Source organism: Limnobacter sp. (assembly GCF_036846585.1).
GTDB lineage: Bacteria > Pseudomonadota > Gammaproteobacteria > Burkholderiales > Burkholderiaceae_B > Limnobacter.
On record NZ_DAIUBR010000001.1, the window covers coordinates 109,930 to 204,620 of the forward strand.

Below are 94,691 nucleotides of genomic sequence, written 5' to 3' on the forward strand. Positions count from 1 at the left end.
CCGCATGGACGATCAAACCTCTGAGGCCTCCATGGAGCGCCGCAAGAAAGAAGGCTATTTCTAAATCGAGATGAATACCATGAACGCTATTAACGAAGCCCTGAAACTGAGCACTCAAGACCACGGCGTGCTGCGCTTCATCACCGCTGGTTCTGTCGACGACGGAAAGTCCACCCTGATTGGCCGCTTGTTATTTGACAGCAAGGGTATTTTTGCTGACCAGCTGGCCGCCATTTCCAAGGCGAAAAACAAGCGAACTGCAGGCGATGCAATCGACTTTTCACTGTTGACTGACGGCCTTGAAGCCGAACGGGAGCAAGGCATTACCATCGACGTGGCCTACCGCTACTTCGCCACGCCTGCGCGCAAATTCATTGTGGCCGACACACCAGGCCATGAACAGTACACCCGCAACATGGTGACTGGCGCGTCCACCGCCGACGTAGCCATTGTGCTGGTCGACATTACCCGCGTTGCATTTGATGAAGGCGCAGACGGCCTGAAGGCCACACTGCTGGCCCAAACCAAACGCCACAGTGCGATTGCCGGCAAGTTGGGCATTCCCGCAATTTTGTTCGCCGTGAACAAAATGGACCTGGTTGATTTCGACCAGGCCAAGTTCATTGCCACTGAAAAAGCCGTGCGTGAACTGGCAGTAACCGTGGGCGTGCAAGAAGCCTTGGTGCTGCCCATTTCAGCCCTGACCGGCGACAATGTGGTAACAAGCAGCCCCAAAACGCCCTGGTACACCGGCCAGCCTTTGCTGCCTATTCTGGAAAACATTCCCAGCCGTGCCGACCGTGCAGAAGCAGCCCACAAAGTGGGCTTCCGTTTCCCGGTGCAATTGGTGGCCCGCCACGATGGCCACAAGGCTGATGATTTCCGCGGTTACATGGGCCGCGTTGAAGGTGGCAGCGTGAAGGTGGGCGACACTGTGGTGGTGCACCCTTCTGGTCAAAGCGCACAAGTATCACGCATCGTGTTTTTGAACGATGATTTGCCCGAAGCCCACCTGGGCCAGTGCGTAACACTGGTGTTGGACCGTGATGTAGACGTGTCCCGCGGCGATCAAATTGTCAGCAGTGTCGACACTGTTAACCATGCCCCGGTGAAAGCATTGACGGCCGACATTTGCTGGCTGGACAATGAACCATTGAACCCTGCGCGCAAGTACTGGGTCAAGCAAACCACGCACCAAACGCAGGCCAAAATTAAATCGGTGAACTTGGTGCTCGATATTCACACCCTGCTGCACGGCGAAAGCACCAAAACGGTGCGAATGAACGACATCGCGCAGATTGAATTGGTGCTGGCCCAGCCTATCGTGGCGGATTTGTACACAGAATGCCGTGCAACAGGCAGTTTTATCCTGATTGACAGTGCCACCAACCAAACCGTGGCGGCTGGCATGATCGTTGCGAAGAACTAAGTAACGACCCTTCACCCGGTTGTTGGTTGCTTGTTCTTAAATAGGGACTTTTGAGATGGGACGCGTTGTATTGATTGGAGCAGGACCTGGAGCGGAGGATTTAATCACCGTTCGCGGCCTGAAACTGCTGATGCAGGCAGACTGCGTGTTTTACGACGCGCTGGTCAGTCCCTCTCTTCTTTCTGAGGCCCACCCCAATGCCAAACTTGTTGCCGTTGGCAAACGCTGCGGCAAGAAATCCACGGCTCAGCATTTCATCAATAAACAACTTGTTGAAGCTGCTGACAAATACCCCTTGGTTGTACGCCTGAAGGGCGGTGACCCCATGGTGTTTGGCCGCGCCGATGAAGAAATTACGGCATTGAAAGCTGCAGGACATGCAGTTGAAGTGGTGCCCGGCGTAACCGCCGCACTGGCTGCTGCCAGCAGCCTGCAAGCCTCGCTCACCTTGCGTGGCGTTGCCCGCAGCCTTACGCTTACCACCCCTTCCGTGGGTGCCAGTGAGGCACCAAGCACCGAATTGTTCACTGGCACTGAAAACGACACAGTGGCTGTGTACATGGGTTTGCGTCAGGCGGGCCCTTGGGCTACCGCCTTGCTTGAAAAAGGCCGCAACCCCAACACACCTGTTATTCTGTGCGAAAGTGTTTCACTGCCCGCTGAAAAATTCACGCCTTTAAACTTGGGAAAACTGCCCCTGTTTTCTGCAGATCAGCTCACCGATGGTCCCTGCCTTATCTTGATCGGTCAAGCCCTCAGTAAGGCCTGTATTAAACTTCAAAGCATCAATTCACATTCAAAATCAACCAAACAAGTTGCTTGATTACGCCGCAGATTACGGGGAAGAGTAGCAAAATGCGTCACACCGCAGCCTAAGCTCCATTTCCACACCCGACGAATTCAAGCGGCCTGAAAGAATATCTCAAGGGCGACAGTGTAAACGAAGGGGTGAGAAGCTCAAGCCATGATCACAATAGTAATCTATTTGCCGATCGGTGAATTCAACGATTTCGGACTGATTTAATAGTCTCAGTCTTGCTCTATGATAGACAGCGTCAAGTGTTTGTATATCTTTTGAATAGTGAGCAATGAATTCTTTTTCCGGCAAATCTACAAGATTTTCGCTGTAACGTATCCTTTGATTTTTTATTTTAATTAATGAATCACCCAACAGTGGATATTTAAGAATTAAAAGTTTCAACCAGTTATCCGAAGTAATTAAATGTTCTTTGAGTTGACCCTTGGTTTGATTTTCATCAAAATCAGAAATTGATTTAACAACATTATTTCTTATATTAATTTGATCATCCTTGCCAACATCACTAAGAGAAGATATGTAAGGCGCCCTGGGAAATAACTTGGTTTTTTCTGCAATTTCATTGTAAGAAATGATGACGTTTTGGAGTGGATCGTACAATCCATCCTTTACATTTTTAAATTCATTGATCAATGCAGAATATGTTTTTAGTTTCAGTATTTTTTGATGTTCCACGGAGATAAATTGGCTGCAAGCAATATCAAACTCATTTAAATATTCATTCTGCTTAAAAAGTTCACATATTTTAGACATTTGTATATCACTCAGCACCTCGAGTTCCATGTCCACGAAAGCCAAGCTTGGCCTATCGTGGCACCTCCCTAATCCGTCTTCTGCAATACAAAAAATTCGAGTAACAAGCCATGGTCTGTTTTGCAATGAAACTAAAACAGGCAGAAGGCGATTTACAGCAAAAGCTTGCTTTTTCGGGAAAAAAAATCCTCGAGACCATGCAAACGAAGGTTTTGTAAATTCCAATGTAAAACCAGTCAGAAGCTTGGTCAGAAAGACACTGAAAACGTTCGCAGAAGAAAATTTCTTTTCAAAGTCATCCCATATACTGAGTTGAATCTTTGATTTAAATTCCAAGGGGAGGTGCTTTTGCCATTTCCTTATTGCAACTGTTAGTTTCTTGGCATTCTTCTCTTCAAATATAATATTATCCAACTCCAAGTCTTTTGATTTTGATGTGGACTTCTTGCAATCACTTAACTTAACACAAAATATTTCCAGGTTTTCTGCATATTTTTCAATTTCCACTTTTCCAAAAGTAGCAGATCGACTGGATTTTGATTCATCTAGAATAGATGGAGAATTTAACGTTGATTGTCTGGGCGTAGAATTTGATTCAGACGAATCATCAATTGATGGGATGTTTTCAACATTATCCAGCAAAAATGAATTCCTGTTATTAGCCAGTTTTTCATGCGAAGGTGATTGATTATCTGATATTTCATTTGCTGAAAAATGGCTCTCTCTCGAAATAATTGGCATGCTTAACAGTTTTTATTTACTTTAATTAACATTTTTGAAAATCATAATTGATCATTATGCAAATTTAATATTCCGACGACTTAGTAACACTTTTTCCCATAATTTTCCGGACTGCTTTATTGTTTCTTGAATTAGATCAAGCATTTCATGTGCATGGGGCGCAATGAAGCGTTGCTCAGATGTGGACAATTGATGTTCGATAACCATTATCACATGATTATCTGTCGGATGAAGCCCCCACCAAATACCGCTTTCATCGCCTGAAAAATGGTTGTGAATCAAAAGGCTTCTTAGAACAGAACTTTCATCAAGTTCTTTTGGGACATTCCCCAAGTCGACTCGCAGTTCAAAGGTGGAAGGTGAGCTTTCTTGATATGTAAGCTGCAAATTTAATTCGTTTTGATGTAAGAATCCGGTCCTGATAAACTCATCATTATTTTCAATGTTAAATAATTTTGAAACAGCTCGAAGTAGTTGCTGCCAGCGATAGGTATCAAAAGGCACACTATTATTATCAAGCAGATCACGCTTGGGAAGCGTCATTTTTAAAAGTTTTTCTTCCTTTAGATTCTCATACAAACGCACCCACTGATATTGAATTTTATTCGTTAGCTTTTCTATGTGTATCCTTTTTTCTTCTTCATTTAATTTATCAACTGATGTGTAAACATCCATCGTCAAACTGTTTGGAATATTTACTTCTTCAGTGCTTGAAGATTCCACAAACAGTGGACGCGGGAGTAATCCGAACATACATTTTTCACGAATGCCTGCAATGCAATTCTGTATCAAGGTCATTTTTACCACAGCATTTATTTTTTCATCAGAAATATCTGCAATTTTTAACTTGAATCTCATCACCTTTCTCACCTCTTGAACTTTTACTATTTTTATAAAAAATTCTCGATCTATTAAATATCAATGACGATTAGAGGCCTGATCTCATGCGCTCTTCAATTTTCTTGAACCCTTTAATTTGATTAAGTGTAAATATTTTTCGCGATTTTTCAAGTTCGCTTCTGTCAGAATATCTTAACGATTCGATGCTTTGCAGCGAATCTATAAAATTTGTTGCCGAACGAATTTGTGTCAACTTGTCTTTAACATTAATAATTACATTAAATATATTTCCATCAAGTTTTTCATTCAAAAACAGTAACAATTCATCAGTTTTATTTTCAGAGTTTGTTTTCCAATTTTTAATGTCATTTTTTAATTCCTCAAGAACTTCATGCACCGCACCTAATTCTTGGAACGTAACATTTGCTGGTTCATGGTCTTCCAGTTGGTATGCATTGTATTTTTTTTCGAGTACTTTCGAAAAAACATCTGATTCACTGGAAATTTCATTTGCGATGTTTTCTATATTTTTCAAGTCACCAACAAATGGAGCAGTATTTACCAATAGTTCATTGGCTTTTATTTTCGCAGGCTCACATGCTTTAAGTTTTTTATCTATAAAATCGACAAAAGGTAATTCATGGCCTTTACCAGTTACTTTCTGCCCATCAAACTTTTTACGAAGATCATCAATTGCTACAGCAGCATAGGTGTATTCCTTTGGTTTTCCATTGTCCAACACTGCATCGCGGCCGTCCAGATCATCAAGCAGATCCACTCCCGTGGACTCTCCATCATTCAATAACTCCTCAATATCATCGAGTCCAGTTAATGCATTTGAACAATACTCAAGTGCATTCTTTTTAATGTCTTTGGTATCTGGATACTCTAACTCTAGTATCTTCTGCCAATCGTTGGATGTCATAAAATGTTCCAATGCCGCAGTGTTCTCGGGATCGTTTTCAATTTTTTCCATTTCTGCAAGAATAATATCCCGAGCAGTTTTAATTTCATTGTGAGTAAATCCAGCCCCAAACTTTATATATGGAATTCTTGAAAACCATTTTCCACCTGCTTTTTGAACTTCACTGCATAGCTTAAGGCTGGCTTCGACGTGGTCCAGTTGTGCATAAGGAACATAAAAAGATGATGCTGATTGCCAACCGCCCTTACTCGGATCACGTTTGTTATCTTGAAGAATTTTATCTGAAAATCTTCTTACCTCATTTAGTCGGAATTTCTGCATTTCAACATTAACAAGACTGAGTAATTTATACCTTTTTTCTTTGTTGTTTACCTTTGCAGAATTTTGAATCTGAATCAACTGTTCGGACAATGCAGCGGTTTGTGTGCCTTGTTCTGTAATCATCCATCCAAATACAGCTCGATCAGCACAAGTTCCCAATCCAATTTCGGCCAACTTAAATCCTTGATCCGCTACCTTTTGGTTACATTGCATGTCAATCAACATAGGTAGCAAACGCTTATTGACGAAATATTTAAATTTCTCTTTATTTTGATGCTTTGCTGGATTGACCTCAATATTTCCTGGTTCTGGAAAGTCAAGAGAGAATCCTTCTTTCATTTGTGTTAAAAGCAACGATAGAAAACTTGCACTATTTCTTGGCGGAATAAATGTCTTTTCATATTCTTTCCATACAGCTTCATTAAAACCTGTTTTAGGTGTCTCGCTTTCTCCAAGCACACTGAACCACTCGTTAATTGTTTCAACAAGTGGTTTTGCGTTCGCTGCCCTATTCAAATTGGCTTCTGTTTCAAGAAGCACCTCACTCAAACCAAGTGCTCTTCGTGTTTTTTTATAAGTCTTTTCGGCCAGATCGATAGAAGCGGCTAAACCATCATCGATTGAAAAGACTCCAGCAGTCGCGACATCGACGATCAACAATCCGGCATTCACGCTATAAAATCGGATCGGATGGTGAGCGCGCAATCTGTGCACATCCTTTTGAATCGAAAGACTAAATGGTCCAAGCAAAGCGTTGACCGCCTTGCTTTTCAACAATTGAACACTGTTTTCAGGCGAGATAATGTTTAATGCCGTAATGAACATGCGTACAGGGGACGTAAGCAGGTAGCGGACACTCAGTGGTATGATGGCGGCCGCAAATGCGGCGCAGGCCGCCACTGAAGCAATAACTTTTGTTAACTTCCGGTGCCTACTTGCGAATACCCCAGTCACTACACTGTTAGCTGGTTGCAAGGGTTCAATTACCTCTGCAGGAACTTGATTGTTGACTTGGCGAGCTTCACCAGCAGCACTTGTTTCTGCTTCATCTATGGACTGAAAACCCGGCGCCGCGTCCAGTGTTCTATTGCCTCCGGTGGCGTCAGGATGTGTGCTGCTGCTTCGGCCAGGACTAATCACAATTTCAGCTTCTGCCGGTATGGGGTTATACGTCGATGTACCTATATTGGGATTAATCATGGTGTTTCTTAAAAATTAGTTTATTTTGAAGTGCGCGATTAACAGCAATCCAATGCTGGTGTTGCCCATGCACACGCGATGTTTTAGTGGGTGCCGTTTTACCCACAAAAGTTCCTTGGGGGTCAGCGGATCAGTTAGCCGGCCTTGAGCAATGTGATCGGGACAAGAGGGTTATTCAGAGCCAACAATTCCCGTTGCTTTTCCGCAACCGGGCCTGCGCTTTGATGGAAACCAATTTTGGGGGCTTGCAAAAATACTTGTTTAACATTCCTTTTGATCAAAAAGAAATTTCTAATCAAGAACAAACACTTACACCCCCTAAAGCATCTTTTAGATCAGTGAAAAAAAAATGTTATTGCTTTTTTTAATTTGAAATTGAATAGCCCCAACATAAAGTAACCAAAAATGGGTTAACCAGTACATCCCCCCACTCCGGTCACTCACTAGGGCTACACCCATTAACGCCAGCCAATGCACTCAAGTGCTTTTTTTTCAATCACTTGACGCTGATTCACCAAACACATATTCAAACTAATTTTTTTACATCTCCCAGATCGAACCTTTGTTCCGCAATTAACTGTGGAAGTCACGAATTCATTGCGCTCATCGCATCAACCTACATTGAATGGCTGATTCACAAAGAACCAGACTCGTTCATTCAGGTTGATCATTTACGCGCAAATTCACGTTCATTACAGGAAAAAATCATGCTCGAAATCAAGCAGTTGGTGTCCGTCAATTTCCAGGGTTTGGTGGTGGTGTTTGGGCGAAGTACCACAGGTACGGCCAGCGATGTTTATTACAACGTGCTGGGCATGAATGTCGAAGTAAATGATGAAAACCTGAACTGGTGTGGCTTTAGCAAGGTAGAAATTCCAGAAGAGGTGCGACAGGTGGGCATGGGAATCATCAGTGTCGAAACCGATGCTTCCACGCTGGTACCGTCCGCAGAGCCGTTTCGTGTAGTTACCGATCAAAGATATATTTCGATCATTCAGCAATCCACCAAAGGCACCTTGTACGTTAACCGTTTCCGTTTACTGGAAACCAAATCGGGTACAGATCAAAAAACAAAAACATATTCGTTGTCACCAGCATGGGAAGTACGTTACACCCGAAGCGGCAAAGAAGACGTTCCAGCAGACAAGTCCGATACCCAAGAATACCTTGATCCCGATGGAAAACCTTTTCTAGAACCCTCACTTGAACTGTCGATGATAGACAATGTGAAAGAAGGCGCATTTGATGTCGTGCTGCTGCCCATATCGTCAAGCAGTGCTTTTACCTGGCAATTTTTTGCGCTCGACAAAGACACCTCTTCGGTGCGGATGTACAACTTTCCGTCCACTAGCAATGGCCTGTTCGATGTGACAGGCAAACCGATTGGTGCAAGTTATGAAATCCTTCCTGACAGTTCGTTCTCGGTGGCCAATACAGCATCCTCCACGCCATTGACCATTCAAAGCGCACCGCGGGCTGCGGTGTACATTAAACATGAGAAAGTGGTTCAACCCGATGGATCCAGCATTGGTGTACGTCGAGCTGCAAGGCTAATGATTGCCATTCCCGTCATGGTGGGGCAAGCAGTAAACACCGTCACGATCGACTCAGCGATCAGCACCAAGGGAACAATTGCCACCCTGAACGGCACCGTTGTGGCATCGGATATTGTGCCCGCGCCGTCTGACCTGGTGTTTGACGGGGTCAGCTACATCACCCTGAACGGGCCAAATGGGGTCGCGAATCCCCTTGCAATTCAAGGTTCCTTCAGCATTTCTTTCATGATTTTGCCCGCTGCCCTGACCAACGCAGTGACCATTATTGGCGACAATGGCTCGTCAACCCCCGCCACTGCGGCGCCTTACATCAAGATTGTGGATAGCGACAAACTGGAAGTTGGGTTTGGAAACGGTACCGCCCTTGTTTCCTGCCGTACGCTGCACCAAGTCATGGTGAAAGGCACCTGGGCGCAAGTACTGGTGAGTTACAGCGGTGTGGGCGACAACCCGTTCACTGTTGCAGTGAACGGCTCTACGGTGCCCTTGAGTGCTTGTAGCACGCAGGCGCAGCCCGCTGGAACAGCTATTTCTCAAATCGCGGCAATCAGCAATGGTTTTCAGGGCGCTTTGAATTCGATCGTGATTCAATCGGGCGCTACTCCAGTGTTGAATATGCCCTGCAGCACGGTGGATTATTCAAAGTCCACACCAGAAACACCCAATATTGCCGAGTCAGGAGTTACAGCTTTGGTGTATGGGGCCAAACTTGAACCCTCATCCAGCCCTGTCAATGAAGACATGAGTGGTGCTTTTTACATCGACGCCAATGGCTTGACCTACTACGCAGGTTTGGCTGATTTCATACAGCCTTATTCTTCCACGTGTTTAATCGACGGTTCCGATGGTTTGCTGCACCTGTATTTCCAGTCACAGCAGAACCAATTTTCGGTGGCGCAGTTTTCTACAGAATCCGCACGCGCAAGTTTTTATGTTGGATGGACAACCGACTGGAGTTTGGGCAATGCAAGAGCCAGTTCGGAAGCGGTTGGCTTTCAGGCGGCTCGCCATCATGGATGGCCTACAGATGATTGGACCCAAGTAGGGCCTCGCTTGCTGGCCGCGCCCAACAATACACAAAGTGGTGTGCTCAATTTCGTAGCCAACCGTGTTGGCACTTTCATGAATACCACACAGATTACTCTGACATCGTCGGCTGTATCACCACTGCTGTGCGACATCGTTGTGAATGCGCAAGGCGATGTGGGTAAAGAGACGTGGAAGGGTCTGCCCCGCGACATCGATCAGCTGTCCCTGATTTGGAATGGTGCGGGTTGCAACAATCCAGACGACCAAGATGTACTCAATCAATCCAAGCCCTATTTCGATTACGAAGGTGACACACCCAGCGTGCTGGTTCCCAGCACGAACCAAATGAATGGTAGTTATTTTCTATTCACTTCAGTCCCATTTTTGCCAATTGGTCTTGCTTCAGTGTCAGTAAGTGCCGCGCTCACCGATTGCGTGCAACTTGATCTGGAAACGGGTGGCCCATCGAATTGGGCAGCAGGGGATGTACTTGCGCAGCAATGGCCCAATGTACCAGCGTCACCAAAAGGCTTGCGTGATGTGTTGATGGGCAAGGCGGTAGATTACGATTATTCTGCCGTGGAAACACCTGGAACCACTGCATATGGAGTTGCGGCGGCGACGTCGAGATCAGATGACCAAGTGAGCTACGTTTCACTGTTTGTAAAAAGTACGCTGAGCAATTTCTCGCTTACGATAACTTCTGGCAGCACCAGCCAGAAATGTAATGTAGTTTTGTGCGGCGTCAGCCTTGGTGATGTTCCACGTGCGCAAAATGAATTTGCAGCAGTATTGAATGGCACATCATCCACTTATGCTTACCCGGCAAATTACCAAACCACAATTGCAAACCAAATATTCGCACTAACAGATGGTTTGAGTGCGGAAGTAATGAACTGTACAGAAACGCCAGCACAAGCGGGTGCAATGGCTTACTCAGCACTTTTCCGTTCCTTGTACATTGGGCCCAGCAATGATCAGGGAAACATTGCCAATATCTCCAAAACCAGCGCCGCCGTCATACAGCAAGCCACATTCACGATAAAGGGCACAGATCAAAGGCTGCTGCGCTCAAGCCTTTTTGGCGCTGTAGTTGTCTCTCCGCCCACAGATGGCGGCACTGGCCGTGTCGAAAACACATCGGAATACAGTACAGGCATTGCGCCTGCGCTAGAGCTAGGTGTGAATGGCGGATGGATGCCGCCCCCTCCCCGTTTTTGCTTGAACATGAATGCGGCAGGAAAAACCAATTACATTGGATTTGACGTCAGCAAGACATTCACGCCCTCTAACCAATTGGCATTGTTGAACGACCTGACTCTGGATGCTTGGGTCAATCAGGATTTGTCTCGCAATAACCCCAATTCGCGGGTGCTGAATTACAACGTCATTGGCAACTTTGAGAACCCGAGCGAGCCAATCCAGTACATGGCAGGTTCAATGCGCAGCCCTGGCATGTACACCGGCAACAGCACGTTTGTGCAAGGCTCTTTTAATTTTTCTCCACCCAACCTCACGGTACAGATTTATATCAAGGTTCCTGACAATGTCAGCGGCAAGGTATTTTCTGTAGCCGCTGTTCGTGGGGGAACAGAATTCATTTCACTGAACTTCAATCAGTACAGAAAACTGGATGTTAATTTTTTAGGAAAAAACGCTGTCCTTTCCGGCACGAACATGATGCCGAGTAACACATGGGTTTGTGTCACTTTGACGGTAACCGATGCAGGTTCAGGCAACGTTAGCATTGCTTTGTATGTCAACGATGGTGCTGCTCAAACTGTCATACAGCCCAACACTTTTACAGACAAACTGGGCACACTGACCATCGGCAGTCAAACTGCCACAGGCTTGAAAATGACAGTCAACGGCGCAGCGTTCTGGCAACGTGCATTAAGCGTCAACGAGGTTCAGAACAGCTACAGCTTTGGCTTCCCCGACAATGATGTCTTGCTGGGCATCCGCTGGAATTTTGCGGAAGGTTCAGGCACCACGATCATGAATTCTGCTGCTACCGGCCCAGATTACAACAGCGTGGCGATCAACCCGCCCAACCCGGCCTGGGACAGCAATGGCGCATTTTATGTGCCGTACATGGCTCGAAATGATTACGTATTGGCCTCTAACAGAATCCTCAAGGGGTGGACCAACATGGCTTTGGCTTCCCAGCAGGGCAGAGCCATCAAGCTTGATGGTAATAACTTCGGCAAAGTAAGCGATGCGGATTCATTTAACCCGGGCGGATCTTTTGCACTGGAAGCCTGGGTGAACCCCAGCTCGGTCAACAGCAAACAGATTATCGTGGAAAAGCCGGGTAGCTATTCGCTTTACATCAACACAATCGGACAAGTTTGCCTGGATGTGTTTGTCAAGCAAGATGGAAATTTGCAGGACGATCCACCCATCATTACCAAATACTCGGTTGCTGCAACCATTGCACCGAACACCACCTCGTATGTGGCGGTGAACTACACATCAGGAGCCAACGCCAGCGACACGGGCAGTCAAGGCTATGTTCAGCAAACCTATTTCATGACCGTGGGGGTGTATGTCAATGGTGTATTACTGAATACACTCAATGTCGATAATTTCACAAAATCCGTGTGTGTAAACAATGAAAAATCCGATTTTTATCTAGGCCAATCCGGCGATGACACATTCCGTTACCAGGGTTTGATTTCGCATGTGCGGGCTTGGAGCAGAACGCTGGATGCCATCGAAATAGCCCATGTATACAACCTGCACCTGAATCCCGAGAACACGAATGGCTTGATTGCGGGCTGGAATTTTACGGAACAGAGTGGCACGGTGGCCAACGATATTACCCAGAGCTCGGCCATGCAACTTTCGAGCAACCAACTTTGGACTTTGTGGCAAGACGTTGCCCAAGGTGCAATTTATGTCAATGGCATGCCCAGCATTGCAAGGCGACTGCGCGCTGCAGATGTAGGTGGATATGGAAGTACAGGGCAACTCACCATGGGCGGGATCTTAAACGGAACCACCCTTTCCGTGCCTTACTCAGGATTGCTGGAAGACATTCGTCTGTTCTCCACGTACCTTACATCGCAACAGGTGCATGAATCCATGAATAAGCCACTCTTTGGTAACGAGGAACAACTTGCGGCTTATTGGAAAATAGATGCGGGTTCCGGCAATGTGATCTATGACATGCGAGGCATGGGAAACAATGGCACATTGATGCCCACTACATCGCCCCCTGTCTGGGCTGCATCTTCAGCACCTATCAAGAATGAGGGGCAATCAGTACATAACGTACTGGATACCGACCAGGATTATTTTATTGCTGAAATTCAGGGTGAGCCCTCTGTCATTGAATATGCGGCGGCAGAGAAAGATGCCTACGGCAACATATACAGTGTTCGCAAACGTGGGTACTTCTACTTCTCTACTGCGGACTCAACTGTACTTGAAGTGGGCTACAAAGTAGGTGATCTGGACACCATTTATCTGGGGCAGGTGCAAAGTGAACCCTCGGTGGTCGGTTACATCGAAGGTGGCCCACCCATTCCAAGCGAAAACCAGACTTTGGCTTACTGGAACGGCGACATGGGTGGACCAGCCAAGTTCTATGAAACTGTCAGCACGGTGAACTACCTGGAAAGTACATCAAAAGTGTGGTCGTTCAAGGCCAATCAAATGGGCGCTTTCACCGGGGCGTTCAACATCAAAGGCGGTTTCTACCAGAAAAGTAAAACCGAGGTATCAGTGGGCATTGGGGCTGAGTCTGGCACCCAAGTGCTTGAAAACAAAATCAAGATTGGCGCAAAAAATACAGAATCAGGAGACATCGGTTCAACCGATGCCGTAGTACAAAGCCACACCAGCAATATAAGCCTTTCCAATTCACTGGCACCCGCGGGCACTTGGGAACCGGCCAACGCAATCCTTAACCCCACAGTGGGCCGACGCTACATTCAGAATAACGTGGGCAGTGCTGTCGTGAAATCTGCTACCGCAGACCTGTTCATGCTGGCGTTGAAAGGAACCCAAACCCCTGTGGGTTACACCATGTCCCCGAGCAAAAACATTCCCGTTGACACAAACATCATCAACTTTCCGATTAATCCGAAATACATCAAAAATGGCACGCTGGATGGCAAAGTAGGTTTGGCCAACGACCCGGATTATCCCAACGCGAATGCTGAACGTGGCAGCTATTTCAAGCCCGTTGAAGCCTATGCCCTGAAACGAAAAATCGAGAAAGAAGAACAGCAGCTTGCTGCGTATTACGATCAGTTTGAAGTCAACAAATACCGCGTGCTGAATTCACTGGACAACGTGAAGGACAAGTTAAAAGACAACACAGCTTACAACTTCTCTACTGGCGTGAACCAGCGTAGTTTATTCAACAATTATGTTTGGACTGCTGTGGGCGGCTTGCACAAGGAAGAACATTCCATAGCCAACAGTTATACCGAAGAATATACCGGCGCCAGCTCTTTCAAGTTTGCCTTGGGCGCAGAAATCAATGCCGACATTGGCACGCCATTTGGTGGTTATTACGTTGAAGCCGATGCCATGTTGGGAGGGTCGTGGAGCATGTCGGCCACGAAGTCCAGCGCTGCCAGCAATGGTTTCAGTTTGCAATGTGTGGTCACACCCACCGGCTTTTTGTCAGCGCCAAAAATGTCGACCACTGCTGGGGGCGAGTTGCAGTTCAATGGCTACACAACCACACCGGCACCCGGCAAGGTGGACGGCTACCGCTACATGGCGTTTTTGCTTGCACCTTCCAAGGAAAATTTCACAGCCTTAAACAATGTTATCGACCAGAACTGGTTGCAAAACAGTACTTCAGCTGCGGCAGCAGCCATGCGTACGGCTGTAGCTGCGGACAACGGAACATGGCGTATTTTGTACCGCACAACCTATGTCAGTCGTGTCCCTGCCAGCTTCCAACCAGTGAAAGACGACACCAGTGCACCCAATGTCGTCCCTCCGGCCAACTTGCCGTCCAATGATTGGCTAGTCCGAATCATTTCAAGTCAGATTGAGAACCCAGACCCGACACCTCTTGAGATTGGCACTGCAATCGACACAGTGTTGGGCAGCAAGGCACAAGTAGGTTTGCTTAAAGACCTGCTGCCCTGGTGGAACGATTTTTATACCGCAGCACAAATTTATGGCAGCACAGAGTTCATCGAATTGGCAGAGCTTCGGGTTGATCTGCTGAATTACATGGAAGACATGTACGAGTCCGAGAAGTACCTCACAACCTAATCCAAAATACAAAAGGAAAATCAGAATGGCAGATACAACTACCTCCAGCATGACGTTAATCAATGTCTCTTCGGGGCTGAGCATGTCAATGGCTGGCAGCTATGCCACGTTGACCTCCAGTGCCGGGTTTATGGCGCTATCTGGCTACGACTTGTCCAGCGCACTCAGCCCTTCCGGATTGAACTATGACGTAGTAACCGTCACAGGAAAGGAGGTTCAAGAAGACCCGGCCAATGTTGTTGTTGTGGTTGATTACGTGCAAACCGTGGGTTACGACGAAGTCGACCTCGATTTGCAGTACACAGCCATACCTGCGGGCACATCTTTGCAAGTTGACAGCCCAGGGCAACCGAAATACAGCGTCTCGAAACGCAGCATTTCCGGCACCAGCAACCTTGGTTTGATGGGCAATAACCTGGGGCCTATTTCAACCCAACTGACAATTAGCTTGTGGATCCCCTCAGCAGATTTACTAACCAGCCAGTCGTCATTGTCACTCAGCATGAACCAAATTGAGAGTAACTCCGGCGGACCCGAGAAAAAAACCCTGCTTGGAAAAGTCGTTGTCAATCTTTCAAAATAACCAACAATCAAGGGAGTTATAAAAATGGCAGATCCAACCCCATGGACAGGTATCGTTGTCCGTTGTAACACAAGTGAAAACGGCAACGTGCCGCGCAGTGCATCTTCCAATTCACCCGACATCATCATGGGCGGTACAACACCGATTGAAGACCCCAGCGTGCTGACCGATCCCAACAACTACAGCAACTCATACAGCAACCAGTTGTACATTGGCCAACCCAATTACCTGTATGTGCGCGGCAAAAATTTTACGGCCGGGGCCTTGAGTGGTTCATGGAACCTGTTTTACGCCACACCCAACATTTTGTTGTATCCGTATTTGTGGGAAGCCAATCAGTTGGCAACATCGTCTGGCAATCAAAACCCTCCGTTCACTGTTGCAGCGGGTGCAATCGGTGCATCAGAAGATCCATTCTTCTGGGTCCCAGCCGACACCAGCGACCACTATTGCATGGTAGCCATTGCCAATACGCCAGAACACGGCAACCCGCTGGCCGGGGTAAGCAACATTACGTCTTTGGCAGATATCCTCACCACCAATGCCAATATTGCGCAACGCAACGTGCAAATGATTCGCGGTAACTTGCCCACGGTTGTTACCTCAGCGGCTTATAATCAAGGCTCAGAGGCAGCCACAATTGATTTGACTGTTGTGTTCACTAACCTGCCAAAGGGGAGCTCATACACAGTCAGTTCAGGTACGCCATTAAACGGAAAAGCCCTAAGCCACAGCGACACCAACACGCAGGACAACGACTTCAAATATGCGTGGACAAACCTTGATATACCAGTAAACTGGAATACCATGTTCGCTTTCAGCGTGACGTTTGGTTCAGATTGGACAGGGATACCGGCTGGCCAATATCCCACATTCGAAATTCGAGGGGAGCTGGTCATGGATTCCTCGCACTCGCTTTATCATTTGGGCGTGGAGGCCGACCAGCACCTTCCCAAAGACAAGCGCAGAAAATCTGTAACCGGTGGGCCGGTCAAAGTGCTTGTAGCAGGTTCAGTAAAAACAGATTGCCCTGACGTCAAGAAGTAATTTGACTGGGTTCCTGGATTGCCTTGCACCTTGGTCAAACCCGTCGGGGTGCAGGGTAATCATTCCAGTAATGATATTTATATTGAACCACTTCCCCTTGGCATTTACTTAATCATTAAGGGGTTTTCCATTGTTAAATGGGGGTGGGTATGTCTATTGATTACTTGGACAATACAGGTGCCGTAGATGGCTTCGGTCAGCACCAAGGTGAACAGTATTCCAACGAAGATCTTGAGGCGGAAATAGTTATCCTGCAATACCTGGATGACCACCACAATTTAAATGCCTCACAAGCCCGCGCGGTGATTGCTTCATTGCAACGCGCAAGTGTAAACCTGCATGATCTTGCACACGGATTGATAAATGATGACGAGTCAGCCGTCGCTCAGCTTAAAGTCTTTTTGTGCTGAAAAACACAATTGTTCGATTGACCCTGGGCAAAAAAGCGGACAAGCAAGTCAGTTATCGCCCTCTTCTTTAATTCTTACCCAGCGGCGTATTACAGCCCGAACAGCCTGTGTGGGCACACGCAGAACCTCATCCAGAAACGGTGCAATCATCGAGTGTTCTTTATGTTTTCCGTCCAGTTTGTTTATTGAACCTGCTGAATAATTTCAGTGGCAATCGCTTGCCACACTGCATCCCACTGCCCAACCGCGGCAGTCGCTTCGATATTTAAAGCCGGGTGCTTCTGCTTCATCTCGGCCATGATCACCGGGAAGTCATTTTTCAAATGCCCGCCTTTGCCAAAGAAAATGGGCACCACCTGAATGTGTTGTACGCCGCCATGCGCCATACAATCCACGGTATCGGGCAGGCTGGGGGCCATCAGTTCAAGAAACGCCAACTCCACCTGCACATGGGGCAACTGCCCAATCAAAATGCTTTGCAGACGCTTCATGGGTTCGGCCCATTGCGGGTCGCGTGCACCGTGACCAAACAACACAATCGCTTTCTTCTCGGTACTGCTCATCGATTCCTCAATATGTTCAATGTGCGCCAAGGCGCTGGCTGGGAAACCCACCACAGTGCCGCCATGCCCACCACAAAGCCCAGCAAACTGGGCAATGCAGCGCTTACAAACGGTGGAAAGCTGGCCACCATGCTGAGATGTGAAAACAGATTATTCACCAAGTGGAAACCCACGCCAATCATGATTCCAGCGAATACCTTCACACTGACACTGCCCGACCTGAAGTGCAAGTACGCAAATGGCAGCGAAATCATCATCATGATGAGAATGGCAAACGGATACATGATCTTCTTGGCAAAAGCCAGATCAATGTTATCGGTGGCCTGCAGGTTACTGCTCAAAAACCGGGAGTAGTTGTACAACTGCCAGGCACTCATGCGGTCGGGGCGCACGAACAAACCCGTCAACAACTCCGGCGACAAATTGGATGTCCAGCGCATTTCCTCCAACTCCTCGAATGCACTGGCTTCAATGGTCAATCCGGCCTTGGCTGCACTGGAGTTGCCCACGGCTTGGTCAAAATATCGCTGCTGACGGACCTTTTTCAAAATCCAGTCACCCGTTTCAGAATCAAACCGTGCACTTTCAGCACGAACCCAGGCACGAATGCGCGATTCCGGATCCAGTTCGTAATACTCCAGTTTCAACAACTCCCCGTCTTTGTTGAATGAATCGAAATTCACGAAACGCACGCGCGGCTCCACTTCTGGGGCGCTGTAGGTGTCGCGCATCCAGTAGCCACTGCGAAAATCGCGGTCCACCTCATAGCCCAGGGCTTTGGCGCGCATAGGCACCGCAGCACGCTCGGCCAAAGGGGCCACGCCCTCGCCGAACAACACGGTGATGACTACCACCCCGGTTGCAATTCGTACCAGCATTTTCAGCATGCTGGTGGTGCTCAAACCCGCAGCACGCATGGCGGTCAGTTCACTGCTGGCAGCCAGTTGCACCAAAGCGTAAATAGAACCAATGAGGGCCGCAATGGGCGCAATTTCATACACCCGTGCGGGCAAACCCAACAACACAGCGATGAAATAGTAAAACCAGCTGGTGCCAGGCAAGCTCAGCCGGTCCACCTCGGCAATCAAATCGAAAAACGCGAACAAACCCACAAATGCCACCATGACAAAACTGATGGCCTTGTACAGTTCGCTTCGAAAATAAACCAGAAGGGAATGGGGCACCGTGAAGGGCTTGGTGACCGAGGAAGACATTTTCATTTACTGATCTCCTGTGCGGCAACCACATCTTGCAGATCAAGTGCACGAACCGGCTTTCGCCACGCGAACAAAGGAGCGCCTGCTGGCCTGTTGCGCTTAAGGATCAACAAATAAAACAACAGCAATACGCAGGCATGCGGCAACACCAGTGCCACCCAGAAGTTCAGGGTTTCCTTGGTCACCATACTTTGTGTCACCGACACAATGTTGCTGTAAGTAAGGTAAATCAGCAGGGCAAACAACTGGTTCAATGAATTGCCCCCGCGCGGGTTCACAAAGGCCAGTGGAATGGCCAGCAAGCCCAGTGCCAATGCCGACAAGGGCAAGCTGACCCGCCACAACAACTCACCCTGCGCAGCCGGTGAAAAATCGGCAATCAGCAAATCAACACGGCGGTGTTGCAGTTGAAAGCTGGGCGCTGCGCCCAGCGTGTTGTCAATGGCCAGCCCGTAAGCTTCAAATTCGGTGGTGCTAAAGCGCTCGCCAGTGCCGTCCAGTGTGGCGCGTCGCCCGTTACTTAGTACCAAGTAAGGCTGGCCATTGGCATTGACCTCCACGCTGCCACGCCCGGCCGACACCACTGTGCGGGTGTCGCCTTTGGAATCAACCACAAACACGTTTTCGACCTGTTTGGTCACTTCCGATTGGCGCTCAACAAAAAACACGCGGTTGCCCTCGCCCGATTCACGAAATTGCCCCGCACTCACTTTGCTGACATCGCTGCGCTTGGCAAAGCGGTCTTTGGCAGCATCCAGTTCTGCCTTCGCCCATGGCGTTAACCAAACTGAACAGACCATTGCCAGCACGGTGAGGGGTACAGCGAAACGCAAAACTGGCCGCATCAGCGAAAACAGCGAAACCCCCGAGGCGAACCAGGCGGTCATTTCCTGTTCCTTGAAAGCACGCGACACAACGCCCAGCACCGCAATAAACACGGTGATGACCAAGGCAGCAGGCAGATATTGAAGCCCGCCCAACAAAATAAGTGTGAATACTTCGGCGTTGTCGACCTTGCCGCCCGCCGCCTGCCCCAAGGTGCGGACCAGTACGGTGGTGACAATGATGGTGAACAGGGCCACAAAGGTGGCCCCGGCCGTTTGCGCGAAGTCTTTTCGAAAAGTGGATCGAAACAGCATGCAATGCAGGCGGGCTGCGCTTTGACTCGCGAACCCAGCTTGTTAATAATGGTAGATTGTCGCATGCATTCGTTTTGAATGGTCGAGCATTAATCGCAAGAAGGAACACCATGACAGCCACACCAGCCACGCCCAAATCCAAAAAGCCAAGCACACCCCGCGCAGCCAAAAAAGCCGCGCCCACACCACCGCCCATGTTTTCGTTTAAAGCAGGCACGGGCGATGTTGCAAAAGTAACGGCTGGCGGACCAGTTCCAGCCAAGGGTTGTGATGTGGCCGTGGTAGCGGTGTACAAGGGCGGCGAATTGAGTGCAGCCGCCAAACGCGCTGACATTGACACGGACGGACTGGTGGCAAACGCCTGCAAAACCGACAAAAACCTGGGCAATTCGGGCAGCTGCCGTGTGGTGTTCAATACCGCCAAGGCCGGGGCTCCGGTGTATGTACTGGTGGGTCTGGATGAAGCCGACAAACTGAACACAAAAACCTTGCGCAAAGCCACAAGCAGCGCCTGTGATGCGCTGAAGGGCCTGAAGCCTGCCAAGGTATTCTTTGCACTGAATCAGGAAGTGCCCAAAAAAAGCGGCGATAAAGACATTGCCGCCCTGTGCGCCCGCACCATCAATGAAAGTTTCTACAGTTTTTCTGCCTGCAAAAAGCAGGATGAAGATGCGGCCACGCCCCCCGCTTTTGAACTTGCGTGCACCAAATCAACCCAGGATTCCGTAGAAAAAGGCGCAGCGATCGGCCAAGCGATCGGCAATGGCATGCAATTGACCAAAGACCTTGGTAACCTGCCCGGCAATATTTGCACCCCCAACTACCTGGCTGAAACCGCGAAAGCTTTGGCCAAGCAATACAAGCTGGGCGTTGATGTACTGGACCATAAAAAAATGGAAGCACTGGGCATGTTCAGCCTGTTGTCGGTGGGCAAGGCTTCAAGCGAACCCCCCAAGCTGATCGTACTGAAATACAACGGCGCGAAAGACCCCAAAGAAGCCCCGGTGGTATTGGTTGGCAAAGGCATTACCTTCGACACAGGCGGTATTTCACTGAAACCCGGCGCAGGCATGGACGAAATGAAGTACGACATGTGTGGCGCTGCGAGCGTGCTGGGCACAATGAAAGCTGCCGCTGAAATGAAATTGGCCTTGAACCTGATCGTGGTGGTGCCCACCGCCGAGAACATGCCGGCAGGCAATGCCAGCAAGCCTGGCGATGTGGTGGTTTCCATGAGCGGTCAGACCATTGAAATTTTGAACACGGACGCCGAAGGTCGTTTGATTCTGTGCGATGCACTTACCTATGTCGAGCGCTTCAACCCCGCCGCAGTGGTTGATGTCGCCACACTGACCGGTGCATGCATTGTGGCCCTGGGCCATGTGAATACCGGTTTGTTCAGCCCCGACGACAACCTTGCCAATGAACTGTTCAAAGCGGGTCAAAACGCACTTGACACGGCATGGCGCATGCCACTGGACGAGGAGTACCACGAGCAACTGAAAAGCAATTTCGCTGACATGGCCAATATTGGCGGCCCGCCCGCAGGCAGCGTAACCGCCGCCTGTTTCTTGCAAAAGTACACAAAAGCCTATAGCTGGGCGCACCTGGACATTGCGGGCACCGCCTGGCATTCAGGCAAGGCAAAGGGTGCCAGTGGCCGCCCCGTGCCCATGCTGGCTGAATTCGTGATGAAACGCGCGAAAGCTTGAGGGTGTTGAATTGACCAGAATCGACTTTCATTTGAATGTTTCAGACCACCTGCTGTACACCTGCCGCTTGATCCGCAAAGCGTACGGCAGTGGCCTGAAAATTGTGTGTTACAGCACACGGCCTGAGGTGCTTGAGAAGCTGGACCAACTGCTGTGGACATTCTCGGAAGAAGACTTTTTGCCACATGTGGTCACAGGGCACCCCGGTGTGGCCGACACGCCTATTGTGCTGACCGACAAAGCCGACGACATTGCGCATTACGACTTGTTGATCAATCTGGACGAGCAATGGCCACCGTTTTTTGCACGGTTTGAACGCCTGGTTGAAATTGTGGGCACCGATGAAAGCAACAAAGCATTGGCCCGCCAGCGTTACAAGTTTTACAAGGAACGCGGTTACCCCTTGAATACTTTTGACCGGGCCAATGGTTGAGGAAGAAAAGAAATGAGCGAACACTTTGACGGCGGTCCACCCTTGCTGACGGAAGTCATTGAATCGGGTTTGCAGGAAATTGAAAAATCAACCGGCGGGCGCCTGAATGATCCGCAAATTGAAATTCTTCGGGCACAGTTGCCTGAATTGTTCGAGCGCGCCCTGCTCCGGATCAAACCCCAGCTGATGCAAGAGTTCGAGAAAGTGGTGCTGGACGCGCTGAAAAAATAATCAGGTCTTGAACACCTGAACAGACTGGGTCAGGCTTCCTGCCAAATCTGAAATCTGCTGGGCCACATGCTTGTTCTGTGCAATGGCCGCGGTGTTTTCTTCGGTCATTTGCGCAACACGCTCCACGTTGCGGCTGATTTCCACACTCACATTGCTTTGTTCTTTCATCGACACGGTAATAGCCTGGATGGCCTCATTCACCCGGTCTGCGTTCGCCTTGATTTCATCAATGGTTTCGGAAACTGAATCCGCCTGCTCGATGCCCTGCTGCACCATGCCCACGGAATCATCCATTGACTTGGATGCCTGCTGGGTGATGCTTTGAATCTGAAACACCATCGAAGAAATTCGCTCGGAAGACCCCTTGGTTTGCTCGGCCAATTTGCGCACTTCATCGGCCACCACCGCAAAACCACGACCACTTTCGCCTGCACGTGCTGCCTCAATGGCTGCATTCAGGGCCAGCAAATTGGTACGATCGGCAATGTCGGTGATGGTTGAAATAATTTCGGAAATCTCGTTGGACTGCTTTTCGAGCGAACGCACAGTGGCCGCACTGCCTTGCACTGAGTTTGCAATGCCGCGAATGCCCTCCACCACCAGGCCCAAAGTAACACTGCCTTGGTCAGCAGAATGTTTGGCTTGCAAGGCGGTGTGCGAGGCTTCATTTGAGTTTTCGGTGATCTGGCTGATCGATACAGTCAGTTCTTCCACCGCAGCAGCCATGGACGCTGTGGCGTCGGCCTGCTCGGAAGCTGCATTGTTCATTTCATCCGACGACGTACGCACAAAGGCCGCGCTTTCGGTCAATGAAGAAGTCGAATTTCGAATTCCGTCAATCAAGTTTCTCAAATTGGTCTGTGCTTTGGATAGGTCCACAAGCAGCAAATCCACTTCGTCTTTTCCAGACACCTTGATCTGGCTGTTCAAGCGGCCATCAGCCAAAGCATTAATGTGCACCGAAGCTGTCGACAATTTGCGCTTGAACATGCGCGAGATGAAAAAGTTCAATGTCAAACCAATAATCAATGCCAACACGGTGATTGCAACAGTTACCCAGATCGACTGGTTGTATACATCCTGACTTGCGGCCTGACGCAACTTCAGCAAACGGTATTCTTCTGTTTCAACTTTCGTCAAAGCCTGGCGCATTTTGTCCATCAAGGGTTTGCCCGACGTGGCGTCAACCATGGAATTGAAGTCTTCGGGGGCCATATTGCCCTCAATCACCAAGCGTTTGGCATCAATCAAGGGATCCACCACCGAGTTCAACCAGGTTCTATAATGTGCATTGAACAAGCGCAATTCTTCGGTAATCAGCTGATCGTCTGCAGTCAACTCAATGGCTTTGTCCAGGTGTTTGCGAACCTGTTCCTTGCCTTCGTTGTAAGGTGCCAGGTATGAATCATCGCCGCGTAGCAAAAACCCCCGCTCGCCGGTTTCAATGCTCACAAGGTTCTCGCGCACTTCCAGCACATGTTCGATCACGTCATGTGTGAACTCGTTTTTGGCGTTGGCATCCATGATCCGCTTGCTGTTCAATACACCCAAACCGCCGACCACCATGCCCAACAGAATTACCGCAATCAAACTGACACTGAATTTGGCACTAATTGAACTCAACATGGGGAAACCTCTTTTTGAACTGTCAATTGTTCTTGAAATAACCGTCGTTTTACAAAATATTTTCACTCAAACAGGGCTGATGAAAACAAGCCACCCGCTTTGACGAGCTTGCATTGTCCAACAAACACCATGCACTGAATTTGCGGAATAAAGGGGTTTTCCTGCCCCAGACCAAACAACTCAAAGCCGGGGGCACACCCGCAAACGCTATAATGCTGGGCTAAGCCATTGTTGACGTTGTCCATTTTCAAGTACCACAGCCATGACCCTTGCCAAAAGTTTCGACCCGAATGCCATTGAATCCCACTGGGGCCCCGAATGGGAGCGTCAAGGCCATGCCAAGGCCACCACGGTGAAAGGCACGCCCGACTTTTGCATTCAACTGCCACCACCCAACGTCACCGGCACCCTGCACATGGGCCATGCGTTTAACCAAACCATCATGGACGGGCTAACGCGTTACCACCGCATGCGCGGCCACAACACCCTGTGGCAACCCGGCACCGACCACGCAGGCATTGCCACGCAAATTGTGGTTGAGCGGCAATTGGCCGCCAAAAACATTACCCGCCACGACTTGGGCCGCGAGAAGTTTGTGGAAAAGATTTGGGAATGGAAAAACGAAAGTGGCAGCAAAATTACCGAGCAAATGCGCCGCATGGGCGCCAGCGTCGATTGGCAGCGCGAGTACTTCACCATGGACCCGGCCCTGTCCAAGTCCGTCACCGAAGTATTTGTTCGTCTGTTTGAACAAGGCCTGATTTACCGCGGAAAACGCCTGGTGAACTGGGACCCGGTGCTGAAAACAGCGGTATCTGATCTGGAAGTGGACAGCGTGGAAACCGAAGGCCACCTGTGGGAATTGAAGTACCCACTGGTTGAAGCCGACGCGGCGGAAGGCCTGACTCACCTGACGGTTGCCACCACCCGCCCGGAAACCATGCTGGGCGACTCCGCCGTGATGGTTCACCCCGACGACGAACGTTACCAGCACCTGATTGGCAAGAAAGTGAAATTGCCGCTGTGCGACCGCGAATTGACCATTATTGCCGATGAGTACGTCGACAGATCATTCGGCACTGGCGTGGTGAAAGTAACGCCCGCGCACGACTTCAACGACTATGCCGTGGGCCTGCGCCACAAGCTTGAACTGATCAACATTCTTACCCTGGATGCAACCATCAACGAGAACGCGCCCCCGAAATATGTGGGCATGGACCGTTTTGTGGCCCGCAAACAAATTGTGGCCGACCTGGAAGAACAAGGCCTGCTGGGCGAGATCAAGCCCCACAAGCTGATGGTGCCCAAGGGTGACCGCACTGGTGTGGTAATTGAACCCATGCTGACCGACCAGTGGTTTGTGGCCATGACCAAAGTGGCCGAAGGCGACGCCAGCGGCAAAAGCATCACGCAAAAAGCCATCGATGCAGTTGAACAAGGCCAGGTAAAATTTGTGCCCGAGCAGTGGGTGAACACCTACAACCAGTGGCTGAACAATATTCAAGACTGGTGTATTTCCCGCCAGTTGTGGTGGGGCCACCAAATCCCGGCCTGGTACGGCGAGAACGGCGAAGTGTTTGTGGCCCGAACGGAAGAAGACGCCCGCAGCAAAGCGCAAACCGCTGGCTACACCGGCAGCTTGAATCGCGATGCCGATGTGCTGGACACGTGGTTCAGTTCTGCCCTGGTGCCCTTTTCCACATTGGGCTGGCCCGATGAAACACCTGAGCTGAAGCACTTCCTGCCCTCCTCAGTACTGGTGACAGGTTTCGACATCATTTTCTTCTGGGTTGCCCGAATGATCATGATGACCACCCACTTCACAGGCCAGGTGCCCTTCCACACCGTGTATGTGCATGGTTTGGTGCGCGACGCAGAAGGCAAGAAGATGAGCAAGTCGGTGGGCAACACACTCGACCCCGTCGATTTGATTGATGGTTGCGATTTGGATACCCTGTTGGTGAAACGAACCACAGGCCTGAGCAAACCGCAAGACGCACCAAAAATCGAGAAAAAAACCCGCAAGGAATTTCCCGAAGGCATACCCGCCTACGGTGCAGACGCACTGCGATTCACCTTTGCCAGCCTGGCCACGCTGGGCCGCAATATCAATTTTGACCAGAAACGTTGCGACGGTTACCGCAACTTCTGCAACAAGCTGTGGAACGCCACCCGCTTTGTGTTGATGAACACCGAAGGGCAAGATTGCGGCTTGAGCGACCATGATGCAGACGCCTGCACACCCGGTGGCTACCTTGATTTTTCACAAGCCGACCGCTGGATCACCAGCACCCTGCAGCGCGTAGAAGCCGACGTGGCTCAGGGATTCGAGAACTACCGTTTCGACCTTATTGCACAAAATATTTACCAGTTTGTGTGGGACGAATACTGCGACTGGTACCTTGAAATTGCCAAAGTGCAAATTGCCAATGGCACACCCGCACAGCAACGCGCCACCCGCCGCACGCTGGTTCGCGTGCTGGAAACCATTTTGCGTCTGGCCCACCCCATTATTCCGTTCATCACCGAGGAATTGTGGCAAACAGTCAGCGTGGTGGCAGGCCGCCGCGAAGTAGGCGAACAGGCCAACTTGATGACCCAGGCCTACCCGATCAGCGTGCCAAGCCGTATCGACGAAAAAGCGGAAGCCTATGTGGCCCAACTGAAAGTCACAGTGGATGCCATTCGCGCCCTGCGCAGCGAAATGGGCTTAAGCCCGGCTGACAAAGCGCCACTCATCGCCAGTTGTGAGGGCAATGCCGAGCGGCGCGCCTTTCTTGAAGAAACCAGCCCCGTGCTGGCTGCACTGGCCAAACTGAGCAAAGTGGATGTGGTCGATTCATTGCCCGCCGATTCCATGGCGCCAGTGCAAATTGTGGGCGAATTGAAGTTGATGTTGCACATTGAAATTGATGTGGAAGCCGAACGTACCCGCATTGGCAAAGAGGCGGAGAAAATCCGCCTTGAAATCGCCAAGTGCAACGGCAAACTGGGCAATGCCAGCTTTGTAGACCGTGCACCAGCTGCGGTGGTGGATCAGGAAAAGGCACGACTGGCTGAATTCAACGCCTTGCTTGAAAAGCTGGAAAGCCAGCTTGGCAAACTAAACTGAGAAAGCTGGATTAACCAACAGATGCCAGGAATCAACAGCCTGCCGTGCATTTGCCTTTGCCGTCAAAGCGCATGGTTTTGCCACTGAGCGGCACGTGCACTGGCACTTTGGTGACTTTCATGAACTGTTCGGTCTTGGTGCCGGCAATCACCTTGCCGTTCAGGGTGGCCACTTCATTGGCATGTGAAGCAATCACAGCCCTGGGTTTAACCAGTTCGTTGATCACATAGGCTGCTTCACGCGGGCCTGTGGTGAAGGTATCCCCAATGTTCATCACGGCCAGTTGCGGCTTGTAATACTCGCCCACCACTTCTTTCTGCTCGGCGGTAATGCCGGTGTCGCCACTCAGGTACACCGTCAAGCCGTTGCTGAATTTCACCACATACCCTGTGGCCGGGCCTGCATAGGCGGTAATGCCGGTTTCTTTCAGCAACTCACCCAAACGCTGGCCCACAAACTCACCTGAAATGCCATTGCTGTGCGCAGCAGGCACGGTGGTAATTTCTACACCGCCAAAGGTTTGCATGGCTCCAAAACGAACCAGCACTGAATTTTTCTCGTCACCACCAGCCTGTTTCAGCTTGTTGGCCAAGAAGGATGGCATCTCGCTGCCTGTCACAATCTTTGCGCCGGTTTTCACGGCAATGTTCACACTGCCTGAATTGGGCAAGGCACTCACCGAGATATCGGGCTTGTCGCAACTGCCAGCATTGGGTGCCGGGTTGTGGCGGTCGCCTAAGTGATCGCCGTGCATGTGGCTAATCAATACCACATCAATTTTTCCCAGGCGTGCGTCTTCTGCGCCAGCCACGGTGCGGCCTGCGTCGTACAAAATTCGGGTGCCATTGGGGTCCTCGAAAATCATGGCGCGGTCAAACCGGCAAAACTCACCCTCTTGCCCGCCCAAAGGGGTCACTTTGACCAAGCCTTGGGCCTGAACTGCCAAGGGAAACATGAAAACAAGGGGAATCGTGCGAAGGAAAGAACGAATTGTCATACTGCTACCTGCTCAATGGGTGATACAACCGAATATTACAATGGCGAGGATCCCGAACAATTTGCCTGGCTTAATGCCTTGGCAGTGCGATGCATCTTGTTACGGGAGAGAAAAGCAAGCCAGTCGTCAATGTTCACTGGCAGCGGCGCAGCTTTGGCTTGGTAAACCGTTGGATACACCGGGTTGTAAGTTGACAAGGCTGCATTCATTTCCGCTGCCGTTTGTACAAGACAACTCAAGGCATCACCTTGTTTCTTCAATGACTCAAAGCAAAGCTCGTCCGGGCTAAAGCGAACCAAACCCAGCTTAAGCAAAGGCTTTCTGGGGAAGTCTCTCAGGTTCCACGTCAAAACGGCCACGGGGGCCTGAACCTGGTGCCGTAACGCCAAGGCCGACGCAGCCACATGGCGGTCTTTCTCATCCACTGAACGCACATCGGCCAGGTAAGGTTCATGTGCTTGGGGCAATACGACAGCATTCATTCGTTTGGGCAAGGCCGTGCGTTCTGCAGCCGCGTCATCGGGGTGCAAACGCCCCAGGCGCACCAAATTCCGGTAACACTCATTTTCAATATATGGGGTCCAGTACAAGGTGGCTTGGTGCCGCTTGGCCAATGTAACAGCCAGCCAGCGCGTCCATTCCGAAAACAGGATGTTGGCGTCTAGCAGCCAATATTGGGGCACATCGGGTTTGCCAAAAACAACGCTCATGTCGTGTTCCTGTGCTTCAGCGGCGCTTCATGTAAAAAATGAATGCGCCTTCCTGATCTGCCTGTTCCAGCAACTCATTGCCGGTTTGTTTGGCAAACATGGCAAAATCGCGCACAGAACCCGGGTCGGTGGATTTCACTTTGAGCACCTGGCCGCTTTGCATTTCGGCCAAGGCCTTTTTGGTTCTCAAAATAGGCAGCGGGCAATTCAATCCACTGGCGTCGACTTCACGGTCAAAATTCATGTCTCTTGCTCCTTTCTTATTTCTCGGTTACTGCTTGTGAGTGATATCTATGTTAATTCAATCCAGTTAACAGGCAGCTGACGCGCCTCAAGCCAGTCCGCCATGGCCAGGCCTGTGCCCATGCGCCAAGGGCGCAGTTCAGCGGGCGCAACCAACTTGTAGTCAGCCAGTTCTTCCGACAGACTAACCTGCCCGGTGGCCTTGATGTGATAACAAATAATCACTTCATTTTTCATTGGGAAGGGGTAAACACCAATCAGGCTGCTTTCCAGCGCATCCAGATTGGTTTCTTCCTTCAATTCGCGAATGGCACCTTGCTCGGGTGTTTCGTTACGTTCCAGAAACCCGGTAATGAGCGCGTAGAAATGCGCAGGCCACGCCACATTGCGGGCCAACAATACTTTGTCTTCGTATTCCACCAAAGCCGCCACCACGGGCACCGGGTTGCCCCACTGCATAAAACCACAAGCACCGCAGGCCATTCTTGGCTGGCCCGAATGCTGAAGTTCGTGCAGTTTGGTGGCACACATGGGGCAATATTGGTAAACGGCTTTGCTCATGCTGCGCCTTGGCTTTGTTTGTTTCTTACTTGTTTTTAATCCAATCAACCACACTGGCCAGTGCAGCATCCAGGTTTTCAGGTTGTGTGCCACCGGCTTGCGCCATGTCGGGGCGGCCACCACCCTTACCACCCACCTGTAGGGCAACAAAGTTGACCAGTTCACCCGCTTTCACTTTGGCCGTTGCGTCTTTGCTCACCGATGCGATCAGGCTGACTTTGCCTTCCAGCACGGTGGCCAGCACCAAGGCGGCATTGCCCAGTTTGTCCCGCAGTTTGTCGGCGGCTTCGCGCAATTGCTTCACATCCGCGCCGTCCAGCTTGGCGGCCAGCACTTTCACGCCGTCAACATCCACTGCCTGTCCGGCCAGGTCATCGCCCTGGCTGGCAGCCAGTTTGCTTTTCAGGCGGTCCAGTTCCTTTTCCAGATTTTTGACCTGGTCCATCATTTGGCTGATTTTTGCTGTGGCCTCGGCAGCGGGCACACGCAGGCTTTGCGCAATGGCATCGACCTGGGCTTGCGCTTTCTGCGCGAATTCCATCGCGCCCAAGCCCGTGGTGGCTTCCACGCGGCGAATGCCCGCGGCAACGCCACTTTCGCTGGTGATCTTGAACAGGCCAATGTCGCCGGTGCGCTGCACATGCGTGCCGCCGCACAATTCGCACGACGAGCCAATGTCCAATACCCGCACGGTGTCGCCGTACTTCTCGCCAAACAACATCATGGCACCTGCGCTTTTTGCGCTTTCAATGTCCATGACCCTCGCTTGCGTCTCAGCGTTGGCCAGAATTTCTTCGTTCACAATGCGCTCCACTTGCGCAATTTGTTCGGGGGTCATGGCGCTGTGGTGCGCGAAGTCGAAGCGGGTTTTTTCTGCGTCCACCAGTGAACCTTTCTGGCTGACATGCTCGCCCAGCACTTCGCGCAAAGCTTTGTGCATCAAGTGGGTGGCGCTGTGGTTGCGAATGGTGCGGTTGCGCTGATATTGGTCGACCTGCGCACCCACGGCATCGCCCACTTTCAATTCACCAGTTACCAGTTCACCATGGTGGCCAAACACATTGGCTTGAATTTTTTGCGTGTCTTCGACCCGGAACAAATTCAAACAAGCCGCACCACTTGAAATTTCGCCCTGATCGCCCACCTGGCCGCCGCTTTCGGCGTAGAAAGGGGTTTGGTCCAGCACCACCACGCCTTGCTGCCCGGCCGTGATGCTGTTCACCGAAGTGCCGTTCACGTAAATGGCAGTAATTGTGGCGTTGGCCACTTCAAGCGCGTAGTAGCCCTTGAATTCAGTGGACACGCCGCTGTAGGCCAAATCAGCATCCATCTTGAACTTGCCTGCTGCGCGGGCCTGTTGCTTTTGCTTGTTCATGGCGGCATCAAACGCGGCGTCGTCCACACTCATTTCGCGTTCGCGGCACACGTCGGCGGTCAAATCCAGCGGAAAACCATAGGTGTCGTGCAGCTTGAATGCGGTGTCCCCATCCAGCATGCCACCCTTGGGCAGGGCACCCAAAGCGGAATCAAGAATGCTCATACCGTTTTCAATGGTCTCGAAGAAGCGCTCTTCTTCGGCTTTCAAAATGCTTCGTACCTGTGCGGCGGCCTTGGCCAGTTCAGGATAGGCCTCGCCCATTTCAGTCACCAGATCGCCCACCATGGCATTGAAGAATGGCTTGCGACAACCCAGTTTGTAGCCATGGCGAATGGCGCGACGAATAATGCGGCGCAACACATAGCCACGGCCTTCATTGCCGGGAATAACGCCATCGACGACCAAAAATGAACACGCACGAATGTGATCAGCAATCACGCGCAATGAATTGTTGCTCAGTTCCACCAGATGGCCTTGGGCAGTTACTTCACGCGCGGCGGCTTTGATCAATGCCTGAAACAAATCAATTTCATAATTGCTGTGCACATGCTGCAGCACGGCGGCAATGCGCTCCAGGCCCATGCCAGTGTCTACGCAGGGCTTGGGCAACGGGTGCAGCACGCCATCGGCGCTGCGGTCGAACTGCATGAACACCAGGTTCCACACTTCAATGTAGCGGTCGCCATCTTCTTCAAGGCTTCCGGGTGGGCCACCCCACACGTCCGGGCCGTGGTCGTAAAAAATTTCAGTGCAAGGTCCGCAAGGACCGGTGTCGGCCATTTGCCAGAAGTTATCCGATGCATAACGCGCACCCTTGTTGTCGCCAATGCGAATAATGCGCTCGGCAGGCACGCCCACCTGCTTGTTCCAGATGTTATAGGCCTCGTCGTCTTCCTGGTACACGGTCACATACAGTTTCTCGGCGGGCAGGCCATACACTTTGGTCAGCAATTCCCAAGCGTATTGAATCGCGTTTTCCTTGAAGTAATCGCCAAAACTGAAGTTGCCCAGCATTTCAAAGAAGGTGTGGTGGCGCGCGGTGTAGCCCACATTTTCCAGGTCGTTGTGCTTGCCGCCTGCGCGAACCGAGCGCTGGCTTGAAGTGGCACGGGTGTAGGGTCGCTTGTCTTTGCCGGTGAACACGTCTTTGAACTGCACCATGCCGCTGTTGGTAAACAACAGGGTGGGGTCGTTGCCCGGGACCAGGCTGCTTGAAGGCACAATGGTGTGCCCCTTGCTGGCAAAGAAATCAAGAAACTTTTCGCGAATGTCAGCGACTTTCATGTTGGGGCTACCTTCCTGAATAAAGCGGCGTGCGGTTTTTGGTCTAACCTTCAATTATAAGGTCATTCGATCCGTAAAAAGCCCTTTCACGCCCAAGGCTTGCAGCGTTTTCGCCTGTTCCGCATCGTTCACCGTGTAAACCCGAACCACGCGGCCAGTAGTGTGTATGCGGCGCAGGGCGGCGGGTTCAGCCCCGCTCCAGTGCAAGTGAATGGCGCTGGCCTGCAAGGCCTCGGCATGCAAGGTCCAATTGTCAGGCAGCTGCTCGTACAGCAAAGCCAGGTCAAAACCCTTCAGGGGCAAAAGGCTGGCGTGGTAAAAACTGGAGAATACCCAATGCTTGCGAATGTGCGCCTGTTGATCAACAGGCAAGCCTTCAATTACCGCCAGCACCGCCCGCCCCAAGGCAATGGCGTTGGCTGGTTGGGTGGCTTTCAGTTCCACATTGGCGTGCAGGCCATGCCCCAAACAAAACTCCATGGTTTGCGCAAGGCAGGGTATGGGCTCGCCTTTCACGGCGTAATGCCGCAGGTCGCGCGCGCGCAGTGAATCAAACCGGGTCAGCGCATCGGTGGCTGCCATGGTGGGGTCGATGGATTGTGCACACCGCCCCATCACCCAGTCGTGGTGAATCATTGGCACGCCATCGCAAGTCAGCATCACATCAAACTCAACAGCATCAAACCCTGCATTTAATGCAATTTCAAAACCTTTTAAAGTGTTTTCCAATTCACCTTTTCCGCTGCCGCGATGCGCCCAAAGCCTCATTTTTCAAAACCCCTGTTGTATAAAATACGTGATTAAGCGCACACTCGAATAAAGAATTTATTTCATTTTATAAATTAAATGACCGGAACTTCGATGGCTTAAGTAGAGTCCCTAGCAATGTTAAGGTAAATGACGTGACCGTAGCCATTGTGTGCACCCTTCGACACAACTACAAGGAGTGATCTGAATGTCCCTGCAAACTTTTGAACGCCGAGAAAGCGATGTACGCGGATACAGCCGCACCTACCCCGTGGTTTTCGACAAAGCCCTCAATGCCCGGCAAACCGATGAAAACGGCAACGAGTACATCGACTTTTTTGCGGGCGCAGGCGTGTTGAACTTTGGTCACAACAACGAACGCATGCAAAAAGCGGTGATTGCGTATATTCAATCGAACGGCGTGACGCACAGCCTGGACATGGCCACGGTGGCAAAGCGCGCTTTCATCGAGAAATTCGAGGACGTGGTGCTGAAGCCACGCAACATGCCACACAAAATGCAGTTCATGGGCCCCACCGGCACCAACTCGGTGGAAGCCGCACTGAAAATTGCACGCCGTGTAACGGGTCGCCAGCAAATGGTGTCGTTCTCGCATGGTTTTCACGGCATGACCCTGGGCTCACTGGCCTGCACGGCCAACGCCTATTTTCGCGGCGCCGCTGGCGTGCCTTTGCCGCACGTAACCCACCAAGCCTTTGGCTGCGAAACACCGTGCAAGGGCTGCACCCTGGGTTGTGGCGAAGAAAGCATTGCGCGCATGCGTGCTTTGTACACCGACACATCCAGCGGCGTGAGCCCTCCCGCTGCGTTTCTGGTGGAAACCATTCAAGCCGAAGGAGGCGTGAAAGTAGCCAGCGCCAAATGGCTTCAACAACTGCAAACCCTTGCGAAAGAAATTGGCGCATTGCTGATTGTGGACGACATTCAGGTGGGCTGTGGCCGCACCGGCACCTACTTCAGCTTTGATGAACTGGGCATCGACCCCGACATCATTTGCCTTGCCAAGGGCGTGGGCGGCTGGGGCACGCCCATGGCCCTGAATCTGGTGAAACCGGAAATTGACAAGCACTGGGCACCAGGCGAACACACCGGCACATTTCGCGGGCAAAACCTGTCGTTCGTGGCCGGGCGTGAAGCGCTGACCTACTTCGAAAACGATGAATTAATGAACGAAGTAAAACGCAAAGCCAAGGTGATGCGCGCAGCCATGCAAAGCCTGGTTGAACGCCACCCGCAACTGGAACTGACAGGCAAGGGCATGATTCTGGGCCTGAATGTGGGTGGCACTGACACATCCAAAACCATCGTGAACCAGTGTTTTGAAAACGGGCTGATGATTGCAAGCTGCGGCACCGGTGGGCGGGTCATCAAACTGATTCCACCGCTGACCATTCCCGACACAGATCTGGAAGAAGGTTTGAACACCCTGAGCAAGGCCGTGGACATGGCCATGGAGGCCGCATGAAAAAACGCGACGACATGACCTTTCCTTTCGAGGAATACGAACGCCGCATTGCCGAGCTGCGCGCCCGAATTGCACAACGCAGGCTGGATGCAGTGGTGATCACCGACCCTGAAAACATCATGTACCTGACCGACTACCAAACCACCGGGTATTCGTTTTTTCAGGCACTGGTGGTACCGCTTGAAGACGAACCTTTCATGATCACCCGCGCACTGGAGGAATCGAATGTATTCGCCCGCACCTGGGTGGAACAATCGCGCCCCTACCCCGACACGGGCGATGCCATTCAAATGTTGCTGGACGCATTGCGTGAATTCCGGCTGGACGACAAACGCCTGGGGTACGAACGCAACAGCTATTTCTTCCCGGCCTATCAACAAGACTTCGTGCACACCCGCCTAAGCAAAGGCAAATTGCTGGATTGCTTCGGCATTGTGGAGCAAGGGCGTTTGCGCAAATCGAAAATCGAAATTGAACTGATGCGAAAAGCGGCAGATGCGACAGAGGCAGGCATGAAAGCGGGCCTTGAAGCGTGTGCTGCAGGCGTTACAGAAAACGACATTGGTGCAGCCATTTCTGCAGCCATGTTCAAGGCCGGGGGTGAACCCCCCGCCGTGATGCCCTATGTCACCAGCGGGCCACGCAGCATGATTGGCCACGCCACCTGGGAAGGCCGCGTGGTGCAACCCGGCGAGCATGTGTTTCTGGAGGTGGGTGGATGCTTTCGCCGCTACCACACCGCCATGATGCGCACCGCCATTGTGGGCCCGCTCAGCGATTCCATGTACAAGGCACAGGAAACCATGAAGCACGCGCTGGACACTGTGCACGAGTATTTCCAGCCCGGTATGACCGTTTCGGATGCAGACAACCTGATCCGCAACATCATCACCCACAACGAGGTGGGTGCAAGGCTGATCACGCGTTCCGGCTATTCAATCGGCATTGCCTTTCCACCCAGCTGGGACGAGGGCTACATCATGAGCCTGAAACAGGGCGAATCATCAATACTTGAAGAAGGCATGACCTTTCACATCATCCCGTGGATGTGGGGCGTAGACGGCAACAAAACCTGCGGCATTTCCGACACCATCATCATTACCAAAGACGGCTGTGAATCCTTCTTCTCGCTCGATCGCGACTTCACCGTAAAACCGGAGAAAAAAGTGTACGCGCTGAAGAAAACCATCACGGAATCAGATTCCAAGGAGGACCAAGCTGTATGACCACCACCATGCTTGTTTCAACCAACCCCTTCACAGGCAAAAAAATTGCCGAACATGCCGCATTGCAAGGCGAGCAAATTACCGCGCAGATCGGGCTGGCTGCAGCGGCCTTCCCGGCCTGGTCTGCCAAATCATTTGCAGAGCGCGGCAAGGTAATGCACGCCGTGGCGGCACAACTGCGCAAACACAAAAACAAATTGGCTGAGTTGATGGCCCTTGAAATGGGCAAACCCGTGAAGGAAGGTGGCCCCGAAGTGGAGAAGGCGGCGGCCTGCTGTGAATATTACGCCGAACATGCTGGCAAACACCTGGCTGATGAATGGATCGCGTCCGACGCCTCGGAAAGCTATGTAAAGTACCAGCCGCTGGGCACGCTGCTGGGCATACTGCCCTGGAATGCACCCGCCTGGCTGGCCTTTCGCTACCTGGCACCGGCCCTGATGGCAGGCAACACCTGCGTGATGAAGCACGACCCCAATGTGCCCGCCACTGCGCAGGCACTGGCCGACATTTTTAAGGAAGCCAACGCGCCTGCTGGCGTGGTGGTTAATTTGCCTGTGCGCACAGAACATGTGGAGCAAGCCATTCGCGACCCCAGAATTGTGGCTGTCAGCTTTACAGGTTCCAGCGCGGCAGGCAGAAAGGTCGCCGCCACGGCGGCATCAGAACTGAAACCCGCAGTACTGGAACTGGGGGGCTCTGACCCCTGCATTGTGTTGGCCGACGCTGACTTGCAACGCGCGGCTGACATTGTCGTGTTGTCGCGTACCATCAATGCTGGCCAAAGCTGCATTGCGGCGAAACGAATTTTGATTGAAGCCAGGGTGTACGAGGAATTCACCACCCTGCTGAAAGTACGCCTTGCAAAACTGAAACCAGGCAACCCATTGGACACGACCACTGACATTGGCCCCATTGCCCGAAAAGACCTGCGCGAGAACCTTCACCGACAAGTGCAACAAACAATTGCCGAAGGCGCCAGCTGCCTGCTGGGTGGCGAATTACCATCGGCGCCCGGCTTTCAGTACCCCCCCACCTTGCTGGCCAATGTAAAGCCGGGTATGTGCGCCTTCGAAGAAGAAACCTTCGGCCCTGTGATGGCCGTGATGTCGATAGAAAACTTTGATGAAGCATTGCTTGTTGCCAACAAGACAAATTACGGTTTGGGATCTAGTATATGGACTGCCAGCACCAGCAAAACCATTCGTGCAATCAATGAATTGCAGGCCGGGCAAGTGGCGGTGAATGGCATCGTAAAAACCGACCCCCGATTGCCCAGTGGTGGCATCAAGCAATCAGGTTATGGCCGGGAGCTTGGGCCACACGGCATACGCGAGTTTGTCAACGCCAAGCAGGTCTGGATTAAATAGAGGCAGTCGAGGAGACCCAACCAAATGATCAAAGTCAGTGTGATGTACCCCAATACGCAAGGCGTAAGCTTCGACCACGAATATTACCGTGACAAGCACATGCCACTGGTCAAAAGCAGAATGGGCGGTGCCCTTCGCTACTACACGGTCGACAAATGCCTGGCTGGTGGCGCGGGCGATTCCCCCGCCTTTGTGGCCATGGCGCATTTGTTCTGCGATTCCGTGGATGCGTTTCAGGCAGGCTTTGGCCCGCATGCCGAAAGCATCATGGGAGACGTTCCGAACTACACCAACTCCACGCCTGTTATTGTGATCAGCGACGTGGTGGTCGGGAAACCCTAAACAGGTTTTGGAAACTTCGCGATAATTCTGTCGAACTGACTGGCAAAGGTTTTCCGGTCTGCCTGGCTGTATGCGGGCGGGCCGCCTGTGTCTATTCCGCTTGCGCGCATGGTGTCCATGAAATCGCGCATGGTGTGCAAGGCCTTGATGTTCTCGGCGCTGAACAGTTCACCCCGTGGACTTAACACCTGTGCACCTTTCTCCACCAATTGGGCCGCCAGCGGAATATCGCTGGTGATCACCAAATTCCCTGCTTCAACACGGCGCACAATTTCGTCATCTGCCTCGTCGAAACCGCGTGGTACTTGCAACAGCTTGATGTACTTTGAAGGCGGCGTGCGAATGTACTGGTTCGCCACCAAGGTGGTTTCTATCCCGGTGCGGTCGGCTGCGCGAAAAATGATTTCCTTCACAGCGACAGGGCAAGCGTCGGCGTCAACCCAGATTTTCATTGGTTTTTCAACTTACAGGAATACGGATTAGAGCGAGACTTCATTTGAGATAGGTCAAATTCATTCAACATTTTCCTGAGATTTGTCTAGCTCGGATTATTGGTCACAGCTCGTTTGACTCTGGAGGACCCAAGATTCATTTTGACTTTCAAATATATTCGCCTCGTTTTCACTTTGATTGTGGACGGGACTTTGGCAGTTGTAAACCATCGACAGCGAAGTGACCGCATTTACTCCACATTGTTTGATGCCCGCCTCAACTGGCCTGCAAGTCTGAGGGATTACCGAATCCATTGGAGACGGTAGCCTGTAAACATTCATTCCCCCTGCAAATTGTTCCAGCAAGAAAACAGATTCTGATCCAGTGTCCATTTTTGTAAGGATCAACAATTCTTTTCCGTGTTTTGAAACTACGCGTGTTTCAGGAAAAAATACATCACCAAGCATTTCTCTCGCAAATTGAAGATCTTTGACTGTCATCAACTTGATTGAACTGCTGAGCCCGTTGTGCGGAAACACCTTCCCTAATCGGCCATCAACTTCATTTGCATCGGTTAAATTATCTAACAACACCCTGGTTTTTGGGTCGTAATGCCAGCTTGTACCATTCCATACAAACAAGAACCCTTGCATTTCATTCCCATCATCCTGGCTTGCCAACAATACAAATCCGAAAAGCACAGATCCAAACGAAACGGGATGCAGGCCACGATATACGGCTGAAGTATTCAAAACCTCCCCGAGTTCCAGTTTTTTGGATTCTTGAACTTCGCCAACTGCATCAAGCTGCTGATAAATGATCTGAATTGGGCCGGTACTGGCACGATTTTCCAAATCTACGACGATGCGTTGTTCTTGATCAGGCTGAACTTGAACCAACGTAACCTCATTGCCGAATACGCGATCAACATGGCCCTCATCTTGGCGCAAATTGCAACCTGACAAAAAAAGTACGGCGATAAGTACAAACGATTGGCTGATTTTCATTTTTTACTCGCCTTACTCAGCTTTTCATAATTGGCCTGCAGCTTGAGGTGGTACAGATTCTCAGCGTACTGTTGCAGTTGAATACAACTTGCGGTTCCAGGACCTTGAGGAAATATCAGGAAATACTTCGTTGTATTGATGGCCGGTCTTCTTCGCAAAATGGTGGGCTTCAAACAATATTTTTGGTCGACCATCTGGCAAAAAACCACCGCCCCGTGATTCGCACATTGCGATCGCCCGGGCCCTTATTCAATTCTATAAGCGTACTGTCATTGGGATGAACGATCCCGCTGGGAAGCACCCCAACGTACCTGCCCTGGAAATAAGCAAGACCCGCAACCGTCTTGGGACCAGTGAGACCGTCGTCGACCAAATTAATTTCAGTCACAATCTTGCTTAACAACCTTTGAACGACCTTTACAGCGTCAGGCAAATTGCGGCCGCCCCGACCCACACTGGCTGAAATCGATTCCATAAATACTCGTATGTCTGGAAAGATGTCGAACCTAACAGAAAAACCTCAAGGGGTAGGAATGTTTGATTTACTCTCATTCCGACCCAAAACCTAGGGATGATCCGAAGCGCATTAACAAAACGAATCCGCTACAGTTTCTCCAGGAATTAAAACTTTTTCAGGTGGGTATATGGGTTTCAAAGTTGCGTTTCTGGGTTTGGGCGTCATGGGTTATCCAATGGCAGGACATTTGGCAAAGGCCGGCCACGAAGTGACCGTGTACAACCGCAGTTCGGCCAAGGCTGAAAAGTGGGTGGCGCAGCACGGCGGCAAAATTGCCACCACCCCGGAAAAAGCGGCGACCGACCAAGACTTTGTATTCGCCTGCGTGGGCAACGACGACGACCTGCGACAAATTTGTACCGGCATCCATGGTGCCTTCCACGGCATGAAGCCCGGTGCGGTATTCATTGACCACACCACCGCCAGTGCAAAAATTGCACGTGAATTGTTTGAACATGCCAAAGACGCGGGTTTCGGCTTCATTGATGCCCCGGTGTCGGGTGGGCAGGCCGGCGCGGAAAATGGCCAACTGACCGTGATGTGCGGGGGAACTCATGCCGACTTCGAACAGTCCAAAGACGTAATTGCAGCCTTCGCCAAGGCAGTGACCCTGATGGGCGACGCTGGCGCAGGCCAATTGACCAAGATGGTAAACCAGGTGTGCATTGCAGGCTTGCTGCAGGGTTTGGCTGAGGCACTGAAATTTGGCATGAATGCCGGGCTGGACGTGAACAAGGCACTTGATGTTATTGGCAAGGGCGCAGCCCAAAGCTGGCAAATGGACAACCGTGGCAAAACCATGGTGGAGGGGAAATTCGATTTTGGATTTGCAGTGGACTGGATGCGCAAAGACCTGAGCCTGGTGCTTGAAGAAGCCCGCCGCAATGGTTCCCAGCTACCGGTGACCGCACTGGTTGATCAGTTCTATGCCGAAGTACAGGGCATGGGCGGCAACCGCTGGGACACCTCCAGCCTGATCAAGCGTTTGTAACGGCCCGCGCCCGCATTAAGTGGAAGGTGCGCCTTACTGGAACGATCACCCACGACTTGGGGCGTGGGTTTGGCGCTCTTGGGCGCCGTCTTTTTTTATGGCGGGCATGAATAAAAAAGTAAAAGAAGGAGTATCAAAATGAGCACAAGCACAGGAAAAATTGTTCGAATTCACAGCACCGGCGCGCCCGATGTGTTGAAATACGAGGACCTTGAAATTGGCCCACCCAAAGCAGGTGAGGTTCAGGTCGAGCACAAGGCAATCGGCCTGAATTTCATTGAAGTGTACTGGCGCACAGGCGTGTACCCCCTGCCCTTGCCCACCAGCATTGGCAACGAAGGCGCGGGCATTGTTCGCGCCGTGGGCGAAGGCGTAAAAGATTTTCAGGTGGGTGATCGCGTGGCCTATGGTTGCGGCCCTCTGGGTTCTTATTGCACCGTGCGCAACATGCCGACACACCCCTTGGTTAAAATCCCCGACGCCATTGATTTCGACACCGCCGCAGCCATGATGCTGAAAGGCTTCACCGCCCAGTACCTGCTTCGCCGCGTCTACAAGGTTCAGGCAGGCGAAACCATTCTGTTCCACGCTGCTGCAGGTGGTGTCGGCACAATTGCCACACAGTGGGCCAAATCGCTGGGTGTGCGGGTTATCGGCACCGTATCAACACGGGAAAAAGCGGAACTGGCCAGGGCCAACGGCTGTGCGGAAGTGATCATTACCAGCGAAGAAAATGTGGTCAAACGCGTAAAAGAACTAACCGACGGCAAAGGCGTACCCGTGGTTTACGACAGCGTGGGCAAAGCAACCTTTGTGGAATCACTGGACTGTTTGAAACCGCGCGGCATGATGGTCAGCTTTGGCAATGCCAGCGGCAAGGTGGATCCTGTCCCCCTGCAATGGCTTGTGGAACGTGGATCGCTGGTGCTGACACGCCCCACCGTGGCCTCTTTCACCGCGGACAAAGCGGAAATGCTGGAAAGCGCGGCGGAAATGTTTGGCGTGGTGGCCAGCGGCGCCGTCAAAATACAGATCAACCAACGCTTTGCGCTGGCCGATGTGGTGAAAGCCCACACTAAACTGGAAAACCGCTGCACCACCGGCAGCACGGTACTGATTCCTTAACAAAGCCAAGCTAGAGCGCAACGTGACCAGTCTGCTGTGCAGGCTGGGCTGTGCCTTTTGAAGCCGATGGGGCATTTCTGGAATTCGCTGTTTTAACAGTGTAAATTTTTAACGACACACCGTGTTGCAACTCGCCTTCCCGAACCCGGTCAATGAAGTGGCGAGTCACCACATGGTCTTTTGACAGCCACATGAACCCGTCAGGCCCCACAAAATCACGTGATAATGTCAGCCCCTCGTACAAATCCTCACCATGCAGAATTTTCTCGTGGGCTTTTTCAGCGGCCCTCAGCTTTTCTAGCGCTGCGGGCAGCACAGCGATCACGGCGGGGTCATACCGCTTGCCAGCGGCTCCCACCAGAAAAGCCTGCGCTTGCTGATCGTCAAATTCCTTGGCAGCAAGCCAGCCCATTTGAAGTTCGTCGTAATCTTCTGACACCGCCAGAATTCTCGCTCCCAAAGGAATACTTTGCTCGGCCAGCCCATCCGGGAATCCTTGCCCATCGTAACGTTCATGGTGGTGCCGAATGATCGCCGCAACCCGTGTCATTTCCAGCAAACCCTGAAATGCCCATTGCCCTTTCATCGGATGCTTCATCAGGGCAACCCTGCTTTCGCCATCGAGCGAAACAAGGGGTTTGAACAAGGTGTCGTCTTTCAGCCCCAGTTTGCCAATGTCATGCAGCAAACCGGCCACATAAATGTCTTGTAATGCATCGTCACCACAGTGCATTTCCTTGGCAATCAACCGGGCCAGCTCGGCAACCCGCAAACCATGAGCGACCAACAGCGGGGAACGCAATTCCATCAGTTTGGAAAAGGATTTGACTGCCCCAAGGTACTGCATCTTGATGTCGCGATGTGCCTGGTCAAGCATCAGTTGGACCTGCTGGATTTCCTGTTGCTGAGAATCCACCGTCTTTTCCAGCGTGGTGTTGGCAAGCTGCAAATCATGAACCAGCGTGGTCAATTGGTCAGCAAGCGCCTGGGCGGTGGCACGCGCCTGCTCTACCAACAACAGTTGTTCTTCGGCACTTTTGTCAACTTCCATGATTCCCTCGCCCCACTACATTGACTAACGGCACGGTTGAGGAAATTCTGAAGTGCGTTATCCCTCAAAATGAAGTGTATATTCATTGATTGAAAACACCCCAATTCAAACGAAAACCAACTTACTCATGAACAAACGTGCCCTAGTTTACTTGGGCCTTGCCAGTGCCACGCTGGCTGGGGCCTACCTATACATCCAGACCACACAAAATACGCCTTCTGTGTCACCAACAGGGCAATATGGTGCTGCGCAGGCGTTGCAATCCTTGTCCATTGTTGATGGAAATTTGACCACAGGTTCGTTTCAAACCCAAGTGCAGGAAGGCCAGAGCATTCAGTTTCTGGTTCACTCCGATGAGACAGACTCACTAATTGTGCAAGGGCTGGACGCACGCATCCCCCTGCCCGGCAATGAAACCACCCTCATCAACCTGAAAGCCAACACCGCGGGCACACACGCAATTGAACTGGATCTGGCCGGCACCACCATCGGGTCAATCGAAGTGCTTGCGAAGTAAGGCGGCACGGTGACACTGGTGCTGCTGCTTAGCCTTGCAGCCTTCATCACGTCCAGCATTACCGCCGCCATGGGCGTAGGCGGGGGCGTGGTATTGCTGGCCCTGATGGCGCAATTTGTGCCCCCAGCGCTGCTGATTCCACTGCACGGTGCGGCGCAATTGATGTCCAACACCAATCGGGTGTTGGTACAACGCAAGCACATCAATTGGGCTTACATCAAACCGTTTCTGCTTGGCGCGCTTGCTGGCGGTGCCTTGATTACACCGCTGGCACTGTTCATCCCCGTGCCGGTGGGGCAGCTGTTGTTGGGCCTTTTCATCCTGCTGGCCACCTGGAAAGCAGCCTGGCTGAAACTGAGCGGCTGGCACCCAGCAGTATCCGGGGGTGTTACCACTGGCCTAAGCCTGGTGTTGGGTGCTACAGGCCCTTTGGTCATGTCCGTCATGCCCAAAACGCAATGGGAGCGCCACATGGTGGTGGGCACCCACGGCATGGCCATGACCATTCAACACGGCATCAAGGTGATTGCATTTGCCAGTCTGGATGTCAGCCTGATTGCCTACTGGCCCCTGCTGCTGGGCATTGGCATTGCCACAATAGGGGGCAACCTGCTTGGTGCAAAGCTGCTGGCCCGGGTACCGGAACAACTGTTCAAAACCCTGCTTGACTGGATGCTCACCGCACTGGCCCTGCGTCTATGCTGGCAAGGTTTGTCAACTTTTTCTTCCTGACTTCCTAATCACTTCGGGTTCCCATTAAATAGGGATGCAAAACCCCGCCCTGCGCTGCACACTTGGATTGATATAACCAAGTCCAGTTGCAAAGGGGAAACGCATGTTGCTCAAATCGATTCTTGACTCACTCACTCTGCCCAAAAAATGCGCCCTCATTGCACTGCCATTGCTGGTCGCTTTCGGCTTTTTGTTTCTACAAATTTACACGCAGGTCAACACGCTGATTGGCTCATCCGAGAACGAATTGCGAGGTGCCGTTGCACTGGAAAAACTCAACCCGGTTTTTCAGAAAATTTTGGGCGACAGAGCTCAGAAACAATCAGGATCTGTTGTCCCGATTACCGAAACCCTGAAAAAACTAAAGCTGGAGTTGCCCGGGAACTGGTCCAACACCCAGGCCAACATTGACAAAATTATTGAACTGTTGCCATTGGCATTGTCCAGAGAATCCTCGCAAACCCAGTCTGACGCACTGGGCAATCACATGGTGACACTGGTTCGTCAACTTGCAGATGAAAGTGAATTGACGCTAGATCCTTACTTGCCCAGTTACTACATGATGAGTCCCATGGCCTTTCAGTTGCCCGGGGTCATGGAATATCTGGCCGACCTGGAGGGAAAACTGCGATTTCAAGACAGCGACATTGCAGGCACATTGAGTTTTGCCAATTCACGAACTGGCACATTGAGCAGGGCGCTGGAAGAAATCCGGGAGGCCACTCAGAAGTCGGAAGCGGCAGGGGGAAATATATCTTCTGAAGTACACAAACAAGTTGACACCATCGACAATGATCTGAAATCGATCCAGGCGTGGGTTCAAACCGAATCAGCCAAAGACCTGAACTATGAAACGCTGAGTGGTTCACCGGATACGGTTCGCTTGCTCAACGAGGCCACCAGCGCCAGCTTTCAGTTAAGCAATGAATTAAACAAGGCGCTTCAAGCCGAACTTGCCACACGTATTTCCGGCATGAATGCCGACTTGATCAAGGAAGGCGTAGGCTCACTGGCTGTGTTGCTGGCGGCATTTGCCTTGGGCTTCGTGGTGTTTCGCGACATCAACATGGAAATTGCACAAATTCTGGCCCATGCAAAAATAATCGGCATGGGTGATTTGTCCAAACCCGTTCACAGCAAAGGCAACAACGAAATCAGTAAAATACGCGCGGCGCTTGAACACATTCGCCAGAAGCAAACCGGTTTGGTCGGTGAAGTAAAAGACGCGTCCAGCCAAATGGCTGAAACCATCCATTCCTTGGTCGCAGCCGCATCGCAGGTGAAAAACAGCGCGCAGGAGCAAACCGACTCGGCCTCGGCCGTGGCTGCGTCTGTGGAAGAATTGACAGTGTCGATCAGCCAGGTGCACACCCACGCCAACCAGGCCTTGGGCCTGTCAAGTCAAGCGGGGCAATCGTCCATTGAAGGTCGCGAAAGCGTTAAGCAAGCCCGCATGGCCATGGACGAAATTGGTGTGGCCTCTTGCAACCTGGCAAAAAGCATCAACAACCTGGGGCTGCAGTCGGACAACATTTCCAGCATTATCCAGGTCATTCATGCAATTGCCGCCCAAACCAACTTGCTGGCCTTGAACGCCGCCATTGAAGCGGCCCGCGCAGGCGAACAAGGCCGCGGGTTTGCAGTGGTTGCCGACGAAGTGCGCAAGCTGGCGGAAAAAACCGCTGAGTCCACAAAAACTATTTCTGCACTCATTTCAGACATTCAAGAGGAAACCCGATCCGCCGTTGAACAGGTCAACGGGTGGACAGGGATGATCAATTCCGGACAACAGTCTTCACTGGGTGCAGACCAGCAAATGGAAGCAATCAGCAGCCACGCAGGCGATGCAGAACGGGCGGTCAATGAAATTACCGAAGCCCTGAAAGAACAAAGTTCTGCATCCACCCTAATAGCCCAGCAAGTGGAAAAAATAGCCCGGATGACCGAGGAAACCCAGGGCGTTGCCCAAGAGGTGAATCAGGTGATCACAGCGCTGCAAAGCCTGTCAAACCAGATGGACACCGTCATGGGCAAATTCAAGATCGAACAACAGGCCTGATCAATCGATGCGCTCGACCCTGACCTTCTCTTGAAGCAGGATCGAGCTTAGGAACGTGGCGAACGGCGAATACAGCAGTGCCGCAAGAACAGCCCACCAAAAGCCGTTGACCTGGAAGCCATCAAGAATTGAACCCACCCAGTAAAACATCAGGCCGTTCAGGATGAAATAGAACAAGCCCAGCGTGAGCACGGTCAAAGGCAGGGTCAAAATCAGCAAGATCGGTTTGACCACCGTGTTCACCAAACCCAAAATAAGGGCAGCCCACAACGCAGCCCAGAAGCCCTCGAGCACCACCCCTGGCAGCAAGTATGCAACGGCCATCAACGCCACCGCGTGTAGAACCCAGCTTAGCAAGAGTTTCAAATTCAATTCCTCCACGTTGTAAAACTGGTGATGTACAATATTTTTCGGCTGTGTGCCAACCGTTGCCAAACTAACACATTTCAACAAATCACATAAACAAACCACGGGAATTCCAGAATGGATGTTAGTTCACGCCTTGTGTCGCGCAGTTGCCCTTTTTGCCAGGCCAATGCAGACAACGCCAAGATGCTGGATTACGGCACCACCGAATGGCCAATGATCGAATGCAACAGCTGTCATTTTGTTTACCTGAAACGTGCACCGGTGTATGAAAGGCTGAGCGAAGAATTCGCCTGGGAAAAAACATCAGAAACCGAACGCCAGGTGCGTGAGGAACGCGAACCGGTTAAACAGGGTTTAAGCCGGGCGTTCAAACATTTTCGCCAAAAAGTATTGAAGCGCAACAAACTGCCTGCGTTGATCGAGAAATACATTCCGGGTGGGCGCGTGCTCGACATTGGATGCGCGGCAGGAGGCCTGCTGGCCACCCTGCCTGCCAAGTACCAACCTTACGGCATTGAAGTGTCCAAGGCGCTGGCGCTGGCCGCCAGTGAAGTGGTGGAACCAAGGGGCGGCAGCATCATGCACGACAACGCATTCAACGGCATTCAAAAACTGCCCGAGAACCACTTTGCCGGCGTGCTGATGAGCGCATTTCTGGAGCATGAAGTGGAACCGGATGGCTTGCTAAAGGGCGTGGCCAAAGTATTGCAGCCGGGCGGTGTGGTCATTGTCAAAGTGCCCAACTACGGTTCATGGAACCGCAAAATTCGCGCCGAAAAATGGTGTGGCTTTCGCCTGCCTGATCATGTGAATTACTTCACACCGAACAATCTGGAAGCACTGCTTACCCGCCAAGGCATGAAAGTGGTTCAGTTCGGTTTGGCTGACCGCCAACCCACCAGCGACAACATGTGGATTGTGGCCGCAAAATAAGCTGAACATCAACCCTGCGCAGGCTTGACCAGTTTCTTCAACAAATGCAACAGTTCATCAGGGTGAAGTGGTTTGTGCAACACGACACTCATGCCCGCTTGCAACGCGCGTTTCTCATCTTCGGGGCTTACCTCACCCGTCAAACCAATCACCGGCAAATCTGCATTGAATGGATGCTTGCGCAATTCGCGCGTTGCCTCCAGACCGTCCATCAGCGGCATTTGAAAATCCATCACCACAGCATCGAATCCATGGCCGAACTGCGATAGAAAGGACAAGGCCTCCAGGCCATTGAAAGCTTTGGTGACATTGGCATGTTTGCGGCTCAGGATTCCTTCCAACACCTTCAAGTTCAACTCGCTGTCATCCACGATCAGCAAATTCAGTTTGTTCGATTCGGCAATCGTGAAATTGGCTCGACCCATCAAGTGAGCTTTGAATACACCTTGAAGCTGCAACGGCGTCAAAGGCTTCACATAAATTGCGCTAAACACTTCACTGATGTCCAGGTTCAACAGGCGAGGCGGATCGTCACTGCGCAGCAACACCGCACATGGCACCCCATGCAAGCCCATTGATTTCACGAACTCAAGCCACTCCAGTCGGTCAATCCGGCCCCGGGGGAAGTCGAGCAAAACCCCCGTCGACTTGCCACCACCTTGCACCCACTGCAGTGCCTGCTGCAAATCTGGCAGGGCCTCGAAGCGGCACCCCACCAAAGCCGCAGCATTGTTCATCGCCTGTATTTGCATAGGATTTTCTGACACCAAAAGCAGGGTATTCTGCGGCTCCTCCTGAACCTGAACCTCGGCCGTATTGACCACTTCAAATTCCATATCAGCCCAGAATGTACTGCCCTGCCCCAGTTCACTGCTAAAGCCAAGACTGCCGTTCATCATGTCTACCAGCTTTTTAATCAAGCTCAAGCCCAGCCCAGAGCCACCAAATTCACGTGCCACTGACGCATCAGCCTGATGGAACTGCTGAAACAGATTGGCCTGCCCTTGCAGGGAAATGCCCACACCAGTGTCCTGCACCTGCACACGCAAACGACAAACACCGGCCTTGTTGGACAACACCGCAATGGACAAATGCACGTAACCGATCTGCGTAAACTTGATTGCATTGCCCACCAGGTTCACCACAATTTGCCTGAAACGCAGCCCATCGCCCACCAGCTCCAGGGGCAGGTCTGCCGAAGGGTCGATGATCAGTTCGATGGGCTTGCTGGCTGCCGCCCCAGTCATGATGCCCGACACATTGTCGATACACTCCAAAGTGGAAAACGTCCTTCTTTCCAATTCCATGTTGCCCGCCTCGATCTTGGAAATGTCCAGCACGTCACTGACCAAATCGATCAGGTTGCGGGACGTTTTCTCCAGACTGTCCAGCAGCAACCTCTGGTTGCCCGACGTCGAGGAATCTTTCAGCAAATAGGTCAAACCCACAATGCCGTTTAGCGGCGTGCGAATTTCATGACTCATGTTCGAAAGGAATTCAGTCTTCGCCTGACTGGCCATTTCAACCCGTGAATTGGCTTCTCGAAGCCGCTGGTTCTTGTGCGCAAGGTTGTGTGCCATCTGGTTCACGGCCCGGGCCACATCACCCAGCTCATCGTGTGTATTCACGTCACACACTGCATGCTCGTCGCCATTCCGAATTGCATCGGCAGTGCGCTTGAGCTTGCCCAAAGGGTTCAACACACCCGTGCGCATCAACACCACCAACATGGCAATTACCACCAAAAAACTGCCCAAGCCAATAGACTCCAGCAAGGTCAACCCCTTCAGGTTGTTGGCCTGATCCTGATTCACTTGTGTGGCCCACTGGTAACCCGACTCAGAAACCATCAGAGTTTCCGTCATCAAGCGTTCAACAATCAAACTTTCACGGCGTTCCAAAAACTCCGCATTGTTGTCACCAGGCAGATCACTGCGATGCAGTTCGTTGAAAATCGGCTTCAGTTCCGCCAGGCTTTCGTGAAGATCATTCAGTTCCTGAGGAAGAAGAGACGAGATCGCAGCCGATGCCAGCACGCCTTCCAGTTCCTGATGCGTACTGAACCAGGCCTGTGCAACCGAGGGGGATTTGAACAACACATATTCCTGGGTCAACTCCAGAAGGCTGGAGGACAAGCGGGTGATGGTTTGGGCTTGTTCCGTGCGTTCCAGCCCCTTGAATTGCTCACGAATAACAAACAAATTACCCAAGACCAAAACAATCGCACATACCACCGTACTAAGCATTGCCAGATTGATTTTGGTTTCTACACGCACACCCGCTCCCTTATTGTAGCGACACCGCGCCTGGGTCAATCGCTTTCAGAATATTGGGGTATACAAGGCCTGCAAAGTCAGGCTGTGGCAAGGCTCGATTTACATGACCTTCTCGAAGGGCCCAACGTGCTTGCCCTTCCATGGTTCGCATCAACGAACGATTCAAGCTTAAACGATAACGGTAATCGTCAAAAATTCCGTTGATCAGAGAAAAGGGAATATTCAAATGTTTGACAGCCAAGGCCTTCGCACCATCGGGGTTGGCCTGAATGAAATTGGTGCTGTCTTTCAAAGCCAGCACAATGCGCTCCAGTTGCTTGGGCTTGCTTTTAATCACAGCATGCGTGGCCATCAAATTGAATGTTTCAGTGTACAGCTTGGGAATGGGAACCAGCTGCACCTGCGCACCCAAATTACTCTGAATTCTCGACACGAAAGGCTCCCATAGGCAAAGTGCATCCACCTCCCGATTCGCGATCGCAGCAAGTGCATTTTCCGGCTGAATAGCGCGCAAATTGACCGTTGCAGGATCAATGCCGCTGTACACAAGAACCAGATCAAGAACATACTGGCTCACGCTGCCCTTAACATAGCCCAGTGTTTTTCCCTTCAACTTGCTCGGTTCCGTGATCTTCGCGCTGCGAAGGGACACAACCTTCACGTCGCTGGAAACACTGACAAAACTGGTCAATATTGAAAAATCATTGCGAGTGAAACTGATTAGCACTGCCGGCAGCTCTGCAGCGATTGAAAGCTCCGTCTGCCCATCGAGCATGTTTGTGATGCAACGGTGACCAAACACACACCTTACCAGCTCAACATCCACACCCCGCTTGACGAAAAACCCTTCTGCCTTGGCCACATGCAAAGGCAGGGAAAGAATGCTGTCAGTTACGCCAATGCGCAGCGGTGCTGCTTGAATGGTCGATGAAAGAAATATTGCGATGAGAAAAACAAGGCGAACCATTCAAACTCTCTAGTAGTGAAAACATCCCCCAAAAGTGTAGAGGTATTGTTCCACTAGAAAAGTAACAATAAGACACACAAAAAGCCATCACTTCAGCATATGTATATCTGATCAACCAGAGAATGTAGTTCAGCAGTCACAGAATGCAGCACGCATAACCTGCTGCACCCTGTTGGCTTGAAAAATCAGAAAGCGAAAGTTGCGGTCAAGTTCAAACCTTCGGCCTCCACATTGTCACGGTCGTAAAGCATTTCGTAACCAGCGCGAATGTTCACATTGCCTGCGGTGTACATCACACCGCCGCCGTAGCTTACGCCGCCGTCATCGTCGTTCACATTGAAACCTGGACCACTGATATTGGCATCCAGAAAGCCGTAACCTAAAGTGCCGTACAAGGAAAGTTGATTATTCAGAGGCAGTTTGCCCAGCAGGTTGGCACCGAGGTAAGAATCGATTTCCGCGCGGAAACCACCGGAATTCTCTTCGTCCACACCCGTTAACAAACGTCCCTCAATGGCCAGGTTGGGACTCAGTTCATAGCCGCCCACCACGCCCAGGGTATCCACATCCAGTTCAACACCATTGATGCGGCTGTCGGTGATGGCCAGGCTGTTGTACGCAGCCCCCAGATAAAGGCCTTCAGCGAAGGCTGGACTGGCTACGGCAGCAGACAATACGGCGACAGAAATTAATTTTTTCATGGCTGACTTCCTATGTTTGTTATGAATACCGTGCCCCCTTGGGAGGGCGCACAGTAATCAATAACGCAACAGAAAAGCCATCGGATTACATCAAGCGACCAAAGCTTCCCTGCCCTTGCGCTTCAAGCCTGGCAAGCTGTACTTGAATGCGCGGCCCACCACGGTGGAGAACTGCTTGACCAGCGAAGCCTTGTTGTAGTGCTGGCCGTAGCGCTTGCAAATTTCCTGCACCTCCGTAGACATTTCCGCATAGCGGTGCGCTGGCACCTCGGGGAACAGGTGGTGTTCAATCTGGTGGCTCAAATTGCCCGACATGATGTGGAACAACTTGCCACCGGTCAGATTCGAAGAACCTTTCAACTGACGCAGGTACCAATGTGCTTGTGATTCACCCTCAATAATCGACTTGTCGAACACTTCAGAATCGGCTGTGAAGTGACCGCAGAAAATAATCACAAAGGTCCAGTAGTTGCGAATAATGTTGGCCAGGAAATTACCCGCCAACACTGGCAAAAAGAATGGGCCTGCCAGCAAGGGGAAGAACACATAATCCTTCACAATTTGGCGCCCCGCCTTCTTGAAGGTGGGAATGGCGCGGTCTTTGGTTTCCTTGATCGTCTTTTCTCCATTGATCACTTTTTCAAGCTCAAGCGTTTGCAAAGCCAGCAGGTTTTCAAAGAAGGTCGCCAAAATAATCATCAACGGCACGTTGGCCAAAAAGCGGGGTTCCCATTTTTGCTCTGGGAACAGGCGCAACACGCCATAACCAATGTCGTGGTCCTCGCCCAGCACGTTGGTGTAGGTGTGGTGGCGGTAGTTGTGGCTGTAGCGCCAATTGTCAGCGGTACACCAGGTGTCCCACTCATAGGTTTGGCCCATCAGGCGCTTGTTCTGCATGAAGTCGTACTGGCCGTGCATCACATTGTGGCCCAACTCCATGTTTTCCAGAATTTTCGACACACCCAAGGTGAGCGTACCCAGAATGAATGCTGGCGGGAAAATGCCTGCCATCAACAGACCACGGCCCGCAATTTCCGTGTAGCGCACTGCCTTTTCAATCTTGGTAATGTACTTGGCATCGCGTTCGCCCACATCCGCCAAATGCTTTTGACGAATCGCTTCAATTTCGGCACCAAACTGTTCCAGTTCAGCGGGGCTCAACTTGCGGTCAACTTTTCTCATGATCAACTCCATTATTTTTTAGGTTTTCTTTACAGGTCCAGTGAAACTGGGCCTTGGGCGGCGTTGATACACAAACGAAGCGCTGTGTTGTTGGTGCCGCACACCGATTTGTTTTGCATATTTTGTGTGGTGCCTGTCAGCTTTTCGCAAGAACAGGTGTTGCAAATGCCCATGCCACAACCGTGTGGGGGGTTAATGCCTTGTTCCTGCAGTGCTTTCAGCAAGGGCTTGTTGTTGCTTACTTCAACAATCCGATTGCTTTTGCTCAAGGTGACTGTGAATGTTTTTACCTCGGCGTTTTCATCCACGTTCAAAGCCATGGGCGTGAACGATTCAGCATGGAAACTTTTGGGTGTATCGCCCAGAATGCCGCGCAATGCAGTCATAAAGCCATCGGGGCCACAGGCGTAAACATCGGTGTTGTCCAAACTACCTGCCACAGCAGCGAATTGTTCAGCGCTTGGGCGACCAGCCAAATCGCCTTCTGCCACATTGGCACTACTTTCCAGCAGGCGAACGTACCTGAAATGTTCGTTGGTTTTGGCCTTCAGTGTTGAATCGAACAACACATCTTCCGGGTTGCGCGCCCAGCTCATCAGCGTTACGTCGGCTGGCCAGCCCCGTGCTTCCAGTTGTTCAATCAGGCTGATCATTGGTGTAATACCGCTACCGGCCGCCAGCAGCAACATGGTGGGGCGTTGTTCGGTTAAATTCGGTTGTAGGTTTGGTTGAGTAACCGCCAGCGTCATTTCACCAAACGCATCGCCCAACTCGACCACCGTGCCCACTTCCAGTTGGTTCACGGCGTAGCGTGAAACAAGGCCAGTTGGAGTTTGCTTGATGGTTAAGCGCAACAGGCCACCTTCTGTGGGGGCGTTGCTGAAGCTGTAAGAACGGGTGTGCACTACACCGTCAATGGTCACGCTCAGGTTCACGTGCTGGCCCGCTTCAAAGCCGGCAAACAAGGCATTGGGGCGCAACCACAAGCTGACTGCATCGGCAGTTTCGCGGTCAATACGCACCACCTGTGCCAGGCAGCGGTCAGTCGAATGGGTGCTGCCAGCTTGCTCAAGCCAGAAAGTAACGAATTCCTGACCCAGAATTTTGGAGAGTCCGCGGACTACTTTGCTGGACAATTGGCTGTTGGTTCTCATTGCGTTTTCCACGTTAGTGAACAGATGTGCACTAATGTACATAAAAACGCCTGTTTGTCGCAAGAAATTTTGCCGAAAAAACTAGAATAAAGTGTCGAAAGAGTACAACTGTACACTTGTTTTTGTACTCATCGCCTTGATTTTATTGACTATTTTTAAATATGCGAAAAACACAGAAGTTAGTGAACACTTTTTAAAAATAGCTCTATTTTCATTCCGATGCCCAACCATCATCCTTGTTAACATCGCCAGGCCTGAACGACGCGCGCGCCAACTCCAAGCGCTTGTGAAGCTGACCATAGGTATTGGCTAATGCCTTTAACCCAGTTTCATAGCGCTTCTGCCAGCCTTTGCCCTGGCCAATCAACACACTTTCCTTTTCTAACAACACTGCGGAATTGTTATTCAAATACCATTCAATCAACGCAGCCGCTTGATCCAAGTCCTTCTTTGCCTTAACAACATAAGCACCTGACCTTTCACCAAACACCAACAGTTTGTGGACTGCGTATCGAGCAGGGTGCGGCACCGTAACAAATACAGGCCCAAGGCTCGACAACAGCACCACCTGCTGAACTTCTTCAAGAGAATAGTGAATAAATGGCAAAGGCTGCAAGGAAGTGCCCAACTGCACGTTGAACACTGGAGCATCGCTTTCACTGGTTTTTGCGGTTAGAAAATCGAGCCTGAATTCTGGCTGCTTTGGATGCACAAACGACCCGCCAAACACTTTCCCAAATGTTGACGCAGGCAAGAAACCCATTTCAAGAGAATGAACAATGTCTTGTGTATTTAATGAAAAGTTGCTCGGTAAGGCGACAGACACCGATCGGCCTGCATGCGCGAAGTCCAGATCTTCAGTACCTAGCTGGTCTTTCCAGCGCACACCCAACATGTTCCCATAGGCGATGAATGCATGGGTGCCAACCAGTACCGCACCCGCAGCAAAAAGCCCGTGTTGCTCAAGGGGACTTAGTACCTTGAAATGCTCATTCGTAATGGGTCGGCAACCCAGTTTGATCGCAGATTCGGCCATGGCCCGAAGACTGGTCGAATCCGGTGCCGCTTTTTTCTCGTCAATCAGCTTTCGCAGGGACTCTGAATCGGGACCCACAAAAAACTGCACCAGTTTGCTGTTCGCACCAGTGTACTGAAAGTACCAGTAATCGATCCCGCTTACTTTTTTCCTGTTGAACGATCCATTAAGCGCATTGACTCCGCGTTGCAAGGCGCGCAGTTGAGCCCCTTCAAATGTTTGAAGGTATATGTTTTGGGCAACTTGCGGTAAGGGATCGTAAAGCAAAAGGCACCTTATACTAAATAACATATTTCTTAGTATAGCAATAAGACTCTTGAGTTACTAGAGGGGCCCTGAGTCTAGGCCAAAGCAATTATGCCGCTTGAATCGCCCCGCTTTCCCTAGGAACTTTTTATCCTCACAATACGTGCAAGGAGAAATCAATATAAGTTCATACCCATTTCTTTCATCTCAAACAATTTTCCTATCCACCACAAGATTCAGGAATCCGGAGCCCGAAATTGAAATTTTTTCAATAGCCATCACAAATAACAAAGGTTGATCTGGTTAACCCCTGGCCAACCAAACAAAAAGGACCTAGAAGCATTACGCCTCTAAGTCCTTGTTTTTACTGGTAGGGCCACCCGGATTTGAACCGGGGACCAAAGGATTATGAGTCCTCTGCTCTAACCGCTGAGCTATAGCCCCACTTTACCTTTCAAACCAACTTATTCGCCTTCCAGGAAGCTTTTCAGCTTGTCTGAACGGCTGGGGTGGCGCAGCTTGCGAAGTGCCTTGGCTTCAATTTGGCGAATCCGCTCACGGGTTACGTCAAACTGTTTGCCCACTTCTTCCAGCGTGTGGTCGGTGCTCATTTCAATACCAAAGCGCATGCGCAGCACTTTGGCTTCGCGTGGGGTCAGCGAATCAAGCACGTCTTTGGTTACAAAACGCAGGCTGCTGTATTGCGCTGCATCTTGCGGTGCCAAAGTGTGGTTGTCTTCGATGAAGTCGCCCAAGTGAGAATCGTCATCGTCGCCAATCGGTGTTTCCATCGAAATGGGTTCTTTTGCGATTTTCAAAATCTTGCGAATTTTTTCCTCAGGCATTTCCATGCGCTCGGCCAGCGTGGCTGGATCGGGCTCAATACCGGTTTCCTGCAGAATTTGGCGGCTGATGCGGTTCATCTTGTTGATGGTTTCGATCATGTGCACCGGAATACGAATGGTGCGCGCCTGGTCAGCAATAGAACGGGTAATCGCCTGGCGAATCCACCAAGTGGCGTACGTTGAAAACTTGTAGCCACGACGGTATTCAAACTTGTCCACCGCCTTCATCAAGCCCACATTGCCTTCCTGAATCAAATCAAGGAACTGCAAGCCACGATTGGTGTACTTCTTGGCAATGGAAATCACCAAACGCAAGTTGGCTTCAATCATTTCACGCTTGGCCAGGCGGGCGCGGTTTTCACCAGACACCATTTGGCGGTTAATCGCACGCAAATCGCTCAACGGCAGTGACACAGCATCTTGAATGGCAACCAGCTTGTGCTGCAATTCATTGATGGCAGGTACATTGCGCAGCCAGGTTTCAACCCATGCCGCATTTGATCCGCTGAATGTATCAACCCAGGCTGCCTCAACTTCATGGCCACGGAACTTGTCGAGGAACTGTTCGCGAGGCACGCCCACGCGGTTCACCGCAATGTCGTAAATTTCACGTTCAATTTTTCGAACACCGTCCACCTGTTCACGCAAAATGCTGCACAAACGCTCAACCTGCTTCGCCGTGAAGCGAATTTTCATGAACTGCTCAGCAATCGCTTCCTTGGCCTTTTTGTAAGCCGGGGAATTGTAACCGCCGTCACCACGCGCCTTTTTCAGCTTGGCAAACTGCTTTTGAATTTCACCAAATACAGCCAGCGAATTTTTCTTCAACTCTTCAAGCTGACGGGCCGACATACCGGAGGTGGTACCACCGTCGTTGCCTTCTTCCTCATCGTCGCTTTCTTCGTCGTCGTTCACTTCTTCAGGCGCAGCGGCTTCCACCATGTCGTCTGTAATGGAATCATCGACGATACCGTCCACCACTTCATCCACGGTCGAGGTGCCTTCCGCAATGCGCAGCCCCAAGCCCACCACGTCTTCAACAATGGCTGGGCAGGCGGAAATGGCCTGCACCATGTCTTTCAGGCCGGCTTCAATTCGCTTGGCAATTTCAATTTCGCCTTCACGGGTCAGCAGTTCAACCGTACCCATTTCACGCATATACATGCGAACGGGGTCCGTGGTGCGGCCAAATTCGGAATCCACGTTGCTCAACGCGGCTTCGGCTTCTTCCTCTGCGTCTTCGGCAGAGGTGCCAACAGGCGCGTTGTCGTTCATCAACAGGGCTTCAGCGTCTGGGGCCTGTTCGTAAACAGTGATGCCCATGTCGTGGAAGGTGCTGACCATGGCCTCGATCACTTCGCCGTCGGTTACGTCGTCTGGCAGGTGATCGTTAATTTCAGCAAAGGTCAGGTAACCGCGCTCCTTACCCATTTTAATCAGGGTTTTAAGCTGGTTGCGGCGTAATTCCAGTTCTTCAACCGTGGCATTGGCCGAGCTAAGGTAAGCCGAATTGATCAGTGCTTTGTCTTTGGCCTTGGAACCCCTGCCACGCTTGGGCATGATGACCAGGTCCGCTTTTTTCGCGTCTGAATCATCTTCTTCGGGCACGTCGTCGGAATCAAGCGATGCATCTGCACCGGAATCGATGTCCTCTTCGTCGTCGTCCTCAGCCTTGGGTTTGCCAGCTTTCGGTGGGCGACCACGGCCTTTCGGTGTCTCTGCGACCTGCTCTACAACCTTGGGCTTTCGGCCGCGCTTCTTTGGTTGTGTTTCCTCGGCAGCAACGGCCACTGATTCAGCCACAGGCTGGCCAACTTTGGGCTTGCGGCCACGTTTTGGCTTTTCTTCGGCCACAACAGGTGCGGGTGCGGGCGCAGCGGCTTGCTTGCTCGCAGGCTTTTCAGCAACAGGTGCTTTTTTATTGGATTCTGTCTTCTTAACCACGGTTTTTACGTTCGCTTCTTTTACTGTTGCCTTTTGAGGAGAAACCTTCTTCCCTGCCATTGACGACGCTCCCTTGCGTTTGGATGCCTTAGTGGAGGATTCCTTCTCCGCCTTTCGGCCACCAGGAATCTGTGTGTGTGTATCGGTTTGCTGTGAACTCACGCTCTGTGATTCCGCAGACTTGGTTTTGTGGCCGGATTTGGCTTTCTGTTCCTGTGTTTTTGAAAAAATGTTGAGTATTTTGAACATTCATTCCCTGAACAACTCAATAACAGCCACTTAGTGCGCAATAACGCACGACAAAGATGCAAAACTTGCACCGTAACCCTTAATTATAACTGATTAACTCGCTTTTGTTTTAATTCTTGGAAGCGTTGCATACACTCGTGATACCAACGGAGTTGCTCCCCCTGCGTGGGCATTTCTTCAGTAAGGCGCTCCAGCTCGGCCTTAAACCACAGTTCACTGCATTGATACACGCCAGAACGCAACTCGGTTTCAAAATCAAGGGAGTCATCCAGACTGCGTGCTTCCTTCAGAACCGAGTTAACCCAATTTTGATGCACTTCGTCGTTGAAGGCATGCTGAAGCCGGGCTTCTAGCAAGTTGGGGTCACTTCTGATTTTTTCAAGCAAATGAACAAAACTATGCACTTGCACAGCCGGGTTTTTCTCGCGTTCATACAGATCAAGCAAGGAATTACACAGATCGACAAGCTGAGGTGCACGAATAACCCGTGCGGCCAAGCTTAACAAAGGCGATTTTGCAGTGGGTCTGGGGCCCCAATTGTTTTGCAAAGGCTCGTCTTTGAACTTGCCAAATTTCTTGCCGCCCTGCTGCTTGCCTTGAAACTGACCTTTGTTTTTGGGTGAAAAATAATCACCACCCATGTCCCGGCTTTTCAAACCCAAGTGGCGACCAAGCTCCATGGGCGTGGCGCCCAGCAAATTGGCCAAAGCCCGCAACAGGGAGGACCGGTACACCGTGGGCTGCATTTGCACAATCAACGGCTTCAAAAATGAAATGGCTGCCGCACTGCCCTCGATTTGCTGCAAGGGGTAGTTGCGCTCCAGGTAACGCGCAAGAAATTCCGACAAGGGCGCAGCTTGCGCCACCATGGCTTCGAAGCCATCAGGCCCTTCAGTTCGAATGAACGAGTCGGGGTCGTGCTCAGCAGGCAGGAAAATAAAATCGGCGCGTTTGTTCTCACTCACGTGCGGCAAGCAGGCCTGCAAGGCGCGCCATGCGGCTTTTTGCCCGGCGTTATCGCCATCAAACGCAAACACCAGTCGGTCGGTTTGCTTGAACAGCTTCAAGACATGGTCGGGGGTTACAGCCGTACCCAAGGTGGCCACTGCATTCTCAAACCCCCATTGGGCCAGGGCCACCACATCCATGTACCCTTCAGTCACCAGGGCATAGCCCATTTTGTGAATGGCCTGGCGCGCCTCGAACAGGCCATACACTTCGTGCCCTTTGGAAAACACGGGCGTTTCGGGGCTGTTCAAATATTTGGGTTTTTCATCGCCCAACACGCGACCGCCGAAACCAATCACCTGCCCTTTGGCATTGCGAATCGGGAACATGATGCGGCCACGAAACGCATCGTAACGGCGGTTGCTGTCGCTGATTTTGGTCAAACCCGCCAGGTCAAGCTGGGTGTTGCCGGTGTAATTCTCGATCACATCTTCAAGGTTCTGGTAGCCATCGGGGGCATAGCCCATGCCATAGCGGGCAGCCACCTGACCAGTCAACCCTCGGTTCTTGAGGTAATCTACCGCCACCGGGCTTTTTTTCAGCTGGGCTTTGTAGTAATTGGCAGCGCGGGTCAGCAGCTCAACCAGATCCTCCCGCTCGGAACGCACCTCGGCGGGTACGTCCATGCCTTTTTCATGGGGCACATCGATGCCCAAATTGCCCGCCAGGCTTTCAACCGCCTCGGGGAAGGTCATCCCCAAATGCTCCATCACAAAGCCGACCGCATTGCCATGCGCACCGCAGCCAAAGCAGTGATAAAACTGCTTGGACGGGCTTACTGTGAACGATGGAGATTTTTCATTGTGAAATGGGCACAAGCCCTGCAAATTCGCGCCCGCCGCCTTCAATTGCACATACCGGCCCACCACGTCTGTGATGTCGAGGCGGTACAGCAAATCATCAATAAAGCTTTGAGGAATCATGCAGTTTGGGTGAATTCACGCGCAGAAAAATCAGAGCCGCAGGCTCGACTTCTAGAATAACAAACCCAAGGGGAAGAAAACGAAAAGCGCGCTTATTTGGACAACTCGGCCTTGACCAAACCGGAAACCTTGCTCATGTCGGCCTTGCCAGCCAACCTGGCTTTGACGGCACCCATTACCTTGCCCATGTCTTGCGGGCCAGTTGCGCCCAAGGCTTGAACAATTGCCTGAATTTCAGCCACAACTTCGGCTTCAGACAACTGGGCGGGAAGATAGGCAGCCAAAACAGCTGCTTCGGCTTTTTCAGCCTCGGCAGATTCTGGCCGACCACCCTGCTCGAACTGGATGGCGGCTTCGTTTCGCTGCTTGATTTGCTTCTCGATGATGGCGAGAACCGCCCCATCGTCGAGTTCGACGCGTTCGTCGACCTCTTTTTGTTTGATTGCCGCTGAGAGCATTCGAAGCGTTGTGAGCTTTTCTTGCTCACGGGCCTTCATGGCCAGCTTGATGTCTTCAAGAATTTGCGCTTTCAGTGACATATCCAACAGATCAATACATTTTCTTGGGCAACATCTGGCTGCGCAGGCGCTTGTAGTGACGCTTTACGGCAGCAGCCCTCAGGCGCTTGCGTTCAGCGGTTGGCTTTTCATAGAACTCGCGTGAGCGCAGTTCTGTCAACAGACCTGTTTTTTCAATGGTGCGCTTGAAGCGACGCAGGGCAACTTCAAAAGGCTCGTTTTCTTTAACGCGAACGTTTGGCATAAGGCTCCAATCGGGTGTTCGTAAGTTGTTTCGGTTCGATGTACCCCAATGCATTTTAACTAAGCCATTGATTTTGCGTATTTTTTCCACAAAACCCAATATGTTAAAGCAAAGAGTTACCGCCAAGAATCTGGCAAAGACCGAGATATTACCATGCAAAAGCCAGTTTTCTCAAGGATTTTCAACTATTTTTGGCTCAATATTGCGTGGGCCGCTGTGTAGCCACTGGCCCAGGCCCACTGGAAGTTGTAGCCCCCCAGCCAACCGGTTACGTCGACCACTTCCCCGATGAAATACAGGCCGGGAATTTTACGCGATTCCAGTGTTTTGGGCTGCAAATCGGCAGTGCTGACGCCGCCACGCATCACCTCGGCTTTTTTGTAGCCCTCTGTGCCACTGGGCACCAACTGCCAGGCTGCAATTAACTGCGCCAAGGGACCCAGTTGCTTTTTGCCCAGTTCAGCCACCTTGCGCCCGGCAATGGTCTGCAATTCCGGTTTGTTCAACCAAGCTTGCGCCAAACGCTTGGGCCAGTGCGGCACTTGCGCGGCAAACCAGTTCTCGGCATTGGCTTTTGCACCCAGCGTGGCCTGTAACAAATCGACTTGAAACGCGGCTGCATCGGTTTGCCTGCCCGACAAATTCAGGGTAATCGGCTTGCCGGGGTTCCAGTAGGTAGAGGCCTGCAACACAGCCGGGCCGCTCAAGCCCCGGTGCGTAAACAACAGGTCTTCATCAAACCAGGGGGCATGGGGCTCGCTGCCACGGCTTAGTACGGGCAATGCCACGCCGGCCAGTTCCACAAAGGGTTCCCACAAAGCCGAATCGAAAGTCAGCGGCACCAGCGCGGGCCGCTGGTCCACCAGCGCATGGCCAAATTGCTTGGCCAGTTTCAGGCCAAAATCGGTTGCGCCAATTTTGGGCACAGGCAAACCGCCCGTGGCCACCACCACATGGCGAGCCTGCAAGGGGCCTGCCGTGGTACTTAGCTTGAATTGGCTGCCATCATGCTCCACTGCATTCACGCTGTGTGGGCGAAACCATTTCACTTTGCCTGCATTGCATTCAGCGGCCAGCATGTCGATGATGTCGTCGCTTTTGCGATCACAGAACAACTGACCTTTGTGTTTTTCATGAAAGGGAATGTTGTATTGCTTCACCAGCGAAATGAAATTGGCGGGGGTGTAGCGACCCAACGCCGAGCGTGCGAAGCGGGGGCTTTCGGAGATGAAGTTTTCCTCAGATACATTCGCATTGGTGAAATTGCAACGCCCGCCACCGCTGATTCGAATTTTCTCGGCCAGTTTTTCGCTGTGGTCCAGTAAAGCCACACGCAAACCACCCTGCCCGGCCTGGGCGGCACACATCAGGCCCGCTGCACCGGCACCAATCACCAGCACATCAAATTGCTGCATGGCTTGCTGCGTGGTGAACCGCTTCAATGGCGTCAATTTGGCGTGCAAAGCCGTGGGGCATTTCCTGTGGGTTATTCAGCCACATTTCGATCAGGCGTGCGGTAGATTCCGCATCAATGTCCGGATGGGGGTCTGGCTGCTCGGTAAACAGGTTCTCGGGTTCGGCAATGCGCCAGGTGTTGCCAGCCTTCACGCCGTCCATGCGGGGGCTGCGGTAGGGGGCGGCCACCGGTTCGCCTTCGTGACCACGCAACACCAAGGCAGTATGGCCTGTTGCGCACAACACCTCGCGCTGCAAATTCCAGAATTCCGGATGGGTGTAGCTGGTTACCAGCAGTGCATTATTGAATGCGCTGGGCACCATCAATTTCACCAAGGTGTGTGTGCAGCTGCGTACCCCCAGCACTTTGCGGGTTTGCAACAAGGCTTCAATGCGCGGGTAAATGTGCGCCATGGGCAAATACACAGGGGCCGTGTAATCCAGTTCCAGCGCATTCCAGTTCAGGTGCGAAAACACCTGCGCGCTGGTAACACGCCCTGTGAAATCGTGTTCAAGACCGTGCACCAGCACCGGGTATCCACGCTGGGCCAGCAAACCTGCCAACAATGGTGTGAAATTGGGCTTGCGCCGTGCACCGTTGTAGCTGGGAATGACTACCACGGGCTTGCCACCGGCTTTGGATTGCGCATTCAGCGCCTGCAGGGTGTGGAAATGTGGCGAATGGCTTTCATCGGGCCAGTGCTCGGCAATTGCATCCAGAAAACCGATGAGCTCATCGTTGGTTTCGCCTTTCACCCGCAAAGCGATCAGTACGGCACCCAACTCAAAATCCGACACCTCGCCACGCAAAATGGCGGCGTACAAGGATTTGGCCTGTTCACGGGGAAGGCCGCGCGCGCCGTCTTTCCCGCGACCGATTTCTTTAATGAAGGGTGCGCAAGAAAACTTGTCGGTTTGAACAGAATTGGGCATAGCGACTCAAATGTTACTTAAGGCGCTATTGTAGCAAGGCTGGCCTGTGCGCGAATCAGCTTTCGAATTTCAGGCACACACGAACCACATTGCGTGCCGCATTTCAGGCTGCCTTGCAACCCGGCAAGCAATTCGCTTTCGCCAGCATTCTGGTTCTTTGCACAGACTATCGCAATACCAGCTTCAATGGCTTGCCGGATAGATTGTTCAGACACCCCCACGCAATTGCACACCATGCGCACTGCCTCGGTTTGCACGCCCGGTGGTTGACTGGCGGGTGCCAACAGAAAACTGCGCAACGGCATGACATCGAGTTGCTGGTCGAAATAATTTCGCAGCCAACCTTCCGATTCAATACTGCCTGCCAAAAATACTTTGCTAAGCGTGGCGGCTTGCCCTTGTTGCGTGGTTTGAACTTTCACGCCAATGCGGCGGCGGGCATCGGTTTTCGGGTCAGAATACACCATGACATCACTGCCCTCGCATTCAAACAAGGCCTGCAGTCGGTCAATGATTTCTTTGGCGGGCGCTTGCGCACTGGCTGCGCGAAACAGCACACCGGTTTGTTCACGCCCCACGGGCACGCACACGGCGGCATCAAATTCCGCATACAGCGCACGGGCTTTTTGCCACAGGCTTAACCACTGTTCGCTGTGAACAAACACCACGACCTGCCAGGGCAAATGCACACGCTGAATGTTCACGGCTGAATGCTTGAGTTCAGGTTGTTTGGAATACGGGTCGAATGCCTCAATGGTGAGCGCATTGACGCCACCCACACCCGACTTGCCACCAAAGAACTCAGGCCCCCAGTGCATGGGCAACACAGCCTGATTGCGGGCAACCGATTCATCTTCCTTGGCGCGCAGCGTAATGGTGGCGCGGCGCGACTTCACGGAAACCCAACTACTGGGCTTCAAGTTCAATCGCTTGAAATCGGCCGGGTGCATGGCAATGACCGGTTCTGCTTCATGCGAGAAAAACTCGGCCAGCGTGCCGGTGCGGCTGCCACCGTGCCACTGGTCGCGCAAGCGCCCCGTATTCAAGCGCCATGGAAAGCGCGCGTCGGCTTCTTCGGCCACAGGTTCATATTGTGCAAATACAAACTTTGCCTTGCCTGTGGTTGTGGGGTAGACCCCATCTTCGTACAGGCGGGCTTTGCCTTCGGGCTGCCCCTCTGGCATGGGCCACTGTTGTGGGCCCTTAGTCTCCAACACCGCATAGCTTAAACCGGTGATGTCCAGGTCGCGGCCCCGCGTGGTGTCGCGGTGCTCGTTGAAAATTTCTTCGGTGCTGCTGTAAGGCATGAAAGCGCTGGTGCCACCATCGATTCGTGGACTTTCCACGCCAAGCTTGTGCAGCTCCACCTCCAAACGCTTTGCGAACTCAACCACGATTTGCCAGTCGTTTTTTGAATCGGCATAAGCGGGCATGGCAGGCCGCACGCGGCTGATGCGCCTTTCACTGTTAGTCACAGTGCCTTCTTTCTCGCCCCAAGTGGTGGCGGGCAACAGCACATCGGCGTACTGCACAGTGGCGGGAGTTAAGTAGGCATCTTGCACCACCACCAGCTCAGCGTTCTGCAAGGCACGTGCCACTTTCTGCGAATTGGGCAATGAATGGGCGGGGTTGGTGCAGGCCACCCACACTGCTTTGATTTTTCCCTGCTCCAGCTGATCAAACATTTCAACTGCACTGGCGCCGGGGGTGGCACTGATTTTTTTTACACCCCAGAATGCAGCAACCTCGGCCACATGCGCCGGGTTGTTCAATTCACGGTGCGCAGGCAGCAAGGTGGACAATCCACCCACTTCGCGGCCGCCCATGGCATTGGGCTGGCCTGTTAACGAAAACGGGCCTGCGCCTTCCTTGCCAATTTGGCCAGTGGCCAAATGCAAGGCAATCAGCGATGTATTTTTGTCAGTTCCCGTGGTGGCCTGGTTCAACCCTTGGCAATACAGGGAGAGTGTCCTGTTGCTTTGGGCGAACCAGGTGGCGGCTGTAACAATGTCCGCCGCGGGAACTCCACACACGCTGGCTGCAAGCTTGGGTGTGTAATCGGCCAGGCCTTTGGCCACGGCTTCGAAGCCTTCTGTGTGTTTGTTGATGTAGGCCATGTCAAGCCAGCCGTTTTGCATCATCACGTGCAGCATGGCGTTGAACAGCATCACATCCGTGCCAGGCTGGATTTTCAAATGCAAATCAGCCATTAGCGCAGTGTCGGTTGCGCGGGGGTCGACCACAATCAGCTTGTGGTCAGGCTTGGCTGCGCGTGCGGCCTCCAGCCTGCGGTACGCAACCGGGTGTGCGTAGGCCATGTTGGAACCGGCAATGAACACACAATCGGCCAAGGCCAGATCGTCGTAATTGCAGGGCGGTGCATCGGCACCCAGGGTGCGTTTGTAACCGCTTACGGCGCTGCTCATGCACAAGCGTGAATTGGTGTCGATGTTGTTGGTGCCAATCAAACCCTTGGCGAGTTTGTTGAACACGTAATAGTCTTCGGTGAGCAACTGCCCGCTGATGTAAAAGCCAACGCTGTCGGGTCCATAGGTTGAAATCAACCGCGCAAATTCACGCGCGGTGAAATCAAGCGCGGTGCTCCAGTCGGTGGCCTGCACTTGCTGGTCGCGCTGAATGCGTAACAAAGGCTGGCTTGCGCGCACTTGTCCATACACATTTACCGTGGCTGTTTCAGCCAGCTTGCTGCCTTTGCTGCACAGCTTGCCCAGGTTGGCTGGGTGCGTTTCATCGCCCTTTACATCGATAATTTTTCCCGCCTGCGTGCGCACCACCACACCACAACCCACGCCGCAATACGGGCAGGTTGTTTTGGTGTTTTGAATGGGTTGCAGCAATTCGGTCATTGGAATGATTTTCCGGAAATTAAATGCCGTGGTTTTTGACTTCACTGGCTTTCAGGTGCACGCGGCCGTCCAACACTTGCACGGTGAATTTGGCGGTGCAACCTTCATCGGGTTCACGTGCGCAACCATCAGCCAGACCAATCTGCCAGTTGTGCAACGGACACGTCACCGTGGTGCCGTGCACGATGCCCTGGCTTAACGGGCCTTTCTTGTGCGGGCATTCATCGAGCAATGCAAACACTTGTTCTTCACTGTTGCGAAAAACCGCGATGTCTTGCCCTGTGGGGCGGCGCACAATGCGTGATCCCAACACGGGGATGTCTTCTACTGCACAAATGTCGATCCATTCCATTTGAATTTCCTTCTGTTCCTTAAGTAATGATGCCGACATTAAACCACCTCTGCCAGTTTGATTGGAATGAACTGGCGCAAATCAACCTGCGCTTCTTTGGGCTTGTGCCATGGGTCTTCCTCAATGGCCAGAGCGGCCTGCAGCTCGGCCCACAGGGCATTGCGATTGGCCACATCGTCCACCACCCTGGACTTCGCGTGATCAAGCCCAACGCGTTCAAGGTAATGCACGGTGCGCTCCAGGTACCAACCTTCCTTGCGGTACAACTGCAGGAATGCGCCGCTGATGGCCAGCACTTCATCGGAAGTTTTCACGCGGCACAGGAACTGGGCCACTTCGGTTTTAATACCGCCGTTGCCACCCACATAAATTTCCCAACCGGAATCAACACCGATTACGCCAACATCCTTAATGCCGCTTTCAGCGCAGTTGCGCGGGCAGCCCGACACGGCCAGTTTGACTTTGTGTGGCGCGTACATTTTGAACAGGGCGTGCTCAAGGTCTTTGCCCATCTGGGTGCTGTCTTGCGTGCCAAAGCGGCACCAGTCACTACCCACACAGGTTTTTACTGTGCGCAAACCTTTGGCGTAAGCGTGGCCGCTGGGCATGTCCAAATCTTTCCACACGTCTTGCAAATCTTCTTTTTTCACACCCAGCAAGTCGATGCGCTGCCCACCCGTTACTTTCACGGTTGGAATGTTGTACTTGTCGACCACATCGGCAATGCGGCGCAGTTCAGCGGCGGTTGTTTCGCCACCCCACATGCGTGGCACCACAGAATAGGTTTTGTCTTTCTGAATGTTGGCGTGCGCACGTTCATTGATGAAACGGCTTTGTGGATCGTCCACCGCCTCGCCGGGCCAGGAGCTGATCAGGTAGTAATTCACAGCCGGGCGACAGCTTGCACAGCCGTTGGGCGTGCGCCAGTTCATGGTTGAAAACACTTCTTCTTTCGTGGTCAGGTGATGCTTGAAAATTGCATCGCGAACCACCTGGTGGCCATGGTCGGTACAGCCACACATGGGTTTTGTTTTGGGCGTGGCGGAGTAATCGGCGCCTGCGGTGCTCATCAAAATCTGTTCACACAAACCGGTGCATGAACCACAGGATGCACTGGCCTTGGTGTGCTTGCGCACTTCTTCAATGGTGAACAGACCTTTGGTTTTAATGGCCTGAACAATGGTGCCCTTGCACACACCGTTGCAACCGCAGACCTCATCCGTGTCGGCCATTTTACTGGCCTGGCTTTGCCCTTCGTGGCCGGTGTCACCAATGTTGTTTTGACCAAACATCAGCTTCTCGCGAATTTCCTTGATGGCTTTGCCTTCACGCATCAGCTTGAAGTACCAGGAACCATCGACTGTGTCGCCGTACAGGCAGGCGCCCACCAGTTTGTCTTCCTTGATGACCAGCTTTTTGTACACGCCGCCAATGGGGTCAGAAAGCAGCAATTCTTCACAGCCATCGCCGCCCATGAAATTGCCGGCAGAAAACAGATCTACACCCGTTACTTTCAATTTGGTCGAAGTAACAGAGCCTTCGTAACGGCCAATGCCGAACTGCGCCAGGTGGTTGGCACACACCTTGGCCTGTTCGAACAAGGGAGCTACCAAACCGTAGGCAATACCACGGTGGCTGGCACATTCACCCACCGAATAAATTTTGGGGTCGGTGATGGTTTGCATGGTGTCGTTCACCACCACGCCACGGTTGCAGTGCAAGCCGCTGCTGGCTGCCAGCTTGTCGTTGGGGCGAATGCCCACGGCCATGACCACCAAATCGGCATCGTGAATTTCGCCATCCGTAAATTCAATTTGCGCCACGCGACCATCGGAGCCCGCATGCAAGGCCTTGGTGTTCTTGGCCAGCAAGAATTTCAAGCCTTTGGTTTCCAGGCTTTTTTGCAACAAGCCCGCTGCGGTGGGGTCGAGTTGGCGCTCCATCAACCAGGTGGGCAAGTGCACCACGCTCACGTCCATGCCCTGAATGGCAAGGCCGTTCGCGGCTTCAAGGCCCAACAGGCCACCACCGATCACGATGGCTTTCTTGTAATGCTTCGCCGCTTCCAGCATGGCTTCGGTGTCCGCAATGTCGCGGTACCCAATCACGCCTGGCAAGGTTGAACCGGGCACGGGCAGAATAAAGGAGTTGGAACCCGTGGCCAGCAGCAAACGGTCGTAAGGTGCAGTGGCGCCGTCGGCACACTTCACCACACGCCTCACTCGATCGATTTCCGTGACCTCTCGACCCACGTGCAGGGTAATGTTGTTGCTGGTGTACCAGTCCCAATCATTGAGCACGATTTCTTCGAACTTCTGCTCTCCAGCCAATACTGGCGAAAGCATGATCCGGTTGTAATTGGGATGCGGCTCTGCGCCAAACACGGTGATTTCATACAATTCAGGGGCGAGCTTGATCAGCTCCTCAACCACCCGGATACCGGCCATGCCGTTACCAATCACCACCAGCTTCTGTTTTTTGACGGACATCAGCATATCTTCGATCCCAATTTACCAAAAAAAAACGGCCCCCGGCTGCACGAAGCAGCACGGACGCCGTTGTCCAACTCCCTTGGCCGCAAACGCAACCTCAGGAGACCTGTCAATCCACCTGCAGATCGCCGCCGTTGACGACCTACACCCGTGTATATGCAAAGGTCGTGCCAGCCATTTCCACGTGGTTTTGCACCACAAAGAGGCTATTTTTATTGAAACGGAAAGAAACTGGACTGGATGGCTGGCACCCAACTAGTGCAACGCACCATTCTGCATAGAACGGTGCGCTTCTTTGTTACAGCGTGCAAAAACCACTTGGGTCTTGAATCTGATTGGGCAAAGCCACGCTGGCGCTTACAGTGACGGGCACTGGCAAGCGGTTGAAACTGCTGACAAAAACCGGGTTATAGCCTTGAATGGTCAAGGTAAGCGAATCGCCTTCCAGTAGCTGAACCGATATGCCGGGCAACTCGATTGCTTTCTCGCCATAGCCTTTCAAAGGCGTAATTTGATCGTGCAACACGGTTTGGGTGCCATCGGCACGCGTCAAGCCCAGCCCCACATACACAATGGGCGCTTCCGGCGAAGCCGGGCCAACAGGTTCTACTTTCACGGTGGCTTTGGGCGTACCCACGAAACAACCGGGCAAATTGGCATTGTTCAATTCAACGTACACCGGTTGAGCCAGTTGCGCCGCCTGTGTTGATGTCAAACCCGAGAACAGGCCTGCCACACCCGCCATCACCTGTGTGGGTGCTGTGAACGCTGAAGCTGCACGCACACCTTCCAGTTTGGGGCGGTTCGACGAATTGGACTTCACTTCAACTGCGGTGGGGTCATTTCTGCCGTCTTCAAGCACCGACGCAATTTCAGGCAGTGGCACAGGGCCGAAACCCAGGTAATCCGCAGACCGGGCCTGTCTGCTGCCCACCAAATGCTGGGCCAGAAACTGGAACATCATGTCTTTCAGTGGAATGACGCAACGGCCTGTTGCCGCATCCCAATTCGCAGCAGGGCATCTGTTTTGCGCGGTTTTCAGCCAAATCAGGCTTTCATTGAAGGCGTATTTGGCCCCCGTGCCTTCCAGCGCCACATTGGGGTCTTGCTGCACACCCAGGGCATTGAGCAGGTGCCCGTATTTGACAAACAACAATTTTGCGTCTGCATTCACCTTGCGATAACACTCAAAGTTTTGAATCGCTTCATTCAGGTTGAACAACACATCGGTGGCGCCTTGGATAAAAAAGGCGGGCACATCGGTTTTCAGGGTCATGCCCCTTGGCAGGTTTGCAGACAAATCACAATAGGAAATGGAGCCTTGCGAACCCAATCGTTTCACGATTTCCTCGGACACAACTCCGGTGGTATTGGCCTCGGCAAGGCCCTGAAACAGAAAGGGGTCGTAGCGCCCACGGTTGCTTTCCAAACCACCTGCCACCAATCCGTTCAGGTAGGTGGTTTTGGGCACGCCGCCGGGGTTCAGGCTGTAGCGCAGGTCGTACCAGGTGCCATTGGGCACCATGGCATCAATTCGGGAATCAAGCCCCGCTCCAATCAACTGAAAAGCGCCACCATAGCTGCGACCAATGGTACCCACCACCGGGTTCAATGCCCCGGCCTTGCTGCGGTAACCCAGGTTGGGCAAATTGGCTTCGGCCCAGTCCAGAATGGTTTTGAAGTCTTTGCCTTCAAAATCCGGATCAAGAATGGTGACATTGCCGCCCGTGTCGCCATGACCACGCTGATCATAGGAAATAACGTACCAGCCGGCACGCCCAGGCACTGGCTCTTTTTCGTTGTACGCCACCTGCAGGGTGTCCACACCAATTTCGGACGTTTGCGTGGCCTCGTCGAAATCAAGCGTCGCGGCCCGGGTGCCACCAAAACCATGGGAGTGCAGCAACAGTGGGGTGGCCTCGCCCGCGTCCAGTTCGGGGAAGTAAACAGTCAGCGCCAGTTCAGTGCCGTCAAACGCGGCAATGGTAAGCTGCTCCACACGCGCCGCATGGCCCATGGCCGTTTGCTGGTTTTTCACCCGCAACGGCATTTCAGTTTCAGATGGGGTTACGCCACCACCGCCGCTTGGGCCTGAATTACCGACCGTTGTCTGATCAGCCTCGTACAGGCAACCCGCAAGCCCAACTGCCAATAGCAGGGGTCCCAGTAATCTGGTGACGCCGATCAACATGAAATGTCTCCGATTTGTAATGTTTTGACTATTACCTGCACTTGAACCCTTTCAGATTCAATTGCTTACCGAAGCCACGCTAAAATAGAACGTTGACCCTGTTCTGGCTGCCCGAAGTGACCTCCGCTGCAAATCCTCCGAAAATTGTGCTTGGCTTTGAAAGTTCGTGTGACGAAACCGGTGTGGCCCTGTGCACCACCGATGGCCGCATTCTGGGGCAAGCCCTGTATTCACAAATTGCAATGCACAAAGACTACGGCGGCGTGGTGCCCGAGCTGGCTTCGCGCGACCACATTCGCCGCCTGATCCCTTTGATGGACGAAACCTTCGCACAGGCCGGCATCTCGATCACCGAGGTGGACGCTATTGCCGTAACCACTGGCCCTGGTTTGCCCGGTGCGCTGATGGCGGGTTGCGCCTTTGCCTACAGCCTGGCCATGGGGCTTGACTTGCCTGTCATCCCCGTGCACCACCTGGAAGGGCATTTGCTGTCGCCCTTGCTATCCATCAATCCACCTGCATTTCCGTTCACTGCACTGCTGGTAAGCGGCGGGCATACCCAGTTGATGGGCGTTGAAGGCCTGGGCAAGTACGCCTTGCTGGGTGAAACACTGGATGATGCAGCGGGCGAAGCTTTTGACAAAACCGCCAAAATGATTGGCCTTCCCTACCCGGGTGGCCCTGCCCTGTCAAAACTGGCAGAAAACGGTAACCCTGAACGCTTCAAACTGCCCCGCCCCATGTTGCACAGCGGCGACTACATGTTCAGCTTCTCAGGTCTGAAAACCGCCGTACTGACCACAGCCATGAAGTTGGCGGGCGTTAAGCGGCCTTCCGAAACCATGGTAATTGGTGATGCCGACAAAGCCGACCTGGCCGCCAGTTTTCAAGCCGCCATTGTTGAAACACTGGTGAAGAAAGCCTTGGCAGCCTGCTTGCACCAAGACCACAAACGTTTGGTTGTGGCTGGTGGCGTGGGTGCCAACACCTTGTTGCGCGAACAACTTGTGAAAGCAGCACACAAACGCGGCATCGATGTGTATTTCCCGGAATTAAGCCTGTGCACCGACAACGGCGCCATGATTGCTTTTGCAGGCGCCATGCAATTGCGTGAAAAACCTGAACTATTGAATTCTCGTGATTACAGCATGCACACGCAGCCACGGTGTGAATTGGCAGCCCCGTCGGGCAATTGTTAAACCACTGATCACACAAATTACAGCCAAAAACCGCCCCTGTTCAATTCATTTGATACCAATTCACTTGCGTAGTATTTGCGATAGTCAAGTAGTTCCAGTCGTTCCTACCCAATACACACCAGGAGATTCAAGTGAACCAATTTCTATCAAGATGCCTTTTGTCAGTGGCAGCAACTGTGTGCGTGGTCAATCCCGCCATGGCCGATGAAAAAGTGAACAAAGCGATGAGCGCGCTTAAGCAAGAACTTGCTGCTCAAGGTCAACCTCGCCTTGAAGGCGACCAATTGTACTTTGGCAGCTCAAAAATCAACGGCGACTTCAAAGTGGTTGACAAAATCAAGGAAAAGCATGGCGGTACAGCCACCCTGTTTGTGAAGGAAGGCAACAACTACATTCGCCGAAGCACCAATGTGATGAAAGCAGGTCAACGCGCTGTGGGCACCCCACTCGACCCCTCGGGCCCCGCCAAGGCCGCCATTGACAGTGGCAAGCCATTTTATGGCCCAGTGGACATTCTTGGGAAAATTTTCCAGACAGGTTATGAACCCATCGTAAATGCCAGTGGCGCCACCATTGGAATTTACTACGTCGGCTATTCCCTGGAATAAGTCACAACAGCAATCGAGAATTGGGGGTCAGTATGAGTATCGTCAAGCGGATTTATGCCGGGTTTGGATTTGTGTTGTTGCTGTTGATTGCCTGCCAGGTTTTGGTCGCCAGCTTGTTGGGCAATCTCAACGAGTCATTCACAGTCTTGGTCGATTCCAAGTTCGAAATCCAATCCCAAACCGCTTTGGCTCAAGTTGAGTTCCTCAAGGCAGAGCGTCCCATCAAGGATCTGATGTATGCAGACGACCCCATTCTGCAAAACTCTGTCAATGAGCACTTGAGCACCGCTATTGAGGCAACGCAAAAAAGTGTCCGGCTAAGTTCAGTGCTTAAATCCCAAGAAATTACAGACTTGCTGGGCAAGCTGGAAAACAGCCTGACGCAGTACAAAACAAATTTTGACGCCATGATGAAAGCCGGGATTGGTCCCCAGAGAATGTTGGCCACAGTCCAGACCCGCAAATCGGCGCGACAATCTGAAGAACAACTGGGTACCGTTTTGCAATTGACCAGAAGCAGCATTGATCAGTCAAAGTTGAACGCCCAAGCCCTCGGCAATACTGCAATTCAAACTGTATCCATTGTCGGGGGGCTGGCTGTTCTGGCGGGGCTAATCATTGCCTGGTTGATCGGGCGCTCCATTTCAAGACCAGTGAACAAACTTCAAGCGGTTATTCAGCAAGTGCAAGAAACTTCAAACCTCAGCCTTCGCGTCAACTTGAAAGAAAAACACGAGATTGCATCGATTGCATCTTCTTTTGATTCACTGATGAGCAGCTTTTGCGACACGGTGAAAGGCATCCGGGTGTCTGCGGAACAAATCGGGACAGCCGTTAACGAGGTTCGTTCCTCTGGACTGCAGATTTCACAAAGCACCCAAAAACAAGAATCGATTACCGACTCTTTGAGCAACATCGCCACGGACGCCAATGCCAAACTGGAGTCGTCTTGCTCTTATCTCAACTCGGCACAGGAAGTGTCCTCGAAAACGCGGGGCCAGCTTCTTAACTCTATTCAGTCAATGCGTGAAACAGCGTCTTCAGTAAACAGTGTGGTAGAAATTGTGAGCAAGAACGGCGAGCGTATTGACACCCTGAATGAAAGCTCGACCAAAATTGGTGGAATTATCAACACCATCAAGCAAATTGCGGATCAAACCAATTTGCTGGCGCTGAATGCCGCCATCGAAGCCGCGCGTGCCGGTGAGCAAGGGCGGGGCTTTGCCGTGGTGGCCGACGAAGTACGCAAACTGGCGGAAGATACCGCCAATGCAGCAAACCAGATTTCGAAACTTATATTGGACATTCAGAATCAAATTCAACAGTCCGTTGCAATGACATCGGATGCCAATTCAAAGTCTGACCTTGCACTACAAAAAGTAGCGGGGTCTGAGCAGGACATGGGACTGCTGCACACCGAATCCGACAAAATGAATCAAACCTTTGAGGCATTTGGTTTGTTGCTCAAAGAGCAACAGACAAGCATGGAAAGATTTTTCAGCGGAATCGGGGAAATTGTGGACGCATCGACTGTGAACTCGTCTGTTGCTCAAAAAGCGAGCGAGGTGGCCAACCGACTGGATGAACGCGCCAATCAGCTACAACACGCCGTATCACGATTTGTAGTTTAAACACACAGGTGATTTGACCAGGGCACAAAGCTGATTCGGGCAAGCACCAATTACCAACCGCAATCAGAAATGGGTATGCTTACAGGCTGTAGATGAGGTACTGCCATGAACGCACCCAACGAAGATTTCGCTCTGAATGCTGCCCAACGGGCTGAGGTAATTGCCGGGCTAAATCAAATTCTGCCAGCCCACGCCGTGCTGCATGAAGTAGAAGACACCAAACCATACGAATGCGATGGGCTAAGCCTGTTTCGGCAACTGCCCATGGTGGTGGCCCTGCCTGACACGGAAGAACAGGTGATTCGAATCCTGAAGCTGGCCAACAAGCTGAACGTGCCCGTGGTGGCGCGTGGCGCGGGCACCGGCCTTTCAGGTGGAGCACAGCCCCACAAGCACGGCATTTTGCTGGGCATGGCCAAGTTCAACAAAATTCTGAAAGTGGATGTGCAATCGCGCAGCGCAGTGGTACAACCCGGCGTGCGCAACCTGGCCATTTCTGAAGCTGTGGCACAACACCAGTTGTACTACGCACCCGACCCTTCCAGCCAGATTGCCTGCACCATCGGCGGCAATGTGGCCGAAAACAGCGGCGGCGTGCACTGCCTGAAATATGGCCTGACCGTCCACAATGTATTGAAAGTACGGGCCATCACGATTGAAGGTGAAATCGTTGAATTCGGTTCCGAAGCGCCCGACGCACCCGGTCTTGAACTGATGAACCTGGTGATTGGTTCTGAAGGCATGCTGGCCGTGGTTACGGAAGTGACTGTGAAGCTTGTGCCCAAGCCCGCGCTGGCGCAGGTGATCATGGCCAGCTTCGACGACGTGGCCAATGCAGGCAATGCCGTTGCAGCGGTAATTGCCGCCGGTATTATTCCCGCTGGTCTGGAAATGATGGACAAGCGCGCTTCGCAAATGGTAGAGCCATTTGTAAAAGCCGGGTACGACACTGAAGCGGAAGCCATTCTGCTTTTGGAAAGCGACGGCACCCCGGAAGAAGTGGCCGAAGAAATTGCCGAAATGACCCGCGTGCTGAACGGCTGCGGTGCCACCGCCATCAAGGTATCGCAAAGCGAAGCCGAGCGCCTGAAATTTTGGGCGGGTCGCAAGAATGCATTCCCTGCCGCAGGCCGTGTGTCGCCCGACTATTACTGCATGGACGGCACCATTCCCCGCCGTAGCCTGGCCCGCGTACTGAACGCCATCACCGAGATGGAAAAGAAATACGACATGCGCTGCGCCAACGTATTCCACGCAGGAGACGGCAATTTGCACCCGCTGATTCTGTTCGATGCAAACAAGCCCGAAGAAATCAAGCGTGCTGAAGATTTCGGCGCAGAAATTCTGGAACTGTGCGTGGAAGTGGGCGGCACAGTGACCGGTGAACACGGCGTGGGCATCGAGAAAATCAACCAGATGTGCGTGCAGTTTTCACGCGCGGAGCTGGATGCATTTTTTGCCGTGAAAAAAGCCTTCGATGAACCCGGCTTGCTCAACCCCGGCAAGGCCATACCCACCCTGCACCGCTGCGCTGAATATGGCCGCATGCATGTGCACGGTGGCCAAGTGCCTTTTGCAGACCTGCCACGCTTTTAAAAGAACGAGACCATGAGCGACTTTATCGACGACCTGTGCAAGCGGGTTGAACTGGCTGCACGCAACAACACACAACTTCGTCCGGTGGGTGGCGGCACCAAGAATTTTTACGGCGGCCCCCTGCAAGGCGAAGAAGTGAACATGCGCCAATGGGCTGGCATTGTGGAATACGAACCCACGGAATTGGTAATCTCCGTGAAATCAGGTACACCGCTTGCGGAAGTAGAAGCGGCATTGGCTGCACAGAAACAGGAATTGGCTTTTGAGCCGCCGCGCCTAAGTGCTGGCGGTACCATTGGCGGCACCATCGCCAGTGGCCTTGCTGGCCCAGCCCGCTTGAGCAAGGGTGGCGTGAAAGATTATGTGCTGGGCTGCACCCTGCTGGATGGCAAAGGCCAATTGTTGCACTTCGGTGGCGTAGTGATGAAAAACGTGGCCGGTTACGACGTGGCCCGTGTTATTCCCGGCAGCATGGGCACACTGGGCATCGTCACGGAACTGTCAATCAAGGTGATGCCGGTTGCCCCCGCTGAAGCCACCCTGCAATTTGAGATGGATGTGAACCAAGCCATTGCGAAAAGCAATGAATGGTTGTCCAAACCCTTGCCCATTTCCGCCACGTTTTATGAAAACGACAAACTGACTGTTCGCCTGCGTGGCGCCAGTGCTGCAGTTCAAGCCGCACTGAAAAACATGGGCGGGCAGGAAATGGAAAACCAACAGGCCCACGCCTTTTGGGCCAGCGTACGCGACCAGCAACATGAATTTTTCAAGTGCGAAGGTGACTTGTGGCGCATGGCTGTGCCACCCACTACGGTGGACCTGGCCATGCACGGCAAAAGCGTGCATGAATGGGGCAGTGGTTTGCGCTGGTTCCGCTCCGACGCGGAAGTGACTGTCGAGCAAATTCGCGCCATTGCCAAACGCGTGGGCGGCCACGCCACCTTGTACCGCACGGACAATGAAGCAGCGCGTGCGCACGCATTCCAGCAACCCGATGCAGTGATGCTGAGACTACAACGTCGCCTGAAAGAACAATTCGACCCGGCCGGTGTGTTCAGCATCAACCGCCTGTCACCCATTTTGTAAGTAGAACGCATGGACACCCAACTCGCCGACTGGATCAAAGACACCCCCGATGGCAAGGCCGCCGACGCCATTTTGCGCAAGTGCGTGCACTGCGGTTTTTGCACGGCCACCTGCCCCACTTACCAAATATTGGGCGACGAACTGGACAGCCCACGCGGCCGCATCTATTTGATTAAACAAGTGCTGGAAGGCAAACAGGTTACCCGCAAAACACAGCAACACCTGGACCGTTGCTTAACCTGCCGTAACTGCGAAACCACCTGCCCTTCAGGCGTGAAGTACGGCCAGTTGATCGACATTGGCCGAAAAATTGTAGACGAGCGCGTGGAACGCCCGATGGCAGAGAAGCTAACCCGCGAAAGCCTGAAAATGCTGATGACCAACCGCCCCCTGTTCACGGCTGGCATGGCCATGGGCAAGGCAGTGCGTGGAATTCTGCCAGAAAGCATCAAGAAAAAAGTGCCCGCCAAACGCGCCACCTTGCCCTTTGCCAACACCGCACACGCTCGCAAAGTCATTTTGCTGAAAGGTTGCGTACAACCGGCCATGATGCCGTCAATTGATTCTGCAACATCAGTCATTCTCGACGCACTGGGCATTCAAAGCACGGTGGTTCAGGAATCAGGTTGTTGTGGCGCGGTGAAGTTTCACCTGAACGACCACGCTGGTGGTTTGGCCCAAATGAAAACCAACATTGATGCTTGGTATTCACTGCTGCAAAGTGGTGAAGCCGAAGCCCTGGTAATGAATGCATCAGGTTGTGGCGTTACTGTTCGTGAATACGCGCACCATTTCGAGAACAACCCGGTGTACGCCGAGAAAGCCAGGCTGGTTAGCGACAAAACCCTGGACATTGGCGAATTCATCACCCGGCAAAATGCCGACAGCCTGACCCGCCTGGGCGCGAAAGTGAAAGCGGCCATTGAACAGCAACGCATTCCCGGCACCATTGCATTTCATCCACCCTGCACACTGCAACACGGCCAGCAAATCAAGGGCGTCATTGAAAACGTGCTGACCACCTTGGGCTTCAAGCTAACCCCGGTTGCCGACTCACATTTGTGTTGCGGCTCGGCAGGTACGTACTCGGTATTGCAACCCGAATTGTCGAAAGAACTGAAAAAGCGCAAGCTGGCCAACTTGATGGCAGGCAAACCACAGGCCATCGCATCGGCCAACATTGGTTGCCTGGGGCATTTGGAAAGCGACGCCACCGTAGATGTTCGCCACTGGGTAGAGTGGGTGGCGCAAGCAGTTTGAGAAAAGCTTACCTACTGCAAATTATCTGTCTGCGGCTGTAATAACCGGGGTGCGAGGGCACCACCGGCATCATCATGTCAGCGCCATCGATGCTGCGCAACACATCTTCGGTGCAGGCACCAATGCCCAGGCTGGCCAGCCACTTGGTTGCGGCTTCGTCTGCATCCAGTTCAAACTGACGGTTCATGGCGTGCAATTTTTCCATGGTGGCGGGGTTACGCTCAATGGCATCGAAAGCCATGTCGGGCGTGGGCAGGCCAGCCAGTTCCATGGCCTTTAGCCCCAACTTTTTTTGATGCTCCAGGTGAACATGCGCATATTCATGGGCCACCACAAACATCACGCCATCGGGTGTCAAGCGGTTCAGAAAATCGGGATCCATGGTCAGTAGCGCGCCTTCGGCACGGTCAGATATATAGGCCCTGCTCCAGGTTTTTGTTAGCTCAACCTTAAGCGTCATGCCAGGTACAGCCTTGCCCAATTGAACAATCGCCTGGTCAATGTCTGTTTGGGTGGCTGCGCCCGCACTGAGAGGCAACGAAGCACCACTGAACGCCACAAGCACTACCAATCCAACTACGCCAAGGCGGTTACTCCACATACTGCACTCCAACTTCGAGCAATTTCACCGCCCCAGTGTAATCACGATATCAGTGCCTTGCAATCGGCTAAAAACCAAAAGCCGTTAAGCCACTGGCAAACTGAGCCGGTTCCAAGGGGCGGGTACTTGTCAATGCATGGGTTTCAACCAAAAGTGATTCAAACATGGAGCGTTGATCCTCGGTCAACTCAGCGCCGTCAAACTGAATAAACGGATCTGTTCCCCCCTTGATCGTGGCCAACAAGGCCATTTCAAGCACAGAGCCTGGCAAATTCACATGATCAGAGGTGGACAACCAGGCTGCTGCCTTGCTGCGGTTTTCTACTCCACCCTCGAGCCACACGCAGGCACGTCGAAGCGCTTTGCTCAAACCGCTCAATGCAATCGGGTTCTCGGTAGCCCAGGCACGGGTGCACCCCAATACCTTTTCGGGGGCATTGGGCCACAAACTATTGGAGGTCGCCACAATGGTGCCCAAGCCCTCGTTAGCCGCCAGCGAATTGTAGGGTTCGCCGACACAAAAAGCATCAATCAACCCGGTTTGCAGCGAGGCCACCATGCGAATGGGAGGAACCACTTCAAAGCGCACATCCTGATCCGGGTCCACATCATTCAGGCGCAACCAGCGGCGAAGCTGCAAAGTGTGCATGGAAAACGGAAAAACAGTGCCGAATACCATGACACGTTCTCCGCGAGATTTTGCGGCACGCAATTTTGACCCCAGAGTTTCACCTTCAACAAGCCCGGAAATTAGCGCTGCCAAAGGTTTGCTGACTGTAATTGCATTGCCACTTCGATTCAACACCAGTGGCGCCAACACGTCTTTTTTTGGAGAACCCCCCAAACCCAGTTGAAGGGCAATCGCCATAGGCGAAAGCATGTGTGCCGCGTCAATTTCACCATAGGCAAGCTTGTCACGCAGCGTGGCCCAAGATGCCTGCTTGAGCAATTCCACAGACAAATTCTCGGCCTCGAAAAAACCCATTTTCCGGGCGACCACGAATGGAGCAGAGTCGGTCAGGGCAATTACGCCAATGCGAATTTCCTGTTGCATTACAAACCACCTCCGCCCAACATTTCAAAGACCTCAATCACGTTGCGGGCTGTATCTACCAGGCGCTGATTGCGCTCCATGGCAAGCTTTCGCATGGCGTGGTAGGCCTCGTCTTCATTAAAATTGCGGTGCTTCATCAACAGGCCTTTGGCTTTGTCAATCAGCTTGCGGTCGGCAAGTTGATCCCGGGTTTTCTGCAACTCGTTTTTCAGGGCCTGAAATTCACGAAAACGAGCCACCGCCACCTGCACGATTGGGCGAACCCGGTCCGGGTTCATGCCATCGGCCACGTAAGCACTCACCCCTGCCTTGATTGCGCTGGCAATGGTGTCCTCGTTGTCTTCATCAGAAAACATGATGACGGGCTTTGGGTTGCTGCGAGACAACACCGCCATGTTTTCCAGGCAATCGCGATCGGGTGAGTCGATGTCCACAATCACGATGTCGGGTTGGGACACCGCCACATGCTCGGCCAAACGATCGACCGAACTGAGGCGGGACACCAGCACATAACCAGCATCAAGCAAGGCGCGTTCCAGTATGGCGGCGCGGCCTGGCTCTTCGTCGACCAAGAGTACTTTAAGTGGAGGTGTTGCGGCTTTGCCGGTTTTGCTATTGACCATGAACGGGTTTACTCATCCTCAAGGGGCAAGACGGGACATTGCCCATGAATCACCTTGCAAGGTGTAGGCCAAGCGATCATGAAGTCGCGAAGGTCGACCTTGCCAAAACTCAAAAAAATCGGGCACCAAACGGTAACCGCCCCAAAATGGTGGCCGGGTTTGCGGGTCACGCTGCTGTTGTTCCCGGGCCTGGTGCACTCGTGCTGCCAGCGCACCTCGTGATTCGATGACCTGGCTTTGTGGCGAAGCCCAGGCACCCAAGCGGCTGCCGGCCGGCCGCGACAGGTAATACGCATCGGACTCTTGAGGGCTGCACTTCTCAACCCGGCCTTCAATTCGAACCTGCCGCTCCAGTTCAATCCAGTGAAACAAAATGGCTGCATGCGGGTTCTGCCCCAGTTCTTGCCCCTTTCGACTTTCGTAATTGGTGAAAAACGTGAACCCCCGATCGTCCAACCCCTTGATCAACACGATGCGCGCTGACGGCCTACCCTGCGCATTCACCGTGGCCAGCGTCATGGCGTTGGGCTCGGGCAAATCCGCATTCAATGCCTGGTCAAACCACAACTTGAAAAAATCAAACGGGTTGGGCAAGGCGTCGGCTTCGTCCAAAGTGGCTTGCGTGTAATCTTTTCGTAAATCGGCGATGGACATAAAACGAAACTCCTTGGTGCTGCTGAAGGTATGATGACCTTTATTTTCACATGCTGCCAGCACCACAATGAAGAGCAATGCCAATCTCATCGACGAATTCTGCACCACTTTGTGGCTTGAGGAAGGATTGGCCAAAGCCACGCTGCAAGCCTACCGCAGCGACTTGCAACAAATGGGAAGTTGGCTGGAAGAAAAGTTCAATGAAAGCATGCTACTGGCCAGCAGTGAACACATCCGAAACCGCGTGCATGATTTGCCGGAATTGAAGCCCAGCAGCCTGAACCGCAAACTAAGCAGCTACAAACGCTTTTACCTGTGGCTCAACACCACAAAACAACGCGAAGACAACCCTTGTGAACAAATTCACAGTGCCAAGCGCGGATTGCGAATTCCCAAAACGCTGAGTGAACAACAAATGCTGGACCTGTTGGCGGCACCCGATGTAAGCCACGCAGCCGGCCAACGCGACAAAGCCATGCTTGAATTCATGTACGCCAGCGGCCTGCGGGTGAGCGAGTTGGTGAACATGCCCCTGCGGGCAGTTGATCTAAACGCGGGCGCAGTGAAAGTGCTGGGCAAAGGCAACAAAGAAAGGCTTGTACCCATGGGCGAGCCGGCCAGGCTGGCGATTCAGCTTTATCTGCAGCGGGCCCGGGGTGAATTGCTGACAGGCAAAATCAGCGACTTTTTGTTTGTAACCCACCTTGGAAAACCCATGACACGGCAGGGTTTCTGGAAAAACGTCAAACGGCTGGCCTTGATGGCGGGAATTAACTCCCCCATCAGCCCCCACGTATTGCGCCATGCATTTGCCACACACCTGCTTAACCACGGCGCTGACTTGCGGGTGGTACAACTACTGCTGGGCCATGCAGACATTGCCACTACCCAAATTTACACCCACGTCGCCAAAGAACACCTGCATACCTTGCTCAATCAAAGACACCCAAGATCAAAAAGTCGCTAGAATCGACGCCAAACCCCAATAACAAGGAGACACTTTTGCTTAATTTCGCCGCTGGCCTGCTAATCGCCTACTTGATCGGCTCCGTTTCTTTTGCAGTGGTTGTTTCCAAATTTGTAGGCCTGGCCGACCCGCGCACTTATGGCTCGAAAAATCCGGGGGCCACCAATGTGCTGCGCAGCGGCAACAAAAAAGCAGCTGTGTTGACTCTGTTGGGCGATGCCTTGAAAGGCACACTTGCCGTGGCCTTGGCGTTTCATTTTCAAGACCAATTGGGTTACAGCCGCATTGACATTGCCTGGATTGGACTGGCCGCTTTCATTGGTCACCTGTACCCAATCTTCTTCAAATTTGAAGGTGGCAAAGGCGTTGCCACCGCACTGGGCGTACTACTGGGCCTGAACTGGGTGTTGGGCCTGGCCACCGCCGTTACCTGGGTTGTAATTGCTTACTTTTTCCGTTATTCATCACTGGCAGCACTGATTGCCAGCCTGTTTGCTGTGTTTTACAACGTGCTGCTGTTTGGCATCAACGGCCAGGCAACCGCAATCGCGATAATGTCGGCCCTGCTGATTTACCGACACAGACAAAATATTGCAAACTTGATTTCGGGCAAAGAAAGCAAAATTGGGCAGAAAAAAAGTTAAGCGGCTGCCGGTTTTTCATAAAACTGCCAGTGGCCTGCTTGCCCGGTTCCGTCATATCGAAGAGTTGGCCAAGTGTCAGGATGGCCATGTTGATCCGTTTTGTAGTTTTCGGGCAAGTAAACGTCCGGAATTGCATCTGTCCCATTGTGAATAATCACCGGCAAGTCGAGCGCCTTCAAGAACAAGACCCCGAAATCGCCCTCAGTCTGTGGATTCTCTCCATCTTTCAACTGATTCAGTGTCTCTAGTGTGCTGCCTTTCTTCCAGCTGCCGTCTGCCCTGCCCATGAGCGAAATCATCAAGGCACGTTGCTTGTATTCAAGTATTGGCTTTGTCTGCAAACCATTCAGTGGATCCGCTTTGATTTGATCATAGATTTGACCAATTTCATTTGAGGTCAAATTGCGCGTACCCAACTCATCATTCATGGATTGTGCAACCAAGCCGACCCTCTTCGTGAACTCATCTTTAGAGAGCGCATTCACGGCTGCTCCCCATGAGGACCTTAGCCAGCATCTCGCTTTGTCACCGGAAACATTCTGAAGCGTTCGAGTGCCAAGGGGTGCCAGTTGGCTCTGCAACACCGCCCCCCTTTTGATATTGAGTAGAATCGGTGTCAGATCTTTCATTTTTTCCATGGTTGGGCCTGGAATGTCTTTGACGTTCCGACCGGCAAACACAGCAATTTCATTCAATGACTCAAGATTCTTGAAATAGGCTTTTGTCTGTTGATCCGAGAACGCAAGGCCACCCCCCTCTGGGAGATCAACCTGGAAAGCTTCCTGATACTCGGCTTTTAGTCTGGCCAGTTGTTGGTCTGGATTTGACCCCTCATTGAGCACACGTCCCCAAAGACTGGAAATCCATTGATTGCTGAACAATGCCGACCGTACGCCAACGGGGATGGCCGGGGCCGCTGCAATCACAGGCATTGTGACGGGGGTAGCCTGTGAATCCTCAGATATTCCCACAGTGAACCGCCTCAATGGCGTTGACGAAAAATTGGGGAGGCTATTGATTTGGGAGGCTGACAATCCAATTACCGCTGGCATAGACTTGCCTTTGGAAAGCGGCTGCCAAGCATTCTGTAAAAAATCACCCATCACCAAGAGAACTTTCTTGAGTTGAGGACTTAAATCACCTTTTAACTCGACGGTCAAACTTTTACCGCTCAGATAGTTATTCAAAGCCTTCGCATTATTCACTTCCGACTCATTGGGGGAATTTGCAAGCGGCAGCAAACGGCGTTTCAAATCAGCAATAACAGCCAGATTCTCAGGCTTGCCAAGCTGCTGACGCAAGCGCTCCTTCTGATTAATTTGCGAGAGATAATTCTGAAGTGATGACCACCCCTCTCGAATTCCCCTGCCGCCAGCCAAATTAATAAAGTTACCCACAGAAATAGTGGCGCGCCGGAAAAAACCTTTGCGACCATTGGTCGCAATTTCAGTAGAAATTTGCCTCGCAACGGCAACTGATTTGTCTGCGTCAGAGGCACCCCTTCTCGAAATCCACAGTGCTGCATCCTTATGAAACTGAGTTAACGCCTGTTTGAAAGACAATTGCTTATCGGCGCTGACGGGCTGTTTCTGCTCTTTAGCAGATTGAATTTCGCTCTCAAATTCTTTCAGTGATTTCATGAAGCGCGTTACTTCAAGGTGGTTAATCGTCAACAGATCGTTCGGCAGGGCCGCCAAAATCAGTGAAGACGCTTCAACCGCATGCTGCGGCGTGATGACTGCATGCTCCAGGCTGACGGGTTTGCCGTCCCTGAACAACTCTTTCTGCAAGACGCTCGATAGCCGACTTACTACTGATAGCCGGTTACCAACATATTCACCGGGGTCGCGCGCATACACACCGGCACGGCCAACCATCAGCTTCTTGAGGGCACCAAAACCAGATTCAACTTTATAGGCCAAAGAAGGCGCATCAAGCTGCAGCGTTTTTGCATTAAAACCTGCTGCGGTTACATTGCACGCTGCCAAACGATGGGTGTATTTTCTGCCTTCTTTGGTACTGAGAAACGCCAGTACTTTATCTGCACGCTCACTGTCAGGAGAACGCAAAGCACCACCGAGATCGCTGAGGAACGAACGCCCATCTCCCCGTACCGTATCCACTACCGGATTCTTTGCGTTTTCATAAACATTGAAATCGGATCCAAACTCAGCGAGATGCGTTCGCAAGGCAATCGACCTGGATATCGCATTATTGGCCCTGCCGGAACGCCCGTATTCCAAAGCTTGATTCAGACTAAAACCTTCATTGACCGACAGCGACTCAACCCCGTTGCCCAGCATGTGCAGATTAAATGGCAACACGTTGGCGCTGCTTCGCGTAACACCGAACTGAAGACTCAATTGACGAATGGCGCTAAGGTCAACACCCGCCGCAGATACTGAGCCTTGAATTTCTGCGATCTTTTCTTTCAGCGTATCAAGATTTTTGATATTTTTTTCACTCGCCATGATTTGATCGATCAATGAATTCAGCTCGTCGAAATTGTCAGCCTTATTGGCAACTTCTTTCTTGGCTTCAAGATCAGGCAATTTGTCTTTCTCGAGTTTTTCCAGTTCTGTAATTCTTTCTGAAAGTGCATTGAGTTTGGCAGCGTTCAATTCAACTTGTGGTTCAAGCACAGGTATCACAATATTTTGAACTGATTCAGCCAATTGGGACTGAAGTTTTTTGTACCCGGGAATGGCAGCGTCGTGTTTGGCCCTCTGATCCATTGCCTTGTTCGACAACCTGGCCTCAAGTTTTTGTACCAGAGAGCGCATAGGATCGGCAGGTACGCCAGCGACGGGCACCGACTTTTTTCCAGAAACAAAAGCTTCAATGGTTGAATGCTGAATACGTTGATCGGTCACGGATTTGTCTTGCTTCCGATTGAGCAAATCAGTTTTCCGAAGGGTGTCTACAAGACTTTTCTTTTCTGCCAAGGTGGTTTTACCCAGTAACTTGACGCCACCCTCAACATCATTCAATACTTTCTTAAATGCATCCAGATCAGGCAACAATTTTATTTGCGCTGTAGTTTCGGTAATTTTTTGTTTTAATACCTCCTCCCGCTTTGCTAACTGAAGTTCTTTTTTGTACTGAACCAGTTTTTCAGGTACGCCTTCTTCAACTGCAACTTTCTGCAAATTCTGAAGTACCGCCTGCTCCTTGGACACGCCACCAAGCCAGCTACCAAACCTTCCCCAGATACCTGTTGCCTTAACGGTTTCCTTGGATGTTGCCAACGGCAAAGAAGTGACCGGTGAGGCGGGAGGTATATGCGCCGTCACAGGGATTACTGTTGCGTCGGCAGTAAACTCAACTTTCTGGAGTATCTCAACAATCAAGGATTTGATTTCATCTGCTTTCTGTCCACCACCTGCCTCTACCTTTTTGGCCAAACCATCGATAAAGGAATTCAGGGCGTCGCTGATCTCTTCTTTGCCACCCATCTTGTAGCACTCTTTGATCATGTCAATCACATGAGGCTGCTGCGGTACTTTGCAAAAGTTGGCATTCACCTGGGTGGCAACCAAGCCCGACGTAACCACCGGAGAGATGATTGGACCAGTGGAGGATGACTCAGCGGAACCGGTGGGAATATCCCCACCGGTAGGAAATGTGATAACAGGGGAACTGTTGTTAGCCATGAGCAGCTTACTCCGATCGTTCAATTCTGATTAATTTGAGGGTTGATTTTGAGGCTGTGGAGTTTTCTTAAATTCTCGGAATCTGTAACGATGTTGAGCTTAAAAACAGAAAGCCTGTTCTTGATGTAGGCGTGAGGATCTGGATGATCGTCGGTCGGGGTGATTTTCAGCCCGCTCAAGGTTTGCTCGAGCAACTTGAAGTTGCCCAGCAAATCCGCCTGCAAATCTTTGGGAAGGTCTTGACCACACACGGATCGTGCAAGTTCATCCGCAGTATTCAGTGCGTTATTCCAGTTTGCCGCAGGATCATGGGCGAGGCTCGCGCTGAGCTTGTTCCAAATGACCAAGGCAGCCTTCGACACACCACCTTCACCCACAGACCTTCTGCCCGAGGGTAACCTGGCGGCGCTTTGCGCAACGACATTTTGAGGAGGCGAGGATGGTGAACCCCCTACTCCGGAGGGACTGGCCGGCATGTATTCCCCTTGTTTGAAATTCAGCAAAACAATAGGGGAAAAATCCCCTTACACCTGAGGAACAAATGCGGCCGGAAAGTTCCACAAAAAACTGGTAAATGTCAGGTTCTAGTGCTGTAAAACTGCGCCATGGCATGGGCAGTGTGGCCAACTTTTTTACCTTTCGCTTTGGCCATTTCTTGAGGACTGCCCTGCGCCACCAACTGGCCACCGCCTATGCCGGCTTCCGGGCCCATGTCGATCACCCAGTCGGCCTGGGCGATCAAATCCAAATCGTGTTCAATCACCACCACGGTGTGGCCTGCATCAACCAACCTGTGCAGCACGGCAATCAGCTTTTCCACGTCGTTCATGTGTAAGCCCACCGTGGGTTCGTCCAGTACATACAGGGTGGGTGGACTCATTTGCACACCGGCCTTGTTTTCGCGCACCTTGACCAATTCCGTGACCAGCTTGATTCGCTGTGCCTCCCCACCGCTGAGCGTGGGGCTGGGTTGGCCTATGGTGAGGTAACCCAAACCCACATCGTTGAGCAATTGCAAAGCCTGTGCGATGGCGGGGTGAGCTTCGAAAAACGGCGCCGCTTCAGAACAGCTCATGTTGAGAATTTCCGCAGCGGTTTTGTCGCGCCATGTGACCTGCAAGGTTTCCGGGTTGAAGCGTTTGCCACGGCAGGCTTCGCACACCACTTTCACGTCGGGCAGAAAATTCATCTCGATGGTTTGCATGCCTTGGCCATCGCACACCGGGCAGCGGCCAGGCCCGGCATTGAAGCTGAAGCGGTTGGCTGCAAAGCCGCGCATGCGGGCTTCAATGGTGTCGGCCAGCACATTGCGAATTCGGTTCCAGAAGCCAATGTAGGTGGCGGGGCAACTGCGCGGGGTTTTGCCAATCGGGGTTTGGTCTACCTCAAGCACGCGGGCCACTTGTTCAACCCCTTCAATTGCATCACAGCCAAACCAGCGGTGGGTGGGCTTGCCTTTCTTGTTTTGATTCAACACATATTGACGCATATTGGCCAACAAAATGTCGCGCGCCAATGTCGATTTTCCACTGCCGGAAACACCAGTGATGGCCACCAAACGGCCCAGTGGAATGTTCACATTCAGGCCGGTGATATTGTGCAGTTTTGCACCCTTGATACGCAAGCGTGGCGTGTCTTTCTCCACAGGACGCTTGGGGTTGGGCAGGCAAGGAATTGGACTTTTCAAATACCGGCCTGTCAGCGAATTTTTGTCCGCAGTTACTTCAGCCACAGTGCCCTGTGAAATGATTTCTCCACCCAGTTTGCCCGCGCCGGGGCCAATGTCCACCAGTCTGTCGGCACGCTGCATGGTATCAATGTCGTGTTCAACAATCACCAGCGTGTTGCCCTTGGCGCGAAGTTCCTCAAGCGCATCCAGCAGGCGGTGGTTGTCGCGGGTGTGCAGGCCAATGGTGGGTTCGTCCAGCACATAACACACGCCTCGCAGGTTGGTGCCCAGCTGCGAAGCCAGGCGGATGCGCTGCGCTTCGCCACCACTCAAGGTGGGGGCACTGCGGTTTAAATGCAGGTAATCCAGCCCCACTTGCTTCAGGAATTTCAAACGCCCGGCCATTTCAATGCGAATGTCTTTCGCAATGGCGGCTTCGCGTTCATTCAGTTCAAGCTGGTCTACCCACTGCAATGCGTCACTTACCGTTTGGTCAGCCAGTTGCGCAATATTGCTGTTCTTGAATTTCACGGCCAATGCAGTGGGGTTTAAACGTTGACCATTGCATGATGCGCACACCATGCTTTCACGAAGGTAGGTTCCTTCCTCATTTTCCGCGCCTTCTTCTGCGCTTTTGTCTTGCTCGGAAAGCCACTTGCCTTCTTCGCCAGTGGTTTCCGCATCGAAGCCTTCCACTTCTTCGCCCACACCAAAGCAGTTGGCGCACCAACCATGTTTGCTGTTGTAGCTGAACAGGCGCGGGTCCAGTTCGGGAAAGCTACGTGCGCAGCTGGGGCAGGCGCGCTTGGTGGAATAAAAACGGATTAAAGGGGATTCACCTTTTTTGCCCGGCGCTTCCACCATCACGGTGCCTTTGCCATATTCAAGCGCCAGCGCCAGCACTTCGCGCAGTTCTTTCTCGCTCTTGGCTTGAATACCCAAAGTTTTAACGGGCAGTTCAATGTGATGCTCCTGGTAGCGGGCCAGTTTGGGCCAAGGGTTGGTGGGCACGTATTCACCATCCACACGCAGGCTTTCATAACCGCGGTCCACAGCCCATTTGGCAATTTCGTTGTATATGCCCTTGCGGCCCTGCACCAGCGGCGCCAGCAAGGTGATTTCCTGCCCTTTGTAGTGCTGCATGATTTGCGCCAGCATACTGTCCATGCTTTGCGGGGCAATGGGCACTTCACAAGTGGGGCAGTGCTGAATGCCCAGCTTCACAAACATAAGGCGCAGGAAGTGGTACACCTCGGTCACCGTTGCAACCGTACTTTTGCGGCCACCCCGGCTGGTGCGCTGCTCAATCGCCACCGTGGGCGGAATGCCAAAAATAGCGTCCACATCGGGCTTGGCAGCGGGCTGCACAAACTGGCGTGCGTAAGCATTCAAACTTTCAAGATAGCGGCGCTGGCCTTCACTGAACAAAATATCGAATGCCAGGGTGGATTTCCCGCTGCCGGAAGGCCCGGTGATCACGGTCATTTTTTCGCGCGGAATGGTCAGACTGACATTCTTCAGATTGTGTTCACGCGCATGCAGAATTTCAATGCCGTCGGTCAGGCCGCGCTTGGTGTGTGCATTGTTCAGCCCATACAGCGCGGCCGCCTCGGCGATCAAATGATCCCTGCTTTGCGCGCCTTTGTTCAAGTCAGCCGCGTCCAGCAAATTGGTTTGTGCAAGGTACTGCTTGATTGCAACGCCGGTGTGGCTGCCTTTTACTTTGGACACTTGTTCTGGTGTGCCTTGGGCCACCAGTTCGCCACCGTACTCACCCGCCTCGGGACCAAGGTCGATCAACCAGTCGGCTGCGCAAATTACATCCAGGTTGTGCTCAACAATCAATACGCTGTGGCCCGCCTCCTGCAACAGGCGTAGCGAACGCATCAGCTTGGCCACGTCGTCGAAATGCAAACCGGTGGTGGGCTCATCAAACACAAACAGGTCACCGCGCTTGGCCACTTTCTGGCCACTTGCTGTGGGTTTGAGCTTGGCCAGAAAACCCGCCAGCTTCAAACGCTGGGCTTCTCCACCACTAAGCGTGGGCACGGGCTGACCAAGGCGCAAATAATTCAAACCCACTTGCGCCAAAGGCTGCAGGGTTTTTAGCAAGGCGGTGTCTTTCTCGAACAAATCAAGCGCCTGGTCTACGGTCAGTTCAAGCACCTGGGCCATATTCAGCACTTGGCCCCTGCGTTCCAGTGTTACCTCCAAAGCTTCCGGGCGGTAGCGTGTGCCATTGCATTCGCCGCAACGCAAATACACGTCGCTCAAGAATTGCATTTCAACATGCTCGAAGCCATTGCCGCCGCACATGGGGCAGCGGCCGTCGCCACTGTTGAAGCTGAAAAAGCCGGGTTTGTAATCGCGTTCTACGGCAATTTTTGTTTTGGAAAACAGTTTGCGCAGTTCATCAAAGGCACCCACATAACTGGCGGGGTTGCTGCGTGTGGTTTTGCCAATCGGGCTTTGGTCTACGAAAGCAAGTTCGGCAATGTGTTCAATACCCTCAAGAACATCAAATTCACCAGGTGCCTCGGTGGGTTCGCCCTTGATTTTTTTAATCGAGGGCACCAGCACGTCTTGTACCAAAGTGCTTTTGCCTGAACCTGATACACCGGTGAGCACCACCAAGCGGTTCAGCGGCAATTTGAAGTCGATGCTTTTCAGGTTGTTTGCACGCACACCTTTTATTTCAATGTGCTGTTTGGCATCGCCCAGCGGCGCGCCGTGTTCCACCACTTTCAGTTCGCCTTTCAAATAGCGGGCCGTCAGTGAACTGGATTTTGCAATGTTTCCGGGCGCGCCATCAAACACAATGTTGCCACCTGCTTCGCCCGGGCCAGGGCCAATGTCCACCAACCTGTCGGCCTGGTTCATCAGTTGTGGGTCGTGTTCAACCACCACCAGTGTGTTGCCTGCTTCTTTCAAACGCTGCATGGCTTGGGCGACGCGTGCAATGTCGCGCGGGTGAAGGCCTACCGAAGGCTCGTCGAGAACAAACAAGGTGTTCACCAGTGAACTGCCCAGTGCGGTGGTTAAATTAATACGCTGTACTTCACCACCACTGAGGGTTCTGCTTTGCCTGTCTAAAGTTAGATAACCCAAACCCACTTGAATCAGGAAGCCCAAGCGGGTGCGAATTTCCTGAAGCACCAAGTCGCTGGCTTCATCCAAAGCCCCTGGCAGTTGCAGGTTTTTGAAAAGCTGCGCCACTGTCAACAAAGGCATTTGCATGATTTCATGAATGCCGTGCTTGCCCGAATCACTGGGCAATTTCCACAACAATGAATCGGGCTTCAGGCGTGCGCCACCGCAATCACCACACGGTGTGTAGCTGCGGTATTTACTCAGCATTACCCTCACATGCATTTTGTAGGTGCGGCTTTCAAGCCATTCAAAATAACGGGCCACACCATAGAACAAACTGCCTTCCCAGTTGCCATCAAAATTTGCATCGCCTTCAATCACCCACATCTTGTGTTCCTCGGGCAAATGCTTGTAAGCGATGTTGGTGGCAATGCCGCGTTTTTTGGCAAAGCGCACCAAGTCTTTCTGGCAGCTTTTGAAACTCTCCGTGGTCCACGGTTTTACCGCGCCCTCTTCCAGAGATTTGTTTTCATCGGGAATCACCAGGCCGTAATCAATGCCGATAACCCGCCCAAAACCACGGCAAGTGTCGCAGGCGCCCAAGGGCGAATTGAAACTGAAGTGGCTGGGCAGCGGGCTTGAATAATCCAGATCGCAAGTGGCACAGTGCAGGCCCTCAGAAAAACGCCAGGGTTCTTGCTCTTCGCCATTTTCCTCTGGCAAGGCAAACACATTCACCTTGCCTTTGCCCCGGTGCAAGGCGCTGGCCACAGCATCGCTGAATCGGCTTTCTTCAACACCCGCCACACGGAATCGGTCTTGCACCACATCCAGCAGCTTTTCAACTACACTGCGGCCTTTTTTAATCGGCGTTTCGCGGTGTATGCGTGTGTAACCCTGTGCACTTAAAAAGTCTTCAATTTCCTGCGAGGTAAATTTTGCAGGCACACGCACCGGGAAGGTAACAACCAGGCGCGGGTCATTCTGTGCTGCCGCCTTGTCGAGTATCGATTGCTTGATGGTGGCGACCGTGTCTTCACGCACCCACTGGCCGCACTGGCGGCAATGCAGGTGGGCGGCGCGGGCATAAATCAACTTCAGGTGGTCGTTGATTTCTGTCATGGTGCCCACGGTGCTGCGGGAAGTGCGCACCGGGTTGGCCTGGTCGATGGCAATGGCGGGCAACACGCCTTCAATGCTGTCTACATCGGGTTTGTCCATGCGGTCCAAAAACTGCCGCGCATAGGGTGAAAAAGTTTCAACGTAGCGGCGCTGGCCTTCGGCATACAAGGTGTCGAACACCAAGGAACTTTTACCGCTGCCAGAAACCCCGGTGAACACCGTGATTTCGCCAGTTTTAATGTCGATATCGATATTTTTCAGGTTGTGCTGGCGGGCACCCTTGATGCGAATTACATTGCCAAGGTATTGAGAATTTTGATCTTTTTTTGCTTTGCTAGTCATGGGGTGCCTGCGGGGTAAAACAGTTGCTACATGACTTTGATTGTAATGGGTGAGGCGGACTTAACCGGGCTTAAGCCGCCTGCTTGATGGAAATTATGAAAACCTGTTTTGGCCTATCGGTTCTGTGAAAAGGGCGGGACCCGCTGGCGTACGCCACGAGACTCGATTTGATCGCGCAATTGAATTGCAGCAGCCTTCAGCGTTCCCAGTCGCAACTGCCCAAGCAGTGGTGTTTGAACACTGGTGGTGATTGAATCCTGGGCCGCCACAAAGGCTGAATCAAGATCACCAAGATGGCGATAAGCCTGCGGTAATGCATTGTGGCAGGCTGGGGCTTCATGCTTGGGTAAAACAGTGGCCACCAAACTTTCTGCCAAACGAATGTGGGTTTCGAAGGTGGCGGCCTCTTGCTCGGCCTGGACCAGTCTTTTTGTGGGTTTGCCATGATCTGCCCGCTTTAAATCGGGTTTGTAACTGTTTTTCACCACAGCATCCAGACAGCCTTTCAAGTTATCGGCCTGGTCGTAAACCAGATTACTGCATGCCTGTAAATTTGTAAGATTCTGAATCACAGGATTGGCCACACTTGCAGGTGTTGCAAAACGTTTGCACTGCTTCAGATAATCTTTTGCCAGCGAATTGACCGATTTGGTCAACGCACTGGATTCCTTCTTCAAAGTTTGAACATCAGAAATAAAACCATCCAGCACGGCGGTGCTGTGTTGTAGCTGGGCATGAAGACTTCCAATCGAATTCTGCACGGTCAACGCTCCTGAATCAGTTAAGGAGCGCTTCGTGGAAAAACATGCAAAAATGGTTCCCGGATACGACCGTTCTGCTGAATATTTCGCAAATGAACTACCCAATGCCCAAGCCACTTAAATCTTTTATTTCACCAAACACCAAACAATGCTCAACGCAAACACTCCTGACAAGTTCATTTTCATGGTGCAGGCCGCGAATACTTCAAAGTTTGGCAATGCCGAGCCGAAGTGCGGCGCACTGTTTGGCGAGTTCGGCAAAGCCACATATCTGCTCGATTTTTCGATGCCAATAAGGAAAGAGACCCCCACACCGGAAGACAGTACATCGCAAGAACAGGCACAAGTGGCCATACAAGCCATGGCCATGCTTTCAAGCCTCGGCGCAATTGGGTGCTGGCTTATTTCGTATTGTTTCCATTTGGCGCCTATTTGAGAGCATTTGGTGACAGCATGGGGGATGCACTTGGTTTGGAACTTGGCATTTGAGCTCAAACCATTTGAACTGTTTGTTAAACAAGGGCGCAACCTGGCTACGCTTGAATTGCTGCATGAAAGGCTGAGTAGCATAGACGGTTCGAGGGCTAAAAATTCTTCGTATCCAGACAGCCATCCGGGTGCTGACGAACGAATTCAATTGATTCGAAAAAATCAGCAAACTGCGAAAGCCCGCTAAGCAAGCCTTCGCAGTTTTAACCTTACAAACTGTTCATCAGCTGTTGGGCAGCAGGTTTCAATCTCATACGAGGGCTTACTTCAACTCCCAGCATGCGTTGAAGGCCAACCACGTCCATCTCGGCTTCTTCAATTTTCGCCATCTTGGATTGCAGGTAATTTTTCTGCTGAGTCATCCAACCATTGGCCTGCTTCTCGCAGGTACCTACTCTTGTCCACAAGGGTAGTCTGCTTAAAAACCCACTCATCAAATGATCATGAGACTTCAACTGGCTTTCGTAGGCCTTTGCATGAAAGTTCAGCTTTTTTGATACGTCGTGCAGGATGTCGGAGCTTCCCTTTAACATTTTGATAACCTTCTTTACATCCAGCGCGACGCTGTTGTCTTCCTCACAAAGAATCACTTTGGCACCATTTTTCTGGGCTGTTTTCACACTTTGCGTCAGAGACTTTCCGATTTCACCGACTGCGCTGGCAATCCCGGACACCTGCCGGGATTCAACCGCTTTGTCGCGCATCGTTCCATAAATGGCTTGGGCATGGCTAATCAGTTCCATCGAACTGACACCCGAACAATTCGCAATTTGTTCAATTGGCATGTTGTTGCTCCTTTTTCAATTAATGAAGGTTTCTGTTTAAAGCAACAACCTTGGTATCCAGATCGGACTGGATATTTTGACGAGTGTATTGCGCAGCAATCCTCAGGTTAGTCATGGCTGCACTCACCTTGGGGCCCTGCTCTGCGCCCAATTTACTGGCCCGCTTCAGGATTTTTTCAACCTGACCAGTGCACCAATTCACCTTATCGGCTTGAGGAATTGCGGCTACATGGCCCCGAAACAAACCTGCTTGATGTCCTGAAAAG

Annotated in this window: 75 protein-coding genes and 1 tRNA gene (1 of these 76 running past the window's edge); 31 read left to right on the forward strand and 45 right to left on the reverse strand. The window is 52.0% G+C overall.

Translation table 11 applies throughout. From position 1 onward, the window contains the following. The 3 genes in view from cysD to cobA are tightly spaced (at most 55 nt apart) and all read left to right on the forward strand, a layout consistent with a single transcriptional unit that may run on beyond the window. On the forward strand, positions 1–64 hold the 3' portion of the coding sequence (cysD, locus tag V7028_RS00525; RefSeq protein ID WP_334118151.1) for a sulfate adenylyltransferase subunit CysD. It extends 848 nt beyond the left edge of the window; only the last 64 of its 912 coding nucleotides appear in the window; its start codon lies off the left edge, out of view; its stop codon occupies positions 62–64. Positions 65–79: 15 nt separating this feature from the next. Beyond that, positions 80–1,429, forward strand: coding sequence for a sulfate adenylyltransferase subunit 1 (locus V7028_RS00530; protein WP_334118152.1), 1,350 nt, complete (start codon positions 80–82; stop codon positions 1,427–1,429). Between the two features lie 55 nt (positions 1,430–1,484). Beyond that, a complete protein-coding gene (cobA, locus tag V7028_RS00535) occupies positions 1,485–2,252 on the forward strand; it encodes a uroporphyrinogen-III C-methyltransferase (RefSeq protein ID WP_334118153.1) in 768 nt (255 codons plus the stop codon). A 99-nt stretch (positions 2,253–2,351) separates the two neighbouring features. On the opposite strand, the gene V7028_RS00540 is transcribed toward cobA, so the two are convergent. From V7028_RS00540 to V7028_RS00550, 3 genes are all read right to left on the reverse strand, one after another. After that, positions 2,352–3,740 carry a hypothetical protein gene (locus V7028_RS00540; RefSeq protein WP_334118154.1) on the reverse strand — a complete coding sequence of 463 codons (1,389 nt, stop codon included), beginning with the start codon at positions 3,738–3,740 and terminating at the stop codon, positions 2,352–2,354. Positions 3,741–3,794: 54 nt separating this feature from the next. After that, positions 3,795–4,598, reverse strand: coding sequence for a hypothetical protein (locus tag V7028_RS00545; RefSeq protein ID WP_334118155.1), 804 nt, complete (start codon positions 4,596–4,598; stop codon positions 3,795–3,797). Positions 4,599–4,668: 70 nt separating this feature from the next. After that, on the reverse strand, positions 4,669–7,026 hold the full coding sequence (locus tag V7028_RS00550; protein WP_334118156.1) for a hypothetical protein: 2,358 nt from the start codon (positions 7,024–7,026) through the stop codon (positions 4,669–4,671). 707 nt (positions 7,027–7,733) lie between these two features. Here V7028_RS00550 and V7028_RS00555 point away from each other — a divergent pair. From V7028_RS00555 to V7028_RS00570, 4 genes are all read left to right on the forward strand, one after another. Then, positions 7,734–14,855, forward strand: coding sequence for a LamG domain-containing protein (locus V7028_RS00555; protein ID WP_334118157.1), 7,122 nt, complete (start codon positions 7,734–7,736; stop codon positions 14,853–14,855). A 25-nt stretch (positions 14,856–14,880) separates the two neighbouring features. Beyond that, the gene (locus V7028_RS00560) at positions 14,881–15,438 is read left to right on the forward strand and encodes a hypothetical protein (protein WP_334118158.1); all 558 of its coding nucleotides are present in this window, start codon (positions 14,881–14,883) and stop codon (positions 15,436–15,438) included. Between the two features lie 24 nt (positions 15,439–15,462). Further along, the gene (locus V7028_RS00565; RefSeq protein WP_334118159.1) at positions 15,463–16,485 is read left to right on the forward strand and encodes a hypothetical protein; all 1,023 of its coding nucleotides are present in this window, start codon (positions 15,463–15,465) and stop codon (positions 16,483–16,485) included. Positions 16,486–16,634: 149 nt separating this feature from the next. Further along, positions 16,635–16,895 carry a hypothetical protein gene (locus tag V7028_RS00570; RefSeq protein WP_334118160.1) on the forward strand — a complete coding sequence of 87 codons (261 nt, stop codon included), beginning with the start codon at positions 16,635–16,637 and terminating at the stop codon, positions 16,893–16,895. Positions 16,896–17,077: 182 nt separating this feature from the next. On the opposite strand, the gene V7028_RS00575 is transcribed toward V7028_RS00570, so the two are convergent. The 3 genes from V7028_RS00575 to lptF are packed head-to-tail and all read right to left on the reverse strand — an operon-like array spanning position 17,078 to position 19,814. Continuing rightward, complete coding sequence (locus V7028_RS00575; protein ID WP_334118161.1) at positions 17,078–17,458, reverse strand: sirohydrochlorin chelatase; 381 nt, start codon at positions 17,456–17,458, stop codon at positions 17,078–17,080. Further along, a complete protein-coding gene (lptG, locus tag V7028_RS00580; RefSeq protein WP_334118162.1) occupies positions 17,455–18,678 on the reverse strand; it encodes an LPS export ABC transporter permease LptG in 1,224 nt (407 codons plus the stop codon). The genes V7028_RS00575 and lptG overlap by 4 nt, the downstream gene beginning before the upstream one ends. Then, positions 18,675–19,814, reverse strand: a complete 1,140-nt coding sequence (gene lptF / locus V7028_RS00585) for an LPS export ABC transporter permease LptF (RefSeq protein WP_334118163.1) — start codon at positions 19,812–19,814, stop codon at positions 18,675–18,677. The genes lptG and lptF overlap by 4 nt, the downstream gene beginning before the upstream one ends. Positions 19,815–20,008: 194 nt before the next feature. Between lptF and V7028_RS00590 the strand changes: the two genes are divergently transcribed. The 3 genes from V7028_RS00590 to V7028_RS00600 are packed head-to-tail and all read left to right on the forward strand — an operon-like array spanning position 20,009 to position 22,190. Beyond that, positions 20,009–21,526, forward strand: coding sequence for a leucyl aminopeptidase (locus V7028_RS00590; protein WP_442918661.1), 1,518 nt, complete (start codon positions 20,009–20,011; stop codon positions 21,524–21,526). 10 nt (positions 21,527–21,536) lie between these two features. Beyond that, complete coding sequence (locus tag V7028_RS00595; RefSeq protein WP_334118165.1) at positions 21,537–21,959, forward strand: DNA polymerase III subunit chi; 423 nt, start codon at positions 21,537–21,539, stop codon at positions 21,957–21,959. Between the two features lie 12 nt (positions 21,960–21,971). Further along, complete coding sequence (locus V7028_RS00600; RefSeq protein WP_334118166.1) at positions 21,972–22,190, forward strand: hypothetical protein; 219 nt, start codon at positions 21,972–21,974, stop codon at positions 22,188–22,190. Here the strand turns inward: V7028_RS00600 and V7028_RS00605 are convergent, their stop codons facing one another. Then, complete coding sequence (locus tag V7028_RS00605) at positions 22,191–23,816, reverse strand: methyl-accepting chemotaxis protein (protein WP_334118167.1); 1,626 nt, start codon at positions 23,814–23,816, stop codon at positions 22,191–22,193. A gap of 262 nt (positions 23,817–24,078) precedes the next feature. On the opposite strand from V7028_RS00605, the gene V7028_RS00610 reads away from it, so the two are divergent. Beyond that, positions 24,079–26,928 carry a valine--tRNA ligase gene (locus tag V7028_RS00610; protein ID WP_334118168.1) on the forward strand — a complete coding sequence of 950 codons (2,850 nt, stop codon included), beginning with the start codon at positions 24,079–24,081 and terminating at the stop codon, positions 26,926–26,928. Between the two features lie 31 nt (positions 26,929–26,959). Here the strand turns inward: V7028_RS00610 and V7028_RS00615 are convergent, their stop codons facing one another. From V7028_RS00615 to V7028_RS00640, 6 genes are read right to left on the reverse strand one after another with little or no spacing between them, the layout of a single operon-like run. Further along, on the reverse strand, positions 26,960–27,925 hold the full coding sequence (locus V7028_RS00615; protein ID WP_334118169.1) for an MBL fold metallo-hydrolase: 966 nt from the start codon (positions 27,923–27,925) through the stop codon (positions 26,960–26,962). Positions 27,926–27,960: 35 nt separating this feature from the next. After that, entirely contained in the window at positions 27,961–28,635 is a 675-nt protein-coding gene (locus V7028_RS00620) for a PIN domain-containing protein (RefSeq protein ID WP_334118170.1), read from the reverse strand. Positions 28,636–28,651: 16 nt separating this feature from the next. Beyond that, positions 28,652–28,879, reverse strand: coding sequence for a sulfurtransferase TusA family protein (locus V7028_RS00625; RefSeq protein WP_334118171.1), 228 nt, complete (start codon positions 28,877–28,879; stop codon positions 28,652–28,654). 47 nt (positions 28,880–28,926) lie between these two features. After that, positions 28,927–29,439, reverse strand: coding sequence for an NUDIX domain-containing protein (locus tag V7028_RS00630; RefSeq protein ID WP_334118172.1), 513 nt, complete (start codon positions 29,437–29,439; stop codon positions 28,927–28,929). Between the two features lie 25 nt (positions 29,440–29,464). Beyond that, positions 29,465–32,101, reverse strand: coding sequence for an alanine--tRNA ligase (gene alaS / locus V7028_RS00635; RefSeq protein WP_334118173.1), 2,637 nt, complete (start codon positions 32,099–32,101; stop codon positions 29,465–29,467). Positions 32,102–32,155: 54 nt separating this feature from the next. Then, the gene (locus V7028_RS00640; RefSeq protein ID WP_334118174.1) at positions 32,156–32,869 is read right to left on the reverse strand and encodes a glycerophosphodiester phosphodiesterase; all 714 of its coding nucleotides are present in this window, start codon (positions 32,867–32,869) and stop codon (positions 32,156–32,158) included. Between the two features lie 187 nt (positions 32,870–33,056). On the opposite strand from V7028_RS00640, the gene V7028_RS00645 reads away from it, so the two are divergent. Genes V7028_RS00645 through V7028_RS00660 form a run of 4 tightly spaced genes read left to right on the forward strand, consistent with a single transcriptional unit; the run spans position 33,057 to position 37,272 of the window. Continuing rightward, positions 33,057–34,334 carry an aspartate aminotransferase family protein gene (locus V7028_RS00645; protein ID WP_334118175.1) on the forward strand — a complete coding sequence of 426 codons (1,278 nt, stop codon included), beginning with the start codon at positions 33,057–33,059 and terminating at the stop codon, positions 34,332–34,334. Further along, entirely contained in the window at positions 34,331–35,560 is a 1,230-nt protein-coding gene (doeA, locus tag V7028_RS00650; protein WP_334118176.1) for an ectoine hydrolase, read from the forward strand. The genes V7028_RS00645 and doeA overlap by 4 nt, the downstream gene beginning before the upstream one ends. Further along, the gene (locus tag V7028_RS00655; protein WP_334118177.1) at positions 35,557–36,930 is read left to right on the forward strand and encodes an NAD-dependent succinate-semialdehyde dehydrogenase; all 1,374 of its coding nucleotides are present in this window, start codon (positions 35,557–35,559) and stop codon (positions 36,928–36,930) included. The genes doeA and V7028_RS00655 overlap by 4 nt, the downstream gene beginning before the upstream one ends. 24 nt (positions 36,931–36,954) lie before the next feature. Then, entirely contained in the window at positions 36,955–37,272 is a 318-nt protein-coding gene (locus V7028_RS00660) for an EthD family reductase (RefSeq protein ID WP_334118178.1), read from the forward strand. On the opposite strand, the gene V7028_RS00665 is transcribed toward V7028_RS00660, so the two are convergent. The 3 genes from V7028_RS00665 to V7028_RS15285 form a co-directional block, all read right to left on the reverse strand. Continuing rightward, on the reverse strand, positions 37,269–37,724 hold the full coding sequence (locus V7028_RS00665; protein ID WP_334118179.1) for a YaiI/YqxD family protein: 456 nt from the start codon (positions 37,722–37,724) through the stop codon (positions 37,269–37,271). The genes V7028_RS00660 and V7028_RS00665 overlap by 4 nt on opposite strands. 96 nt (positions 37,725–37,820) lie before the next feature. Further along, complete coding sequence (locus V7028_RS00670; protein ID WP_334118180.1) at positions 37,821–38,711, reverse strand: hypothetical protein; 891 nt, start codon at positions 38,709–38,711, stop codon at positions 37,821–37,823. 60 nt (positions 38,712–38,771) lie between these two features. Continuing rightward, a complete protein-coding gene (locus tag V7028_RS15285; protein WP_442918660.1) occupies positions 38,772–38,939 on the reverse strand; it encodes an N-acetylmuramidase domain-containing protein in 168 nt (55 codons plus the stop codon). 416 nt (positions 38,940–39,355) lie between these two features. Between V7028_RS15285 and V7028_RS00675 the strand changes: the two genes are divergently transcribed. Both V7028_RS00675 and V7028_RS00680 read left to right on the forward strand, forming a co-directional pair. Then, entirely contained in the window at positions 39,356–40,219 is an 864-nt protein-coding gene (locus V7028_RS00675; RefSeq protein WP_334118181.1) for an NAD(P)-dependent oxidoreductase, read from the forward strand. 138 nt (positions 40,220–40,357) lie between these two features. After that, positions 40,358–41,344 carry a quinone oxidoreductase family protein gene (locus tag V7028_RS00680; RefSeq protein ID WP_334118182.1) on the forward strand — a complete coding sequence of 329 codons (987 nt, stop codon included), beginning with the start codon at positions 40,358–40,360 and terminating at the stop codon, positions 41,342–41,344. A gap of 10 nt (positions 41,345–41,354) precedes the next feature. On the opposite strand, the gene V7028_RS00685 is transcribed toward V7028_RS00680, so the two are convergent. Further along, positions 41,355–42,395 carry an HD-GYP domain-containing protein gene (locus tag V7028_RS00685; RefSeq protein ID WP_334118183.1) on the reverse strand — a complete coding sequence of 347 codons (1,041 nt, stop codon included), beginning with the start codon at positions 42,393–42,395 and terminating at the stop codon, positions 41,355–41,357. Positions 42,396–42,522: 127 nt separating this feature from the next. Between V7028_RS00685 and V7028_RS00690 the strand changes: the two genes are divergently transcribed. From V7028_RS00690 to V7028_RS00700, 3 genes are all read left to right on the forward strand, one after another. Next, entirely contained in the window at positions 42,523–42,912 is a 390-nt protein-coding gene (locus V7028_RS00690) for a hypothetical protein (protein WP_334118184.1), read from the forward strand. Positions 42,913–42,921: 9 nt separating this feature from the next. Further along, the gene (locus V7028_RS00695; protein WP_334118185.1) at positions 42,922–43,644 is read left to right on the forward strand and encodes a sulfite exporter TauE/SafE family protein; all 723 of its coding nucleotides are present in this window, start codon (positions 42,922–42,924) and stop codon (positions 43,642–43,644) included. Between the two features lie 103 nt (positions 43,645–43,747). Then, entirely contained in the window at positions 43,748–45,703 is a 1,956-nt protein-coding gene (locus V7028_RS00700) for a methyl-accepting chemotaxis protein (protein ID WP_334118186.1), read from the forward strand. On the opposite strand, the gene V7028_RS00705 is transcribed toward V7028_RS00700, so the two are convergent. Then, complete coding sequence (locus tag V7028_RS00705; protein WP_334118225.1) at positions 45,704–46,069, reverse strand: phage holin family protein; 366 nt, start codon at positions 46,067–46,069, stop codon at positions 45,704–45,706. 117 nt (positions 46,070–46,186) lie between these two features. Between V7028_RS00705 and V7028_RS00710 the strand changes: the two genes are divergently transcribed. Then, positions 46,187–47,005, forward strand: coding sequence for a class I SAM-dependent methyltransferase (locus V7028_RS00710; RefSeq protein ID WP_334118187.1), 819 nt, complete (start codon positions 46,187–46,189; stop codon positions 47,003–47,005). Between the two features lie 8 nt (positions 47,006–47,013). Here V7028_RS00710 and V7028_RS00715 read toward each other — a convergent pair whose 3' ends face one another. The 17 genes from V7028_RS00715 to V7028_RS00795 all read right to left on the reverse strand — a co-directional run bounded on the left by V7028_RS00715 (position 47,014) and on the right by V7028_RS00795 (position 70,588). Continuing rightward, positions 47,014–49,281 (reverse strand): response regulator, encoded by a 2,268-nt coding sequence (locus V7028_RS00715; protein ID WP_334118188.1) that lies wholly within the window; start codon positions 49,279–49,281, stop codon positions 47,014–47,016. 10 nt (positions 49,282–49,291) lie between these two features. Further along, on the reverse strand, positions 49,292–50,248 hold the full coding sequence (locus tag V7028_RS00720; protein ID WP_334118189.1) for an ABC transporter substrate-binding protein: 957 nt from the start codon (positions 50,246–50,248) through the stop codon (positions 49,292–49,294). Between the two features lie 185 nt (positions 50,249–50,433). Beyond that, entirely contained in the window at positions 50,434–50,949 is a 516-nt protein-coding gene (locus tag V7028_RS00725) for a porin family protein (RefSeq protein WP_334118190.1), read from the reverse strand. 90 nt (positions 50,950–51,039) lie between these two features. Further along, the gene (locus V7028_RS00730) at positions 51,040–52,131 is read right to left on the reverse strand and encodes a fatty acid desaturase family protein (protein ID WP_334118191.1); all 1,092 of its coding nucleotides are present in this window, start codon (positions 52,129–52,131) and stop codon (positions 51,040–51,042) included. 29 nt (positions 52,132–52,160) lie between these two features. Next, complete coding sequence (locus V7028_RS00735; protein ID WP_334118192.1) at positions 52,161–53,285, reverse strand: ferredoxin reductase; 1,125 nt, start codon at positions 53,283–53,285, stop codon at positions 52,161–52,163. Positions 53,286–53,496: 211 nt separating this feature from the next. Continuing rightward, entirely contained in the window at positions 53,497–54,513 is a 1,017-nt protein-coding gene (locus V7028_RS00740) for a nucleotidyltransferase domain-containing protein (protein WP_334118193.1), read from the reverse strand. A 422-nt stretch (positions 54,514–54,935) separates the two neighbouring features. Beyond that, positions 54,936–55,011, reverse strand: a tRNA-Ile gene (locus V7028_RS00745). Positions 55,012–55,031: 20 nt separating this feature from the next. Next, a complete protein-coding gene (gene rpoD, locus V7028_RS00750) occupies positions 55,032–57,416 on the reverse strand; it encodes an RNA polymerase sigma factor RpoD (RefSeq protein WP_334118194.1) in 2,385 nt (794 codons plus the stop codon). A 272-nt stretch (positions 57,417–57,688) separates the two neighbouring features. Then, the gene (gene dnaG, locus V7028_RS00755) at positions 57,689–59,536 is read right to left on the reverse strand and encodes a DNA primase (protein ID WP_334118195.1); all 1,848 of its coding nucleotides are present in this window, start codon (positions 59,534–59,536) and stop codon (positions 57,689–57,691) included. Between the two features lie 92 nt (positions 59,537–59,628). After that, positions 59,629–60,075: a GatB/YqeY domain-containing protein gene (locus V7028_RS00760; protein ID WP_334118196.1), complete on the reverse strand. Its 447-nt coding sequence runs from the start codon at positions 60,073–60,075 to the stop codon at positions 59,629–59,631. A 10-nt stretch (positions 60,076–60,085) separates the two neighbouring features. Then, positions 60,086–60,298 carry a 30S ribosomal protein S21 gene (rpsU, locus tag V7028_RS00765; protein ID WP_257511444.1) on the reverse strand — a complete coding sequence of 71 codons (213 nt, stop codon included), beginning with the start codon at positions 60,296–60,298 and terminating at the stop codon, positions 60,086–60,088. A gap of 185 nt (positions 60,299–60,483) precedes the next feature. Continuing rightward, positions 60,484–61,713, reverse strand: coding sequence for an NAD(P)/FAD-dependent oxidoreductase (locus tag V7028_RS00770; RefSeq protein WP_334118197.1), 1,230 nt, complete (start codon positions 61,711–61,713; stop codon positions 60,484–60,486). Continuing rightward, complete coding sequence (gene ybiB / locus V7028_RS00775; protein WP_334118198.1) at positions 61,700–62,686, reverse strand: DNA-binding protein YbiB; 987 nt, start codon at positions 62,684–62,686, stop codon at positions 61,700–61,702. The genes V7028_RS00770 and ybiB overlap by 14 nt, the downstream gene beginning before the upstream one ends. Positions 62,687–62,703: 17 nt before the next feature. Continuing rightward, positions 62,704–65,553 (reverse strand): nitrate reductase, encoded by a 2,850-nt coding sequence (locus V7028_RS00780; protein WP_334118199.1) that lies wholly within the window; start codon positions 65,551–65,553, stop codon positions 62,704–62,706. 19 nt (positions 65,554–65,572) lie between these two features. Then, positions 65,573–65,944 (reverse strand): nitrite reductase small subunit NirD, encoded by a 372-nt coding sequence (gene nirD, locus V7028_RS00785; protein WP_334118200.1) that lies wholly within the window; start codon positions 65,942–65,944, stop codon positions 65,573–65,575. Further along, entirely contained in the window at positions 65,944–68,400 is a 2,457-nt protein-coding gene (gene nirB / locus V7028_RS00790; protein WP_334118201.1) for a nitrite reductase large subunit NirB, read from the reverse strand. Before nirB ends, nirD begins: the two co-directional genes overlap by 1 nt. 295 nt (positions 68,401–68,695) lie before the next feature. Beyond that, on the reverse strand, positions 68,696–70,588 hold the full coding sequence (locus V7028_RS00795; protein WP_334118202.1) for a CocE/NonD family hydrolase: 1,893 nt from the start codon (positions 70,586–70,588) through the stop codon (positions 68,696–68,698). Between the two features lie 116 nt (positions 70,589–70,704). Here V7028_RS00795 and tsaD point away from each other — a divergent pair, with 116 nt between their 5' ends. The 6 genes from tsaD to glcF all read left to right on the forward strand — a co-directional run bounded on the left by tsaD (position 70,705) and on the right by glcF (position 77,971). Continuing rightward, positions 70,705–71,787 (forward strand): tRNA (adenosine(37)-N6)-threonylcarbamoyltransferase complex transferase subunit TsaD, encoded by a 1,083-nt coding sequence (gene tsaD / locus V7028_RS00800; RefSeq protein ID WP_334118203.1) that lies wholly within the window; start codon positions 70,705–70,707, stop codon positions 71,785–71,787. Positions 71,788–71,918: 131 nt separating this feature from the next. Further along, positions 71,919–72,395 (forward strand): Cache 3/Cache 2 fusion domain-containing protein, encoded by a 477-nt coding sequence (locus V7028_RS00805; RefSeq protein ID WP_334118204.1) that lies wholly within the window; start codon positions 71,919–71,921, stop codon positions 72,393–72,395. A 32-nt stretch (positions 72,396–72,427) separates the two neighbouring features. Further along, on the forward strand, positions 72,428–74,026 hold the full coding sequence (locus tag V7028_RS00810) for a methyl-accepting chemotaxis protein (RefSeq protein ID WP_334118205.1): 1,599 nt from the start codon (positions 72,428–72,430) through the stop codon (positions 74,024–74,026). 105 nt (positions 74,027–74,131) lie between these two features. Beyond that, the gene (locus tag V7028_RS00815) at positions 74,132–75,622 is read left to right on the forward strand and encodes an FAD-linked oxidase C-terminal domain-containing protein (protein ID WP_334118206.1); all 1,491 of its coding nucleotides are present in this window, start codon (positions 74,132–74,134) and stop codon (positions 75,620–75,622) included. 12 nt (positions 75,623–75,634) lie between these two features. Next, a complete protein-coding gene (gene glcE, locus V7028_RS00820) occupies positions 75,635–76,711 on the forward strand; it encodes a glycolate oxidase subunit GlcE (protein ID WP_334118207.1) in 1,077 nt (358 codons plus the stop codon). A gap of 9 nt (positions 76,712–76,720) precedes the next feature. Further along, on the forward strand, positions 76,721–77,971 hold the full coding sequence (gene glcF, locus V7028_RS00825; protein WP_334118208.1) for a glycolate oxidase subunit GlcF: 1,251 nt from the start codon (positions 76,721–76,723) through the stop codon (positions 77,969–77,971). Positions 77,972–77,978: 7 nt separating this feature from the next. Here glcF and V7028_RS00830 read toward each other — a convergent pair whose 3' ends face one another. The 4 genes from V7028_RS00830 to pdxH all read right to left on the reverse strand — a co-directional run bounded on the left by V7028_RS00830 (position 77,979) and on the right by pdxH (position 80,903). Beyond that, positions 77,979–78,572: a DUF2201 family putative metallopeptidase gene (locus V7028_RS00830; RefSeq protein ID WP_334118209.1), complete on the reverse strand. Its 594-nt coding sequence runs from the start codon at positions 78,570–78,572 to the stop codon at positions 77,979–77,981. 67 nt (positions 78,573–78,639) lie between these two features. Beyond that, complete coding sequence (locus V7028_RS00835; protein ID WP_334118210.1) at positions 78,640–79,626, reverse strand: CmpA/NrtA family ABC transporter substrate-binding protein; 987 nt, start codon at positions 79,624–79,626, stop codon at positions 78,640–78,642. Continuing rightward, on the reverse strand, positions 79,626–80,249 hold the full coding sequence (locus V7028_RS00840) for an ANTAR domain-containing response regulator (protein ID WP_334118211.1): 624 nt from the start codon (positions 80,247–80,249) through the stop codon (positions 79,626–79,628). Before V7028_RS00840 ends, V7028_RS00835 begins: the two co-directional genes overlap by 1 nt. 18 nt (positions 80,250–80,267) lie before the next feature. Beyond that, entirely contained in the window at positions 80,268–80,903 is a 636-nt protein-coding gene (gene pdxH / locus V7028_RS00845; protein ID WP_334118212.1) for a pyridoxamine 5'-phosphate oxidase, read from the reverse strand. Between the two features lie 67 nt (positions 80,904–80,970). On the opposite strand from pdxH, the gene xerD reads away from it, so the two are divergent. Together xerD and plsY are read left to right on the forward strand one after the other, a co-directional pair. Further along, a complete protein-coding gene (gene xerD, locus V7028_RS00850) occupies positions 80,971–81,870 on the forward strand; it encodes a site-specific tyrosine recombinase XerD (RefSeq protein WP_334118213.1) in 900 nt (299 codons plus the stop codon). A 35-nt stretch (positions 81,871–81,905) separates the two neighbouring features. Beyond that, positions 81,906–82,514, forward strand: coding sequence for a glycerol-3-phosphate 1-O-acyltransferase PlsY (gene plsY / locus V7028_RS00855; RefSeq protein ID WP_334118214.1), 609 nt, complete (start codon positions 81,906–81,908; stop codon positions 82,512–82,514). Here plsY and V7028_RS00860 read toward each other — a convergent pair. The 4 genes from V7028_RS00860 to V7028_RS00875 all read right to left on the reverse strand — a co-directional run bounded on the left by V7028_RS00860 (position 82,511) and on the right by V7028_RS00875 (position 93,151). Further along, the gene (locus tag V7028_RS00860; RefSeq protein WP_334118215.1) at positions 82,511–86,167 is read right to left on the reverse strand and encodes a hypothetical protein; all 3,657 of its coding nucleotides are present in this window, start codon (positions 86,165–86,167) and stop codon (positions 82,511–82,513) included. The genes plsY and V7028_RS00860 overlap by 4 nt on opposite strands. A 20-nt stretch (positions 86,168–86,187) precedes the next feature. Continuing rightward, a complete protein-coding gene (locus V7028_RS00865; protein WP_334118216.1) occupies positions 86,188–86,643 on the reverse strand; it encodes a hypothetical protein in 456 nt (151 codons plus the stop codon). A gap of 101 nt (positions 86,644–86,744) precedes the next feature. Beyond that, the gene (gene uvrA / locus V7028_RS00870) at positions 86,745–92,390 is read right to left on the reverse strand and encodes an excinuclease ABC subunit UvrA (protein ID WP_334118217.1); all 5,646 of its coding nucleotides are present in this window, start codon (positions 92,388–92,390) and stop codon (positions 86,745–86,747) included. 113 nt (positions 92,391–92,503) lie between these two features. After that, entirely contained in the window at positions 92,504–93,151 is a 648-nt protein-coding gene (locus tag V7028_RS00875; protein WP_334118218.1) for a hypothetical protein, read from the reverse strand. A 148-nt stretch (positions 93,152–93,299) separates the two neighbouring features. Here V7028_RS00875 and V7028_RS00880 point away from each other — a divergent pair, with 148 nt between their 5' ends. After that, on the forward strand, positions 93,300–93,587 hold the full coding sequence (locus V7028_RS00880; RefSeq protein WP_334118219.1) for a hypothetical protein: 288 nt from the start codon (positions 93,300–93,302) through the stop codon (positions 93,585–93,587). Between the two features lie 42 nt (positions 93,588–93,629). Then, positions 93,630–93,827: a hypothetical protein gene (locus V7028_RS00885; RefSeq protein WP_334118220.1), complete on the forward strand. Its 198-nt coding sequence runs from the start codon at positions 93,630–93,632 to the stop codon at positions 93,825–93,827. Between the two features lie 22 nt (positions 93,828–93,849). Here the strand turns inward: V7028_RS00885 and V7028_RS00890 are convergent, their stop codons facing one another. Both V7028_RS00890 and V7028_RS00895 read right to left on the reverse strand, forming a co-directional pair. Further along, positions 93,850–94,383 carry a hypothetical protein gene (locus tag V7028_RS00890; RefSeq protein ID WP_334118221.1) on the reverse strand — a complete coding sequence of 178 codons (534 nt, stop codon included), beginning with the start codon at positions 94,381–94,383 and terminating at the stop codon, positions 93,850–93,852. Between the two features lie 61 nt (positions 94,384–94,444). Next, the coding region (locus V7028_RS00895; protein ID WP_334118222.1) for a hypothetical protein at positions 94,445–94,691 on the reverse strand (247 nt) is incomplete at its 5' end.

Bases quoted from the DNA above. Each gene is read 5' to 3' on its own strand.
- V7028_RS00530 (WP_334118152.1), top strand. From the start codon at position 80: ATGAACGCTATTAACGAAGCCCTGAAACTGAGCACTCAAGACCACGGC.
- cobA (WP_334118153.1), top strand. From the start codon at position 1,485: ATGGGACGCGTTGTATTGATTGGAGCAGGACCTGGAGCGGAGGATTTA.
- V7028_RS00540 (WP_334118154.1), bottom strand. From the start codon at position 3,740: ATGCCAATTATTTCGAGAGAGAGCCATTTTTCAGCAAATGAAATATCA.
- V7028_RS00545 (WP_334118155.1), bottom strand. From the start codon at position 4,598: ATGAGATTCAAGTTAAAAATTGCAGATATTTCTGATGAAAAAATAAAT.
- V7028_RS00550 (WP_334118156.1), bottom strand. From the start codon at position 7,026: ATGATTAATCCCAATATAGGTACATCGACGTATAACCCCATACCGGCA.
- V7028_RS00555 (WP_334118157.1), top strand. From the start codon at position 7,734: ATGCTCGAAATCAAGCAGTTGGTGTCCGTCAATTTCCAGGGTTTGGTG.
- V7028_RS00560 (WP_334118158.1), top strand. From the start codon at position 14,881: ATGGCAGATACAACTACCTCCAGCATGACGTTAATCAATGTCTCTTCG.
- V7028_RS00565 (WP_334118159.1), top strand. From the start codon at position 15,463: ATGGCAGATCCAACCCCATGGACAGGTATCGTTGTCCGTTGTAACACA.
- V7028_RS00570 (WP_334118160.1), top strand. From the start codon at position 16,635: ATGTCTATTGATTACTTGGACAATACAGGTGCCGTAGATGGCTTCGGT.
- V7028_RS00575 (WP_334118161.1), bottom strand. From the start codon at position 17,458: ATGAGCAGTACCGAGAAGAAAGCGATTGTGTTGTTTGGTCACGGTGCA.
- lptG (WP_334118162.1), bottom strand. From the start codon at position 18,678: ATGAAAATGTCTTCCTCGGTCACCAAGCCCTTCACGGTGCCCCATTCC.
- lptF (WP_334118163.1), bottom strand. From the start codon at position 19,814: ATGCTGTTTCGATCCACTTTTCGAAAAGACTTCGCGCAAACGGCCGGG.
- V7028_RS00590 (WP_442918661.1), top strand. From the start codon at position 20,009: ATGTTTTCGTTTAAAGCAGGCACGGGCGATGTTGCAAAAGTAACGGCT.
- V7028_RS00600 (WP_334118166.1), top strand. From the start codon at position 21,972: ATGAGCGAACACTTTGACGGCGGTCCACCCTTGCTGACGGAAGTCATT.
- V7028_RS00605 (WP_334118167.1), bottom strand. From the start codon at position 23,816: ATGTTGAGTTCAATTAGTGCCAAATTCAGTGTCAGTTTGATTGCGGTA.
- V7028_RS00610 (WP_334118168.1), top strand. From the start codon at position 24,079: ATGACCCTTGCCAAAAGTTTCGACCCGAATGCCATTGAATCCCACTGG.
- V7028_RS00615 (WP_334118169.1), bottom strand. From the start codon at position 27,925: ATGACAATTCGTTCTTTCCTTCGCACGATTCCCCTTGTTTTCATGTTT.
- V7028_RS00620 (WP_334118170.1), bottom strand. From the start codon at position 28,635: ATGAGCGTTGTTTTTGGCAAACCCGATGTGCCCCAATATTGGCTGCTA.
- V7028_RS00625 (WP_334118171.1), bottom strand. From the start codon at position 28,879: ATGAATTTTGACCGTGAAGTCGACGCCAGTGGATTGAATTGCCCGCTG.
- V7028_RS00630 (WP_334118172.1), bottom strand. From the start codon at position 29,439: ATGAGCAAAGCCGTTTACCAATATTGCCCCATGTGTGCCACCAAACTG.
- alaS (WP_334118173.1), bottom strand. From the start codon at position 32,101: ATGAAAGTCGCTGACATTCGCGAAAAGTTTCTTGATTTCTTTGCCAGC.
- V7028_RS00640 (WP_334118174.1), bottom strand. From the start codon at position 32,869: ATGAGGCTTTGGGCGCATCGCGGCAGCGGAAAAGGTGAATTGGAAAAC.
- V7028_RS00645 (WP_334118175.1), top strand. From the start codon at position 33,057: ATGTCCCTGCAAACTTTTGAACGCCGAGAAAGCGATGTACGCGGATAC.
- doeA (WP_334118176.1), top strand. From the start codon at position 34,331: ATGAAAAAACGCGACGACATGACCTTTCCTTTCGAGGAATACGAACGC.
- V7028_RS00655 (WP_334118177.1), top strand. From the start codon at position 35,557: ATGACCACCACCATGCTTGTTTCAACCAACCCCTTCACAGGCAAAAAA.
- V7028_RS00660 (WP_334118178.1), top strand. From the start codon at position 36,955: ATGATCAAAGTCAGTGTGATGTACCCCAATACGCAAGGCGTAAGCTTC.
- V7028_RS00665 (WP_334118179.1), bottom strand. From the start codon at position 37,724: ATGAAAATCTGGGTTGACGCCGACGCTTGCCCTGTCGCTGTGAAGGAA.
- V7028_RS00670 (WP_334118180.1), bottom strand. From the start codon at position 38,711: ATGAAAATCAGCCAATCGTTTGTACTTATCGCCGTACTTTTTTTGTCA.
- V7028_RS15285 (WP_442918660.1), bottom strand. From the start codon at position 38,939: ATGTGCGAATCACGGGGCGGTGGTTTTTTGCCAGATGGTCGACCAAAA.
- V7028_RS00675 (WP_334118181.1), top strand. From the start codon at position 39,356: ATGGGTTTCAAAGTTGCGTTTCTGGGTTTGGGCGTCATGGGTTATCCA.
- V7028_RS00680 (WP_334118182.1), top strand. From the start codon at position 40,358: ATGAGCACAAGCACAGGAAAAATTGTTCGAATTCACAGCACCGGCGCG.
- V7028_RS00685 (WP_334118183.1), bottom strand. From the start codon at position 42,395: ATGGAAGTTGACAAAAGTGCCGAAGAACAACTGTTGTTGGTAGAGCAG.
- V7028_RS00690 (WP_334118184.1), top strand. From the start codon at position 42,523: ATGAACAAACGTGCCCTAGTTTACTTGGGCCTTGCCAGTGCCACGCTG.
- V7028_RS00700 (WP_334118186.1), top strand. From the start codon at position 43,748: ATGTTGCTCAAATCGATTCTTGACTCACTCACTCTGCCCAAAAAATGC.
- V7028_RS00710 (WP_334118187.1), top strand. From the start codon at position 46,187: ATGGATGTTAGTTCACGCCTTGTGTCGCGCAGTTGCCCTTTTTGCCAG.
- V7028_RS00720 (WP_334118189.1), bottom strand. From the start codon at position 50,248: ATGGTTCGCCTTGTTTTTCTCATCGCAATATTTCTTTCATCGACCATT.
- V7028_RS00725 (WP_334118190.1), bottom strand. From the start codon at position 50,949: ATGAAAAAATTAATTTCTGTCGCCGTATTGTCTGCTGCCGTAGCCAGT.
- V7028_RS00730 (WP_334118191.1), bottom strand. From the start codon at position 52,131: ATGAGAAAAGTTGACCGCAAGTTGAGCCCCGCTGAACTGGAACAGTTT.
- V7028_RS00735 (WP_334118192.1), bottom strand. From the start codon at position 53,285: ATGAGAACCAACAGCCAATTGTCCAGCAAAGTAGTCCGCGGACTCTCC.
- rpoD (WP_334118194.1), bottom strand. From the start codon at position 57,416: ATGGCAGGGAAGAAGGTTTCTCCTCAAAAGGCAACAGTAAAAGAAGCG.
- dnaG (WP_334118195.1), bottom strand. From the start codon at position 59,536: ATGATTCCTCAAAGCTTTATTGATGATTTGCTGTACCGCCTCGACATC.
- V7028_RS00760 (WP_334118196.1), bottom strand. From the start codon at position 60,075: ATGTCACTGAAAGCGCAAATTCTTGAAGACATCAAGCTGGCCATGAAG.
- rpsU (WP_257511444.1), bottom strand. From the start codon at position 60,298: ATGCCAAACGTTCGCGTTAAAGAAAACGAGCCTTTTGAAGTTGCCCTG.
- V7028_RS00770 (WP_334118197.1), bottom strand. From the start codon at position 61,713: ATGCAGCAATTTGATGTGCTGGTGATTGGTGCCGGTGCAGCGGGCCTG.
- ybiB (WP_334118198.1), bottom strand. From the start codon at position 62,686: ATGCCCAATTCTGTTCAAACCGACAAGTTTTCTTGCGCACCCTTCATT.
- V7028_RS00780 (WP_334118199.1), bottom strand. From the start codon at position 65,553: ATGACCGAATTGCTGCAACCCATTCAAAACACCAAAACAACCTGCCCG.
- nirD (WP_334118200.1), bottom strand. From the start codon at position 65,944: ATGTCGGCATCATTACTTAAGGAACAGAAGGAAATTCAAATGGAATGG.
- nirB (WP_334118201.1), bottom strand. From the start codon at position 68,400: ATGCTGATGTCCGTCAAAAAACAGAAGCTGGTGGTGATTGGTAACGGC.
- V7028_RS00795 (WP_334118202.1), bottom strand. From the start codon at position 70,588: ATGTTGATCGGCGTCACCAGATTACTGGGACCCCTGCTATTGGCAGTT.
- V7028_RS00810 (WP_334118205.1), top strand. From the start codon at position 72,428: ATGAGTATCGTCAAGCGGATTTATGCCGGGTTTGGATTTGTGTTGTTG.
- V7028_RS00815 (WP_334118206.1), top strand. From the start codon at position 74,132: ATGAACGCACCCAACGAAGATTTCGCTCTGAATGCTGCCCAACGGGCT.
- glcE (WP_334118207.1), top strand. From the start codon at position 75,635: ATGAGCGACTTTATCGACGACCTGTGCAAGCGGGTTGAACTGGCTGCA.
- glcF (WP_334118208.1), top strand. From the start codon at position 76,721: ATGGACACCCAACTCGCCGACTGGATCAAAGACACCCCCGATGGCAAG.
- V7028_RS00830 (WP_334118209.1), bottom strand. From the start codon at position 78,572: ATGTGGAGTAACCGCCTTGGCGTAGTTGGATTGGTAGTGCTTGTGGCG.
- V7028_RS00835 (WP_334118210.1), bottom strand. From the start codon at position 79,626: ATGCAACAGGAAATTCGCATTGGCGTAATTGCCCTGACCGACTCTGCT.
- V7028_RS00840 (WP_334118211.1), bottom strand. From the start codon at position 80,249: ATGGTCAATAGCAAAACCGGCAAAGCCGCAACACCTCCACTTAAAGTA.
- pdxH (WP_334118212.1), bottom strand. From the start codon at position 80,903: ATGTCCATCGCCGATTTACGAAAAGATTACACGCAAGCCACTTTGGAC.
- xerD (WP_334118213.1), top strand. From the start codon at position 80,971: ATGAAGAGCAATGCCAATCTCATCGACGAATTCTGCACCACTTTGTGG.
- V7028_RS00860 (WP_334118215.1), bottom strand. From the start codon at position 86,167: ATGGCTAACAACAGTTCCCCTGTTATCACATTTCCTACCGGTGGGGAT.
- V7028_RS00865 (WP_334118216.1), bottom strand. From the start codon at position 86,643: ATGCCGGCCAGTCCCTCCGGAGTAGGGGGTTCACCATCCTCGCCTCCT.
- uvrA (WP_334118217.1), bottom strand. From the start codon at position 92,390: ATGACTAGCAAAGCAAAAAAAGATCAAAATTCTCAATACCTTGGCAAT.
- V7028_RS00880 (WP_334118219.1), top strand. From the start codon at position 93,300: ATGCTCAACGCAAACACTCCTGACAAGTTCATTTTCATGGTGCAGGCC.
- V7028_RS00890 (WP_334118221.1), bottom strand. From the start codon at position 94,383: ATGGAACTGATTAGCCATGCCCAAGCCATTTATGGAACGATGCGCGAC.